Origin of the sequence: Enterococcus sp. AZ079 (assembly GCF_050547255.1) — a bacterium.
Taxonomy (GTDB): Bacteria; Bacillota; Bacilli; order Lactobacillales; family Enterococcaceae; genus Enterococcus_D; species Enterococcus_D casseliflavus.
On the sequence record NZ_CP172955.1, the window covers coordinates 182,501 to 297,843 of the forward strand.

Annotated in this window: 107 protein-coding genes, 1 other RNA gene, 1 pseudogene, 1 riboswitch and 1 other annotated feature (1 of these 111 cut by a window edge); of the genes and pseudogenes, 75 read left to right on the top strand and 34 right to left on the bottom strand. The window is 44.9% G+C overall.

Annotated elements, in window-relative coordinates:
* Window positions 1-67, top strand: a riboswitch (SMK box riboswitch) (it extends 15 nt beyond the left edge of the window).
* The 3 genes from metK to IGJ15_RS00975 all read left to right on the top strand — a co-directional run bounded on the left by metK (window position 65) and on the right by IGJ15_RS00975 (window position 3,575).
* Window positions 65-1,249, top strand: a complete 1,185-nt coding sequence (gene metK / locus IGJ15_RS00965) for a methionine adenosyltransferase (RefSeq protein WP_010749002.1) — start codon at window positions 65-67, stop codon at window positions 1,247-1,249. Its footprint overlaps the riboswitch before it by 3 nt.
* A gap of 66 nt (window positions 1,250-1,315) precedes the next feature.
* A complete protein-coding gene (locus IGJ15_RS00970; protein WP_010749003.1) occupies window positions 1,316-2,773 on the top strand; it encodes an MDR family MFS transporter in 1,458 nt (485 codons plus the stop codon).
* Window positions 2,774-2,795: 22 nt separating this feature from the next.
* Window positions 2,796-3,575 carry an alpha/beta hydrolase gene (locus IGJ15_RS00975; protein ID WP_010749004.1) on the top strand — a complete coding sequence of 260 codons (780 nt, stop codon included), beginning with the start codon at window positions 2,796-2,798 and terminating at the stop codon, window positions 3,573-3,575.
* 24 nt (window positions 3,576-3,599) lie between these two features.
* On the opposite strand, the gene IGJ15_RS00980 is transcribed toward IGJ15_RS00975, so the two are convergent.
* The 3 genes from IGJ15_RS00980 to IGJ15_RS00990 are packed head-to-tail and all read right to left on the bottom strand — an operon-like array spanning window position 3,600 to window position 5,801.
* Complete coding sequence (locus IGJ15_RS00980; RefSeq protein ID WP_010749005.1) at window positions 3,600-4,178, bottom strand: tRNA (mnm(5)s(2)U34)-methyltransferase; 579 nt, start codon at window positions 4,176-4,178, stop codon at window positions 3,600-3,602.
* Entirely contained in the window at window positions 4,153-5,136 is a 984-nt protein-coding gene (locus IGJ15_RS00985; protein WP_010749006.1) for a TIGR01212 family radical SAM protein, read from the bottom strand. Before IGJ15_RS00985 ends, IGJ15_RS00980 begins: the two co-directional genes overlap by 26 nt.
* A gap of 14 nt (window positions 5,137-5,150) precedes the next feature.
* Window positions 5,151-5,801, bottom strand: a complete 651-nt coding sequence (locus tag IGJ15_RS00990; protein ID WP_010749007.1) for a phosphatase PAP2 family protein — start codon at window positions 5,799-5,801, stop codon at window positions 5,151-5,153.
* A gap of 312 nt (window positions 5,802-6,113) precedes the next feature.
* On the opposite strand from IGJ15_RS00990, the gene IGJ15_RS00995 reads away from it, so the two are divergent.
* Window positions 6,114-7,811, top strand: coding sequence for a LysM peptidoglycan-binding domain-containing protein (locus IGJ15_RS00995; protein WP_010749008.1), 1,698 nt, complete (start codon window positions 6,114-6,116; stop codon window positions 7,809-7,811).
* Window positions 7,812-7,853: 42 nt separating this feature from the next.
* Window positions 7,854-8,073, top strand: a binding site (T-box leader).
* Window positions 8,074-8,160: 87 nt separating this feature from the next.
* On the top strand, window positions 8,161-10,575 hold the full coding sequence (gene leuS / locus IGJ15_RS01000; protein ID WP_010749009.1) for a leucine--tRNA ligase: 2,415 nt from the start codon (window positions 8,161-8,163) through the stop codon (window positions 10,573-10,575).
* A gap of 105 nt (window positions 10,576-10,680) precedes the next feature.
* Here the strand turns inward: leuS and IGJ15_RS01005 are convergent, their stop codons facing one another.
* Entirely contained in the window at window positions 10,681-10,911 is a 231-nt protein-coding gene (locus IGJ15_RS01005) for a hypothetical protein (protein ID WP_005227680.1), read from the bottom strand.
* A gap of 220 nt (window positions 10,912-11,131) precedes the next feature.
* Here IGJ15_RS01005 and IGJ15_RS01010 point away from each other — a divergent pair, with 220 nt between their 5' ends.
* Window positions 11,132-11,431, top strand: a complete 300-nt coding sequence (locus tag IGJ15_RS01010; protein ID WP_005227682.1) for a DUF5960 family protein — start codon at window positions 11,132-11,134, stop codon at window positions 11,429-11,431.
* A gap of 70 nt (window positions 11,432-11,501) precedes the next feature.
* On the opposite strand, the gene murE is transcribed toward IGJ15_RS01010, so the two are convergent.
* The gene (gene murE, locus IGJ15_RS01015) at window positions 11,502-13,022 is read right to left on the bottom strand and encodes a UDP-N-acetylmuramyl-tripeptide synthetase (protein ID WP_010749010.1); all 1,521 of its coding nucleotides are present in this window, start codon (window positions 13,020-13,022) and stop codon (window positions 11,502-11,504) included.
* Window positions 13,023-13,221: 199 nt separating this feature from the next.
* Between murE and IGJ15_RS01020 the strand changes: the two genes are divergently transcribed.
* The 3 genes from IGJ15_RS01020 to IGJ15_RS01030 all read left to right on the top strand — a co-directional run bounded on the left by IGJ15_RS01020 (window position 13,222) and on the right by IGJ15_RS01030 (window position 16,875).
* The gene (locus IGJ15_RS01020; protein ID WP_010749011.1) at window positions 13,222-14,868 is read left to right on the top strand and encodes a putative polysaccharide biosynthesis protein; all 1,647 of its coding nucleotides are present in this window, start codon (window positions 13,222-13,224) and stop codon (window positions 14,866-14,868) included.
* Between the two features lie 69 nt (window positions 14,869-14,937).
* Entirely contained in the window at window positions 14,938-15,657 is a 720-nt protein-coding gene (locus tag IGJ15_RS01025) for a pseudouridine synthase (protein WP_143112430.1), read from the top strand.
* 141 nt (window positions 15,658-15,798) lie between these two features.
* Entirely contained in the window at window positions 15,799-16,875 is a 1,077-nt protein-coding gene (locus IGJ15_RS01030) for a M23 family metallopeptidase (RefSeq protein ID WP_034696289.1), read from the top strand.
* Window positions 16,876-16,969: 94 nt separating this feature from the next.
* Here the strand turns inward: IGJ15_RS01030 and IGJ15_RS01035 are convergent, their stop codons facing one another.
* Window positions 16,970-17,824, bottom strand: a complete 855-nt coding sequence (locus IGJ15_RS01035; RefSeq protein WP_010749014.1) for an RluA family pseudouridine synthase — start codon at window positions 17,822-17,824, stop codon at window positions 16,970-16,972.
* Between the two features lie 191 nt (window positions 17,825-18,015).
* Here IGJ15_RS01035 and IGJ15_RS01040 point away from each other — a divergent pair, with 191 nt between their 5' ends.
* The 5 genes from IGJ15_RS01040 (at window position 18,016) to IGJ15_RS01060 (ending at window position 25,607) form a co-directional block, all read left to right on the top strand.
* Window positions 18,016-20,178, top strand: coding sequence for a PBP1A family penicillin-binding protein (locus tag IGJ15_RS01040; RefSeq protein ID WP_005227705.1), 2,163 nt, complete (start codon window positions 18,016-18,018; stop codon window positions 20,176-20,178).
* 70 nt (window positions 20,179-20,248) lie between these two features.
* Window positions 20,249-20,590, top strand: a complete 342-nt coding sequence (locus IGJ15_RS01045) for a YlbF family regulator (protein ID WP_005227708.1) — start codon at window positions 20,249-20,251, stop codon at window positions 20,588-20,590.
* A 193-nt stretch (window positions 20,591-20,783) separates the two neighbouring features.
* Complete coding sequence (locus IGJ15_RS01050; RefSeq protein ID WP_010749015.1) at window positions 20,784-21,974, top strand: metallophosphoesterase family protein; 1,191 nt, start codon at window positions 20,784-20,786, stop codon at window positions 21,972-21,974.
* Complete coding sequence (locus IGJ15_RS01055; RefSeq protein WP_010749016.1) at window positions 21,971-24,646, top strand: AAA family ATPase; 2,676 nt, start codon at window positions 21,971-21,973, stop codon at window positions 24,644-24,646. The genes IGJ15_RS01050 and IGJ15_RS01055 overlap by 4 nt, the downstream gene beginning before the upstream one ends.
* Window positions 24,647-24,662: 16 nt before the next feature.
* Window positions 24,663-25,607: a 3'-5' exoribonuclease YhaM family protein gene (locus tag IGJ15_RS01060; protein ID WP_026008117.1), complete on the top strand. Its 945-nt coding sequence runs from the start codon at window positions 24,663-24,665 to the stop codon at window positions 25,605-25,607.
* 170 nt (window positions 25,608-25,777) lie between these two features.
* Here the strand turns inward: IGJ15_RS01060 and IGJ15_RS01065 are convergent, their stop codons facing one another.
* The 3 genes from IGJ15_RS01065 to IGJ15_RS01075 form a co-directional block, all read right to left on the bottom strand.
* Complete coding sequence (locus IGJ15_RS01065; RefSeq protein WP_010749018.1) at window positions 25,778-26,812, bottom strand: peptidylprolyl isomerase; 1,035 nt, start codon at window positions 26,810-26,812, stop codon at window positions 25,778-25,780.
* 115 nt (window positions 26,813-26,927) lie between these two features.
* Window positions 26,928-27,302, bottom strand: a complete 375-nt coding sequence (locus IGJ15_RS01070) for a YtxH domain-containing protein (protein WP_005227717.1) — start codon at window positions 27,300-27,302, stop codon at window positions 26,928-26,930.
* Window positions 27,303-27,728 (bottom strand): HIT family protein, encoded by a 426-nt coding sequence (locus IGJ15_RS01075; RefSeq protein WP_005227719.1) that lies wholly within the window; start codon window positions 27,726-27,728, stop codon window positions 27,303-27,305.
* 212 nt (window positions 27,729-27,940) lie between these two features.
* Between IGJ15_RS01075 and IGJ15_RS01080 the strand changes: the two genes are divergently transcribed.
* From IGJ15_RS01080 to trmB, 5 genes are all read left to right on the top strand, one after another.
* Window positions 27,941-28,420: a hypothetical protein gene (locus tag IGJ15_RS01080; RefSeq protein WP_010749019.1), complete on the top strand. Its 480-nt coding sequence runs from the start codon at window positions 27,941-27,943 to the stop codon at window positions 28,418-28,420.
* 77 nt (window positions 28,421-28,497) lie between these two features.
* Window positions 28,498-29,232 (top strand): ABC transporter ATP-binding protein, encoded by a 735-nt coding sequence (locus IGJ15_RS01085; RefSeq protein WP_005227728.1) that lies wholly within the window; start codon window positions 28,498-28,500, stop codon window positions 29,230-29,232.
* On the top strand, window positions 29,229-30,440 hold the full coding sequence (locus tag IGJ15_RS01090; protein WP_010749020.1) for an ABC transporter permease: 1,212 nt from the start codon (window positions 29,229-29,231) through the stop codon (window positions 30,438-30,440). The genes IGJ15_RS01085 and IGJ15_RS01090 overlap by 4 nt, the downstream gene beginning before the upstream one ends.
* A gap of 104 nt (window positions 30,441-30,544) precedes the next feature.
* On the top strand, window positions 30,545-31,324 hold the full coding sequence (locus IGJ15_RS01095) for a phosphotransferase family protein (RefSeq protein ID WP_005227730.1): 780 nt from the start codon (window positions 30,545-30,547) through the stop codon (window positions 31,322-31,324).
* A 57-nt stretch (window positions 31,325-31,381) separates the two neighbouring features.
* Window positions 31,382-32,038 (top strand): tRNA (guanosine(46)-N7)-methyltransferase TrmB, encoded by a 657-nt coding sequence (gene trmB, locus IGJ15_RS01100; RefSeq protein ID WP_005227731.1) that lies wholly within the window; start codon window positions 31,382-31,384, stop codon window positions 32,036-32,038.
* A 124-nt stretch (window positions 32,039-32,162) separates the two neighbouring features.
* Here the strand turns inward: trmB and IGJ15_RS01105 are convergent.
* Window positions 32,163-33,457: pseudogene (locus IGJ15_RS01105) on the bottom strand (ISL3-like element ISEfa11 family transposase).
* A gap of 195 nt (window positions 33,458-33,652) precedes the next feature.
* Window positions 33,653-35,203 (bottom strand): IS1182 family transposase, encoded by a 1,551-nt coding sequence (locus tag IGJ15_RS01110; RefSeq protein WP_430599240.1) that lies wholly within the window; start codon window positions 35,201-35,203, stop codon window positions 33,653-33,655.
* A gap of 210 nt (window positions 35,204-35,413) precedes the next feature.
* Between IGJ15_RS01110 and comGA the strand changes: the two genes are divergently transcribed.
* The 10 genes from comGA to IGJ15_RS01160 all read left to right on the top strand — a co-directional run bounded on the left by comGA (window position 35,414) and on the right by IGJ15_RS01160 (window position 43,342).
* The gene (gene comGA / locus IGJ15_RS01115) at window positions 35,414-36,376 is read left to right on the top strand and encodes a competence type IV pilus ATPase ComGA (protein WP_010749022.1); all 963 of its coding nucleotides are present in this window, start codon (window positions 35,414-35,416) and stop codon (window positions 36,374-36,376) included.
* Entirely contained in the window at window positions 36,330-37,358 is a 1,029-nt protein-coding gene (comGB, locus tag IGJ15_RS01120; protein WP_010749023.1) for a competence type IV pilus assembly protein ComGB, read from the top strand. Before comGA ends, comGB begins: the two co-directional genes overlap by 47 nt.
* The gene (comGC, locus tag IGJ15_RS01125) at window positions 37,355-37,660 is read left to right on the top strand and encodes a competence type IV pilus major pilin ComGC (RefSeq protein ID WP_010749024.1); all 306 of its coding nucleotides are present in this window, start codon (window positions 37,355-37,357) and stop codon (window positions 37,658-37,660) included. Before comGB ends, comGC begins: the two co-directional genes overlap by 4 nt.
* Window positions 37,635-38,108, top strand: a complete 474-nt coding sequence (gene comGD / locus IGJ15_RS01130) for a competence type IV pilus minor pilin ComGD (protein WP_010749025.1) — start codon at window positions 37,635-37,637, stop codon at window positions 38,106-38,108. Before comGC ends, comGD begins: the two co-directional genes overlap by 26 nt.
* On the top strand, window positions 38,089-38,403 hold the full coding sequence (locus IGJ15_RS01135) for a hypothetical protein (protein ID WP_010749026.1): 315 nt from the start codon (window positions 38,089-38,091) through the stop codon (window positions 38,401-38,403). The genes comGD and IGJ15_RS01135 overlap by 20 nt, the downstream gene beginning before the upstream one ends.
* A complete protein-coding gene (gene comGF, locus IGJ15_RS01140; protein WP_010749027.1) occupies window positions 38,393-38,818 on the top strand; it encodes a competence type IV pilus minor pilin ComGF in 426 nt (141 codons plus the stop codon). The genes IGJ15_RS01135 and comGF overlap by 11 nt, the downstream gene beginning before the upstream one ends.
* Window positions 38,781-39,152, top strand: coding sequence for a competence type IV pilus minor pilin ComGG (gene comGG, locus IGJ15_RS01145; RefSeq protein WP_010749028.1), 372 nt, complete (start codon window positions 38,781-38,783; stop codon window positions 39,150-39,152). The genes comGF and comGG overlap by 38 nt, the downstream gene beginning before the upstream one ends.
* A 167-nt stretch (window positions 39,153-39,319) precedes the next feature.
* Window positions 39,320-40,324 carry a class I SAM-dependent methyltransferase gene (locus tag IGJ15_RS01150; protein ID WP_008382040.1) on the top strand — a complete coding sequence of 335 codons (1,005 nt, stop codon included), beginning with the start codon at window positions 39,320-39,322 and terminating at the stop codon, window positions 40,322-40,324.
* Window positions 40,325-40,348: 24 nt separating this feature from the next.
* Window positions 40,349-41,533 (top strand): acetate/propionate family kinase, encoded by a 1,185-nt coding sequence (locus tag IGJ15_RS01155; RefSeq protein WP_005233419.1) that lies wholly within the window; start codon window positions 40,349-40,351, stop codon window positions 41,531-41,533.
* Between the two features lie 348 nt (window positions 41,534-41,881).
* Window positions 41,882-43,342, top strand: coding sequence for a peptide MFS transporter (locus tag IGJ15_RS01160; RefSeq protein WP_010749029.1), 1,461 nt, complete (start codon window positions 41,882-41,884; stop codon window positions 43,340-43,342).
* Window positions 43,343-43,437: 95 nt separating this feature from the next.
* Here IGJ15_RS01160 and abc-f read toward each other — a convergent pair whose 3' ends face one another.
* The 3 genes from abc-f to IGJ15_RS01175 form a co-directional block, all read right to left on the bottom strand.
* Complete coding sequence (gene abc-f / locus IGJ15_RS01165; RefSeq protein WP_010749030.1) at window positions 43,438-45,021, bottom strand: ribosomal protection-like ABC-F family protein; 1,584 nt, start codon at window positions 45,019-45,021, stop codon at window positions 43,438-43,440.
* Between the two features lie 104 nt (window positions 45,022-45,125).
* Complete coding sequence (locus IGJ15_RS01170; protein WP_010749031.1) at window positions 45,126-45,254, bottom strand: hypothetical protein; 129 nt, start codon at window positions 45,252-45,254, stop codon at window positions 45,126-45,128.
* 80 nt (window positions 45,255-45,334) lie between these two features.
* Window positions 45,335-47,335, bottom strand: coding sequence for a KUP/HAK/KT family potassium transporter (locus IGJ15_RS01175; RefSeq protein WP_005227748.1), 2,001 nt, complete (start codon window positions 47,333-47,335; stop codon window positions 45,335-45,337).
* 270 nt (window positions 47,336-47,605) lie between these two features.
* Between IGJ15_RS01175 and IGJ15_RS01180 the strand changes: the two genes are divergently transcribed.
* Window positions 47,606-48,361: an ABC transporter ATP-binding protein gene (locus tag IGJ15_RS01180; protein ID WP_005227750.1), complete on the top strand. Its 756-nt coding sequence runs from the start codon at window positions 47,606-47,608 to the stop codon at window positions 48,359-48,361.
* Window positions 48,362-49,942 (top strand): ABC transporter, encoded by a 1,581-nt coding sequence (locus tag IGJ15_RS01185; RefSeq protein WP_430599241.1) that lies wholly within the window; start codon window positions 48,362-48,364, stop codon window positions 49,940-49,942.
* A 284-nt stretch (window positions 49,943-50,226) separates the two neighbouring features.
* On the opposite strand, the gene IGJ15_RS01190 is transcribed toward IGJ15_RS01185, so the two are convergent.
* From IGJ15_RS01190 to IGJ15_RS01205, 4 genes are all read right to left on the bottom strand, one after another.
* Entirely contained in the window at window positions 50,227-50,706 is a 480-nt protein-coding gene (locus tag IGJ15_RS01190; RefSeq protein WP_010749033.1) for a universal stress protein, read from the bottom strand.
* 64 nt (window positions 50,707-50,770) lie between these two features.
* On the bottom strand, window positions 50,771-51,061 hold the full coding sequence (locus tag IGJ15_RS01195) for a hypothetical protein (RefSeq protein ID WP_010749034.1): 291 nt from the start codon (window positions 51,059-51,061) through the stop codon (window positions 50,771-50,773).
* A gap of 167 nt (window positions 51,062-51,228) precedes the next feature.
* Window positions 51,229-51,423: non-coding RNA, 6S RNA (gene ssrS, locus IGJ15_RS01200), on the bottom strand.
* Between the two features lie 68 nt (window positions 51,424-51,491).
* Window positions 51,492-52,769, bottom strand: a complete 1,278-nt coding sequence (locus IGJ15_RS01205; RefSeq protein ID WP_010749035.1) for a replication-associated recombination protein A — start codon at window positions 52,767-52,769, stop codon at window positions 51,492-51,494.
* 216 nt (window positions 52,770-52,985) lie between these two features.
* On the opposite strand from IGJ15_RS01205, the gene IGJ15_RS01210 reads away from it, so the two are divergent.
* The 25 genes from IGJ15_RS01210 (at window position 52,986) to IGJ15_RS01330 (ending at window position 80,023) form a co-directional block, all read left to right on the top strand.
* The gene (locus IGJ15_RS01210) at window positions 52,986-53,606 is read left to right on the top strand and encodes a DNA-3-methyladenine glycosylase (protein ID WP_010749036.1); all 621 of its coding nucleotides are present in this window, start codon (window positions 52,986-52,988) and stop codon (window positions 53,604-53,606) included.
* 16 nt (window positions 53,607-53,622) lie between these two features.
* Window positions 53,623-54,111: a DUF3013 family protein gene (locus tag IGJ15_RS01215; RefSeq protein ID WP_430599242.1), complete on the top strand. Its 489-nt coding sequence runs from the start codon at window positions 53,623-53,625 to the stop codon at window positions 54,109-54,111.
* A gap of 11 nt (window positions 54,112-54,122) precedes the next feature.
* Window positions 54,123-55,070, top strand: a complete 948-nt coding sequence (gene prmA, locus IGJ15_RS01220) for a 50S ribosomal protein L11 methyltransferase (protein ID WP_010749037.1) — start codon at window positions 54,123-54,125, stop codon at window positions 55,068-55,070.
* 1 nt (window position 55,071) lies between these two features.
* Entirely contained in the window at window positions 55,072-55,827 is a 756-nt protein-coding gene (locus IGJ15_RS01225) for a 16S rRNA (uracil(1498)-N(3))-methyltransferase (protein WP_005227767.1), read from the top strand.
* 4 nt (window positions 55,828-55,831) lie between these two features.
* Complete coding sequence (locus IGJ15_RS01230) at window positions 55,832-56,497, top strand: hypothetical protein (RefSeq protein ID WP_005227769.1); 666 nt, start codon at window positions 55,832-55,834, stop codon at window positions 56,495-56,497.
* Window positions 56,498-56,684: 187 nt separating this feature from the next.
* Window positions 56,685-58,895, top strand: a complete 2,211-nt coding sequence (locus tag IGJ15_RS01235) for a RelA/SpoT family protein (RefSeq protein ID WP_010749038.1) — start codon at window positions 56,685-56,687, stop codon at window positions 58,893-58,895.
* A 6-nt stretch (window positions 58,896-58,901) separates the two neighbouring features.
* Window positions 58,902-59,348, top strand: coding sequence for a D-aminoacyl-tRNA deacylase (gene dtd, locus IGJ15_RS01240; protein WP_010749039.1), 447 nt, complete (start codon window positions 58,902-58,904; stop codon window positions 59,346-59,348).
* 312 nt (window positions 59,349-59,660) lie between these two features.
* Window positions 59,661-61,211, top strand: coding sequence for an FtsX-like permease family protein (locus IGJ15_RS01245; protein ID WP_142962449.1), 1,551 nt, complete (start codon window positions 59,661-59,663; stop codon window positions 61,209-61,211).
* Window positions 61,212-61,223: 12 nt separating this feature from the next.
* Window positions 61,224-61,898 (top strand): ABC transporter ATP-binding protein, encoded by a 675-nt coding sequence (locus IGJ15_RS01250; RefSeq protein ID WP_010749041.1) that lies wholly within the window; start codon window positions 61,224-61,226, stop codon window positions 61,896-61,898.
* A complete protein-coding gene (locus tag IGJ15_RS01255) occupies window positions 61,891-63,441 on the top strand; it encodes a PASTA domain-containing protein (RefSeq protein ID WP_005227778.1) in 1,551 nt (516 codons plus the stop codon). The genes IGJ15_RS01250 and IGJ15_RS01255 overlap by 8 nt, the downstream gene beginning before the upstream one ends.
* 189 nt (window positions 63,442-63,630) lie before the next feature.
* On the top strand, window positions 63,631-65,370 hold the full coding sequence (locus IGJ15_RS01260; RefSeq protein WP_010749042.1) for an ABC transporter ATP-binding protein: 1,740 nt from the start codon (window positions 63,631-63,633) through the stop codon (window positions 65,368-65,370).
* Entirely contained in the window at window positions 65,309-67,231 is a 1,923-nt protein-coding gene (locus IGJ15_RS01265; protein WP_228074061.1) for an ABC transporter ATP-binding protein, read from the top strand. Before IGJ15_RS01260 ends, IGJ15_RS01265 begins: the two co-directional genes overlap by 62 nt.
* Before the next feature lie 202 nt (window positions 67,232-67,433).
* Window positions 67,434-67,928: a methylated-DNA--[protein]-cysteine S-methyltransferase gene (locus IGJ15_RS01270; protein WP_010749044.1), complete on the top strand. Its 495-nt coding sequence runs from the start codon at window positions 67,434-67,436 to the stop codon at window positions 67,926-67,928.
* Between the two features lie 103 nt (window positions 67,929-68,031).
* Entirely contained in the window at window positions 68,032-69,537 is a 1,506-nt protein-coding gene (locus IGJ15_RS01275; protein WP_010749045.1) for a phosphoglucomutase/phosphomannomutase, read from the top strand.
* A 19-nt stretch (window positions 69,538-69,556) separates the two neighbouring features.
* On the top strand, window positions 69,557-69,760 hold the full coding sequence (locus IGJ15_RS01280; protein ID WP_005227790.1) for a hypothetical protein: 204 nt from the start codon (window positions 69,557-69,559) through the stop codon (window positions 69,758-69,760).
* A gap of 158 nt (window positions 69,761-69,918) precedes the next feature.
* Window positions 69,919-70,593, top strand: coding sequence for a two-component system response regulator SapR (gene sapR, locus IGJ15_RS01285; protein ID WP_034696295.1), 675 nt, complete (start codon window positions 69,919-69,921; stop codon window positions 70,591-70,593).
* Window positions 70,590-71,627: a two-component system sensor histidine kinase SapS gene (gene sapS, locus IGJ15_RS01290; protein ID WP_010749047.1), complete on the top strand. Its 1,038-nt coding sequence runs from the start codon at window positions 70,590-70,592 to the stop codon at window positions 71,625-71,627. Before sapR ends, sapS begins: the two co-directional genes overlap by 4 nt.
* A 115-nt stretch (window positions 71,628-71,742) precedes the next feature.
* Complete coding sequence (locus IGJ15_RS01295) at window positions 71,743-72,609, top strand: GRP family sugar transporter (protein WP_010749048.1); 867 nt, start codon at window positions 71,743-71,745, stop codon at window positions 72,607-72,609.
* A 23-nt stretch (window positions 72,610-72,632) separates the two neighbouring features.
* Window positions 72,633-74,018, top strand: a complete 1,386-nt coding sequence (locus tag IGJ15_RS01300; protein ID WP_010749049.1) for an APC family permease — start codon at window positions 72,633-72,635, stop codon at window positions 74,016-74,018.
* Window positions 74,019-74,291: 273 nt separating this feature from the next.
* Window positions 74,292-75,743, top strand: a complete 1,452-nt coding sequence (locus tag IGJ15_RS01305; protein WP_034696316.1) for an ABC transporter permease — start codon at window positions 74,292-74,294, stop codon at window positions 75,741-75,743.
* Between the two features lie 12 nt (window positions 75,744-75,755).
* Window positions 75,756-76,430: an ABC transporter ATP-binding protein gene (locus IGJ15_RS01310; RefSeq protein WP_010749051.1), complete on the top strand. Its 675-nt coding sequence runs from the start codon at window positions 75,756-75,758 to the stop codon at window positions 76,428-76,430.
* Window positions 76,423-77,736, top strand: coding sequence for a PASTA domain-containing protein (locus IGJ15_RS01315; RefSeq protein ID WP_010749052.1), 1,314 nt, complete (start codon window positions 76,423-76,425; stop codon window positions 77,734-77,736). Before IGJ15_RS01310 ends, IGJ15_RS01315 begins: the two co-directional genes overlap by 8 nt.
* Before the next feature lie 41 nt (window positions 77,737-77,777).
* Window positions 77,778-77,936: a hypothetical protein gene (locus IGJ15_RS01320; RefSeq protein WP_005233508.1), complete on the top strand. Its 159-nt coding sequence runs from the start codon at window positions 77,778-77,780 to the stop codon at window positions 77,934-77,936.
* Between the two features lie 75 nt (window positions 77,937-78,011).
* Window positions 78,012-78,698 (top strand): response regulator transcription factor, encoded by a 687-nt coding sequence (locus tag IGJ15_RS01325; RefSeq protein WP_010749053.1) that lies wholly within the window; start codon window positions 78,012-78,014, stop codon window positions 78,696-78,698.
* Window positions 78,692-80,023, top strand: a complete 1,332-nt coding sequence (locus tag IGJ15_RS01330) for a sensor histidine kinase (protein WP_010749054.1) — start codon at window positions 78,692-78,694, stop codon at window positions 80,021-80,023. Before IGJ15_RS01325 ends, IGJ15_RS01330 begins: the two co-directional genes overlap by 7 nt.
* 84 nt (window positions 80,024-80,107) lie before the next feature.
* Here IGJ15_RS01330 and IGJ15_RS01335 read toward each other — a convergent pair whose 3' ends face one another.
* Together IGJ15_RS01335 and IGJ15_RS01340 are read right to left on the bottom strand one after the other, a co-directional pair.
* A complete protein-coding gene (locus IGJ15_RS01335; RefSeq protein WP_005227814.1) occupies window positions 80,108-81,301 on the bottom strand; it encodes a toxic anion resistance protein in 1,194 nt (397 codons plus the stop codon).
* Between the two features lie 97 nt (window positions 81,302-81,398).
* Window positions 81,399-82,040 carry a 5-bromo-4-chloroindolyl phosphate hydrolysis family protein gene (locus IGJ15_RS01340; RefSeq protein WP_010749055.1) on the bottom strand — a complete coding sequence of 214 codons (642 nt, stop codon included), beginning with the start codon at window positions 82,038-82,040 and terminating at the stop codon, window positions 81,399-81,401.
* 218 nt (window positions 82,041-82,258) lie between these two features.
* Here IGJ15_RS01340 and IGJ15_RS01345 point away from each other — a divergent pair, with 218 nt between their 5' ends.
* Window positions 82,259-82,837, top strand: coding sequence for an NUDIX hydrolase (locus IGJ15_RS01345; RefSeq protein WP_005227818.1), 579 nt, complete (start codon window positions 82,259-82,261; stop codon window positions 82,835-82,837).
* A complete protein-coding gene (gene macP, locus IGJ15_RS01350; protein ID WP_005227820.1) occupies window positions 82,830-83,126 on the top strand; it encodes a cell wall synthase accessory phosphoprotein MacP in 297 nt (98 codons plus the stop codon). The genes IGJ15_RS01345 and macP overlap by 8 nt, the downstream gene beginning before the upstream one ends.
* Window positions 83,127-83,184: 58 nt before the next feature.
* Here the strand turns inward: macP and IGJ15_RS01355 are convergent, their stop codons facing one another.
* Window positions 83,185-83,787, bottom strand: coding sequence for a class I SAM-dependent methyltransferase (locus IGJ15_RS01355; RefSeq protein ID WP_010749056.1), 603 nt, complete (start codon window positions 83,785-83,787; stop codon window positions 83,185-83,187).
* A gap of 151 nt (window positions 83,788-83,938) precedes the next feature.
* On the opposite strand from IGJ15_RS01355, the gene IGJ15_RS01360 reads away from it, so the two are divergent.
* The 3 genes from IGJ15_RS01360 to IGJ15_RS01370 are packed head-to-tail and all read left to right on the top strand — an operon-like array spanning window position 83,939 to window position 85,541.
* Complete coding sequence (locus IGJ15_RS01360; RefSeq protein WP_010749057.1) at window positions 83,939-84,634, top strand: 5'-methylthioadenosine/adenosylhomocysteine nucleosidase; 696 nt, start codon at window positions 83,939-83,941, stop codon at window positions 84,632-84,634.
* Window positions 84,635-84,677: 43 nt separating this feature from the next.
* Window positions 84,678-85,241, top strand: a complete 564-nt coding sequence (locus IGJ15_RS01365) for a cysteine hydrolase family protein (RefSeq protein ID WP_010749058.1) — start codon at window positions 84,678-84,680, stop codon at window positions 85,239-85,241.
* Window positions 85,242-85,541, top strand: a complete 300-nt coding sequence (locus IGJ15_RS01370; protein ID WP_005227832.1) for a hypothetical protein — start codon at window positions 85,242-85,244, stop codon at window positions 85,539-85,541.
* A gap of 50 nt (window positions 85,542-85,591) precedes the next feature.
* On the opposite strand, the gene IGJ15_RS01375 is transcribed toward IGJ15_RS01370, so the two are convergent.
* Window positions 85,592-87,484, bottom strand: a complete 1,893-nt coding sequence (locus tag IGJ15_RS01375) for a M13 family metallopeptidase (RefSeq protein WP_010749059.1) — start codon at window positions 87,482-87,484, stop codon at window positions 85,592-85,594.
* A gap of 140 nt (window positions 87,485-87,624) precedes the next feature.
* On the opposite strand from IGJ15_RS01375, the gene IGJ15_RS01380 reads away from it, so the two are divergent.
* Both IGJ15_RS01380 and IGJ15_RS01385 read left to right on the top strand, forming a co-directional pair.
* Window positions 87,625-88,164, top strand: coding sequence for a C39 family peptidase (locus tag IGJ15_RS01380; RefSeq protein ID WP_005233534.1), 540 nt, complete (start codon window positions 87,625-87,627; stop codon window positions 88,162-88,164).
* A 71-nt stretch (window positions 88,165-88,235) separates the two neighbouring features.
* Window positions 88,236-89,201 (top strand): ribose-phosphate diphosphokinase, encoded by a 966-nt coding sequence (locus IGJ15_RS01385; RefSeq protein WP_010749060.1) that lies wholly within the window; start codon window positions 88,236-88,238, stop codon window positions 89,199-89,201.
* Window positions 89,202-89,279: 78 nt separating this feature from the next.
* Here the strand turns inward: IGJ15_RS01385 and IGJ15_RS01390 are convergent, their stop codons facing one another.
* Entirely contained in the window at window positions 89,280-90,299 is a 1,020-nt protein-coding gene (locus IGJ15_RS01390) for a LacI family DNA-binding transcriptional regulator (protein ID WP_005227844.1), read from the bottom strand.
* A 107-nt stretch (window positions 90,300-90,406) separates the two neighbouring features.
* Window positions 90,407-92,671 carry a glycoside hydrolase family 65 protein gene (locus IGJ15_RS01395; RefSeq protein ID WP_142962452.1) on the bottom strand — a complete coding sequence of 755 codons (2,265 nt, stop codon included), beginning with the start codon at window positions 92,669-92,671 and terminating at the stop codon, window positions 90,407-90,409.
* 250 nt (window positions 92,672-92,921) lie between these two features.
* Here IGJ15_RS01395 and IGJ15_RS01400 point away from each other — a divergent pair, with 250 nt between their 5' ends.
* Both IGJ15_RS01400 and IGJ15_RS01405 read left to right on the top strand, forming a co-directional pair.
* Window positions 92,922-95,096 (top strand): PTS transporter subunit IIBC, encoded by a 2,175-nt coding sequence (locus IGJ15_RS01400; RefSeq protein ID WP_010749062.1) that lies wholly within the window; start codon window positions 92,922-92,924, stop codon window positions 95,094-95,096.
* 93 nt (window positions 95,097-95,189) lie between these two features.
* A complete protein-coding gene (locus tag IGJ15_RS01405; protein ID WP_010749063.1) occupies window positions 95,190-96,020 on the top strand; it encodes an endonuclease/exonuclease/phosphatase family protein in 831 nt (276 codons plus the stop codon).
* Between the two features lie 56 nt (window positions 96,021-96,076).
* Here IGJ15_RS01405 and IGJ15_RS01410 read toward each other — a convergent pair whose 3' ends face one another.
* The 7 genes from IGJ15_RS01410 to IGJ15_RS01440 form a co-directional block, all read right to left on the bottom strand.
* Window positions 96,077-96,517 carry a hypothetical protein gene (locus IGJ15_RS01410; protein ID WP_005233546.1) on the bottom strand — a complete coding sequence of 147 codons (441 nt, stop codon included), beginning with the start codon at window positions 96,515-96,517 and terminating at the stop codon, window positions 96,077-96,079.
* Complete coding sequence (locus IGJ15_RS01415; RefSeq protein ID WP_010749064.1) at window positions 96,510-97,283, bottom strand: MurR/RpiR family transcriptional regulator; 774 nt, start codon at window positions 97,281-97,283, stop codon at window positions 96,510-96,512. The genes IGJ15_RS01410 and IGJ15_RS01415 overlap by 8 nt, the downstream gene beginning before the upstream one ends.
* A gap of 63 nt (window positions 97,284-97,346) precedes the next feature.
* A complete protein-coding gene (locus IGJ15_RS01420) occupies window positions 97,347-98,678 on the bottom strand; it encodes a 6-phospho-alpha-glucosidase (protein ID WP_010749065.1) in 1,332 nt (443 codons plus the stop codon).
* A 13-nt stretch (window positions 98,679-98,691) separates the two neighbouring features.
* Window positions 98,692-100,284, bottom strand: a complete 1,593-nt coding sequence (locus tag IGJ15_RS01425; RefSeq protein ID WP_010749066.1) for an alpha-glucoside-specific PTS transporter subunit IIBC — start codon at window positions 100,282-100,284, stop codon at window positions 98,692-98,694.
* A 187-nt stretch (window positions 100,285-100,471) separates the two neighbouring features.
* Window positions 100,472-101,143, bottom strand: a complete 672-nt coding sequence (locus IGJ15_RS01430) for a type 1 glutamine amidotransferase (protein ID WP_005233555.1) — start codon at window positions 101,141-101,143, stop codon at window positions 100,472-100,474.
* Window positions 101,136-102,485 carry a MurT ligase domain-containing protein gene (locus tag IGJ15_RS01435; RefSeq protein ID WP_430599243.1) on the bottom strand — a complete coding sequence of 450 codons (1,350 nt, stop codon included), beginning with the start codon at window positions 102,483-102,485 and terminating at the stop codon, window positions 101,136-101,138. The genes IGJ15_RS01430 and IGJ15_RS01435 overlap by 8 nt, the downstream gene beginning before the upstream one ends.
* 198 nt (window positions 102,486-102,683) lie before the next feature.
* On the bottom strand, window positions 102,684-104,141 hold the full coding sequence (locus tag IGJ15_RS01440; protein WP_228074059.1) for a TrkH family potassium uptake protein: 1,458 nt from the start codon (window positions 104,139-104,141) through the stop codon (window positions 102,684-102,686).
* 312 nt (window positions 104,142-104,453) lie between these two features.
* Here IGJ15_RS01440 and IGJ15_RS01445 point away from each other — a divergent pair, with 312 nt between their 5' ends.
* Window positions 104,454-105,248, top strand: coding sequence for an HAD family hydrolase (locus IGJ15_RS01445; RefSeq protein ID WP_325167323.1), 795 nt, complete (start codon window positions 104,454-104,456; stop codon window positions 105,246-105,248).
* Between the two features lie 148 nt (window positions 105,249-105,396).
* Here IGJ15_RS01445 and IGJ15_RS01450 read toward each other — a convergent pair whose 3' ends face one another.
* Both IGJ15_RS01450 and msrA read right to left on the bottom strand, forming a co-directional pair.
* Window positions 105,397-106,461 (bottom strand): iron-containing alcohol dehydrogenase family protein, encoded by a 1,065-nt coding sequence (locus IGJ15_RS01450; RefSeq protein ID WP_142962454.1) that lies wholly within the window; start codon window positions 106,459-106,461, stop codon window positions 105,397-105,399.
* A gap of 162 nt (window positions 106,462-106,623) precedes the next feature.
* The gene (msrA, locus tag IGJ15_RS01455) at window positions 106,624-107,142 is read right to left on the bottom strand and encodes a peptide-methionine (S)-S-oxide reductase MsrA (protein WP_010749071.1); all 519 of its coding nucleotides are present in this window, start codon (window positions 107,140-107,142) and stop codon (window positions 106,624-106,626) included.
* A 92-nt stretch (window positions 107,143-107,234) separates the two neighbouring features.
* Here msrA and IGJ15_RS01460 point away from each other — a divergent pair, with 92 nt between their 5' ends.
* From IGJ15_RS01460 to upp, 9 genes are all read left to right on the top strand, one after another.
* The gene (locus tag IGJ15_RS01460; RefSeq protein ID WP_010749072.1) at window positions 107,235-107,756 is read left to right on the top strand and encodes an AAA family ATPase; all 522 of its coding nucleotides are present in this window, start codon (window positions 107,235-107,237) and stop codon (window positions 107,754-107,756) included.
* A gap of 2 nt (window positions 107,757-107,758) precedes the next feature.
* Window positions 107,759-108,184 (top strand): GNAT family N-acetyltransferase, encoded by a 426-nt coding sequence (locus IGJ15_RS01465; RefSeq protein ID WP_010749073.1) that lies wholly within the window; start codon window positions 107,759-107,761, stop codon window positions 108,182-108,184.
* A 65-nt stretch (window positions 108,185-108,249) separates the two neighbouring features.
* Window positions 108,250-108,831: a GNAT family N-acetyltransferase gene (locus IGJ15_RS01470; RefSeq protein WP_010749074.1), complete on the top strand. Its 582-nt coding sequence runs from the start codon at window positions 108,250-108,252 to the stop codon at window positions 108,829-108,831.
* A gap of 136 nt (window positions 108,832-108,967) precedes the next feature.
* Window positions 108,968-109,552, top strand: a complete 585-nt coding sequence (locus IGJ15_RS01475; protein ID WP_005227882.1) for a thymidine kinase — start codon at window positions 108,968-108,970, stop codon at window positions 109,550-109,552.
* A gap of 3 nt (window positions 109,553-109,555) precedes the next feature.
* Complete coding sequence (gene prfA / locus IGJ15_RS01480) at window positions 109,556-110,629, top strand: peptide chain release factor 1 (RefSeq protein WP_005227884.1); 1,074 nt, start codon at window positions 109,556-109,558, stop codon at window positions 110,627-110,629.
* Window positions 110,622-111,479 (top strand): peptide chain release factor N(5)-glutamine methyltransferase, encoded by an 858-nt coding sequence (gene prmC, locus IGJ15_RS01485; protein WP_010749075.1) that lies wholly within the window; start codon window positions 110,622-110,624, stop codon window positions 111,477-111,479. Before prfA ends, prmC begins: the two co-directional genes overlap by 8 nt.
* A 176-nt stretch (window positions 111,480-111,655) precedes the next feature.
* On the top strand, window positions 111,656-112,684 hold the full coding sequence (locus IGJ15_RS01490; protein WP_010749076.1) for an L-threonylcarbamoyladenylate synthase: 1,029 nt from the start codon (window positions 111,656-111,658) through the stop codon (window positions 112,682-112,684).
* Window positions 112,685-112,765: 81 nt separating this feature from the next.
* The gene (glyA, locus tag IGJ15_RS01495) at window positions 112,766-114,010 is read left to right on the top strand and encodes a serine hydroxymethyltransferase (protein ID WP_010749077.1); all 1,245 of its coding nucleotides are present in this window, start codon (window positions 112,766-112,768) and stop codon (window positions 114,008-114,010) included.
* Between the two features lie 248 nt (window positions 114,011-114,258).
* On the top strand, window positions 114,259-114,888 hold the full coding sequence (gene upp / locus IGJ15_RS01500) for a uracil phosphoribosyltransferase (protein WP_005227894.1): 630 nt from the start codon (window positions 114,259-114,261) through the stop codon (window positions 114,886-114,888).
* Window positions 114,889-115,062: 174 nt separating this feature from the next.
* Here upp and IGJ15_RS01505 read toward each other — a convergent pair whose 3' ends face one another.
* A complete protein-coding gene (locus IGJ15_RS01505) occupies window positions 115,063-115,299 on the bottom strand; it encodes a hypothetical protein (RefSeq protein ID WP_005227896.1) in 237 nt (78 codons plus the stop codon).
* Window positions 115,300-115,343: the final 44 nt, after the last annotated feature.

A 115,343-nucleotide genomic window follows, 5' to 3' on the forward strand; every position in this document is an offset into this window, starting at 1 on the left:
CCGAAAGGATTCGCAGCTGCGAAGATGCCTTGTAACCGAAACATATATTAGGGGGAATACAAAAATGACAGAGAAACACTTATTTACATCAGAGTCCGTTTCAGAAGGACACCCAGACAAAGTAGCCGACCAAATCAGTGATGCCATCTTAGATGCGTTGCTTGCCGAAGATCCAATGGCACGGGTCGCTTGCGAAACGTCAGTTACTACCGGATTGGTTTTAGTCTTTGGAGAAATTTCTACTTCTGCTTATGTAGATATTCAAAAAGTCGTCCGAGAAACCATCAAAGAAATCGGCTATACACGAGCAAAATTCGGCTTTGACGGCGATACGGTTGCTGTTTTGGTAGCGATCGATGAGCAATCACCAGATATCGCTCAAGGCGTTGACGATGCTTTAGAAAGTCGTGGAGAAACGGATAAAGAAGATATCGGTGCCGGCGACCAAGGCTTGATGTTTGGTTTTGCTGTTGATGAAACACCTGAATTGATGCCTTTACCGATCGCGTTGAGCCATCGGCTGGTACGTCGCTTAGCAGAGTTGCGGAAAAACAACGAACTAAGCTACTTGCGTCCAGATGCAAAATCACAAGTAACCGTTGAATATGATGATAACGATCAACCACAAAGAGTGGACACCGTCGTTATTAGTACCCAGCATGATGATGCGGCTGATAATGAAACGATCCACCGTGATGTCATCGAAAAAGTGATCAAAGAAGTGATCCCTGCCGATCTTTTAGACGAGCAGACAAAATATTATATCAATCCTACTGGTCGTTTTGTGATCGGCGGTCCTCAAGGGGATGCCGGTTTGACTGGCAGAAAAATCATCGTTGATACTTATGGCGGCTATGCACGTCATGGCGGCGGTGCGTTTTCTGGAAAAGACGCAACCAAAGTTGACCGTTCAGCCAGCTATGCGGCTCGCTACATTGCCAAAAACATCGTAGCAGCAAAGCTAGCCAAAAAAGTGGAAGTACAATTAGCCTATGCGATCGGTGTGGCACAGCCCGTTTCGATCAGCATCAACACTTTTGGTACCGGAACCGTCAGCAACGAGCGCTTGATCCAAGCGATACGGGAAAACTTTGATTTGCGACCAGCAGGAATTATTGAAATGTTAGATTTGCGCCGTCCGATTTATCGTCAGACTGCCGCTTACGGACATTTCGGTCGTACAGATATCGATTTGCCATGGGAACGCACCGACAAGGTGGCGGCACTTTTGGCAAGTGTGAAGGATTAAAAGAGGCGACCTCTATTGATGACTATCAATAGAGGTTCTTTTTTTTGGAGTAAAAGGAGGAGTTATATGCGAACCAATGTAAAATTAGTCACCATTGCGGTCTTTGTCGCAACGTTTATGACCGCAATCGAAGGAACGATCATTACGACAGCGATGCCTACCATCGTTAGTTCATTGAAAGGGATCGAGATCATGAACTGGGTCTTCTCGATCTATCTTTTGACCAGTGCGATGTTGACCCCGATCTACGGCAAGTTTGCCGATAATATCGGCCGCAAACCAGTCTTTTTATTTGGGACGTTGCTGTTTATTATCGGGTCGGCGTTTTGTGGGATGGCCAACACGATGTTGACGTTGATCATTGCCAGAGCGTTGCAAGGATTAGGCGCAGGGGCCATGATGCCCGTTGCCCTAACGATCATTGCGGACCTGTATCCCGTTGAAAAGCGGGCGAAAGTCTTAGGGCTCAATAGTACGGCTTGGGGGATCGCCAGTGTCGTTGGTCCCTTAGCCGGTGGCTTGATCGTAGATACGATCGGGTGGCATTGGATCTTTTTTATCAACGTACCCATTGGATTAGGGCTGATTGCCTTGATTTGGTTTTATTTTCATGAAGAAAAGAAGGCCTTTGCTGCAGTCAACATTGATTATGCAGGCAGTCTCTTGTTGATGTTGACGCTAGTAGGCCTCTTGCTAGGCTTCCAGTTGCTGGGAGATTATGGTGTGAGTCTGCCTGTCATCGGGCTATTCGTTTTTTCTGTCCTTACGTTCATCGGCTTCGTTCAGGTGGAGAAAAAAGCAGCAGATCCGATTATTGATCTGAAGCTGTTTCATTCAAAATTATTTGTGGTGGTCAATATCGTAGCAGCTTTGGCTAGCGGCTTCTTGATGGGGATCGATGTTTATATCCCAATGTGGATGCAAGGGGTCTTAGGCATGAGTGCGGGGATTGGCGGGCTTGTGTTGGCACCGTTGTCGATTTTATGGATGATTGGTTCCTTCATAGCCAGCCGTTGGTTGACACAGCACAGTGTCAGCTGGGTCTTGACGGTTAGCTTGTTGATCACGGCTACCGGTGCTTTGTGGCTGTTTTTGACACCGGCACAGACCTCATTCTGGTTATTCTTGGTCATTTCTTCTATTACTGGCGTCGGGTTAGGGGCAACGATGGTGGTTTGTACGGTTACTGCCCAAACCAGCGTTGGCCCCACACAAGTCGGCGTGGCGACTTCTTTCAATACCCTGTTGCGAACGATCGGGCAAACCATCATGGTAGCGGTCTTCGGTATCGTTTTAAACACCAGTAATAGCGTAGGCTTAGCACAGGCACAAGTCAATGATAGCAGTGTCATGAATCAGCTAGTAGATCCAGCCGCTGCGCGCCAGCTGCCAACCGCATTATTAGGGCAATTACGGGAGATTCTTTATAGCGGTCTACACTGGGTTTTTGGGATCGGTGTTTTACTTATTGTGCTAGCGATTGGTTTGACCCGCACGATTTCGCGAGAATCTGGTACAATATAAAAAAAGGATCGCAGGTGATTGTATGGCTTTTTTACAAGCAAATATCTATTCAAATGTTCTTGAAATGGAGGTAATGATCGATGTGATCTTGCCTCAAAGTACCAAGAAAAAAATCGGCACGCAAAGCCAATCAACGGGCACAGATCTCCCGGTGCTTTATTTGTTGCATGGGATGAACGGAAATCATAGTGTCTGGCAGCGACGGACGTCGATCGAGCGGTATGCCGCAGAGTATCAACTAGCGGTCATCATGCCGTCTACTGATCTGGGTTGGTATACCGATACGATCTATGAGATGAAGTATTGGACTTTTATCGCCGAAGAATTACCACAGATTTGCCATGAGCTGTTTCCTCAGCTGACGCAAAAACGAGAAAAAACTTTTGCGGCTGGGCTTTCGATGGGGGGCTATGGGGCAGTAAAACTCGGGCTGAGAAAGCCTGACCAGTTTGCGGCGGTAGCGTCTTTGTCTGGGGCATTAGCGCTGGCTGAAAGCATGGATTCCTTGCTGCAGCTGCGAAGCCAAGCTTATTGGGAAGGAATTTTTGGACCATTAGAGCAATTCAAAGGGTCAGAAAATGATTTGATCCATCTGATTGAGACCATCGATCCAAGCACAGCGCCGCGCTTTTTTATTAGCTGCGGAACCGAGGATCAGCTGTATCCGGCAAGTGAATATGCGGTGGATAAGCTGCAAAAACGCAAACTAGCCGTAACGTTTGAATCGGGAACTGGGGATCATGATTGGAATTTCTGGGATCAATGGATCCAACGAGTCCTGCAATGGCTTTTTAGTGAATAAAAAAACCATCAGTCGATCGACACCTTAACGTGCCGAGGACTGATGGTTTTTTCGTTCGATACAAAATAAGATCGGCGGTTGGTTGCGCTGATTGATAAATTGATAGGAAAGGACATTGAATGCCTCTTGCGGCAGCTGCTGACAAAAGGAGTGTACTTCTTTCAGCTCTGCTTCGCCGCCAGTGTGTCCATAATAGCAGACGAGGATGATTCTACCTTTCGGGGCTAAACGTGTCAGTAAAGCTTCTAAAGCCGTTTTCGTTGTATCAGGCAGCGTGATGATCGCTTTGTCCCCTTTCGGCAAGTAGCCTAAATTGAAAATGGCGGCATGAACCGGACCACTCACAACATCTGCCAGCGTCTCATGGCCTTGATGGATCAGCTGGACTTGCGCCAACAGCTCTTTTTCAGCCAACCGCTTTTTGGTAGCTTGCAGGGCTTGTTCTTGAATATCAAAAGCAAACACCTGACCAGTTGGGCCAACTAAGGAAGCCAGTAATTCCGTGTCGAAGCCGTTGCCCATCGTGGCATCAACGGCGGTTTGTCCCGGCTGCAGAACTTCTTTTAAAAGGGTGTGGCTATAGCGCATGGCGGTCGGCAGCATTGACAGGCTCCTTTCGCACATTGAATTTCCCTTGATAGGAGTTGCGGCGCAGCATTTCTTGATCGATCTCATTCAAGACTTCCCATTTTTTCAAACTCCACATTGGACCTACCAGAGAATCCCATGGTGCATCGCCTGTCAAGCGATGAATGATGATCTCTGGGGGGATCATTTCTAACTGATCGCAGATCAATGACACATAGGTATCGCGCCGCATCAATTGCAAACGTCCTTCATGATAATCCCGCAGCATCCGAGTATTGCGCATCAAATGTAGCAGGTGCAGTTTGATGCCTTGGATATCAGAATCTTGAATGGTGCGGCGGACGTTTTCTTGCATCATCTCGATCGTCTCGCCTGGCAGGCCATTGATCAAATGGGTACAGACACGAATATTGTGTTTGCGCAGGCTGGCGACGCCGTCTAAGTAAGTTTGATAATCATGGGCGCGGTTGATGGCATTGCTCGTGGTTTCAAAAGTCGTTTGCAGTCCTAATTCGACCCATAAATAAAAGCGTTGATTGAGCTCTGCTAGATAGTCAACGACATCTTCTGGTAAGCAGTCTGGTCGGGTCCCAATGGAGATCCCGACAACACCAGGTAGTGTCAGCACTTGCTCGAAGCGCTCGCGGATCACTGCCACCGGTGCGTGGGTATTCGTAAAATTTTGAAAATAGACAATGTATTTGTCCACTTGCGGCCACTTTTTGTGCATCATGGCGATCTCTTTTTCAAACTGCTCTGGCAGTGGGGCTTCAGGAGCTACGATCATATCGCCAGAACCGGACACACTGCAAAATGTACAGCCGCCTTTGGCAACGGTGCCGTCACGATTGGGGCAGTCGAAGCCCGCATCGATGGGGACTTTAAAGATTTTTTCGCCAAATTCTTGCCGCAAAGCAAAGTTCCACGAATGGTATCGTTTGTTTTTATCTTCTGCATAAGGAAATGGATTCATTTTTTTACCTTCTTTTATAATTGTTTACGCGTGAAGCGCCAGACAAAGCGTTTTTGCAAGTAGTACGGATAGGTCAACAGCAGCCAAGACAGGCCAACACAAAAACCGCCTAATACATCACTGGGAAAATGCACACCAACATAAATTCGGCTGATGCCGATGCAGCCAATCAAAAGGCCCAGCAAAAGGCGGATGCCCCATTGCCAAAGAGGCTGCTTGAAGAAAACTGGGATCAAGAAGAGCAAGGTGCCATAAAAAATCATACTGCCCGTCGAGTGTCCACTGGGGAAACTGAAACTTGATTCCGTGACTAAGTGTTCAAGAGTTGGGCGCTCCCGTAAAAAGACCAGTTTGATCAATGGATTAAAGAGCCCAACAATCCCGATGGTACCAATACTAAGCCATAGGGCTTCAGCATAATACTTGTTGATCACTAAGACAGCTAAAACAGCGAGAAAAAGCAAGATGATCGTGGTAGGATTCGCAAATTTTGTGACCCATAGAAAAAACGGTGTCCAAAACGGGTAGCCGCTGCGGATGATGCGAGTCAAGGTTTCGTCAAATGAGACCAACCAAGTAGGGTAAAATTTCACGACATAGCCGAGAAAAACGAACAGCAGTAAAAAGCAACTGCCCGCAAATTGAAAATAAAGTTTTTTATGCATGGATAAGCCTCGTTTCTAGAGAATTTCTGTTAATTATTGTCATTAAGTCAAAGACACATCTAGAAGGTATTATAGCATTTATCACAAGTCGGAAAAAGCAGGGAACGAGCAGGGGGTTACTCGTCTGAGCAAGCGATACGTTTATCGGGAGCAGGCCAATTGCTTCATTGCAATATTCATTGCAATAAATGTTCGTTTGATTACAAAGAGTTTACAGTTTCTGAAATCGGCTCAAATACCTTTTATAAATTCTTAAGAAATTGTATACTAAACCTACGTTCACTATAAGGAAAAAACGGAGGAATAACGGACATGAACACGAGTCAATCAAGAAAAGTACATCGTCAAGCAGACCAATCGGGCGATAAGTATCGAGTGATCAAAAAAAGTGCAGTTGTTTTAGGAACAACACTGACTGCTTGCTCTGTTGTAGCTCCATTGGTGTCATCGGTTCAAGCAGAAGCCGTAGAGACCTCGATCGCCCAAGTTTCTACTAGCAATTTTGCCGCGCCGAATACTTCCGCGTTTATTGCTGAAATCGCTACGTACGCCCAACCTGTGGCAAACGCCAACGATCTATATGCTTCTGTGATGATCGCGCAAGCCATTTTAGAAAGTGGTTGGGGCCGAAGCAGCTTGTCAAAAGCACCGAATTACAATCTTTTCGGAATCAAAGGCAGCTATAACGGTCAAACCGTTTATATGAGTACCTTAGAATATTTGAACAACCAATGGTTGACTATGAATGAACCCTTTAAGCGTTACCCATCTTACACGCAATCATTTGAAGATAACGCACGTACTTTACGCTCAACTTCTTTACAAAGCGGTGTCGCGTATTATTCTGGCGCTTGGAAAAGCAATACGACTTCATATCTTGATGCAACCGCATGGCTAGCAGGCCGTTATGCGACTGCACCAAACTATGCTTCTTCCCTGAATGCCGTGATCCAACAATTTGGTTTGACGCAATATGACACACCAGCTTCTGGCAATGCCGGTGGTGGCGCCACAGCCAGTGCTTCAACGAGTACGACGACCACGACATCAGCTGTTAGCACGAGCGGCAGTCAAACCTATACAGTCGCTTCGGGCGACTCGGTCTGGTCGATCGCCAACAAACATGGCATCTCCATGGATCAGCTGCGCAGTTTGAACAATATCAAAAACGATTTTGTTTATCCAGGACAAACCTTGAAAGTCAACGGCAGCGCCCAAAGTACTTCGGCAACTTCAACGGTATCGATCGTCAATCGCAATGCTTCAGCAACTACATCAGGCAATACCTACACCGTAGTTTCTGGCGATTCCGTTTGGTCGATCGCCAATAAGCATGGCATTTCGATGGATCAATTTCGCAGTTTGAACAACATCAAAAATGATTTTGTCTATCCAGGGCAAAAAGTTGTCGTTAGCGGTGGTTCGTCTACGAATACCAGCAGTACTACGACTGTCAGCACGGCATCAACGGCTAGCCAAAGCAGTGGCGGCACCTACACGGTAGCAGCTGGCGATTCAGTCTGGTCGATCGCTAACAAGCATGGCATCTCGATGGATCAGTTCCGCAGCTTGAACAATATTAAAAACGACTATGTTTATCCAGGTCAAAAGGTGGTTGTCAGCGGTAGTTCTACCCGTACAAGTACAACGACGAGCACGACCGTCAGCAGCCAAACCAGCAGCAGTGCTGCAGGCAACACCTATACGGTGGCTTCTGGTGATTCAGTCTGGTCAGTTGCCAATAAACACGGGATTTCGATGGACCAATTCCGCAGCTGGAACAACATCAAAAATGATTTTATCTATCCAGGTCAAAAGGTGGTCGTCAAGCAAGGCGGCACGGCAGCTACTACCAGCACTTCAGCGACAAATGGTACGTACAAGGTCGCATCGGGGGATTCTGTTTGGGGGATCGCAGATAAGTTCGGCATCACGACGGATCAATTTATCCAATGGAACAATATTCAAAATAACTTTATTTACCCAGGACAAACAGTTAGGGTAAAATAGATTGCTATTCCTAATGATTTTTGTTAGGATAAGTGCAAAGAAACTTTCACGTTTGAGAAGGAATAGTAGAAGTACGGTGGGACTTTTAGAGAGTGCATGGTTGGTGGAAATGCACAGCACACCTTTCGAACTCGTCTTCGAGTGATATCTGACTGAACCTGATTTGGCTAGGCAGATACGGCGATGGCCGTTAAAACATCGAGGTCTGCTTTTTTGAGGAGCAGATAAACTTAGGTGGTACCACGTTGATAACGTCCTATAAAAATCATAGCGATTTTTATAGGACTTTTTTTAAGTTTTGCTGGTTGATTTGACGAGCAAAACACCAATTTTTTAGGAGGAGTCCATCGTGAATTACAATCACAAAGAAATCGAAAAAAAATGGCAAAAATATTGGGCAAAGAAAAATGAATTCAACACCCATGATGAGCCGGACAAACCAAAATTTTATGCGCTAGATATGTTCCCATATCCATCTGGACAAGGATTACATGTCGGACATCCAGAAGGCTATACAGCTACGGATATCTTGAGCCGCTTCAAACGCAGCCAAGGGTACAATGTACTGCACCCAATGGGCTGGGATGCCTTTGGTCTGCCTGCCGAACAATATGCACTAGACACTGGAAATGATCCAGCGGAATTCACGAAGAAAAATATTGAGACCTTCCGCCGTCAAATCAATGCGCTAGGATTCAGCTATGACTGGAATCGTGAAATCAATACGACAGATCCCGAGTACTACAAGTGGACGCAATGGATCTTTACCAAGCTTTATGAAAAAGGGTTAGCTTATGAAGCCGAAGTTCCAGTAAACTGGGTACCAGAGCTTGGGACCGTGATCGCCAATGAAGAAGTCATTGACGGCAAAAGCGAACGGGGTGGCTACGATGTGATCCGCAAACCGATGCGCCAATGGATGCTGAAAATCACAGCGTATGCTGATCGTTTGTTGGACGATTTAGAAGAAGTTGATTGGCCAGAAAGCATCAAAGAAATGCAGCGCAATTGGATCGGACGTTCGGTCGGAGCCAACGTTACGTTTAAAGTGGCAGGGATGGAAAAAGACTTTACCGTCTTTACGACTCGCCCAGATACCTTGTTTGGTGCGACCTACGCCGTATTGGCGCCAGAACATGAGCTAGTGGCCCAAATCACTACACCAGAACAAAAAGCAGCCATTGATGCCTATGTAGAAGAAGCGTCGAAAAAATCTGATTTGAACCGAACAGATTTGGCCAAAGAAAAAACTGGTGTCTTCACAGGTGCCTATGCCATCAATCCCGTGAATGGCAAAGAGATCCCGATTTGGATCGCCGATTATGTTTTGGCTTCTTATGGAACAGGTGCGATCATGGCGGTTCCTGCCCATGACGAACGTGACCACGAATTTGCCAAAACATTTGGCTTAGAGATCATTCCTGTATTGGCAGGGGGCAACGTGGAAGAATCTGCCTATACCGAAGATGGACTGCATATCAATTCAGACTTTTTGGATGGGCTAGACAAAGAGACAGCCATCGAAAAAATGGTCGCATGGTTGGAAGAAAACCACGTTGGGAAAAAAGAAGTCAGCTATCGTCTTCGCGATTGGTTGTTCTCTCGCCAACGGTATTGGGGAGAGCCAATCCCAATCATCCATTGGGAAGATGGGACGACTACGACGCTTCCTGAAGATCAGCTGCCGTTGCGTTTGCCAAAAACCGACAATATCAAACCAAGCGGTACTGGTGAATCGCCATTAGCCAATGTCACAGATTGGGTCAATGTCACCGACCCTGAAACTGGGAAAAAAGGACGTCGTGAAACCAATACGATGCCGCAATGGGCTGGAAGCTCATGGTATTTCTTGCGCTTTATCGATCCTCATAATAAGTCTGTTTTGGCAGACTACGACAAATTGAAACGCTGGATGCCAGTCGATATTTATATCGGTGGCGCAGAGCACGCTGTCTTGCACTTGCTTTATGCTCGCTTCTGGCATAAATTCTTGTATGATATCGGTGTCGTGCCAACGAAAGAACCATTTGAAAAATTGTTCAACCAAGGGATGATCCTTGGGGAAAACAATGAAAAAATGTCAAAATCCCGCGGCAACGTCGTCAATCCAGATGATGTCATCAATCAATACGGTGCGGATACTTTGCGTCTATATGAAATGTTTATGGGACCATTGGATGCATCGATCGCTTGGAATGAGAATGGCCTTGAAGGCAGTCGTAAATTCTTGGATCGTGTGTGGCGCTTGATCGTCGATGAAAATGGCAAAATGCGTGACCGCATCACGACATTCAACGATGGTAAATTGTCGAAAGTTTACCATCAAACAGTTAAGAAAGTGACGGAAGATTTTGAGCAGCTGCACTTCAATACGGCGATTTCCCAATTGATGGTCTTTGTCAATGAAGCGTACAAAGCCGATGCCTTGCCTTACGAATATGTCGAAGGATTTGTGCAGCTATTGGCGCCGATCGCACCGCATATCGGAGAAGAGCTCTGGTCGATCCTCGGAAATGACCATGGGATCTCTTATGTGCCATGGCCAACCTATGACGAAAGTGCCCTAGTGGAAGACGAGATCGAAGTCGTCTTTCAAGTCAACGGCAAAGTTCGCGCCAAAGCAATGGTGCCAGCGGATGCCGAAAAAGCAGTGCTTGAACAATTGGCGCAAGAAAACGAACTTGTCCAAGAACAGCTCCAAGGAAAAACGATCCGTAAAGTGATCGTCGTACCGAACAAATTGGTCAATATCGTTGCAAACTAAACGCTAAAAAATAGCTGCCTAGCAGATCGAGGGTCTGTTAGGCAGCTTTTTGGTGACGACAAAGAAAAAAAGTGTTACTGAGTGGTTCTCAGCAACACTTTTTTGTTATTTTTTGCGAATGATCCCATAGAACAAAGCGGCTGTTGCGACCAATGGAATCAAGATCACTAGTAGAAAGCCGTTTGGATACGTAGCGCGAGTGAAAATTTCTGATGAAGCATCACTTCCGCCAAATAGATGATTGGAAATCATGAACTGAGCCATCATAGCAACGATTGCGACAAAACCAATTGCAGCACCAGTACCGACGAAAATTTTTTTCTTTGCGTTGTTCATTACATTTGCCCCTTTTATAGTCTCTATGTATCATTATACAAAATTTGGATGCGTGTTCAATCTGATTTTGTCAAATAATTGATTCGTAATACACTTGAAATGTTTCTGACATATTTAAGCACCAGAAAAGTAAAAATTCCCCTGAAGACCGATCATATTATTCGCTGATCCTCACGGACTCTCGTATAATAAAGTAAGAGAAAAGAAAGAGGGGACTTACATGGAGTATCAATCATTTGAAGGCCAGTCGGCTTTTTTTGAAGATTATGCACGGATTGCCAAACCTGGCTATGAGGAAGAGGCAGTCACTGCCGATGTCTTGGAACAGTTGAATCAACAATTAACAGAAGAAGAGCTGTTTTACCGTTTAGCAGCCGAAGATGCCAAAGAAGGGCAAGTCTTTTTGTTTCCTTTCAGCAAACGAATGTTTACCGAAGACCTTGACGCCGCCATTTCAACAGAATTCCGGTATGATGGCGCACCCTATGTCTATGAGACTTACGAAGACGAACAACCATAATCACGCAGAAAAAAGCTTTCAGATGATCTGTTAAATCATCTGAAAGTTTTTTTGTTGAGGCAACTTGTTGCTATTGGTGTTTGGCTTGCTGCTGCGCTAAGGTCAAGTCACCGATGTAAGGGACTTTTTTTCCAGCGACTTTCATGTATTGTTCGGCGCCTTTGCCCGCAATAATCACGATATCCTTACTGTCTGCTTCAGCAATCGCCGATTTGACGGCTTGAGCCCGATCCATCTCATGAATGATGGCAATTTCAGGATTGGTGATCGCAGCTGCGATTTCTTTTGCGATCGCAGCTGCTTCTTCAAAATCAGGATCATCGCTGGTCAGGTAGACTTTGTCCGCATATTCTCCTAGCGCTCGTCCCATATCTGCTCGGCGAGATTGGGCTTTGCCGCCAGCACTACCAGTGACAAAAAGCAGGCGGCCATCTGGGCGCAATTGGCGGGCAAGTTCACTTAATGATTGGAAGCTAAGGTAATTGTGGGCATAGTCAACGATCATGACTGCGCCATTTTCTTTTTCTAAAACGATCATTCGTCCAGGGATGATCACTGTCGGCAGGACTTTCTGAGCGTCCTCACGAGAGGCACCCGCTAAGCAGGCAGCTAAAATCGCCGCTGCAGCATTCTCATGGTTGAAAGAACCTAAGATCCCCAGTTGATATTCCCCAGAGACCTGCAAGACATCAGAAGCAGCTGACAGCGCAAAGCTTTTTAGATCCGTCCCTTCTTGGACGACATAATCGGCGTCTGAACGTCCGTAGGTGATATAAGGAACTTGATGGACTTCACAAGTTTCTCGCAGCAAGTGGTAGTGATCACTTTGGCGATTCAAAATCATCTGTTTGCTGTTGCGGATCAGTTCCCGTTTGCAGTAAAGGTAATCGTCATAAGTTGGATGTTCCACTGGTCCAATGTGATCAGGCGAAATATTCAAGAACGCGCCAATATCAAAGGTAATACCGGCGACCCGTTTGGTTTTATAGGCTTGGGAAGAAACCTCCATCACAAGATGGGTCATGCCGTTTGCGACAGCCTCGGCCATCATCTTATAAAGATCCAGTGTTTCGGGGGTCGTCAACACTGCTTCATTAAAGGTTTTTCCGTCGACTGAGTTTTCCTCAGATGAAAAGAATGCTACTTTTTGACCCGTCGATTCTGCTAAAATCGCCCGAGCAAAATAGGCGCAGCTGGTTTTGCCTTTTGTTCCCGTGATGCCGATGGTCACCAGCTGTTCTTGAGGATGGCCATAAAACGCTTGAGCGATAACTGCCATCGTTTCTCGAATGTCGGTGACGATGATTCCATAAGTTGCAAAGTTGTCATAGGGCGTTTCTGAAATGTAGCACTGAATCCCTTGGTCAATGGCGGCAGCCAGGTAGCTTTCTTTAAAAGAAGCCCCTTTACAGAAAAAAAGCGTCGCCGCATCGGCTGTTCGCGAGTCGTAGCTTAATGAGGTAAAGGCAAGATCAGTCATTTCTTGCGGCACGGTATAAACCCAATCAGTGGGGGTGATGATTTCTTTCAATAGGTTTTCCTGCAATAAGAGCTTGCGGATCTGTGGCACGGTAATGAGTTCCTTTTGCATCGTTGTTCTCCTTCATTCCTCTAAAGATTTCTCTTATTATAGCATAACTCCTAAAAACCGCCGTTTGGGAGGGAAAAGTTTTCTTTTTTTTCTCCTTATTTTGAAGAAACTTTAAGATGTTGCAAAAATAGATTGCGACCAACCCTTTTTCGAATTAAAATGGAAGGGATATGTTTGTAGAAAGTTGGAGATAATGGCGATGGATAAACACATGCGTTCAGTGTCAAAAGAATTAACTACACAAGAAAAAATGGCTCAAGGATCTGCTTGGATGACGATGGGAAATATCGGCTCACGTTTGCTTGGCGCCATTTACATTTTACCCTGGTATTATTGGATGGGCGCAAATGCGGATAAAGCAAATGCGTTGTTTGGAATGGGCTATAATGTTTACGCCTTATTTTTAATGATCTCCACTGCGGGGATCCCTTCAGCAATTGCCAAACAGATTTCTTTTTACAATTCTCGCCAAGAATACCGCACGAGTCAGAAGCTCTTTTTAAGAGCGTTTCAATTGATGGCAGGCTTTGGCGTGGTGACCGCTGGAATCATGTATTTGGCAGCCCCATGGTTGGCAACGGCTTCAGGTGGCGGGGAAGAATTGATTCCTGCAATGCGCTCATTGAGTATTGCTTTATTGGTTTTTCCTTGTATGAGTGTCATGCGAGGGTATTTCCAAGGGAATCAAGACATGAAACCTTTTGCGATCTCGCAAGTCGTTGAACAAATCGCTCGTGTCTGTTATATGCTTTTAGCGACCTTCATCATTATGCGGGTCATCGAAGGCGAATACACGGCAGCCGTGACGCAATCGACCTTTGCCGCCTTTATCGGTGTCTTAGCCAGCATTTTGGTATTAGGCTATTACTTCCAAAAGCAGCGGGTGCGGATGGATGTTTTAGTGGATATGAGCAAAGAAGAAACGGTGCTGCAAACCAAAGAGTTGGTTTTAGCGACCATCAAAGAAGCGATCCCTTTTATTATCGTAGGCTCAGGGATCACGATTTTAAAATTGGTGGATCAGTACACCTTTGTTCGAATGATGAGCAGTTTTACCGAATTTTCAAATGATCAGCTCTTAGAACTAATGGCGATTTTCGGCAGCAACCCTGATAAGCTGACGATGGTGGTTATCGGATTAGCTACTTCCATGGCTTCAACGGGACTGCCTTTGATCAGTGAAGCAGTCGCCAAAAAAGACAAAAAGAACTTAGCCAAATTGATCAGCAACAACTTGCAATTGTATTCCTTTGTAATGTTTCCAGCGACTTTTGGGATGATCGTACTGTCTTATCCTCTATACACCTTGTTTTATCGTCCAGATGCGTTAGGGGCGAGCGTCTTAGTCGCTGCCTGTCTGTCTGGTCTGGTCTTGGGCTTGTTTATGCTTAGTTCGAGTATGCTGCAAGGGATGTACCACAACAAAGAAGCGGTTGTTTTCTTCTTTGTAGGGTTACTGGTGAAAGTGATCTTGCAGTATCCAGCGATTCGTTTGTTCCAAGTCTATGGACCATTGGTTTCTACCACGATTGCCTTAGGGATCGTCTGCTGGTTAAATATTCGCAAAATGATTCGCAAAGGCCATTTCAATGTAAACTTAACGTTGCGACGGACATTATTGATTGGCGCGATGACGATCATTATGGTGATCGCAGCGTTGATCGCTCGCCAACTCTTTGGGCTTGTCTTGAGCTCTGAAAGAAAAGTCCAAGCCTTTATCTTGAGCTTGCTAGTAGCAGGAGTCGGCGGCAGTGTATACATCTACATTGCGCTGAAATTGCGTTTAGCTGAAAAACTACTCGGCTCATCAATGGTACGTTTACGCCAGAAATTACACATCAAATAAAACCAGAAGCAGCCGCTGAGCCTCCTTTGTGAGACCTTGGCGGCTGTTTTATATGAAAGGAAGAAACCGATGCGTTTAGACAAGTTTTTAGCGGATATGGGCTATGGCTCCCGCAAAGAAGTGAAACAGTTGATCAAAAAAGGGCTCGTGACCGTCAATGGACAAGTCATCAAAAGTGACAAAGCACAAGTACAAGAAACACAAGATACCGTTTGTTTTGAGGGGGAACCCATCGCCTATCAAAGCCAGTTTTATTATTTGCTGAATAAACCCGCCGGCGTGATTTCGGCAACCGTCGATTCCTATGAAGAGACGGTCTTAGATTTGTTTTCTGAAGAAGCGTTTCGCGAAGATTTGTTTCCAGTAGGACGGTTGGATAAAGACACCGAAGGCTTTTTGCTGATTACGAACGATGGCGGATTGGCGCATCAATTATTGTCGCCTAAGAAGCATGTGGAAAAAGAATATTATGCCCAAGTCGAGGGAATCATGACAGCGGAGGATCAAAAAATCTTTGCCAAAGGCATCAAATTAGACGGCGAGTGGACCTTGCCGGCTGAGCTGCAGATCCTCAACGTCGATGAAAATGAATCGCGCAGCGAGATCAAACTGATCCTCCATGAAGGCAAGTTCCATCAAGTCAAACGGATGGTCCAGGCAGTAGGAAAAGAAGTCGTTTATTTGAAACGGATTCGCATGGGAGGCCTGTCCTTGCCTGATGATTTGGCATTAGGCGAGTATCGGGAATTAACGTCTGAAGAATTGGCGAAGCTGCAAGAGCGAGGATAAGACGATTGGCGAGCTAAAGAAATTCTTATAAAAGTTGTTATTCGGCTGCAATATTTGTAAAAAAAGCCCGTTTTATAGGTGATTTACATGAAAATTTGCAACAATAGACTTTAAACTGTTGGAAAAACCCTCTTTTTTTTCATGAATAAGCATGTTAAAGTAGCCAAGCTACTAAAAAAAGAAGGAGTTACCTCATTGAAGAAAAAGATTTTTTTATTGCTCGCCCTTACGTTGCCGCTTTTCCAGCCAGCTGTCAGTTATGCTGCTGAAACGAAGAGCACCGAGGAACTGCCGGTTTTGACTGCAGAACTTGCCACGTATGAAGAGGAAGTCACCACTAGCCAACAGAAAGTCACAGCGCTGGAAAGTCAATTAGCGGATTATCAGGAAGAATTAACCCAATTAGCACAAGAAAGCCAGGAAGTTCAAACGCAGATCGCTGCTCTGAATGACCAAAAAGCCCAGCATCAAGAAAGCCAAGCGCCAAGCAGCCTGGTAGTCGACGGACCACAAGCCACGATCCAACAACTACGCAAGTTTAGTGAACAACAAGCGGCTTTACGGGAAGTGAACCAACAGTTGGCGGAAAAAGAAGCCCAACAGCAACGAATCACTTCGTACCAAACCTTGACGCAAGCCCAATTAGTACATAGTAAAGAGCAACTAGCAACAGCAAAAGAAGAATTGCAGAGCCAACAAGAGCAGCTGCAGCAAACGCAAGCGCAAGTACAAGACTTGCAAGAAAAAGTGGACAAAGAAGCAAAAGCCGCTGAAGAAGCAAAACAAAAAGCCAAAGAAGCAGCAGAGAAAGCAGCAGCCAGTGAATTTTCACTGCCAATCACGGGCGCCGTGTCGATCTCCAGCGGGTTTGGTACTCGAGCTGACCCAACTGGTTTTTCTGGGACGCAGCATGACGGGATCGACTTTACAGGTCAAGCGGGGGAGAAGATCGTCGCCGCTCGTGATGGTCAGGTAGAAGATGCTGGCTATGGTCCAAGCACGGGGAATTACGTGATTTTGGCTCATGATAACGGCTTTTACTCGTATTATTTTCACTTAACAGCTGTCAGTGTCTCGAAGGGGGCAACCGTTGCAGTTGGCGAGCAAGTCGGTACGATGGGGACGACTGGAAACTCGACTGGCGTCCATTTGCACTTTGGATTGAGTAAGACGTTGTGGTCAGATTTCGTTGATCCAGCAGCTTACTTACCGCTATAAGCCGAAGCACCGAGTAGAAACATTGAAAAAAACATCTGAAACCAAAAAGCATGACTGACAAGAGGGGTTCCTCAAGTCGTCATGCTTTTTTTGTTTACCACAAGCCCGGTTGAGCGATGATCACTAACTGTTCTTTGGTAAAGGGATGCTCCAGATGCAATTCATAGCCATGTAGCAGCAAACGCGGCGCTGGTTTGTTTTGGTAAAGCGGGTCACCGACGACTGGATGACCGATACTGGCAAGGTGGACGCGAATTTGGTGGGTCCTCCCCGTGTCTAACACACAATACACATCGGTCGTCTTTTGTTGGGTGTGGGCGATGGTTACATGGGTGACGGCTGACTGACCGTTGCGGGGGTCAATGATCCGCTTGCGACGATCGTGACGGTCACGACCGATTTTTTTGGCGATCGTTTGATCTTGCGTAAGTTTGCCCCAAACTGTGGCTTGATAGCGGCGGAAAATCTGTTTGTTTTCCAACATTCGACCCAAGATCGGCAACACCAAAGGATTTTTTGCGAATAAAACGACACCGCTGGTTTCTTTGTCTAGACGATGGACCACATAAGGCTGCTGCTGTTTCGGCGCAAGGTAAGCAGCTGCATCATTTAATAGGGTATCTGCTTCTAATGGCTGATTGGGGTGCGTCTTGACCCCCGCAGGCTTGTTCAGCACCAATAAGTGCTCATCTTCAAAAAGTACGTCGACTTTGTTTGCTTGGCCTAACTGGATCGGCTGATAGCTGTAATCACTGTCTTCAATGATCAAAGTGATTTGATCGCCGCCACGAACTTCTTGATGAAACATCGCGGGCTGCTGATTGACGGTAACATTTTTCCGTGTGCGCAGAAAATGGCGCACTTTTCGTGGGACGAGCCACTCCCGTTCCAACAAATCGCGAAGCGGCATGGGCGGGTGATTTTCGGGTAAAGTCATGGTGTATTCCATAAAAACGTCCTTTCTTTGCTGTTCGCTATCGACTATTATAGCATCTTTAAGCTTTTCTTATAAAAAAAACAATAAAAAACAGAGCATTCAATGCTAGAATAATAAAGCATTCTTTTCGAATGAAATTACGTCTAGAGCCGTATAACAAAGAAAGTCATTTATGCTACACTTAACCAAAGGAGCGTGAAGTAATGGATTGGAAACACATCCTTCACAAAATAAAGACCGGTTGGCTGACCTTTTGGCGCTGGTTAAAACCGTATTTGCAGCAATTTCATCAATGGCGCAAGCGGGTTTGGAAAAAATACCACGTAAATAAAATTTTTATTTTACTTAGTTTAGTTGCTATCTTAATCATGAGCGGGTATTTGTTTTATATCGCCAAAAATACGAAAGTCAGTGAATTAGAGTCAGGTCTGAAAGAATCGACGGTGATTTTTGATGCCAATGGTGATGAAGCAGGGCAGTTGTACTCGCAAAAAGGCACGTACGTTTCTCTTGATGCCATCTCCAGTGATGTGGTCAACGCCTTGATCTCAACCGAAGACCGCAACTTCTATAATCACCACGGGTTTGATATTAAAGGGATCGCTCGGGCAGCACTGCGCATGCTGGTCAACCGCAGTGCCGAAGGCGGTGGGGGAAGTACCATCACCCAGCAGCTTGCCAAAAATGCCTATCTGTCCTTGGATCAAACCTTTAGTCGAAAAGCCAAGGAGCTTTTCTTAGCGATCGAGATCGAGAAGAAATATTCCAAAGATGAGATTTTGGAAATGTATTTGAACAGTTCCTATTTTGGTAACGGGGTTTGGGGCATTCAAGATGCCTCGCTAAAATATTTCGGTGTCAATGCTTCTGAACTAAGCGTGGGAGAAGCTGCGACGTTGGTGGGGATGCTCAAAGGTCCTTCGATCTATAACCCGATCGACAATCTGGAAAACGCCACGAACCGTCGCGATACCGTCTTGAGTTTGATGGTGGATAACGGCAAGTTGGACCAGTCCGTTGCTGACCAAGAATCGCAAGTTGCCTTAGCCAATTTACTGTATGATGGATTTGGCAATTCAGAATCTGGCTATAAGTATCCTTATTATTTCGATGCGGTCATCGATGAAGCCGAATCCTATGGGTTGGACGCCGATGATGTCATGAATCGCGGCTACAAGATCTATACAGCACTGGATCAAAACTACCAAGCGCAAATGGAAGCTGCCTATAAAAACGATGCCTTGTTCCCTGAAAATGCCGCTGATGGCACGATGGTGCAATCTGGCTCTGTCGCACTTGATCCGAATACCGGTGGGGTGCAAGCGGTGGTGGGTCGTCGTGGCGAGCACGTCTTTAGAGGCTTTAATTTTGCCACGCAAATGAAACGTTCACCAGGCTCCACGATCAAACCGATCAGCGTCTTCGCCCCTGCCCTAGAAGCTGGGTTTGAACCCGACAGTATCCTGAAAGACGAGCCCCTCGATTTTTATGATGCTCAAAACTTTGATGGGACCTATGCTGGCGAAGCAGTCATGTATCAAGCCCTCGCCCAAAGCTTGAATCTGCCAGCAGTTTGGCTGTTGCATGAGATCGGCTTAGATCGTGGGTACAGCAAAGCACAAGAGTTTGGACTTTCCTTGACCGAATCCGACAAATATTATGGCTTAGCCTTAGGTGGTTTGGAAAAAGGGGAATCTCCAATGACGATGGCAGCAGCGTATGGGGTCTTCGCAAATGGCGGGTATTACTACAAACCGCATTTGATCACCAAAATCGTTGATTCAACTGGTGCCGTGATCGTTGACAATACGTCTGTGCAAGGCAAACGGGTGATTTCTAAAGAGACCGCTGATAAAATGACGAGCATGATGCTGGGCACCTTCTCTAACGGGACGGGTGTTAGTGCAAGTCCGTACGGCTTTACGATCGCCGGTAAGACGGGTACGACAGAGACCAACTTTGATGCTTCTAAGGTCAATGACCAATGGATCGTCGGCTATACTCCTGATATGGTTCTTTCAACTTGGTTAGGATTTGAGCATGTGAGTGAAGATCATTACTTAACGGGAACCAGTGGGCAAGTCGTTGGGAAAATATTCAAAGCAGAGGCCGAAAGCTTACTGCCTTATAGTCAAGGCACCCAATTTCAAGTTGCAGACGCTTATTGGACAGGCGGAAAACTGATGGCGGCCGATGAAGTACCAGATCCTGAGAGCAGTACGTCACAAAATGGCAATGATTGGCAGAAAACCATCGATGACTTTGCCGAAAGCGCCAAAGAAGGCATGAAGGAATTCGGCAGCAAGATCAAAGAAGGAACGAAAGAACTGTTTGGCGGCTTATGGAATTCCATAAGCGGAAATTAAAGGAATTAGGCAACTGCTAGTCTAGAACCTGAGAAGAATGGTATACTAGAAAAAAAGAGGAGGCGTCAAAATGGCAAATATTTATGATACAGCAAACCAATTAGAACGTGAATTACGCGAGTCAGAACAGTTTCAAGATTTGAAAGGTTCTTTCGACCGCTTGAAAGCAAATGAAGAAGCGTATGCGTTATTCAAAGAGTTTCAAGAGTTGCAACAAAGCCTGCAACAAAAAATGATGGCTGGCGAAGAAATGACAGAAGAAGAAGCGCAAAAAGCCCAAGAATTATCGCAAAAAATTCAACAAGACGGCATTGTTTCTGACTTGATGCAAAAAGAGCAAGCCTTCAGCTTAGTAGCTAATGACTTGAACCGCATCATCATGGGTCCTGTAAGAGATCTATACGAAGCGTAATCGCCAACCAACAAAGACCAAAGAAGCAAGTGAATCTTCAGAGCAATCGGCTGCAACTGCAAGAGCCTTTTCCAAAGAAGTTTCAAAATCGCTTCTTTGGTTTTTTTTATGAAAAAGGCGAACAAATTTTCGTATTTTGCTGACGAAATGCCTGAGAAATGTTATGATAGAAGCATTAAGGAGGGAGAAAGAAATGCGATTTTTACATAGTGCAGACCTGCATATCGACCGGTCATTTGAAGGGGTTCATTTGTTATCTGAAAAAGTGAAGACCCAACTCCCTGCCATCAATCAAAAAATCATCCGTAATTTGGTGGATGTTGCCTTAGAAAAAGCGGTCGATTTTGTTTTGCTGGCTGGGGATACATTCCATCAAGCACGGCCGAGTCTAAAAGTGCAGCATGACTTTTTTGCCCAACTGCAACGACTAGGGGAAGCACAGATCCCTGTCTATATGATTTTCGGCAACCATGATTATTATGATCCGCAACGGTATTGGTTTGCTTTTCCAGAAAATGTCATTCTCTTTTCATCAGAAGAAGTTCAAACGGTTCAAGGAACAACGAAAAACGGTGAAACCTATGCAATCAGTGGATTTAGCTACCAACATCCTTGGATTACTGAAAATAAAGTAACAGAATTTCCTGCAAGAGCAGCGGTGGATTACCATATCGGGCTTTACCACGGGGACCAAGCTGGTGAACGGTATGCCCCCTTTTCAATCAGTGAAATGAAGCAAAAAGGCTATGATTATTGGGGCTTGGGGCACATCCATGTACCTAAGACGCTCTCAGAGCAGCCACCGATTCTCTATCCAGGTACACCTCAAGGAAAGACCAAGAAAGAACAGGCGACTGGGGTGATTTTGGCAGACTTAACGCCGCAGGGACCAACGATCGAGCGCTTGGAGATCGCAGAGATCGCTTGGCAAAAGCAAGTGGTCTCCTTAGCGGATGTGACTGCCTCGAATGCCGTATTGCCAGCGATCATCGAGCGCTTAAAAAGTCCTCGTTCGCGCTTGCTGCATCTGGTGTTGACCGATGTGCAGCAGCTGCCGCCAGATTGGTTTCCAGCTGCGGAAAAAAATGAATGGCTGACCTACCTCAATGAACGGTTGGCACAAACAGAGCCGCTGCAAGTGATCTATGCCCTTGAAGTCGAGCAAGCCAATGAAGACAAGATCGCATTGGCGGTATCAGAAGATTATATGCTGCAGTTTTTAGCGATGTATGAGTCGCCAGAGATGTTTGCGGATCGATTGTCGGATCTATTGCAGCATCCACTGATCCAGCGGGGGATCACCCATGAATCATTTCAAGAAGAAGTCTTGCAGCAAGCCAAGCAATTGTTGAAAGACGACTTTCAATGGGAGGAGCAGTCATGAAAATTTTAAAAGCAGAAATTACCGGTTTTGGGAAATACCATGAACAAAGCTTTGCCTTTCATCCGCAAAATCAGCTGCTCTTTGGGCACAACGAGATCGGAAAATCGACGTTGTATCAATTTATTGCCGCCATCTTGTTTGGCTTTCCGAAAAAGACAGCCAAGAAAAAAGACTATACCCCCAAAAACGGTGCTGCTTACGGTGGCAAGTTATGGTTGGCGCTGGAACCCTTCGGCGAAGTGATCGTGGAACGCTATCGGCAAGTGGACCGTGGTCGTGCCAAAGTCCATGTCGCTGGCCAGACGGTCGATGAGCAATGGCTGGCACAACACCTGCAGCCCCTCAATCGAGCATTGTTCTTCGATGTCTTTACTTTTCAGCAAGAGCAATTGACCCAGATCGATAAGCTAGAAGAAAATGAGCTGCACCAAGCGTTGATTTCTCTAGGGATCAGCGGCAGTCAAAAAATGCTGCAGCAAGTGGCGCAATATGAAACCATCAATCAGCAGCAATACAAGCCACGAGGGCAAAAGCTGCCTTTGAATCAAGCGTTAAAACAATTAGAAAAACTGCAAAAAACGATTGCGGAAAAAGAAAGCGAAGAAAGCCGCATCCAACAGCAGTATCAGCAGATCGCCCAGCTGCAAGAACAGATCCAAGACTTGCGGCACCAGTATCAAGCATTGAATGACGCTTATCAGGAAAATCAGCAACAGCTGAGTCACTGGGGCCTTTATGAAGAGTGGCAGCAAATGGCACCAGCAGATACGCTAGCCGATCCTCAGCAAGTCCAAGCCATCAAACAGTTTTATCAGCAGTATCAGCAGCTGACGGAAGAAATTCGCAAAAAAGAAGCCGAATTAGATCAGTTGGAGCAAGGAAAAGAATCAGACAAGTATTTCTTTTACCTTGATCACGAGCATCAGATCAATCACTTGCTGCAGCAGCAAGTGACGATGGCGCGTTTGGCAGATCGTGAAGCAGCAGCCAATCAACAAGAAACTGTCGCCATCACAGAGTTGAATCGCTTGATTGAAAAGCGCCAGTGGAGCAGAGAATCGCCGCCGCTAGTAACGGCTTCGATCCATGAACAAATCACACGTTTACTGCAAGAACGTGTGCAGTTAGAAGAGCTCGAAAAGCGCATGAGGCATTTAGAAGAAAAAGCGCAACCTTTGCAAGCCACCGCGGCCCGCTTAGAACAGCAGCATCCTCAATTAATTGGCCGCAAGCCCGTTTCTCGCCCACTATGGCCGCTAGGGATCGTCGGTGGGCTAGTCGCAGTGATCGGTATCTTTTTGCCGAGTCCCTGGCGCTGGCTTGCATTAGGTGCGGGGATCGCAGCGATCATCGGCAGTATTTTGCCGCTGATGAAAGCAGCACCAAACAAGCAGCAAGGCATCAAGCAAGAATGGCAGACGGTCCTCATGCAGTTGGATCTACTGGGCGAAGAGTTGGCACAGCTGGAAAATGAACAGCAGCAAAAGCAACAGCAGATCAGCCGTGCCCACCAAGCGTTGACACCCTTTTTTGCTGATTTGCCGGTGGACAACTGGCAGTCGTATCTATTCGCCTATGATGAAGATGTTGCTAGCTATCAAGCCTACTCGCAGCAGCGCAAGCAAGCCTATCAAGAACGGCAAGCTGTCACGGAAGAATTGGCCCCCTTTGAGGAGCAATTCCGCCCGTATGCGGAGTGGCTGCCGCTGCAAAACAAAACCTTGTTAGAAAAAGCGGCGATGTTGCAGAAGTTTCATGAAGAGATGCAAACGATCAAGCTTTCGCGGTTGCAACAACCTAGCACGTTACTGGCCCAACAATTGACCCGTACCCGCAACGAACGCGACCAGCTGTTTGCCCAAGCCAGTGCGCTCTTGCAGCAGCAAGGGTTAGATCACCCTGCAGAAATCAGCCTCTGGTTGAAGCAATGGGAAGCAGCGCAGCGCACGCAGCAGCGAGCAGAAGAATTGGCGGGGATGTTAACACCGATCTATCCCAAACCAGTCACACAAGCAGAATTGCTGCAGCAAAAAGACCAGATCAAGCAGCAGCAAACACAGCTTCAGGCACAAATGCAGCAGTTGACGGAGCACAAACAACGCTTGGAATTAGAAGCAGCAGCCAGTCAAAAAAACGGCACCTTGAATCAGCTTTATCAAGAAGAAAGTGAGCTGAAGGCGGTTATTGAAGAACTCGCTGTGGCATGGGGCAGTCGTCAGTTGGCGGCTTCGATTTTAACGGATGTCACGACCGAGTTGTCAGAACAGCAATTGCCGCAGCTATTGTCAGCCGCTTCGACTTATTTTGAACAGCTTTCAAACGGACGTTATCAAAAGATTCTTCTGGAAAATGGCTTGTTGATAGCGGCAAATGCCAGCGAGACCTTTTCGATCATCGACTTGTCCACAGGCACGAAGGATCAGTTGATCATGGCGTTACGCTTCGGTTATCTAGCGCTGCAAAAAAATCACCCATTGTGTCCAATCATTATTGATGATGGTTGGCTGCATTATGACAGTGTTCGTAAGGAACGCTTTGCCGCGCTGTTAAAAGAGTTTGGACAAAGTTATCAAGTAATTTGTTTGTCTTCTGACCAAGAAATGGTAAGCTATTATCAGAAGTACCAGCAGCCTATCCAGGATCTGAGTAAAGGAAGTGAAAGATTTGGCTGATCGGCCAAATAAGCCCATGAAAAAAATTCGTGAATTAACTGTTGATGAAACGTTTCAACTTTTCTTGCTGATCAAGAATGCCGATGTGCGGATTGCGAAAAACGGCAAAAAATTTATTGCCTTCACCTTTCAGGATACATCTGGCACGATAGATGGAAAGTTTTGGGATGCATCAGATGAAGAAATCGCCCGTTTTGAACCCGGGAAAGTGGTACTACTAGATGGGAAACGAGAAGTTTACCAAGGCAATCCGCAAGTCAAAATCATGCATTTGCGTTTAGCGAAGCCGGAAGAACCCCACGAACCAAGCCAATACATGGAAAAAGCGCCCTTGCGAAAAGAAGAGATGGAAGAAGAAATCAGTCAAACCTTGTTTGAGATCACAAATCCTCACTGGAATCGCATCGTCCGTTTCTTGTTGAACAAGTATAAAAAGGAATTCTTTGATTTTCCAGCTGCGAAGCGCAATCACCATGCCTTCGCCAGTGGATTGGCGTATCATACGACAACTATGCTGCGCTTAGGAAAAGCGATCGTCAAAGAATACCCTGAATTAAATGCGTCACTGCTGTATGCGGGCATTATTTTACATGATTTAGGAAAAGTGATCGAGTTGACAGGTCCCATGACGACAGAATATACCTTAGCGGGGAATCTAGTAGGGCATTTGGTCTTAGTGGATGAAGAAATCACGCAAGCCTGTATTGCTTTGAAATTTGATGACAAACAAGAAGACATCGTTGTTTTGCGGCATATGGTCTTAGCCCACCATGGCTTGTTAGAATATGGGTCACCTGTTCGGCCCCGCATAATGGAAGCGGAGATCCTCCATCAGATCGATAATTTGGATGCTTCCATGCAAATGATGCTGACCTCGATCCGCCTGACAGAACCTGGTCAATACACAGACCGAATTTTTGGGATGGACAATCGGAGTTTTTATGTACCGAAAGAAGTGTAGCAGTGATGTTGCAGCTTGATCGATCAAAGTGAATGATATAAAGAACAAAAACCACGCTAGGCTTGCTTAGCGTGGTTTTTTTAGCTGCTGGAAAAAGCAGTTGAATCGTAGATAGAAATCTAATCGGCACAAAAAAAGAAGCACCGCTATGACGGCACTTCTTTTTTCGTTTATTCAGCAGAAGAATCTGTAGCACTTTCACTTGTTGCAGTAGAATCATCGGTTGCCTCAGTAGCAGAAGAATCTGCTGCAGAGCTGTCTGTTGCATCCGTTGCAGAAGAGTCAGCAGTTGAATCTTCTGTTTCAGCAGCTGTGATGTAATCAGAAAGCAAGTCTGCTAAGTCAGAGTCTTTCATTTTCACGTTGGCTGCTTGCAATTCTTGACCGATCGTTGCTGCCATAAAGGTTGAATCATTCAACAACGTGTTTTGAGCAATTTCAGTCAGTTCATCTTTGTATTTATCCATATCGTTGCCTTTGTCTTGGTTTTTCACCATTTTCACGATATAGTATTCCGTCGTATAAGTCGACGTGTTGGTTGCAGAGATCACTTCAGAGATTTCACCATCTTTTAAATCAAAAGCGGCTGTTTTCACTTCGTTTGGCACAGCAGTTGACGTAGAATCAAATTTGATCGTTCCGCCATCTTCTTTTGTTGCTGCATCCGTTGATTTTTCTTTAGCGATTTCGCCAAAGTCAGCATCATCTTTTTTCGCTTCTTCTAAGACATCTTTGGCATCATCTTCACTTGCTACTTTGATGATTTGTGCTTCTACTTCTGGGTGGAAAGAATCCCAAGCAGTTTTCATTTCTTCATCAGTAATATCCATGTTGGCTTTTAAGCCTTCACGTAACGCAAGCTGTTCTTTCAATTCTGCACGGTAAGATTTCACCGTATAACCAGAAGCAGTCAAGGTTGATTCAAAGGAATCACTACCGCCGTATTGTTCAGCCACGTTGTTGAATTGTTCGTCGATCATTTCTTCAGTCACGTCATCGCCGTATTTTTCATTAAAGACTTTTAAGACGATCATTTGACGCAACGCATTTTGGTTTTCTGAACTTGTTTTTGCTTTGTCATAAAAATCTTGAACAGTGATTTTACCGCCCTTCATTGTTGCGATTTCCTCACTTGAGTTTCCACAAGCCGCTAATGCAAAAAGACTCATTGCACTGACTGCTACTAAAAGTAATTTTTTCTTCATTCGTTTAAGCACTCCTAATTCTAAAAAGATTCATAATAATCACTGCACCTACTATACCACTTCTAGAAATGGTTGGGAAGAAAACAGTGGATGTTTCAAACAAAATTCATAAAAACTACAAATTTTCGATTTGTTTGTCATCCTCGGCGCTTTGGGCTTGAATCGTCGTAATGTGTTGATTCAATTGCTCCATTTGAGTCTTGATCCGAGCAAGGCGCGGTTGTGCTTGGAATTTGAAGGCTTCCAAATCTTTCGTGAAAGACTCCGTAACAACAGGGATCGTTTCGTCGATCGTTTTGCGGGTTACCATTACGGCATCTTTTAGCTGTTTGACGCTGTCATTGAATTCTAAGGTCGCTTCTGTCGTGTCATCTAAATAGCGAATCAATTCTTCACGGGTTTCATTGCCGCTTTTCGGTGCAAAAAGCAAACCGCCTAAGCCGCCGGCGATGGACCCGAATAATAGTCCTTTAAGAAAATTGCCGATCATTTAGTCCACCTGCTTTCCAATTTTTTCGGCGATTGCCGCTAGTTCTTCCCCCGTGTAATTGTCTGCGTGATTGCCAAAATGGATCTTGAAATCATCGTCTTTGCTGTAACGAGGAATCAAATGGACATGGGAATGGAAGACCGATTGGTACGCCAATTCTTTATTGTTGTTGATGATATTTAAGCCTTCGATCTCAGGGAATGCTTTTTCGATCGCCCGAGCAATCTTAGGGATACGGGCAAAAACCGCTGCTGCCAACGTTTCATCGTACTCAAAAATATCCGTCACATGGGTTTTGGGAATCACCAATGTATGACCAGGGGTGACTTGGGAAATATCTAAAAAGGCATAAACTTGCTCATCCTCGTAGACTTTGTAGCTAGGGATCTCACGATTGTTGATTTTACAAAAAATACAATTTTCCATTGTAAAAAAACCTCCTTGATCTATTACCTCTACTTTACCATATTTTGCTTTTTTTCGTCTGGTTTCCTCTTTGAAAAAGTCGGAACAAGGCAACTGTTCCTTCAACAAAGGCGCTTTTTTAAAGAAATGCGAAAAGCGAGCGAGAAACGCTTGCATTTAGATTCCAACAACCCTAGACTTAATATCAGAAATCAATTGGAAAGAAGGAACCTATGAAACCGATCATCAAAGAAACCTTACAGAAAAAAACAACGACTTCAGCGAAGCTCCGCTACTTGGCTTATGCCTATAAAGAATGGTTGATTGCGATCACGCTTTTTGTGGTGTTCGCAGGTTCGATCACCTATTCGCTAACGCGTCCAAAAGAAGAAGTAGTCAATGCCGCCATCGTCACTGAAACAGCGATGGACCCTACGGTGCAGAGTGAATTGGAGACAGCCATTGAGACCTGGGCGATCGACCAAGGGTATCAAAAAGAAGAGTTGAGGATCAGTCTGGTTTCCTATGCTGAACCTGCTGCTGTTCAAGCCTTTACCACCCGTCTTGCCGCCGGTGCGATCCAAATGGTCATTTTTCCAGCGAGTGATGCACAACTGTGGCAAGAACGCTTTGGCAGCCAAGAATTGCCGCAAGAAACCATTACAGTGGGAGAAAACGAATTTATCTTACAAGTCACGAATAAAGAAAAATAAGCAACGGTTTTGCTAGCGGATTGAAAAAAGAGCCTACGTTGACAGAAAGCCGTAATTAGGCGAATCGGAGGAAAAGAATGACTTTACAAGTAGCGAATGTGACAGGCGGTTATAACCAGCTGCCAGTCTTAAAAAATATTGATTTTACGATCGGCGATGGTGAGCTCGTTGGTCTGATTGGCTTGAATGGGGCAGGGAAGAGCACGACGATCAAAGAAATCATCGGGTTACTGCAACCTCACAGCGGGACGATCACGATCGATGGCTTGACCTTGAAGGAAAACCCAGAGCAATACCGCAAACAAATCGGGTATATTCCCGAAACCCCATCTTTATATGAAGAATTGACCTTAAGAGAGCACATTGAAGTGACAGCGATGGCCTATGATCTTCCGCAAGAAGAAGCCATGAAGCGAGCGGAGCGTTTATTAAAAACCTTTCGCTTAGAAAACAAACTCGATTGGTTCCCAGCAAACTTCTCAAAAGGGATGAAACAAAAAGTCATGGTGCTGTGTGCCTTTTTGATTGAGCCAAGCGTCTACATCATTGATGAACCTTTTCTAGGATTAGATCCTTTAGCGATCAATGCGTTATTGGAACTGATGAATGAGATGAAACAAACCGGGGCATCAATTTTGATGTCCACCCATATTTTAGCAACCGCAGAGAAGTATTGTGACAAATTCATCCTACTGCATAACGGTGAGATCCGCGCACAAGGGACATTGGCGCAGCTAAGAAGCCAATTTCAAGCACCAGAAGCCTCCCTTGATGATCTGTACCTCGCACTGACAAAGGAGAGTCAAGCATGAAGCAGTTTTTCTCGCAACGCTTACAGCGGCATCAAAAACAGATGACACGCTATTTGCGCTATGTCTTCAATGATCATTTTGCTTTGATCAGCACCTTCTTAGTGGGAGGTCTGGGGCTGTATTATTCAGAATTGCTAAAAACATTGCCTCGGCCGTTTCCATTAGGCGGCATCATCGTGGTCGCTGTTTGGCTCTTCGTTTTACCGCTGGGACGCTTAGCGACACTGACGAAACCGGCAGATTTGATTTTTCTGTTAGCCAAAGAAGGGCAAATGAGAAGTTACCTCAGTCAAGCCCTGCGTTATTCCCTCTGGCTGCCCTTTGGGGTCTTATTTTTAGCCGTAGGAGCAACGATGCCTTTAGTCGTGGTCACAGCAAACAGTACATTTGCTTCCTTTCCCTTCTTTTTAGGAATGATGTGGCTGTTAAAACTGGGGGATTTTTCACTGCAGCGGATTCGGTTGTATCAAGAAACACAGCAGCAAGTCAAACAGCAGCGAGGAATCTGGTTCGCCAGTGCGTTAGCTGCCACACTTGCCAGTATTTATGTAGCACCTTGGCTAGGGTTGGTGATCAGCATCCTCCAAGCAATCTGGTTCCTCTTTGGTGTGAAATCTAATCGTCAGCTCTTGGATTGGGACTATATGATCCAAGCCGAGCAATCGCGCTTATTACGGATCTATCGATTTATCAACTTGTTTACAGATGTTCCCCAAATCACGACGGAAGCCAAACGACGCAAATACCTCGACTGGTTGCTGGCAAAGATCAAACCAGCCCAAAGCAATACGTATCTTTATCTTTACTTGCGCCGAGTGATTCGTGGTGGGCAATACGGCGGTCTTTATGTCCGGTTATCCTTGATTGGTGGCTTCGTCTTATTCTTTGTCGATGAGCTTTGGATCAGTCTGCTGATCGGCTGCTTGTTTCTTTATCTGATCGGTTTCCAACTGATCCCTTTGATCAATGAATTTCAATACATGGTTTTGACCCATTTGTATCCCGTGCCAGAAAAACAAAAAGCCGCAGCAATCAAAAATATTATCGGGTCACTTTTGCTTGTGACGACTGTTTTTTTCGGCGTGATCTGTTGCTTGCGCTTGCCCGTTGTTTGGCAAGGGGGCATCGCTTTTGTGGGCTTCTTCCTCTTTGCGGGTCTTTTTTTAGGCATCTACTTGCCAGGGCGATTAAAGAAAATGCACGCCTGATCCTCAGGAAACCTCTCTTACAAAAAGCGAACGCATATGCGCTTGACGGCGACCCTTTAGGAAGCTAGAATAAGAGGTACTGCGAAATAAGGAGAGAAGCTAGGATGGATATTCGCTTGGATCAAGATTGGCGTATGCGGCCGATCAAAGGCGACACCGGGAAAGCCTATATCGGGCTCAAGGACAACGACAAAGTCTTTATCAAACGAAATACGACCCCGATGCTTGCGGCACTCTCTAAAGAGGGCATTGCACCCAAACTCGTCTGGACGAAACGGACGGGAAATGGGGATACGCTCTCCGCACAAGAATGGCTGGATGGACGGGTCTTAGATCCCGATGAGATCGGCCAAAGAAATGACGTCATTGATGTGTTGTATCACTTGCATCATTCAAAAACGCTGGCACAGATGCTAAGCAAAATCGGCGGACAAGTCAGATCGCCTGAACAAATGCTGATGGATTATCAAGATCAGCTGCCTTCTGCGGTGGCTCAAAACCGTTTTATTCATTTGGTCACCGAGTATTTAAAAGCCAATATTCCAGCTTTTGACGAGCAAAAAGCCGCGGTCGTCCATGGCGATGTCAATTATCGAAATTGGCTGGTTTGTCAAAACTATTTGTATTTAGTCGATTGGGATTCCGTGATGTTTGCAGATCCAGCAATCGATATCGGGACTATTTTAGGTCACTATGTGCCGCTATCCAGCTGGTCCCATTGGCTGGTGCGCTACGGTATCCATAGCAGCAGCGAAGTGATCGAAAAGATTTATTGGTATGCATTGTTGAGTATGCTGCAAGAGGTCAAAAAATATTATCTGCGGGGCGATTACAAAGCCATGAATGCAGAGATTTTACAATTAAAACGAATTTATAGTGAATGAAGAGAAGATGGAGCGAGGCAATTTGGTTCCATCTTGTTTTTTCGGAAAGGAAGAAACATGAGAGTAAGAAAACGTGCAGGTGCAAAAGAGCTGATTGAAGCTCATCCACAATACGTCGTTGCAGAGCCTACCGAATGGAAAGGGCGTTGGCATGAACGCTTTGGCAATGATCATCCGCTACACATCGAGATCGGCATGGGAAAAGGTCAATTTATTACGGAAATGGCGAAAGCTCATCCCGAAATCAATTATATTGGGGTAGAGATGCAGATCAGTGTCGTTTCGATCGCATTGGATAAAATGATCGAGCAGGAGATCCCAAACTTGCAGCTGCTGCATGTGGATGGTTCGGCTTTGACCAACTATTTTGCGGACAATGAAGTAGACCAGATCTACTTGAATTTTTCTGATCCATGGCCTAAGAAGAAGCATGAGAAGCGCCGTTTGACTTCTAAAGCCTTTTTAGCGGTGGACGAGCAAATTTTACGACCTAATGGCGAGATCCATTTCAAAACGGACAACCAAGGATTGTTTGAGTATTCCTTAGCGAGCTTTTCTCAATATGGCATGATCATCAAACAAGTTTGGTTGGACCTGCATAACAGTACCTTTGAGAACAATATCATGACGGAATATGAAGAAAAATTCTCAAGCCGCGGGCAGCGAATCTATCGGGTGGAAGCCCAATTTGTGGCAAAAGACCCGCAGGAATAAAGAAGTGATGAAAGATGAAGCAAATTTGCTTCATCTTTTTTTGGCTCTTTGTCAATAAGGACTGATGAGTTGTGCAAAATCAAATCTGGGTCAGAATGAACCACATTCTGGCTCAGATTTTTTGTTATCTTACTTTGATTAATTGATTGATCAAAAAGATTCTAATTCTCATGTTCTCGAATGATTTAAATCCGTAGGATACTCGTTTCATTGTCTTTATGTGGTATTCTTCGCTTCTATTTTTCCATTGGAATAAGGTTAGATCATTGCGTTGGTGATGCCTTCTTCATAGGTCAGAAGGTTTTGAAGCTTCTCCCGAAAGCTGTCATCTAACGTTTCGGGAAGTTCTGTCAATAAGGAGAAAAACAAGTCAGGGTCTTTGTCTCGAAAGGCTTCAACTAATTCATGAAAAAAGGGATACGCCTCCTTCAGGGGCGTAGAAAACTCAAGCAATCGATCAATCATCATTGCTTCAGTAAGAAATGGGTATTTTGGTGCTCGGAAACTTTTCCATGTTTTGTATTCATAATGGTTGATGTTTGCACGATTTTTTAGCAAAAAGCGCCAGTTCTTTTTCAGTTTTTCTGCCTGGCTTTTCTGTCCGGCTTTACGAAGTTCATTCATTTCACGGATACGCAACTCATTGAACGCTTGATTCATGTGTTTGACAATATGAAACCGATCAATCACTACTTTCGCATTTGGCAGAACACGTTTGGTGAGCTGGAAGTAGGCGGCGTTCATGTCTGTCACCAAGAATTCTACTTCTTCTGGATTGGTACAACCTAAGAAATAGCTTGTTAATCGAGGTAATTTACGCGTAGGCAAAACATCTATTAATTTTCCTGTTTCGCCATCTGCGCAAATAAAGCTCATTTTATCTTCTATGGAAGCGTGCGAACGAAATTCATCAACCATCAATACTCTGGGGAGAATCTTCTTAGATTGCTTTGGTAAATAGCTTTTAAACTCTTTCAATGTACGAATAACGGTGGTCAAAGATACCTGACAGCTTTTCGCAATAAAAGATAAAGATACTTTTTCAGTCAGTAAAGAAGCAATTTTATATCTAACATGATTTGCGATTGAATGTCTGGGTTGGACAAAATAACTTTGAGTAGTCCAATGGGTTCGGCAGTTTTTACAGGTATAGCGCTGTTTTTTTAGGCGCATAACCAAAGGCATATGATTGTATTGTTCAAAACGGACAATCGTTTCCTTCTTCCCATTTTTCACTATAATTGCTTTCCCGTTTCCATCTACCACAGTAGAACCACAACTTCTACAAGCACGAGGAGTAGGCGAGAGAACAGCATCGACGACCAACGTCTTTTTCTTCTGAAGGGTCTCGTAAGAGACCTCTGTAATCATCAAATCTTTCTCTATTATTCTCAGCATTTTTTTGATAGAATCATTCATATAGCATATCGTCCTCTCAGTTGTTTATTTTGTGGTGATTTAATCATACTAGAGAACGATATGTTTTTTAATACCTAAAATGAAAATGGGGGCGTGACATAAGTTAACTAGTTACGCTCTCCAAAATATAAGGAGCACTCGAAAATCATGTGATTTTTCGAGTGCTCCTTGTTTTTTTTATTCATTTTGGGTAGTTCAAGTACCTATTTTTGTCAGTTTCATCATATTGATTGCCGTAATGAGTAAACCCGTCTGTTTTCTGACTTTTTCTAAGTCCCGAACCGTGTATCGAGTGAAACCCAAACAAGCCTTCATAAATCCGAAGACTGTTTCCACGTCGATCTTTCTCCGACCATATATTTTTTGAATTTCAGGCGTTGATAAGCGCTCTTTTTGTTTTTCTTTATGGTATTCCCAAGACGGATTTACAGTGATCTTTCTGCGATTCCCCTTTGGGGTTAAGGCTTCAGGAATGAGCGCTTGGTTCGCATCCGTTTTTTCTGCTTGGTATTCTTTAAAATCTCGGACAAATCCATCCGCATCTGTTCGTTGACGGTAAGCATGAAAATTGAATCGTACCCCTTTGGGGTCGATGTAAAAGTCCTCCTTAGGCTCATAATCCCAATTCATTACTTTCCGATCATCTGTCTGCCATTTCTTGCTTTGTTCTTTAAACATCGTTCCATAAGGAATCAGTGCAGTATGCTGGGGAAGTTCATCTTCTATATAGCGGTAATTGCTTTCTGAACCATAGCCTGCATCGGCGACCAAATAATGAGGGGACTTTTGTGCAATCTTCATCTTTTCCAGTAATGGCTTCAGTGTCTTAGTGTCTGTTGGGTTTTGAAAGACATCGTAGCCGAGTACAAATTGATTACAAGTAGCGATTTGCAGGTTATACGCAGGCTTAAGTTGGCCATTTTTCATAGGGTCTTCTTTTAGGCGCATGAATGTCGCATCATGATCAGTTTTTGAATAACTGTTTCTTGTCCCATAAGTAGAAAACTGCGTTTGATGTTCCAGAACTTTTTCTCGTTTTGTATTTAATTTGCGTACTTGGCTTTTCAACGTTCGCCGTTGTTGTTTCGCTGGATTTGGCGAAAGACGTTTCGTTGCCTCAACTTCTTTTTCTAGTTCTTCCAGACGTAGTTCCATCCGTGTTAACAGTTCATCTATCATGTCTACTGTCAAGGTCGTCCCTTCGGGAATCTGTTTCAGGGCATACGCTTCTCTTAGTTCCGTCATCATAGTAAGCAGTTTTTCGCGATTCATTTGATCGAATCGGATCGTGTTTTTCTTCCAGACAAAGCTGTACTTATTCGCATCTGCCAAGATTTTTGTACCGTCAATAAACAACGCATCATCAATCAGATTCCGTGCACGCAGATACTCTGTCAACTGATCTAAGCCTTTATTGGTCAACTCCTGCACATCGTTAGATACACAAAAACGGGCGATCGTTCGATAAGTCGGAACCCGTTCTTGCGTCAACCAGCGAGCATATAGGTTTTCTTCAGCTAAGCGTTCAATCTTGCGACTTGTAAAGGTTTCTCGCGTATACGCAAAAAGAACCAACTTCATCATGGCACCTAAATCATATTCTCTTGGTCGACCAAAAAGATAGGGGTCATTAATCTGAAGCGCTTCGACCAGTTCATGGATAAAAACGGCGACATGATTTTCTTTTGGAGAAAATGAAGTAGATAGATCCAAAGTGAGTTGATTCATGTTATAATTAGTATACATTTTGTTTAGTCCTTTCAGGATTAAATGATGGGGCATTGGCGGCAACCGGTGCTCCTTTTTATTTTACCCAAAAAACCGCAAGAAATGAACGATTTCTCGTCATTTCTTGCGGTTTTCTTCTATGGACTTATGTCACAGCCCCATAAATTATAGAGCCCTTTTTTTCTATTCTCAAAGCGTTTGCGTATTTCTTTTTAGGAGGGATAAGTCGTGGATATTCAAGCATTCTCAGATGAGTTGATTCATTATGGCAGACAAGAACGCATGCAGGATCTGGCCATTTTGCCGAGCGGTACACAGATGGAGGTGATTTTCAGTAAAAGCTATCTCAGAAAGACCTATCAAGTACTGACCAACGAAGAAGCCCAGCAGCTGATCACTCGCTTCAAATTTTTAGGAGGAATGGAGGTGGGAGAACGACGCAAAGCTCAGTTAGGAGCAGTCAGTTATCCGTTAGGCGATCAGCTGCAGCGGCTGCGCATCTCCACAGTCGGTGATTACCAAGGGCGTGAAAGTCTCGTGATGCGGTTTCTTTATCCTTTGACTCAGGAGCACCTGCGCTATTTTTTTGCAGAAGACGTCCAGCAGATCCAACAGGCAACCAAACAAAGAGGGCTGTATTTGTTTTCTGGCCCCACTGGCTCAGGGAAATCGACCCTCATGTATCAATTAGCTCGGGCAACCAAGTGGCAAATCATTACCATCGAAGATCCTGTGGAGATCGAGGAGCCGCGCTTTTTACAGCTGCAAACCAATTTGAAGATCGAACAAGACTATGATGAATTGATTCGCTTGTCCTTGCGGCATCGTCCAGACCTGCTTTTGATCGGCGAGATTCGTAACAAAGAAACGGCGCAAGCCGCTGTACGAGCCGCTCTGACAGGTCACCGAGTATTTGCCACGATCCATGCCCGAGGTGTAGCAGAAACCAAGACGCGGCTGCTGGAATTGCTCGGGACAGACGATCGTCTGGCACATGCGCTGCAAGGGATCATTTATCAGCGATTGTTGCCAAATGAAGCGAATGAACCTCATGGATTGCTGGCATATCACTTTTATGAGGGGCAAGTGGAAAAACAGTGGCAGCAGGTATTAAAACAAGTGAAAGAAAGTGGGTGGATCAGCGATGAAGTTTATGAAAAAGAAGCCCCAGCTACCACGCCGTGCAACTGAAGCCCTCTTAGTCACCTTCACGGTGTTATTGGAGAGTGGCTTTTCCCTACAAGAAAGCCTCCAAGTGCTGCTGCGCAGCCGCCAGTTTTCTGAACCTGTGATCGAACAGCTAATTGTCCATCTCGCCCAAGGGCAAAGCTTTGCAGCAGCGGTAGCGCCGTTGTCGTTATCGGCTACTGAAAAAAGTCAGCTTCATTTAGCAGAAAATCATGGGGATCTCACGGCGACCTTGCGGCGGATGGTCGACTACCATAAATTGGTCAACAAGCAAAAACAGCTGCTGTACAAAGTAGCTGCCTATCCGCTTTTGTTACTGGTCTTTTTAATAGCTGCGCTTTTTGGGATGCACCGCTTTTTATTGCCCCAATTGCTAGCCTCTGGCATGATCGACGAAGGTCATTGGGGCATTCGCGCCATCACTTGGGCACCAGCAGTACTTATCCTCTTCTTGTTGTTAAGTGTGCTGCTTTTTGTGATCAGCCGCTGGATGTTTGCCCGCCGCACTGCCTTGCAAAAAGCTGTGTTTTTCAGCCACCTGCCATTGTTCGGAGCATTGTACACGAGTTATCACACGAGTTTTTTCGCATTGGAATGGGGCAAGTTGTTTCAGCAAGGGTTAGATATTCAACAGATCATTGAGTGTATGGAGCACACCAATAAAGCTACCTTGATCCAAGAATTAGCACGAGAACTGCGAGTGACCTTGACACTTGGGGGCGAACTCCCAGAAAAACTTCGTCATTTCTCGTTTCTCACACCCGAATTTTCTTTGATCGTCTTTCAAGGAGAAGTACGAGGAAAGTTAGGAGAAGAGCTTTTTTTATACAGTCAATTATTGATGGAACGCTTGTTTCAACGAATCGAAAAAGCCATTCACTGGGTTCAGCCTCTGATTTTTTTGTTGGTTGCTTTAATGATCGTTGGGATCTATGCCGCTATGTTTTTACCAATCTATGGAAATATCCAAGGAGTGATCGAATGATAGAAAAGAAAGTAGCATCTCCTCGCAAGCAGGGGATTTGGCGTGTCAAAAAAGGCTTTACATTGGTTGAAATGCTAGTCGTTTTATTAGTGATCAGTATTTTGGTTTTGTTGTTTGTCCCAAATCTTGCCAATCAAAGAGGAATCATTGATGAGAAAGGAAATGCGGCGATCGTGAAAGTAGTGGAAACCCAGATCGAACTCTTTCGTCTAAATGAAGATCGGGTGCCTTCGAAAGAAGAATTGATTGCAGAAGGGTATGTATCTGAGGAACAATATGCGATTTATGAGCAGGGAAAGTGAGAACAATGGCACTAGGGGATTTTCTGGGTTTACCTTGATGGAAAGTCTCTTGGTACTCTTGGTCAGTAGTCTCTTTCTCTTTTTCCCCGTCGTGGCTATCGAGTACTATCAACGATCGGCGGAAGTTTTCGGCTTTTGTGCTCGCTTAGAAAAAGGACTCTATACCTTGCAGCAATCGGCCATCATCGATAACACACAAACCCGAGCAATCTATCAAGCAGAGCCAACACCAACTGTTTCATTTTACGGCGCTGCAACTGAGCCAGTCACCAAGATCGACGTTCCTCCTCAACTAGCGATGCAGGCGTTTCCCGATATTCTTTTTAGTAGTCAATCCGGCAATAACAGCAGTCTGCGAAGGATCATTTTCTATTGGCATGAGAAAAAGCAAACCATCAGCTATAAGTTTTTATTTGGGAGTGGCCGTTATGAAAAAATCGTTGAATAGTGGGTTCATCTTAGCAGAAAACCTGATTGGCTTTGGGGTCTTGGCAACTTGTGTGTTACTGTTTTTAGCAATGCAGACCGCTTCACTGACGCAAAGTGCGGCATTGCAAGAAAAAGCCCAAATGCTGCGGGTGCTGTATGAAGAAGTCCAGAACCACTCCTTTGATGCGTCAACCATTACCTACACGACGCAGCGTCAGGCAGTCTATCAAGTTCACTTTTGGCAAGCAGCGCAGCATCAACAAGCACGCATCCAAAGCTGCGAGCAGCTCTGGGAGATCGTGTATGAAGAGTAAAGGCTTTACTTTGTTGGAGTGTCTGTTGTCTTTATGGGTATTGGCGATCTGCTTATTGCTGATCAGCGGGATCGTCAAGCACCTCGCACCCGTCAATCAGCAGATCATGGCTCGCAAAGATCAAGAATGGCATGTGTTTTTGTTTCAGCTGGAACGGGAATTAAGTACCTGTACCTATCTATCGGTCAGTGAGACCACACTGTATTTGCGAAGCAGTCAAAACAATTCGGTCACCATCGATCGCATCAATCGCGTGCTGCGAAAGCGGGACAACAATGGGTATCAACCACTATTGACAGAAGTAACGGATGTGTCTTTTGAGAAAATTGGCGCAGCGATCCGCTTTACCGTTTCCTTTGAGAATGGAGAGCAGAAAATTGGACAATGGAAAATTCATACACAAGAGGTGGCATAAAGGCGGTATTTTACTCACAGCATTGTTGTTTGTGCAGCTGTTGAGCTTGATGTTATTGCTAGTGTTAGAAAACAGCCGCACAACAGCCCTTTTTTATACAAAAACCATTGAAACCTATGAAGCCCGCATCATGAGCGAACTGTTTCATGCGGAATTCTTGCAAAACGAATTGGCAGATCAAGGGTCACGACTTTATAATGTAGGAAAGTTGACCTATGAACGGCAAGGACAACTCTTACAGATCGAGTGCCACGTCAAAAGCCGCCGCTTTACATTTACCTTTTTGTTACCCGAAGAAGAGCCTGAAATAGACACAGATGACCAAGAAGAATAGTACAGGAAAAGGATGGTTGTTTCGACCATCCTTTTTCATACAGAAATAGAAAAAGAATGTTTACAGCTTCACAAATTATTCTAAACGAAAGCGATTGATTATTTTGGATGAATCGGCTAAAATTAAACAGGTATATATGTTGTTATAGTTTTGAAAAGAGGTGCAAGATGTCCGCAGAAAAAATGGAAACGTCTTTTCATTTGACCGTTGAAGCGATCCAACTGCTTCAAAACGCATTGGAAACGTCTTTTTTTGATGCTTACGTAGAGACGATTGAAAATTTTGTTGATCAATACCAAGTTCGCGTGATCGATGGGGTACCAGATGAAGCAACTGCTGCTCGTTTAGAAACCATCTATCAAGAAATTCGAGCAATGGAACTATCGGCAGAAGAAAAACGCAAGCTTGCGCAGTTGGTTTTGTTGAAAGGCAGCCAAACGGAGCGCCTGCAGGCCAATCACCAACTGACACCAGATAGTCTTGGGTTTTTATTCGTCTATTTGATCGAGCAGTTGAGTAGTGCCGACCAACCAGTGAAACTTCTTGATTTATCGGTAGGCATGGGGAATCTCTTATTGACAGTCTTGCTGAATCTGCAATTAGCGAAGCGTCCAGTAGAAGGAACCGGTGTGGATATTGACGAAACCTTGTTGGCGATCGCAGCTGCGACTGGCGAATGGACCAAAGCGCCCTTGCATTTGTTCCATCAAGATGGCTTGCAAGAGCTTTTGATCGAACCGATGGATCTGGCGATCAGCGATCTACCGGTGGGCTATTACCCACAAGATGACAAAGCCCGCAGCTTCATTACGGCGGCTCCAGAAGGGCACAGTTACGCCCATCATTTGTTGATGGAACAAGCGATGAACTATGTCAAAGCTGGCGGTTACGGTTTGTTCTTAGTACCAAGCAACTTCTTGGAAACGGAACAGAGTGAATTTTTGAAAAAATGGCTGAAAGAAAAGGTTTATTTGCAAGGAATGATTCAGCTTCCTGAAGAACTCTTTAAAAATGAACATTCACGTAAAAGTATTTTGCTTTTACAAAACCATGGAGGGACAAGCAAACAAGCAGACGAAGTCTTGCTGGTCAAGCTCGCCTCACTGAAAGAACCAAAGAACATCACAAAACTTTTTGAACAATTTGCGGCTTGGAAAGCAGCAAATCTGTAATATAATTCGGATAAGGAGATCATCATGTCAAAAACAATCGCAATCAATGCTGGAAGTTCAAGTTTAAAATGGCAATTATATCAAATGCCAGAGGAAACAGTTGTCGCTAAAGGAATCGTTGAACGAATCGGTTTGAAAGATTCTATCTTTACCATCAAATATGGGGAAGATCAAAAATTCGAACAAATCATCGACATCAACGATCACGAAGTAGCTGTAAAAATGTTATTGGATCAACTGATCGAATTAAACATTTTAGGTGCCTATGATGAAATCACTGGCGTCGGTCACCGCGTCGTTCACGGCGGAGAAGATTTCCCTGATTCAGTTGTGATCACAGACGAAGTGATGGAACGCATCCAAGCATTGGCTGAATTTGCGCCATTACACAACCCAGCAAACTTGATGGGGATCACTGCTTTCAAAAAAATCTTGCCAGAAATCATCAGTGTCGCTGTTTTTGATACTTCTTTCCATGCAACGATGCCAAAACACAATTACCTATACAGCTTGCCATTAGAGTACTATAACGAGTTTAAAGTACGTAAATATGGCTTCCACGGTACAAGCCACCGTTATGTTTCTGAGCGTGCGGCAGAAATGTTAGGCAAACCAATCGAAGAACTAAAAATCATCACTTGCCATCTAGGAAACGGTGCGTCGATCACGGCGGTTGACGGCGGAAAATCAGTAGATACATCAATGGGCTTCACGCCATTAGCTGGTGTAACGATGGGCACACGTTCAGGTGACATCGATCCTGCTGTTTTGCCTTACTTAATGGAAAAATTAGATTTGAACATCGATGAAATGGTGGATGTTTTAAACAAAAAATCTGGTTTATTAGGCTTAACTGGTATTTCCAGCGACATGCGCGATCTAGAAGCAAACTACGACAAAGAAGAAGTCAAAGTTGCTTATGACGTCTTTACTGACCGCATCCGTAAATACATCGGTGGCTATGTCACAACCATGAACGGTGTCGATGCAATCGTCTTTACTGCTGGTATCGGTGAAAATGATGCCCACGTCCGCAGCGAAGTTATCAAAGGCATGACTTGGTTTGGTTGCGAATTAGATGCCGATCAAAATGCAAAACGCGGCGAAGAATTAGTGATCTCAACTGAAGAGTCAAAAGTCAAAGTACTTTTGATCCCAACAGATGAAGAATTAATGATCGCTCGTGATGTGGAACGTTTACGCGGCTAATTCTTAGAATAGAAGAGGAAGCACATGCAAGAGAAATGCTTGCATGTGCTTTTTTTGTAGGAAAGTCCGCAAAATGGGGTTAGAGAGAAAAATTGGTGAAGACCATTTTCTAATTTTTTAAACAGAAAATTTAATAATTATACATATGAAAATTGGCTCATACTGCACCTAGGTGGAGGGCTTCTCATTTTGCTTTCATTTGAATTTAAATTTCCCTCCTTTTTTACAAGATGTTCTCAGGGAAATACCCTTGTAAAAGTTGCCAAATGGGAATAAACTGGCATTTGTGAATTTTCAGAAAAATTCCGCTATTTTATTTTCATTAATTTTTATAAGGGGCCATTACATATGGAAAAAGAAAAAACATTCTTAGGTCAGCCGCGAGGGCTGTCGACTTTATTCTTCACGGAAATGTGGGAACGATTCAGTTATTATGGTATGCGGGCGATTTTGGTGTACTTCATGTACGATGCAGTTGCCAACGGCGGCTTAGGGTTGCCAAAAGGAACGGCTGTAGCGATCATGTCGATTTACGGTTCCTTAGTGTATATGTCAAGTATTGTTGGCGGCTGGATCTCGGACCGTCTTTTAGGATCAAATAAATCCGTCTTTTATGGTGGGATCTTGATCATGTTAGGACACATCGTCTTGGCAACACCTTTAGGGATTCCAGCGTTGTTTGTGTCCATGATGCTGATCGTCATTGGAACCGGACTCTTGAAATCCAACGTGTCGGGTATGGTGGGGCATTTATACAGCAAAGACGATATCCGTCGGGATGCTGGTTTCTCGATTTTCTATATGGGGATCAATATCGGCGGCTTGTTAGCACCGATCATCGTCGGTATCTTAGGCCAAGAGGTCAACTACCACTTAGGTTTTTCGATTGCTGCCATCGGGATGTTCATCGGTTTGGTGCAGTACTATGTGCAAGGAAAAACAACGTTGAAAAGTGTAGCGATCGCGCCAACGAATCCCTTATCGGCAGCCGAAAAGAAAACCTTCTTCCGAGCAGTCGTTCTAGTTCTTCTCGCATTGGCAGTGTTGTTTGGCGCAGCAGCTGCAACTGGCCATCTGACGGTTGATTTCTTCATCAACTTTATCAGTGTTCTAGGTATTTTCTTACCGATCTACTACTTTACCAAAATGCTGCGTTCGAAAGATGTCACGCCAGATGAAAAGAAAAAAGTGTTGGCCTACATTCCGCTGTTTTTGTCAGCGATCGTCTTTTGGTCATTAGAAGAACAAGGCTCATCGATCTTGGCATTGTTTGCCGCTGACCGTACGCAATCGACGTTATTCGGCATCAATATTCCAGCAAGTTTGTATCAAACCTTAAATCCACTTTTTGTCGTCTTACTGACACCTGTTTTTGTCTGGTTGTGGACCAAACTAGGCTCTCGTCAGCCACGGACAGAAGTGAAGTTTGCCATCGGTTTAGTCTTAGCCGGTATGTCCTTTCTATTGCTAATGCTGCCAAGCCTTTTGTTTGGAGTAGAAGAACGGGTCAGCCCATTATGGTTGGTATTGAGCTTCTTCATTATGATTGCAGGGGAAATGTGTCTTTCACCAGTGGGCTTATCGGTGACGACTAAACTAGCGCCGAAAGCCTTCGAAGCACAAACTTTGGCGATTTGGTTGTTAGCAGACGCTTCTTCACAAGCCATCAATGCGCAAATCGCTCGGTTCTACACACCGCAAACAGAAGGGATGTACTATGGCATCGTCGGCGGAGTAGCCGTTGTTGTCGGCATCATCTTGTATTTAGCTAGAAAACCGATCCGCAACTTGATCGGCAACATTCATTGATCAAAAAATAAAAACTTGATTTTCCGCCTACACATGGATTGAACAACCCATGCATACGATAGGAAAATCAAGTTTTTTTGTTGCGAATCAATGTCTTAGTCAATCAAGGGGCTCAGGGACTGGCGCGTGATTTGCTGCTGTGCAATGACCAGGGCCTCTTGGAAGTGCTGCTGTAAAAAGTAGCGGTCATGGCTGACTGCCAGCAGGGTCCCTTGATAATCTTGCAGCATTTCTTCAATTTCTTCTCGGGCATAGCTGTCGAGGTGATTGGTTGGTTCATCCAAAATCAGGACGTTGATTTTTTCTAAAAAGAGTTTCAGTAACGCCAAACGGATTTTTTCACCACCAGATAAATCTTTGATTCGTTTGGCCACATCACTTTGATAAAACCCGCTTTTGGCCAATTGCCGACGAGCAGCCTCTTCGTTTCCTGTCAACGTCTGTACGTAGGCCAACAAGCGGCTCTCAGGATCGGCAAACTGCAGCTGTTGGGGCAAATAGCCGATTTGTAAGCTGCTGCCGCGCTTGATGGTGCCGCCGCTAGGAAGCTCCTCACCGAGAAGTAATTTGAGTAAGGTTGATTTTCCTGTACCATTGTCGCCGATGATGGCTAGATGCTCCCCACGGTAGATTGCAAAAGTGCTGTCTTTGAATAGGAGCTGATCGGCGTATTGCTGGTGCAAATCGTGAACCATGAACACCTCTTTGCCTGATTTTCCGCCATTTGCCAAGCCATGCAGCCGATTTTTCGGGGGCGCTGGCGGTTTGACCAGCGTTAGTTTCGCTAGGCGGCGTTCCAATTCTTTGGCTTTTTTGAAGAAGGATTCATTGTCTCCTTCATGGGCCCACTGACGAAACCGACGAATCATGACTTTCAGCCGCTGGACTTCTTTTTGCTGCAGTTCGTAATTTTTGGTCAGCTCCGCCAAGCGAGCTTCTTTCAAGACACGAAATCGGCTGTAATTTCCAGGATACTCAACCAAGGCGCCTTCTTCCAGTTCCCAGGTCTTGGTGGTGACTTGATCGAGAAAGTGCCGATCGTGAGAAACGACTAGAACCGCTTTTTTCGTATTCTGTAAATAATTTTCCAACCAGCGGATACTGGAAAGATCCAAGTGATTGGTTGGTTCATCCAGTAACAGCAAGTCAGCATCGGCAACTAGCACTTTGGCTAAAGCGACTTTGACCCGTTCACCGCCGCTAAGCTCTGTTAAGCGTGCGTCCTGCCGATGGGGAATTCCTAAGCCTTGTAAGATCGCGGAAATACGGTCTTCCAATCCATAGCCGCCCAGCTCTTCAAAGCGCTGCTGCAGTTCGCCATAACGGATCAGACACTTCTCTAAATCAGTATCGGGTTCTGCCATCAAGGCTTCGTAATGGCTCATTTGCTGCTTGAGTTCTTGAATGGTAGCAGCAGAATGGAGCAGGTAGTGGGTAACGGTTGCTTCAGAAACTGTCAGCTCTTGCTCGACCGTCCCGATCCTCAAGCCTTTTTGGCGGCTGATAACGCCGCTATCGACGCCTTCACTGCCAGTCAAGATTTGTAAAAAGGTTGATTTGCCCGTTCCGTTGATGCCGACTAGGGCAATTTTTTCCCCAGCTTCGATTTGGCAGGCTAACTCCTCAAATAACGGATTCCCGCCGATGGTTTTTTTAATAGCAATTGCTTGTATAATCATGATCTCTCTCCTTGAGACCACTCAAAAAGGCCATGGATATCCATGGCCAGTGTTATTTAAACTCAGATTTTCTTGAGAAAAATACCTTGAGATGGCCATTGATTTTACGTAAATGTAACTGTTTTGGACAGACTCGTCCCGTCAACAGCAACTGTAAAACCAATTGCATGGCTAAATGCGATATGGTATCGTTGGTAATTTTCATTACTTGTTATTTTAGTCATGCGCATCATGGTAGTTTTCCCTCCTTTGTGTCTTTGTCTTTTCAGTGTACCTGAAAGTATCAGAAAGTTCAACCAGTACTGGCGGTTTCTTAGCGTTCCTCGATGCGTAATTCTGTCAGAGAGCTTTCTTTCATCTGACCGATGACTAATGGAACGGTCTCATGAACCACATCACTGTATTCTAAGCCGAACCAGCGTTCAGGTGAAATGGTATGGCGTTTGATAAAAAGCTTCGTCTGCATGACTTGCTTCTGCCATTTGCTTAATGCAGTTGCATTCGACAGCTCTTCTTCGATCATCACGAATTGGAAATCGCCCACATTGCGTCCAGGCGTTAAGGAGTAGCGTTGCGGCTGCAGCGGCAAGCGACCATCTTTCATCAATTCTTGAATGATTTGGCGAATGTAGAGATTGACTTCTTGCGGCACCCGAAAGCCGAGATAAAGCTTTAGTTTAACGATAAAATCGGTATCTGCCATCGAAACTTCATATTTTTTCGTATAGGGTTCGTCGGTGACTTCCACATTGACGAACCAATACACTTTGGCACGTTTTGGCCGTTTGTCTAAAATGGAATAGATGAACTGCTGACCGATCTGATCGTCTTGCAGTTTAGGAACCATGAAGACGACGTTCGTCTGAGATAACGGCAAAGAATCATCTTCCCGCAACTGTTTCAATTGAGGGATGTAGGTAGAAAGCGCAACTTCTTCGGCAGCATTTTCTTGAATACGATTGCCCCATTCCCAAATCAGCATCACGCCGATGATCACGCTGGCTAATAAGATGGCAACGTAACCGCCATGGAAAAATTTGGTCGCACTGGAGATAAAGAAAATCCCCTCGATCGCTGCAAAAAAGAGCGTGATGAACGGTGCCAAGAAACGGGTCTTCTTGTTTTGGTGCAAGTAGAAATACAGCAAAATAGTGGTCATCAACATCGTTACCGTAATGGCCAATCCATAAGCAGCTTCCATCCGAGTAGAGGTCTGGAAGAACAAGACCACGCCAGAACAGGCGATCCACAGCAAGGTGTTTAAGGCAGGAATATACATTTGCCCGATAGACGCCCCCGGATAGATGATTTGCATCCGCGGCAATAGTTTCAACTTGATGGCTTCAGAAACCAGGGTAAAGGAGCCAGACAGCAGGGCTTGCGAAGCTATGATGGCAGCGAGGGTGGCAAAGCTGACACCAAAGACTGTCCACCCTTGCGGCAACGCTTGGAAGAATGGATTCAAGTTTTCGATTTCTTGATAAGTCGGGTTTTGATAGACTTGCAGCAACCACGCCGCTTGACCAAAGTAATTTAGCATCAAGCAGATTTTGATATAGGGCCAGCTGGCATAAATGTTTTTCTTGCCCACGTGACCTAAGTCTGAGTAGAGGGCTTCCGCACCAGTCGTTGCCAAAAAGATATTGCCGAGAATAAAGAGACCGGCACTGTTATCGGGACTAAAGAGCAAATTGATCGCATAACGGGGATCAAGGGCGCGAATCACCGAAAGGTCACCAGCAAAGTTCATCACCCCGACGATCCCTAAGAAAGTGAACCAGCCTAGCATGATCGGTCCGAAGGCTTTGCCGACAAACTCAGTCCCAAAGCGCTGCAGGGCAAAGAGGACCAATAAGATTGCTAAGGTGATGCCGACGATGATCGATTGGTCATTGCCGAAGCGATCAAAAAAGACTGGAATCCCCCGTAATCCTTCGATGGCAGTGGTCACCGTCACGGCTGGCGTCAACACGCCATCTGCTAGCAGGGCTGCGCCCCCGATGATTGCTGGAATAATCAAATAGCGGCTGTTTTTACGAACTAGAGTATAAAGGGAGAAAATCCCGCCTTCTCCATGATTATCCGCGTTTAATGCGATCAAGACGTACTTGATCGTCGTTAACAGCGTTAGCGTCCAAAAGACGAGCGAGACGCTGCCTAAGATAAAATCGGGTGTTAAGGTGCGTAGTCCGCCATTGTCCTCCACCAGGGCTTTCATTACGTAAAGCGGGCTCGTACCGATATCACCGTAGACCACCCCCATGGCGACTAAAAGTCCGCCGGCAGTCACTTTTTTCATTTTACTTGAACTCATTGACTGTTTTCCCTCCATTTTAAACTGCAAAAAGACCTAAGCGGCCCCTTGCCACTTAGGTCTTGCAAGAAACATCTTAAACCAGCGGATTCCCGCTTGCTGTTGATCTAAGATCATGGAACGATCCATGTGCTACTCCCCTAAAGTGCTCTTATTATCTTTGTTTTTGCAGCTCCTGTCAATTGATTTGTTAAAAATGGCAATAAACATTTTTCATTTCCTGCTTTTCAGCGTAAGATAACAATAGGTATGGAATAAGGAGGCAGGAAAATGATTGAGATCAAGAATCTGACGAAACAGTATGGACCAAAAAAAGCGTTGTCTGATCTTTCCCTGACGATCCGTCAAGGGGAGATCTTTGGCTTTCTGGGACACAACGGAGCAGGGAAGTCGACCACGATCAAAAGCTTAGTGAGTATTTTGCAACCGACGAGTGGGGAAATCTATTTTGATGGCCAATCCCTCGTGGAACATCGCGAAGCGATAAAAAAACAAATTGCTTATGTGCCAGACACGCCAGATTTGTTTTTACAGCTAACGGCAGGGGAGTATTGGGACTTGATTGCCGCAGCGTATGAGGTGCCAGCAGCGGAAAAGGCCGAGCGTTTGCAAAAATTAGGGCGCTTGTTTGATATGCTGTCTCATGAAGAAGAGACCATCGCCAGCTTTTCCCATGGAATGCGGCAAAAAACGCTGCTGATTGGGGCATTGATCCCCGATCCAGACATTTGGATCTTGGATGAACCATTACAAGGCTTAGATCCCCAAGCGGCGTATGATTTAAAAGAAATGATGAAACAGCACGCTGCCAAGGGCAAGACCGTGATTTTTTCCACCCACGTCTTGGACACCGCCCAGCAGTTGTGCGATCAATTGGCGATTTTGAAAAAAGGTGAGCTGCTGTACAATGGCTCAGTGGCAGATTTGCTGGCACAGCATCCGTCGCTTTCTTTGGAAACGATCTATCTGCAAATGACTGGGAGAAGTCAAGAAGAAGCGATTCTTGCAGAAGCGGAGGAAGCGTAGATGCGAAAACAACAATTTCTGACTCTGACCTCCGTTAATTTGCGGTATGCCAATCCCCAACTGACAGATAAAGCCCGCAAAAAAGGCAAGGCTGGTTCGACTTTGACCAGTTATTTGTTGTTTCAATATGCGTTTTCTGGGGTAGTATTTCTGCTAGTCTATGGGTTGACGATGATTACATTGGATTTTAGTCAGATGCCAGGCTTTTTTACCTATTATGTCGCTTTGTTCGGGATCTTAGGCTTTTCCCAAGGGATTTCGTCCATTTACAATGTCTTTTTCGAGAGTCAAGATCTGCCAGCGTATTTGCCGCTGCCTTTTCGACAGAGTGAAATTTTTCTGGCAAAGATCGTGGTGGTGTTTCTCACCGTTGCGCCGTTTATTTTTCCTCTGTTGGTCTTATTTCTCCTGACAGGGATTCGGGCAAACGTCTTTTTCTTGTTGACGATCTTATGGGCGTTCTTGCTGTTCGGCTTGTTTTTAGTCTTGATCTTCAGCATTTGCAGCTTGATCGTCTTCAGCCTGACCCGCACCAAGTTTTTCTTGAAGCATAAAAAATTGGTCACTAGTTTATTGCTAGGCGTGACGATGCTGGTTGTTGTGATCGGGGTCTTAATGATGAATCAGGTGAATACTTATGAGACAGACGTGGTAGATCGGGGAGCGATCAGCTTTTTATTGCCCTTTTATTATGTGATGGTGGCACCGTTTCAAACGACTGGTTTGCTTAGCTTGCTAGGGATCATCGTCACAGCAGGCGTGTTGCTTTTTGCCCTCTATCGATTGATCTTGCCGAAGTTTTATGAGCAAGTGGCAGCCGCGGCGCCCAACCAAGGGAGTGTTCGTCGGAAGCATAAACCCAACCAAGGATTGGGCCAGCTGTTGTTTAATTACAATTCGCAGTTGATCCGAGATCCGAATTTGATCATGCAAGTCTTTTCTTCTTCATTGCTGATGCCCATCATTTTCTTAGTGTCCTTTGTGTTTACAGGAGCGATTCAGTTAAGTGAATTGGATGAGCGGTTTATCGGTGTCGTTTTTGTGGCGGGGATCGCCTTGGCAGCATTGATGGTCAACCCGACTTCTTTTATCAGTAATTTGATCTCACTGGATCAGGAGAATTTCTTGTTTGTCCGCTCCTTGCCGCTATCGATGAAGAGCTACTTGCGGGAAAAATTCCGCTTTGGCGTCGTATTGCAGCTGAGCTTAACGGCAGTCATCGTGCTGGCAGCAGTCCTTCTCTTCAAAATGCCACTGATTTTGGCTGTCTCTTTTCTAGTAGGGGCACTTTGGAGCAGTTTTCTTTTGTGCTTGAAATATTTTGCTCGTGATTATCGGCTGCTGCTTTTGGACTGGACCAACATCAGTCAATTGTTTACGAGAGGGGCGGGGAGTCTTGGGCTAGCCATTGGAACGATCGCAACGCTGTTTCTTTCCATCATTGTTATCATCCTTTACGGCTTTGCTGTGACTTCGCTTGATTTTTGGTTATTGAATGGTCCGGTTTTCTTTGTGATTCTCTTGACCAGCGGCCTCTGGATAGCCCATTATCACCATAGATTTTGGCGTCGTTTTTCCTAAGGGAAGCGACGCTTTGCTTTTTTTATTTAAGGATGGGTAAATTAACTATTTATTCAGAAAATTCAGAAAAACTCTTTACAATCAAGCGGAAACATGGTTAGATAGGAGTACCTATTACTTTGCTTTCATTTTTTGCTGTACAAGTTTGGATAACCGACTTGTCAAAGAGCTGTGACCAAAGTCAAAAAGACCAATGAGACCTGAGCGCTCGTTGCATCTTTTGCTTTTGTCGCGGCTTTTTTTGTACAAAAAAACCTGCCAAGCAGCGGCAGGTCGTCTCACTATTAAGCTTTCGTGTGGTCTTTTGCTGGGACTTTGTTTTCTAGGTCTGTCCGTACAACTAACACATCACAGCCGGCATGGCGAATGACATATTCAGAAACGGAACCGATAAAGATTCGTTCCACGGCATTTAAACCAGTGGCACCGATCATAATCAAATCGATGTCGTGATCTTCGGGCAATTGTTTGGCAATGATCGGTTTTGGCGAGCCGTATTCGATCACAGTTTTGACCGCAGTTACTTGATGCTTGCGGGCATAATCCTCATAGTCTTTCAAGGTTTGTTTGGCCATTTCGGTTGCTTGTTCAGCAAGCATGCCGTCAAAAGAAGAAACGGTTTGAAAGGCACGAGTGTCGATCACATGTGCTAAAACCAATTCAGAATCATTCCGCTGTGCCACGTTCACGGCTTTTTTGAAGGCTAATTCTGACTCGCTAGACCCATCGACGGCTACCATGATTCGTTGATATTGTTGTAACATAAGAAACACTCCCATCTGTTATCTTCTACTTTTATTGTAATGCTTTTTTCTGGAAAAAGAAAACCTAATCTTTCTTTTTTTTCATTTTTTGTGCCAGCAAGATGCTGAAAGATGCGGAAGAGAGCAGCAATAAAGCCAAATAAAACAAGGCAATCAGCTCCTTATCGACAAAGCCCACAACCAATGCCACCACGCCTAAAAGGAAATGAATGAGACTATAGGTTTTTAAGAAGACCTTATTCGCCTCGGTGGTAGGGATCAAAGTGAAAAAAATCGCTTGTTTGGCATAAAGCAAATAACTGGTGCCGAATAATACGAGTGCCACGATCGTAAATAATAGAAGAATCATAAACATACGCCATCCTGTCCTAAGTTGATAAGTTTAGTATAGCGAACCCTAGAAAGAATAGCAAAAGCCACCCTTACTCTGATGTCAGGCAAGGACGTTTCACTGTTGCTAGCGGTTAGAAAACGCAAAAAAGCCATCTGTTAAAAACAGATGGCACATTCTAAAAAGAATGGGTAATATCCGTTGATGCCGTTCTTTTTCCCATAGTATTGATCCCGCAAATTCTAGCAGGTGGGTTCCACGGTCTAAGCTTCGAACTACCAAAGGAAAAGGCATGTTACCAGCATTGACACAAGACGGATCCCAAGATATCAATAAAAATGTTCGGTCAACACACAAAAGGGACAACTCGTACATCACAGAATTCCCACCCTTATAGTAGCATAGGAATGACGAAGGTGCAATAAAGTTGTTTGAAAACGATACCAAAAAGTCACTATTTTTTCTTCTTTCGCTGCTGCAATTGTTGGTACCGTTGACCTAAGGCTTGCTCATATTTACCAGTGGCTTTTGGTTGGTAATAATGAGTATTTTTCAGCTTATCAGGTAAGTATTGCTGATCGACCCAGGCATCATCAAAATTATGCGGGTATTGATAGCCGACACCCCGATTCAAGCTTTCTGCACCCTTGTAATGACTGTCTCGTAAATGATCCGGGACATCGCCAGCTTTACCGCTGCGAATATCTGCGATCGCTGCATCCAATGCCATGTAGGCAGAGTTGGATTTTGGTGACAGACATAGATCGACCACTGTATCGGCTAACGGAATCCGAGCTTCTGGCAAGCCCAAACGTTCAGCGGCTAACACAGCATTGACGGTTCGAGCAGCGGCTGCTGGGTTAGCTAAACCAATGTCTTCATAGCCGATGACCATTAAGCGCCGACAAATGATCGCCAGATCGCCTGCCTCTACTAAACGACCTAAGTAATGCAGCGCACCATCCACATCGCTGCCGCGAATCGATTTTTGAAAAGCAGAGATCACATCATAGTGCGCATCCCCATCTTTATCGTGGGTCAATGCTTTACGCTGGACGCACTCTTCGATGATCGCTAAGGTCAAATGAATAATGCCGTCTGGTCCTTTTGGGGTGGAACGAGCAGCGAGCTCTAAGCCGTTTAGCGCACTTCGTAAATCACCGTTGGTCGCTCGCGAGAGATGCAAGCGGGCATCATCGGTCAATACGATGGTTTCTGATCCAAGTCCGCGAGTTTCATCTGCTAAGGCTTGATCAATGGCGGTCAAAATGTCTTCTTCTTGGAGCGGTTTGACTTCAAAAATCTGTGTCCGACTGCGAATCGCTGGATTGATCGTAATGTAGGGATTTTCCGTCGTGGCACCGATCATAATGATCTTTCCGCTTTCTAAATGGGACAGTAAAAAGTCTTGTTTTGTCTTGTCTAGTCGATGGACTTCATCAAGCAATAAAATGACAGTACCGCTCATTTTGGCTTCCTCTGCCACGATCTGCAGGTCTTTTTTTGTATCCGTGGCGGCGTTCAGCATGCGAAACGCATAGCGTGTCGAGCCGGCGATCGCACTGGCAATGCTGGTTTTTCCGGTTCCCGGCGGTCCGTATAGGATCATCGAAGAAAGCATTTTGGCTTCGACCATTCGGCGAATGATTTTCCCCGGGCCAACCAAATGCTGCTGTCCGACGACTTCATCTAAGTTCCGTGGCCGCATTCGATAAGCAAGTGGCTGCTGCATAAAACGATCCTCTCCTTTTCCTGTAAGTATAACATAAGAACGTATATTCTCATAAACAAGCTGATTTGCGTCTTTACAGAAACAAAAGGGCGCTTATTTTCCACTCAGTCAGCAAAAATCAGGTTCGTTGAAAAGAAATCGTTGAGATCGTCGTAACTCTGTAGTCAAAGATAGTAAGTTCGCCGAGAATTGTGTAGAATAAAGAGGGTGATGAGAATGGATGAATTAATGGCACTTTTTGCGACACAGCCGACAACGACCATCGCACGTGCCTTATTAGGAATGTATTTGGAACATGAGACCCCAGAAGGAACAGTAGGTGGGTATATCGTGGATTGTGAAGCGTATCTAGGTCCCGATGATCTGGCGGCTCATAGTGTGGGCATGCGAAACACACCAAGGGTTCGGGCGATGTATCAGGAACCAGGTACGATTTATTTATATACGATGCATACGCATCGAATCGTCAACTTTATTACGCAGCCAAAAGGCATCCCGCAAGGAATCATGATTCGCGGGCTAGAACCGGTGGATGGGATCGCCTTGATGGAACAACAACGACAAAAAACAGGACCGGATGTAGCCAACGGCCCCGGGAAACTGGTACAGGCACTGCAGATCCCCGCTGAGCTTTATGGCGAATCGATTTTTACAAGCCCACTGCATTTGGTTCCTGAGCGCCGACGTACCCCAAAAGAAATTTTGGCATTGCCTCGGATCGGTATCCCAAATAAAGGGGAATGGACCCAGATGCCGCTTCGTTTTGCGGTGGCTGGCAATCCGTATTTGACAAATATACGAAAAACCGCTGTTCAGCAAGACCATGGATGGTGTTAAGAAAGAAGGAATAGTGATGGCGAAAGAAACGATATTGACTTACTTAGATCAGCGATTAACGAAAAAAATCACCGACTATGATGTGGCGATCGATTGGGATGCCAAAAATCATACGATCGAATTGGTGCTGCGCTTGTTTGCTGAAAATCCTCACCACGTGCAGATCGACGATGCACAAGGTGTGGCATCAGAAGAATCGATCATTGAATTTGAAGATGGGATTTTGCTGTATGATCCACAAAAATCAACGTTTGATGAAGAAGATTATTTAGCGACGATCCCTTATGCAGGGAAAAAAGGGATCCAAAAAGCCTTGTTAGACGGATTGGTTGATTACATTCAAGAAATTTTAGAAGAAGGCCAAAGCGATCTGCTTGATTTCTTGAACGATGACAGTGAAGAAGCGATCTTTGAATTGCGATTCAACGAAGAAGAATTTGTGGAGAAAATGACGAACTATCAAGCGGGAGCTGGGGAAACCATGATCCCGTACCCTAGTTACTAAGGAGAACGAACATGAAATGGAATGAAGTAACCGTAGCGACAGCTAGCGAAGCAGTGGAAGCAGTCGCCAATATTTTAATGGAACACGGAGCAAGTGGGGTAGCGATCGAGGACGTTTTAGATATCGAAAATTTTAAAAGCGATGCGTATGGCGAAATTTTGGATAAAGAAACCTATACGACCTTAGAAGAAGGCGCCCAAGTCAGTGCCTATTTCCCAGAGACGATCTTTTTACCAGAAGTGCTGCCGACGATCAAAGCAGCCATCGACCGTCTGCCAGAATATGGTTTGGCGATCGGCAAAAACACCATCACAACGAGCGAGGTCGTGGAAGAAGCATGGGCGACGGCCTGGAAAAAATATTACCATCCAGTCCGTATCTCCCGCTATCTGACGATCGTGCCGAGCTGGGAAAACTATCAACCGCTGCAAGAAGATGAAAAGATCATCACCCTTGATCCGGGGATGGCTTTTGGAACCGGCACGCATCCTACGACACGCTTGACATTACAAGCCCTAGAAGTCTACTTGCGAGGCGGTGAAACCGTCTTAGATGTCGGGACGGGCTCAGGCGTGTTGAGTATCGCCAGTAAATATTTAGGTGCCAAAGACGTGTTCGCTTATGATCTAGATGAAGTCGCTGTGAGGTCCGCCCAAGAAAATATGGCGATGAACCCTATTGCTCACGATGTGACCGTGCAGGCCAATGATCTCTTGCAAGGAGTGACGGTCCCTGCTGATCTTATCGTTGCCAATATTTTAGCGGACATCATTCTATTGATGATCCCTGATGCGTGGCGTCTATTGAAGCAAGAAGGGACCTTGATCGTTTCTGGGATCATTGAGACGAAAAAACAATTAGTGATCGATGCCATGATCGCACAAGGCTTTGAGATCGATCAATTGTTCAATCAAAAAGACTGGTATGCGATCGCCTTTAAAAAACCAGAGGTAGAGTAAGATGCAGCGATATTTTTTACAGGAGCCTTATGAAGCAAAAGCGGTGTTTGCCGTTTCGGGAGAACCCTTCCACCATATGATCCGAGTGATGCGCATGACTCCCGGGGCAAAAGTCGGTTTAGTGTTTGAGGATCATTTGGCGATCATTGCCAAGATCAAAGAAGCCGATGAAGAAACGGTGTACTTAGAGGAAGTCGAAAAAGAACAGCAGGACAAGGAATTGCCGCTGCAGGTCACGATCGCTAGCGGCTACCCGAAAGGCGACAAGCTGGAATTGATCGTTCAAAAAGGAACGGAGCTGGGGGCGGCAGCCTTTATCGGTTTTCCTGCACAAACTTCGGTCGTGAAATGGGATCAAAAGAAATTACAGAAAAAGCAGCAACGGCTGCAAAAAATCGCCCAAGAAGCGGCGGAGCAGTCCCAACGGCAGATCGTACCAGCCATCACGCTGCTGGATAACGCCAAAGCATTTTGGCAAAGCCTCAGTCAGTATGATGCGGTCCTAGTGGCTTATGAAGAATCAGCCAAGCAAGGAGAAGCGGCGATGCTGCTGCAAGTGATCACCGCATTGCCTGTTGGCAGCAAAGTTTTAGCGATCTTTGGTCCAGAAGGCGGTCTGACCCCCTCCGAAATCGAAGAAGCCCAGCAAAACAATGCCAAATTATGCGGGTTAGGCCCTCGAATTTTACGAACAGAAACAGCCCCGTTTTATTTTTTAAGTGCTGTCAGTGTGCTAACGGAATTAAAGAGGATGTGAGTTGATGAATAAGAACCAAGAAGCAATCAGTGTCCGTTTGTTGACGGCCGATCTGACCGACTGGGTCTTGAAGGATTTTATCAATCAATATAAGACGACCTTAAAGGAAGTCGTCGTTTTGCCTAGTGCCATTCGGCGAGCGAAAATCTTGGCACAAGGCTCTTCCCTACAAATCGGCGCAGTGATCGATTACCCCCTTGCCCAAGGAACACTGGCAAAGGTGGCGTTTGAAATTGGTCGGGCGTTTATGGAAGGCGCCGATTTTTTGGAAGTCTGGCTGCCAGCTTCTTCCTTCATGGAAAATGATCGTGGCTTTGCGGAGCTGACTGAAACGATCCGCTCCTTGACCTTGACAGGAGGAGAGATCCGCTTAGCTGTGCAAACCGAGATCATGAATGAATTGACGAAGATCCAAGTAGCACAACGCTTGAAAGAAGAAGCTTGGCCAAAGATTGTGTTAGGGCAAAAACAACCACTAGCAGAAGCATTGCATGACGTGAGCTTGTTTTCCTTAGATGGCGGCAGTCAACTGTCGATCCAGATCAATCCTGACACAGTCGATGAACAAGCGCTGCAATCACTACAGGCTGCTGGCGCTGAGAAAATCGGGCTCTCGTATCATGTTTTTGAAGAATTGCTTAAGGACCAGCCGTCGCCCGATGTGCTTTGAACAACAGCGATTGAAAAATAGCTGAAAAATTTGTATAATAATACTACTAAATAAGAACTGCAGGTTAGACAGGAGTCCCATGCTTAGAACGTTTGTCCGCAAGGCTTTGGGTGCGTGACGAAACGTTAACAGCGACTTCTGTCTGCCTTTTTGATAGCACAAAAAAGAAAAGCAGGAGGCGGAATGAATGGCAAAAGAAGTTATATTGACCGGGCCCAATGTCATCAAATTGGTCGCTCATTATATGAGTGAAGAACATGTTGCCTTTGTCCAAAAAGCATTAGATTACGCGACAGAAGCCCATAAAGAACAATTCCGTAAATCCGGCGAGCCTTACATTATTCATCCAATCCAAGTTGCGGGGATCTTGGCAGAATTGCAGATGGACCCTCATACCGTTGCAACTGGTTTTTTGCATGATGTCGTCGAAGATACCGATGTGACGTTAGCCGATCTGAAAGAAGAATTCGGTGCCGATGTAGCGATGCTAGTGGATGGCGTGACCAAGCTGGGTAAGATCAAGTACAAATCTCATGAAGAACAATTAGCAGAAAATCATCGGAAAATGTTGATCGCCATGGCGCAAGATTTACGGGTCATCATGGTCAAACTGGCTGACCGTTTACATAATATGCGTACGTTGAAACATCTGCGGGAAGACAAACAACGCCGCATCGCCCAAGAAACGATGGAAATCTATGCCCCATTGGCTCATCGTTTAGGGATCAGCCGCATCAAATGGGAATTAGAAGATATTTCTTTGCGTTATTTGAATCCACAGCAATATTACCGAATCGTGCATTTGATGCAGACAAAGCGAGAAGAACGGGAATCCTACGTTTCTGAAACCGTAGAAGAGATTCGAATCGCCACCGAGGAACTAGATATCTATGCTGAGATCTATGGCCGACCAAAGCATATTTACTCAATCTATCGCAAGATGAAAGACCAAAAGAAACAGTTCAATGAAATCTATGATTTGTTGGCGATCCGAGTGATCGTTGACTCCATCAAAGATTGTTATGCGGTTTTGGGAACGATCCATACAAAATGGAAACCAATGCCTGGGCGGTTCAAGGATTATATCGCGATGCCAAAAGCCAACATGTACCAATCGCTGCATACGACGGTCATTGGTCCCAAAGGCAATCCTGTCGAGATCCAAATTCGGACCCATGAAATGCATGAGATCGCTGAATTTGGGGTTGCTGCGCACTGGGCCTATAAAGAAGGCAAGACCGAAAAAGTCAGAGCCGACAAGATGACCCAACAAGTTGGCTGGTTCCGCGAAATCTTGGAACTACAAGATGAAAGCTATGATGCTTCTGAATTTATGGAAGGTGTCAAAGGCGATATTTTCAGCGACAAAGTCTATGTATTTACGCCAAAAGGTGATGTGACGGAGTTGCCTCAAGGCTCCAGTCCCCTGGATTTTGCCTATAGCATCCATACCGACATCGGTAACAAAACCACCGGCGCCAAGGTCAACGGCAAGATGGTCCAATTGGACTACAAGCTAAAAAATGGGGACATTATCGAGATCTTGACCTCACCAAATTCCTTTGGCCCAAGCCGCGACTGGGTCAAACTAGTGGCTACCAGCAAAGCGAAGAACAAAATCAAACGATTTTTTAAAGCCCAAGATCGTGATGAAAACATCATCAAAGGGCATGAGGCAGTGGTTCGTACCTTACAAGATATGGGCTTTGTGCCGAAAGAATTTTTGACGAAAAGCAAAATGGCGGAAGCTTGCGAACGGTTCAACTACCAAACAGAAGATGATCTATTTGCCTCTGTCGGCTATGGGGAAGTTAGTCCCACGACTTTAGCCAACCGTTTGACCGAAGAAGAACGGCGCGAGAAACAAATCGAGAAGCAAAAGCAGCAAGTCCAAGAGATGATCAATCAACCAGCGAAAAAAGAACCAGAAAAAATGAAGGTTCGTCACGAAGGCGGCATTGTCATTGAAGGGGTCGATAACTTGTTGATCCGCATCTCCCGCTGCTGCAATCCGGTCCCTGGGGATTCGATCGTCGGCTACATTACCAAAGGCCGAGGAATCTCGATCCACCGCAGCGATTGTCCCAATGTTCAAAACAAAGACGCCGCGAACCGTTTGATCGATGTTGAGTGGGAAGATGCCACCGACATCAACAAAGAATACGATGCCGATCTTGAGATCTACGGCTATGATCGTTCTGGGTTGCTCAATGATGTCTTACAGACAGTCAACACTGTCACGAAGCGCTTAGTGAGTGTCGAAGCCAAAACCAACAAAGACAAAATGGCAACGATCCGCATCACGGTGGCGATTCAGAATTTGACTCATTTGAAATCGATCGTTGATAAAATCAAGCAGATTCCAGATGTTTACAGCGTCAGACGTACGAAGGGATGAGAAAGAATGCGGGCAGTGATCCAGCGAGTCAGTCAAGCAAGTGTGTCGATTGAGGAGAATATCGTCGGTGCGATCCAACAAGGGTTTATGGTTTTATTGGGGATCACCCATGAGGATACAGGCGACGATGTGGCTTATCTCGTAAGAAAAATCAAAAATCTGCGGGTTTTTGAAGACGAAGAAGGTAAAATGAATCGGTCACTGGAAAGTATAAATGGCGCCGTCTTGAGTATTTCACAGTTCACCCTCTATGGGGAGACCAAGAAAGGCAATCGCCCTAGCTTCATTCAAGCGGCACCGCCAAGTATTGCGATCCCGCTTTACGAAGCCTTTAATGAAGGTTTACAAGCCGAAGGCATCACTGTTGCTACTGGAAAATTTGGTGCAGATATGCAAGTCGCCTTGGTCAATGATGGCCCGGTGACGATCGTGATCGATACGAAAGAAAAATAAGTGATACAAAACGAAGGATTTTCTCGCTGGGAAAGAGTGAGAGAATTCCTTCGTTTTTTTATACTCTCGAAAGCGCCAAGCATTTTTGATGGAATTCAAGTAAAATTTAAGTTGAAATCGGGAAATCTTACAAAACTGTTAGCAAAAATACCATTCTTTTATTTGTTATTTAACATCTTTTTCTTGTTCTTTTATAAGGGTTTTTAAATGGAAATATCGTTTGTACTCGTTTTTTAATATTTAAAATTCGAAAAACGATCCTTTATTGCGATTGTTCTTGAGGGAGAAGTATGGAATAATTGTTAAAAAATAATGTCACTGGAGGAAAAAACAATGAACTTTTGGCAGCGTGCATTAAAAAGTATCACCAGAAGAAAAGGGAAATCATTTATTTTATTTTTAGTTCTATTTATTCTAGGCAATGTGATCGCTGGTGCTGTAGCAATTCAACAATCCACTGCCAACGTGGAGCGAGAGACGAAACGCAAAATGGGGAACGTAGCTACGGTGGAAATGGATTGGGAAGGTTTTGAAAAAGAGCATGCAGATGCTTCGGACGAAGAGCGGTCTCAAGAAGATTTTTATCCGAAACCACCAGCGCTGGATGTTTATGAGCAAATCGGTCAGTTAAGCTATGTGAAATATTTTGATTACCAAAATCAAGCTTGGTTAGAAACAACAAAATTGAAAGCCTATACGCCGGAGGATGGCTCGGTTGGCATGGGTGGCAACTATTTCTCTTTGAAGGGCGGAAATTTGGTTGAGCCATTAGACATGCAAGAAGGCTTGATTCGCTTGGAGGAAGGCGAGGGATTAACAGAAAAAGATGTCAGTGAGTTGACGAATGCGGTATTGATCAGTAAAGAGATCGCAGAATTGAACAACCTGAGTGTCGGTGATCAATTGGTATGGGATACACGGGCAGAAGTCATGATGGAAGGTGGTTCAAGCGAGGGAGTGAGTGACGATAGTGAGGATGCGACGGACGAAACGGCTGAAAGTGGCAATCGTGTCGCAACCTTTGATTATCCTGTGACCATTGCAGGGATCTTTTCTGTCGTTAAAAAGGATCAAAGCAATCAAGGCAGTTCATCAGATCAAAGCAATTCTCAAAATAGTGATCAGATATGGCAAGTGATGGATCAAATCAACACCTTTTATGCTAGCAATAATTTAGTGCAAGATTTTAACAAATTGCAGTCTGAAAAGCTTTGGGGTCAAGAAGTGATCGAAGAAGAGTCAGACGCCTATTATCAACCGATCTTTGTCCTAAATTCAACGGATGACGTCGAAGCCTTTAAACAAGAAGCCGGTGCGTTATTGCCGCAATACTACCGCGTCATTGCCAATACGGATCAATACGAGCAGATCGCCGGTGGTTTTACTCGTTTAGGGGTGATCGCAAATTACATCGTAATCATTGCATCGATCGCAACCATCTTTATCATTTCCTTAGTGGTCCTACTTTTCTTACGAGATCGGAAACAAGAATTAGGCATCTATCTCTCCTTGGGGGAAAGCCGTGGGAAAGTCATTGGTCAGATCGTGATTGAAGTCTTGCTGGTTAGTTTAGCCGCACTGCTATTGTCCTTAGTGACCGGGAACTTATTAGGTGGGGCCGTTTCAAATACTTTGATGCAAAACGATTGGATGAGCAATCAAAATGAGATGGGCGGTGTTTATTCTGGCGGTTTGATGGCAGCTAATATTGATTACATGGATATCAAGAATGCTTATCAAGTGTCCTTCTCAGCCGGCTACATCATCACGTATCTGCTGTTAGGTTTAGGAACTGTCTTACTCTCAGCGATTTTACCGCTATTGTATATTTTACGCTTGAATCCAAAGAAAATCATGATGTAGGAGGAACCACCGATGACTTTATTAGAAACCAAAGCAGTCGATTACTATTACCAAGACGGCGATCAGCGTCGCTATATACTGAAAGAGACTTCTGTTTCTTTTGAAAAAGGCCGATTTTATGCCATCTTAGGTCAATCTGGTTCGGGAAAAACGACGTTTTTGTCCTTGATCAGTGCACTGGATAGTCCGAAAAGTGGGCAAGTATTATATGAAGGCACCGATATCGAAAAAATTGGGCATGAGAATTACCGCCGCGACGACATCAGTATCATTTTCCAAAGCTATAATCTGATTCCCTATTTGAGTGCAGTCGAAAATGTCTTAGTGCCGATGGCGATTACGAAAAATCAGCTGCCAGACAATCAACGAGAAGTGGCGTACAATTTGCTGGATTATATAGGCATCACTAAAGAAAAAGCCGATCGTCTCGTCAATCAATTATCTGGTGGGGAACAACAACGGGTAGCGATCGCCCGGGCGTTAGCCACCAATGTCGATATCATTTTAGCGGACGAACCAACCGGGAATTTGGATGAAGAAATGGAACAAGAAATCATCGATATCTTTAAAGAGCTGGCACACGTCCACAACAAATGTGTGATCGTCGTGACCCACGCCAACGAGATCGCTCAACAAGCGGATGAAGTCTTGTATTTACGTAAAGGTGTGTTGAGCAAACATGAGTGATTTTTTATCAAATTTTAGCCCGGACAACTATGATGGCAAAAAGAAACCCACGCCCGATCGCGAGAAAAAAACCAGCGAACCTGTCGGAGATCAAAACGCAAGTGGCGCGGAGCAAGCGGGCAAACCAGCAGAGCCGACGACGGTTCACCAATCAGAAGAGTCGACCGCTAGTGAGCCACTGAGTCGTTCGGCAGCCCGTCAACAAACACAGACGACTGAAGCAAAAGCGGCGAGTTCTTCGACGGAGAAGGTAGCATCAAAGGAACCAGTCAGCCGGTTTGGGAAAGAAGAAACGGAATTTGATCCGACCTACAAAAAGCGTAAGCAGAAAAAAATCTTGCTGATTGCCCTACTGACCGCCTTGGCGGTTGCCGTGATTGGGATCGTCTACTATCAAATGACCCATGTGAAGGTGCCAGATTTCACTGCCCAAGATCTGTCAGAAGCGCGGACGTGGGGCATGGAAGAAGGCGTCGCTATCAAAGTAGAGCAAGAATATGATTTTGACAAAGACGTCAACCAAGTGATTGACCAAAGTGTTGACCCTGACAAAAAGATCAAGAAGGGTGCCACATTGACACTGACGGCGAGTCTCGGGCCTGATCCTGAAGAACGCTTAGAGCTGCCAGATTTTTCAGCGATGCAAGTGACCGAAGCAAAAGAATGGATCGCCAGCAATAAAGCCGAGAACCTCTCTTTGATCGAACAATTTGACGACAATGTAGCAGCAGAAGCCTTTATTAAACAAGAGGCGGCCAACAAAGAGCTTGATTTGGCGGAATACAAACGCAAAGACCGTTTGAGTGTCTATTATTCAAAAGGGAAAGAAGTCTTTGAAAAAAATATTGAAGTACCTGATTTTACGGGCAAAGCCAAGAGTGAAGCTTCTGAATGGGCGAAAAAGAATGACTTGAAATACAAAGAAGAAACCGTCTTTTCTGACAGTGTCGCCCTGGATCTGGTGGTTTCACAAGAACCAGTCAAAGGCAGCAAACTCGCGAAAAAAGATGAATTTGTGGTGAAGGTCTCAAAAGGCCAAGCATTGACCGTTCCAGATTTTTCACAATACACGATCGAAGAAGCCCAAGGACTAGAATCGAAAATCCCGCTGCAAGTCAGCACAGTCTATTCCGATCAAGTGGCGTATGGTAGTTTCTTGAGCCAGTCGGAAGAAGCAGGCAAAGAATACAGCGAAAGCGATACTTTGCCAACCGTCAAAGTCGTCTACTCATTAGGCCGACCATATTTAAAAGACATCCGTTTTCAAGCAACGGAAGGCGACTTGCCAAAACTATTCTTTGATGAATACAAATCAAAAGGCGCCAACGTCTATTATGAAATCTACTATATCGATTCGGCGGAACCAAAAGGAACCGTTGTTGAAATGAGCCGCTACGGCGAGTTTATTCCCCTAGAAACGTGGATCACCATCGGGATCAGCCGCGGCAATCTGCAAGGCAGTACCCAAACACCGCCGGCAGATGATGGCGGTGACGATGTCGATGAACCGATCAGTACCGCTGGTTCAAACGCTACCGAATAATCCTTACTAAGTGCTTTTTCAAACCGCATCAAAAAAGCAAGCACCCTTCTTTTTGGAAGGGTGCTTTTTACTTACTAATTGTAAAAAAAACACAAGCGAGCCGCTTGAAATCGCTGGGTCGATAAAGTAAACTTGATGGTAACGATAAAAAATGGCTCCGCAGTGCCATCTATAGAAGGGACGAAACAAATGATAAAAAAATTACTCGCGAATGTTGGCAGCTATAAGAAGGACAGCTTGCTGACCCCTGTGTATGTAGCAGGAGAGGTTGCCTTAGATGTCATTATGCCCCTGATCATGGCCATGATGATCGACCAAGGGATCGAAAAAGGAGACGCCGGTGTGATTCTAAGAGATGGCGGCTTGCTTTTTTTATGTTCCTTGATCGCATTACTTTTAGGAACGCTTGGCGGACGAACGGCAGCGATCGCTTCGGCTGGTTTTGCCCGCAACCTGCGGCACAATCTGTTTCGCCGAATCCAAGATTTTTCCTTTTCAAACATTGACCGCTTTTCTTCCTCCAGTTTGATCACCCGCTTGACCACTGACGTGACCAACGTCCAAAATGCTTACCAAATGATTATTCGTATTCTGGTCCGTAGTCCGTTAGTTCTGATTTTTTCACTTGCAATGGTTAGCACCATCAGTCCAGAACTTATGACGATCTATCTGGTTGTTTTACCGATCTTAGCGATTGGTCTGGCTTTAGTTATACGTTTTGCCCACCCGCTGTTTCTAAAAGTATTCCGCATTTATGACCGCCTGAATAATGTGGTGCAAGAAAATTTACAAGGGGTTCGCGTCGTGAAATCGTATGTTCGGGAAGAACAGCAAGAAGAACTGTTTGGCGAAGTGTCCACCGATGTTTATCGGAATTTCACGCTTGCGCAACGAATCGTCTCTTTCAACATGCCATTGATGCAATTTTCTGTCTATACGTGTATGCTGCTCCTGTCATGGTTTGGTGCTCAGCTGATCGTGGAACAAAGCAGCCTGACCACTGGGGAGTTAGTCAGCATGTTCAACTACACGATGCAGATTTTGATGAGCTTGATGATGATGTCGATGGCTTTCGTGCAGATTTTGATCGCACGAACGTCGGCAGAACGGGTCGTAGAAGTATTAGATGAAGAAAGTGACTTGAAAAATCCCGCCGATCCAGTCAAAGAGATCAAAGACGGCTCCATCGTTTTTGAGAATGTCGGCTTTAGTTACGCCAATGACAAAAACAAGCTGGCGCTGACGGATGCAAATCTGCGTATCGAATCCGGGGAAGTCATTGGAGTCATTGGCGGGACCGGGAGCGGGAAATCCACCCTCGTCCAGCTGATCCCCCGCTTATATGATGTGATCGAAGGGCGTGTCATCGTCGGCGGTCATGATGTTCGCGACTATGATTTAGAAGCATTGCGGGACCAAGTAAGTATGGTCTTGCAAAACAATGTACTCTTTAGCGGCACTATCAACGACAATTTGCGTTGGGGCAATGAAGAGGCATCGGATGAAGAGATCCAGCGCGTGGCAACGATCGCACAAGCCGATCCTTTTATTCAAGAGTTTCCTGACAAGTATGAAACACAGATTTCGCAAGGAGGAAACAATGTTTCCGGTGGGCAAAAACAACGGTTGACGATTGCTCGCGCCTTGCTGAAGAAACCGAAAATCTTGATTCTCGATGATTCTACTAGTGCCGTCGACACCAAAACCGATCGCAGTATCCGCGAAGGCTTGAAACGAGAAATTCCGGGAACGACGACGATCATTATTTCTCAACGGATCAACTCGATCGAAGACGCCGACCGGATCATCGTAATGGATGATGGCAAAATCAATGGCATCGGTACCCACGAAGAATTGTTGGCAAACAATGCCATCTATCAAGAAGTGTACCATTCGCAGCAGAAAGGATTTGGTGAAGGTGAAGAATAGACAAGCAGCAAATCCCAAGCGCACATTGAAACGTTTATTGCGAACGATGTTTGGCGACTACAAAGGACAACTCCTGTTCGTCGTGGTCATGATCTTGTTAAGTGCCTTTGCCAACGTACGCGGTTCGTTGTTTTTACAAGTCGTGATCGACGATCATATCACACCCCTCTTAGGGCAAGCCAATCCTGATTTTGGCGGCTTGTTTCGGGCGATCGTTCAAATGGCGATCATCTACCTGATTGGAATCTTGGCCGCACTGACCTATAACTTTATGATGGTCAAAATCAGTGAAGGGACACAGAAAAAAATCCGTGACCAAATGTTTACGCATATGCAGTCTCTACCCGTCGGTTACTTTGATGCCCGCTCAGATGGCGACATCATGAGTCACTTTACCAACGATACGGATACGTTGCGCCAAATGATCTCCCAAAGTATTCCAAACTTGATGATGGCGGCGGTAACCTTTTGTTCTGTCTTTATCGCCATGTTCTCCATCAGTGTCCCATTGACTTTGTTCGTGATGCTGTCGATTATTTTGATGCTGAATGTGATCCGCATCATTTCTCGCCGCAGCGGCCGCTTCTTTGGCGCACAGCAACGAGATTTAGGCGCTGTCAACGGGTATATCGAAGAAATGATGCACGGGCAAAAAGTCGTCAAGATCTTCAATCATGAAAAAATCGTCATGGAAGAATTTGATGCCTTAAATGACCAACTACAAGAAAGTGCCACTAAAGCCAATGTCAATGCCAATACCTTGATGCCGATCATGATGAACTTACTGAATGTCCAATATGTCTTGATCGCCATCATTGGGGGCTTGTTTGCCATCAATGGTGTTTCTGGCCTAACGGTCGGGATGATCGCTTCTTTCTTGCAGCTGAGCCGTTCATTAAATGGTCCTATCAGCCAGGTGTCACAACAAATCAACTTTGTGATCATGGCGTTAGCTGGTGCCGAGCGGATCTTCCATCTATTAGATGAAACGCCAGAAATCGATCATGGCTACGTCACACTGGTCAATGCCAAATGGTCGCAAGGTCAGCTAGTTGAAACCAAAGAACGAACAGGCACGTGGGCGTGGAAACATCCCCACGAGGATGGAACCATTACCTATACGGAAGTGACGGGAGACGTGCGATTTGAAGATGTTGATTTCGGCTATGTCGACAATCAACTGGTCTTACATGATATCAATCTGTATGCAGAGCCTGGGCAAAAAGTTGCTTTTGTCGGTGCCACAGGTGCTGGTAAGACAACGATCACCAATTTGATCAATCGGTTCTACAACATCCAAGACGGGAAGATTCGTTATGATGGCATCAATATTGAAAAAATCCATCTTGAATCCCTGCGCCGCTCCTTAGGGATCGTGTTGCAAGACACCCATTTGTTTACTGGAACGATTCGCGAGAATATTCGCTTCGGAAAACTGGATGCTAGTGATGAAGAAGTGCTGGCAGCTGCGAAATTAGCCAATGCCGACATGTTTATCAACCACTTGCCAGAAAAATACGACACCGTGATCACGGGCGATGGCGAAGGGCTTTCCCAAGGGCAACGTCAGCTGTTGGCAATTGCGCGGGCAGCGATCGCTGATCCGCCAGTGATGATCTTAGACGAAGCCACCTCAAGCATCGATACCCGTACAGAGCGGATCGTCCAATCAGGGATGGACCGTTTGATGTCTGGACGGACCGTGTTTGTGATCGCCCATCGATTATCTACGATCCAAAACTCCGATGCCATCATGGTGATGGATCATGGCCGTATCATTGAGCGGGGAACCCATGAAACGCTATTGGCGGAAAAAGGTACTTATTATCAGCTCTATACTGGAAAAATCGAATTGGATTGATCCTGCCATAGCTACGGCTTGAAGCTGCAGCGACTGGCGATCTGCCTATTTTTTCCCTTGTTTGCAACGACCGATTGGCAGTAAGCCAGTCGGTTTTTTTGCACAGCTCGAAAAAATGGTATACTGTCACTGAGACAGCCGCACAACGGCGGCAGCACATAAGCAGTTGTGCTGCGAAAAATGGATTCCATGAGGTGAAAACATGAAACTAGCATTGGCAAAGATCGTTTTAGATGATGAGTGGTATGAAGTGGTCCAATCGGAAAAAGGGCTAGTTTATTTTGGTCGGCAACAGGATCATCATGAATTACTCAAGTTCTTTCCATTGGCTGAAATCAGTAGTACAGCTGACCTTGATCCAGTAATTGAAGCGCAGCTGCAAGCTTATTTTGCAGGGGAACCAGTGACATTTACTTTTGCGTTTGATTTTGTCGGGACACCATTTCAACAAAACGTTTGGCAAGCACTGACCCAAATTCCTTATGGGCAAACCACTACGTATAGTGACTTGGCGCTGCGCATTCAACGACCGACTGCTGTCCGCGCTGTCGCAAATGCAGTGGGGCGTAACCCGATGATGATCGTGGTTCCTTGTCATCGGGTGTTAGGAAAAAACGGCCGCTTGACGGGGTACCGGGGCGGGTTAGCAACCAAACGCCGACTACTGCAACTGGAAGGGATTCCGTTTAAAGAGTAAGGGAAGCAAACTATTTATAGTAAAAAATACTAAAAAGCAATTTCATTTCCTTTTTTCTCTGGTATAATAAAATTGATTCCGGTTACAAGAAGGGGTGGAGGAAATGAACATCGTTGATTTGCAAAATGGTTCTGATATTCGAGGAATTGCGATCGCAACAGAAAAAGAGCAGGTGACACTGACAGAGCAAGCGGTTCGGCAAGTTGCTTCGGGCTTGCGCAACTGGTTGGCAACAAAGGGCAGCGGTCCTTTTCGCGTGGCAGTCGGTCGTGACAGTCGCTTGAGTGGCGAAGCACTGCAAGAAGTGTTGATGGCACAGCTGCAGCAAGAAGGTGTGGCAGTGATCGATTGCGGCTTGGCAACGACACCTGCCATGTTTATGAGTACACAGTTTGCGGATTTCGACTGTGATGCTGGTGTGATGCTGACAGCGAGTCATTTGCCTTATTACTTTAATGGAATAAAAATTTTCAGCCGCCAAGGCGGTGCCGAAAAAACGGATATCCACTATATTTTGTCCCACACTACCGTTCATGAGGCAGCGGAAAAAGGAAGCTATCAGCAAAAAGACTTGCTGACGCCTTATGCCCAAGATCTACTGCAAAAAATTCGCCAAGGGATGGGAACCAATGAGGAAAAACCTTTGGCTGGATTAAAGATCATTGTTGATGCAGGCAATGGTGCCGGCGGCTTTTTTGCTGAAAAAGTGTTGCTGCCGCTGGGAGCAGATACGAATGGCTCGCAATTTTTAGAACCGGATGGGCATTTTCCCAATCATATCCCGAATCCAGACAATAAAGAGGCAATGGCAAGTATTCGCGAAGCCGTCTTGCGGGAACAAACTGATTTAGGCATTATTTTCGATACCGATGTCGACCGCTCGGCGGTCGTGACCAAAAGCGGTGAGCCCTTGAACCGCAACAATATGATCGCTGTATTAAGCAAGATCATCTTAGCGGAACACCCTGGCACGCGTATCGTCACCAATTCGCCAACCTCTAATCATTTAAAAACCTTTATCGAAGCACTGGGAGGGCAGCAAGTACGCTATATTTCTGGCTACCGCAATGTGATCAACAAAGCGATCGAATTGAATGAAGCAGGACTGGACACACAGTTAGCCATCGAAACCAGCGGGCATGCCGCGTTTAAAGAAAATTTCTTTTTGGATGACGGGGCGTACGTGATCGCCAAGCTCTTGATGATGCTGCCTCAATTGCAACAGCAAGGCACGACACTGGATGAGCTGATCGCGGCGTTGCAACAACCCGCCGAGACCCAAGAATTGCGCTTTGCGATCCAAAAAGACGACTATCAAGACTATGGTCGCCAAGTGATCAAGGCGCTAGCCAATCATTTGCTGCCAGGATGGCAGATCGATCCAGAAAATGAGGAAGGCATTCGCATCAACTTGACAGCGCCTTATGGCCAAGGCTGGTTCTTGCTGCGAATGAGCCTGCACGAACCACTGCTGGTGCTGCAGATCGAAAATGATGAAGCGGGTCATCTACCGGCAGTCGTTCAAGCGATCGGTCGCTTTCTATCGCAGTATGAAGCCATCGATCAAAGCAAACTGACACAGTTTTTAGCACAGCAACCAAAAATTTGAAGAAAAGCAGGGAACTAAAATGGTGATCTTGATGCTGCTGATCATGGCAGTGACGTATGGTGTGAATTTTTTCTTGTTTCGTTACTTGAATAAACGACCAAAAATCGATGTCGTTGAACGGTTATCGATGTTATTAGGTGTCAACATGAGTGTGCTTTTTTTCGATGGGATCTTATTGTTTATCGGTAAATTACTGATCGAGACGGTAGAGATCATCGAATAACCCAATAGACATTTTTGCTTTGCCTCGCCACTGGCTTCTACCGTCAGTGGCGAGGTTTTTTAGGGTTTGCTAAAAACGGCGATTAATATTCGCATTCGTTTTTGATATTTGATAAAGTAAAGAGGAGAAAATTACACAAAGTGAGGGAATTCACGGATATGGCAAAAATAATGGTAGTAGAAGATGAAGCGGTGATTCGCCAACTGATTATCGAAGAACTAGAAAAATGGCAGTTTGAGACCTTTGGCACGACGGATTTCCATCATGTGTTGACTGACTTTGAAGAACAAGAGCCCCAACTGATTTTACTGGATATTAATTTGCCGGTTTTTGATGGCTACTATTGGTGTCAAAAAATCCGCGAAGCTTCCAAAGTACCAATCATTTTTATTTCTAGCCGCAACACCAATATGGATATGATCATGGCCATGAATATGGGAGCGGACGATTTTGTGACAAAACCTTTTGAGATCGACGTTCTGATTGCAAAAATCAATGCGCTGCTGCGCCGTTCCTACAACTATGTAGAAAGCAGCAGTGAAACGTTAGTGCATAACGGTTTGACCCTCAATATCGACAACAGCAGCATGTATATCAATGGCGAAAGCATCGATCTTAGCAAAAACGAATACCGCCTGCTGTATATTTTGATGAAAAATCACGGCAAGATTTTAAGTCGGGAAAAACTCTTGCGAGCCTTATGGGATGACGAGCGATTTGTAGACGACAATACCTTGACGGTCAATATCAATCGTTTGCGACGAAAAATCGAACAAGCGGGGATGAACGGCTACATTGAGACCAAGGTTGGTCAAGGGTATATCGTACCATGACAAAGTGGCGAGTTTTGCGCAGTTTTTTGAAAGATCGTTGGCTGCTGTTTATCGGTTGGCTAGTCTTTTTCGTGTTGACGGTCTTAGTTTTTTGGCTGACTCCTCATTCCCCGATGGATTGGGGCACAGTCGGCTATCTCTTTTTAATGCAAAGTGTCTTGATGGTATTCTTTTTAGCAGTCAGCTACTTATCTAAGCGGCGTTTTTGGCAAAAAATCACCCCCAAGCCTGGAGACAGCTTGCTGCAAAACTACTTGCAAGGAGCACGCTCGGCGGAAGAAGAACGGATCGAATCCTACATCAATCAGTTGATCCGAGAGCACCAAGAATTGATGCAGCAAGTCGTCAGCAATCAAGAAGAACAAAAGGAATACATCGATTCGTGGGTCCATGAGATCAAAGTCCCTTTAGCTGCATCACGATTGCTTTTGCATTCGATCGAATTTGATATTCCCGATGAAAAATTCATCTTACTAGAAAATGAATTGAACCGCATGAACGAATACGTCGAGCAAGTCTTATACGTCGCCCGCTTGGACAGCTTTTCAAAAGATTATCTGGTCCAAGAAATTTCATTGAAAGCCGTCATCCAGCCAGTTTTACGCAGTCAGGCCAATTATTTTATCCAAAAGAACCTGCACTATGCCGTTGAAGGCGAGGATCAGCAAGTGTTGACCGATGAAAAATGGCTCGGCTTTATCTTTCGACAGCTGGTCAGCAATGCCGTGAAGTACACACCACAAAATGGGCAGCTGACGATTCGGATCGAAAAAGATGCCCAAGGGACCTATCTCCACTTGCAAGATAGTGGGATCGGCATTCCTAAAGAAGACATGCGGCGCATTTTTGATAAAGGCTTTACGGGCGAAAATGGGCGCCAAACGGACACCCACTCGACGGGATTGGGGCTCTTTTTAGCGAAAAGTTTAGCGAAGGAATTAGGCATCGAGCTAACGGCTTCGTCGACAGTTGGAAAAGGAACCACCATGACGCTGTTCTTTCCGTTGTTGAGTTATTATGAGGAAAAACGCTAATCTGCTTTTTTTCGAGTATCTTTTTGTGTTTTTTGACAAAAATCACTTGTCCCTAGAACGTTTTCACTGATACACTAAAGCCTGTGTTTAAAATTGAATGGTAAGGATGAATGAAATGGAGATACTCGTTGCATTAGTACCAATGTTTGCGTGGGGCAGCATTGGTTTAGTAAGTGCCAAACTTGGCGGGGATGCGAACCAGCAAACGCTAGGAATGACGATTGGTGCCTTTTTCTTTTCTCTGGTCGTATTTTTTGTGACGATGCCAGTGATTGATGGAAAGGTGATTTTGATCGGTCTTTTGTCTGGTCTTTTTTGGTCCATCGGTCAAAACGGTCAATTCCATGGCATGAAATATTTAGGTGTGTCTGTTGGACTGCCGCTTTCAACCGGCATGCAGCTGATTTTAAATACAATCGCAGGTGCATTGTTTTTTGCAGAATGGACACAGACCCGCGATTATGCACTAGGTGTTAGCGCATTGATCTTGTTGGTGATCGGGGCGTATCTGACCGCTCGTCAAGATGGCGAAAGTCCGGTAGAAGCTGGCAGCAAGATGCTTGATTTTCCTAAAGGATTTCGGGCATTGATCTCATCAACGATCGGTTACGGTGCCTATACGATTTTGATTACTTGGGCAGGATTGGACCCCTTGGCGATCATTTTGCCACAAAGTGTCGGGATGCTGATCGGTGCCAGCCTATTTGCTTTAAGGAAGACGAAGGTCGACCGTTTTGTAGGGAAAAATACCTTGTCAGGATTGTTATGGGGCATCGGCAATGTCTGCATGCTGATCACGGTTCAGCAAGTCGGACTAGCGGTGGGCTTCTCATTGTCGCAGATGGGAATCATCATTTCAACGCTAGGCGGGATTTTTATTCTCGGCGAAAAGAAAACCAAAAAAGAACTGCGGTATGTGGTGATTGGTTGTCTGCTGGTGATTATCGGCGGTGTTTTGCTGGGGTATATGAAAGCAACATAAACTTATATTTTTGAGGAGGAGTTATGGATTTATTTCGAAAAAAAGTCATACAACGGGAAAGTGTGACGAATTTAAAAAAAGAGTTGAAGTTAAAAGATTTGATTATGTTGGGGATCGGCGCCATTATCGGCACAGGTATCTTTGTTGTTACAGGGACTGCTTCTGCTGAGTATGCCGGACCGGCATTGATTCTTTCCTTTGTTGTAGCTGGTATCGTTGTTGTGTTATCAGGGCTTTCTTTTGCGGAATTTGCTTCTCGGATCCCCGTTTTAGGGGGCGCCTATTCGTATCTGTATGTCGTTTTTGGTGAATTTACCGCGTGGCTGGCAGGCTGGTTTTTGATTTGCGAGTTCTTATTGGCCGTTTCTTCGGTGGCATCTGGCTGGTCAGGCTATGTGCAAGGCTTTTTGGCCAGTGCGGATATCCATTTACCAACCGCTTTGACGGGCGGTTATGACCCAAGCAAGGGGACCTACATTGATTTGATTGCTGGTTTAGTCATTATTTTTGTAACCTTGTGGGTCAGCCAAGAAGCGAAAAAAGCGTTACGTTTGAACAATGCTATGGTATGGGTCAAATTCGGCGTGATCCTCTTGTTTATCGTCTTTGGTGCCTTTTTCGTGGAACCAGACAACTGGCAGCCCTTTATGCCCTTTGGTTTTTCAGGCGTCTTTAATGGTGCAGCGTTAGTCTTCTTTGCTTTTCTTGGCTTTGATGCCGTCGCAATGGCGGCGGAAGAAGTTGAAGATGCAAAGAAAAATGTCCCTCGGGGGATCATTGGTTCCATTGCGATCGCAACAGTCCTTTATATCATTGTCACACTGATCATGACGGGAATCGTGCCGTTTACTGAATTAGGAGTCAATGATCCGGTGGCTTTTGCGATGCGTTATGTCGGTCATGGAGTGGTCGGATCAATCATTTCCGTAGGGGCGATCTTGACCTTATTAACAGTGACGATCGCTATGATGTACTCTTTGGCGCGTCTGTTATATGCCATCAGTAAAGATGGGTTATTGCCAAAAGCCATGCAAGCCATCGATCCTAAGCATAAAACACCAAAGAAAGCGACCTACATCGCTGGTGTTTTTGCCTTCTTTTTTGCGGCAGCTTTCCCGTTGAATATCTTGGCAGAATTGACCAACATTGCGGCATTGTCGTATATGATCTTAATGTCCTTAGGGATCATCAAGCTGCGGAAGATGATGGGGCCACCTGCTAAAGGTGAATTTAAAGTACCCCTGGTACCGTTATTGCCTTTGTTGTCCGTTGCCAGCTGTCTCTTCTTGATGACCCGTCTACAAACGGCGACCTGGATCGTTTTTGGGATCTCCTTAGTGATCGGAATCGCGATCTATTTTGTATATGGCTATCGTAACAGCGAATTAAATGAGAAAATTGACGAATAGGATTGTGAAAAGGCAAAGACCCAGATGTGGTCTTTGTCTTTTTTTGTTAACTATAGCAAAGCCTCCCAAAGAAATCTTTTGGGAGGTATGTTCTTTTGTCATTCACATTCTGATGATTGCTGGAGTCGATCATTGAAACAACAGTCTTTTTTATCAAACGTTCCCTAGGATTCTGCTTTTTTTGAAAAAATTTGCAAATGACAGATTCACTAAAGGTTCATCCAGTATGCTTTTGTTAGAGAAAAAAAGAGAGGATGTTGGCAAGTGAATTATATGAAACGAGCATGGCTGAGTGTGACGAGAAAGCGAGGGAAATCTGCGATATTGTTTGCTGTTATTCTGATATTAGGAAATGTGATCGCTGGCGCAATTGCGGTCAATCAATCGACTCAAAATGTCGAAAAGCAGATCAAAAATCAATTAGGCTCACTGGCCACGATTGAGATCGATTATGAAAAGTTGGCAAATAGTGATGGTGGTGCGAGTATGGAGGAGATTCAGCCGCTGTCAGAGGACCTAATCAAGCAGATCGGTGAACGGTCCGAAGTCAAACAGTATGACTATTTACGAGAAACAGCGATTGCTGTTGAAAACTTCAAACCTTATCGTTTCAGTCCTGAAGAGGACGACGACAATGTCATGATTGTCGGAGGAATATCTCCTTGGGTTTATTTAACAGGAACCAATCTCTTAAAGCCGTTGGATTTTGAAGAAGATACGGTGGATTTAACACAGGGACGCTTTTTTACTGAAGAGGAACAGCGTACCGGAAAACGTGTGGGCTTGATATCGGAAGAGATGGCTCAGGAAAACGGCTTGACCGTGGGAGACACTATGGTCTTAGATGGTCAGTTTGTCGATTATTCGTCAGGGATGGACCCTGAAAAGCAAAAAGGCAATGATTACTCCATCGAAATCGTCGGGATATTTAAAAATACCAGCTTAGAAAAAGCAAATAATCAAGGACAAGATGGCATGGCCAGCTCGTTTGCATTTGATGATCGGCCCTTCAATCGTATCTATATGCCGAATGATGCCGTGAAAACGATTGTTGAAGAGGAACGTGCGGGACAGCAAGCGGCGTTTCCAGCGACAGATTTCGGTTCTGATGAGGAGTTCTTCACTCCACAATTCATTTTGAACCAACCAGAAGATGCAGAGCAATTCAAACAAGAGGTGACACCGCTCTTGCCAAATGGCTATAAGGTCAATGCCTCTACGGATGAGTATGACCGTGTGGGGACCAGCATGAATCGCTTATCACAGATTTCCTCATATGTCGTAGTGATTGCGGTGATTGCTTCCTTGATTATTATCTCCTTGATCATTGTGCTGTTTACCCGAGATCGTAAATATGAGTTAGGTATCTACCTTTCGTTAGGAGAACGACGGAAATACGTGTTTGCACAGATCGTGCTCGAACTCCTGTTGATTGGTGTCAGTGCAATGTTGATCTCCTTGGTCACAGGGAATATGCTGGGCAAGATGGTTTCTGAATCTTTGTTATCCAGTAGTATGCTAGAGGCAAATCAAGCAGGGGTGGAGCAATTCTTTGTGGGTGTACCGAAAATCGATCAAGCAACGATCAACGAAGCGTTTCGCGTTCAATACACCCTGTCTTATATCATTGCCTTTTTAGCGACCGGGATCGTGACGATCTTGCTTTCGGCAGTGGTGCCGCTGTTATATATTTTACGTTTGAATCCGAAAAAAATCATGCTGTAAGGAGCGAAGAACATGGCAATTTTAGAAACCAAAGATATGACGTATTACTACCAAGATGGTGAGAATCGTCGGAAGATTTTAGATAAAACCAATATCTCCTTTGAAAAAGGTAAATTTTACACGATTTTAGGGAAATCAGGCTCAGGAAAGACCACCTTTCTTTCCTTGATCAGCGCATTGGATCAACCAACCGATGGGGAAGTATTTTTTGAAGGAAAAAATATCAAAACGATCGGCTATGAAGAGTATCGCCGCAACAAGATCAGTTTGATTTTTCAAAGTTACAACTTGATTCCTTATTTGACGGCATTAGAAAATGTCCTTGTTTCGATGGCGATCTCAGACAACAAGCTCCCCGATCAACATGATCAAATTGCGTATCGCTTGCTGGATTATATCGGAATCACCTCCACGAAAGCCGATCGTTTCGTCAATCAGCTCTCCGGCGGGGAACAACAGCGGGTCGCCATCGCTCGCGCCTTAGCGACCAATGTTGATATCATTTTAGCCGATGAGCCGACGGGAAATTTAGATGAAGGCATGGAGCAAGAAATCGTGGATATTTTTAAAGATTTAGCTACTTTACACAACAAGTGCATCATCGTAGTGACGCATTCGACTGAAATTGCCAAGCAGTCGGATCAGACCTTTTATTTGAAAAACGGCGAGTTGACGGCCTATGAGTGATTTTTTATCGAAGTTTGAAGAAGAACCGAAAGAGCCAGACAAGGAATCAGCTACAGCTAAAGCACCTTCTTCCCGTGTTTCCCGCAAAGAAAAAGGTTCAGCTTCTTTAGAAGAGGGGATCGAACACGATCCCTCCTTTAAAAAGAAACGGCGGAAAAAACGACTGCTAGGGCTTGGTGCGTTACTCGGACTACTTCTACTCAGCGGCTTTTTATTTTTCCAATTGGCGTACGTCCGACTGGATAACTTTGTGGACAAAGAGATCTCTGAAGTCAGGGAATGGGCGGCGGAACATGATCTTGCGATCGATGTGACGCCTGCCTATGATGAAGCCCCAGCCAATCAAGTGATCGCCCAAGAAGAAGCCGCCAGAAGTCGAGTCAGAAAAAGAAGCACCCTGCATCTAACGGTGAGCCAAGGCCCAGATCCAGAAGAGAAATTGGCATTGCCAGACTTTATGGAAATGACGAGGGACGAGGCAGCAGAGTGGATCGAAAAAAATCAAGCCAGCAATTTGACGATCGTCGATGAATACCACGATGAGATCGAGGAAAAAGCACCGATTCGAGTAGAATTTACCAATAAAGAAGTCTCGCAAGAAAACTATCATCGTCGAGATGTCGGACGAGTCTTTTATTCCAAAGGCGAAGAAACCTTTGAAAAAGATATTGAAGTACCAGACTTTCGTGATAAAACCCGTGCAGAGGTAGAAACATGGGGGAAAGCCCATGAGCTGGAGCTTGAAATCAAAGAACAGGCTTCGGATACTGTGGAAGAAGGCAAAGTCATTGAACAAAGCGTGGCACCAAAAGAAAAAATCGCGAAACGGGATGCGTTTCAAGTAACGATTTCTCTAGGGAAAGGGGTCACCGTACCAGACTTTTCAACGATTTTACCAGATGATGCCCAGGCCGCTGTTGAGGGTGTCACTGTGCGGATGCGGATGCAGTTTACTCAGAGTCTGCCTTACGGACAATTGATCTCGCAAAGTGAGACCGCCGGGACCGTTTTAACCAGCAAAGATGACCAAGGCATTGAAGTCGTCTATTCGGCAGGTCAACCGTATATCAAAGATTACCGTCGAAGCGAGCTCCTTGAAGGGGATCTGCAAAAACTCTTCTTTGATGAATTCCGTTCAAAAGGGGCGAACATCAGCTATCAAGTCCGTTATGTCAATTCAGCAGAACCCTACGGGACAATCGTGGGGATGAGCAAGTTCAATCAGTTTTTACCGTTAGAAGATACGATCACCTTCGATATCAGCTTAGGCAATCAGACAGCCCCAGCGGCTACTGATCCAGAATAACCGAGCGGATTTATCGATGACCTGCAAAAAGGAGGAAACCCATGCGTCATCAAGAGAATTTTCAAGACCTTAGGAAAAAGCTGTTTGTCTTTTTGTTAAGCGGTATGGTAGCATTGTTGCTACACATGTGGATTCATCAATCCAGCGAACACGTGCGGATCGTTTCAACAGAACGGTTTATTGGAGAACAATTGGAATGATCCTACAGGAATGATTGTGCTGACCGAAAAGTGATTGAAAAAAAGAAATGATGAGTGTAAAAGGGGGACTGACCGATGCGGATCTTATTTGTAGAAGATGAGCCATCGATCGCAGAAGCGATTGCCAGCTTATTGAAAAAACAGCATTATTCCGTTGATTTGGCGTATGATGGCGAGACTGGGTTGGACTACGCAGCAAGTGGGGTGTATGACCTTCTCGTTTTGGATATCATGCTGCCAAAAATCGATGGGATCACATTACTAAAGACGTTACGCAAGCAAAATATTCGCACGCCGATTATTATGTTGACGGCCAAAAGCGAAGTCGATGACAAAGTACTCGGCTTAGATGCAGGGGCAGATGATTATTTGACGAAACCCTTTCAAATGAAAGAGCTGCTGGCACGGATTCGTTCATTAAGTAGAAGAAAAGACTTGGATTATCAAGAAGACCAGTTAGCCTTTGGCAACGTGGTCTTGGCGCGTAATGAGCTGCAGTTGACTACAACGACCAATCAAGTGGTGCTGTCACCAAAAGAAATGAAACTGATGGAGCTATTTTTAGCCAGACCTAAAGTGATTTTATCAAAAGAAACTATCATCAATAAGATTTGGGGCTTTGATCCCGATGTGGAAGAAAACCGTGTTGAGATCTATGTATCTTTGCTGCGAAAAAAACTGACGCTGCTAGAAGCGGATATCGGCATTCGTACGATCCGCAATGCGGGGTATATTTTGCAGAGCAAGGAGCCGCCATGTTAAAAAAATTACGGAATAAAATGCTGTGGTTCAATATGGTGTTGATCTCAATCATTGTCTTAGGTGCTTTTACCTTTATCTATATTTTGAATGCCACCCAAATTGAAAACGAGATCCAATCATTGATCTCGCAAGAAGCCAACACCTTAGCTGCGGTACCGTTGGATGAGGAGGAGGCCCGACAGTCACTGACAGACCCAGAGTATCCAATGATATTGACCATCACGAATAGTACCAGTGAGTTCAGAGAGATCGCTCTAGTCGACGTGGATCAAATGGATGTCGTGATCCAAAGTATTGATGAGGGTGTCGATGAGAGTGATCTTTATGAAGCCTTGGTCGATGCCGCAACGAAACAAGAGGAGATTCCCAATGAAGTGAAGGTAAATGACCGAGACTGGCGGTATGCGCTCTTTTTGGTGACTTCCATTAGTCATTATTCGATCAATCATGATTCGACGGGGGAATATTCCACCAGTATCAATAATTACGAGCCATTTTATCAAGTGCTGTTCTTTGATGTCACCGACTATAAAACTAGTCTAAGCAACTTAAGAACCACGCTTTTGCTCATCGGGGTCTTAGCCTTAGTCAGTATTTATATCGCTAGCTTTTATGTCGCCAATCGGGCATTGCGACCAGTTGAGCTGGCTTGGCGCAAACAAAAAGAGTTTGTCTCTAACGCTTCCCATGAGTTGAAAACACCACTGGCGATCATTCAAGTCAATGCTGAGGTATTAGCTGGCAGTCCAGAAGAAACCTTGGAAAGCCAAATGAAATGGCTGGAAAACATCCAGTTAGGTTCCGAACGGATGGATGAGCTAGTAAATAGCTTATTGATGCTGACCAAATTCGAAAGTGCCGAGCAAGAAGTCGTGCGTTCGGTGATCGATGCCAGCCAAGTCGTGCAAAGTGTTTATCAAAGCATGGAGGCCATTGCGCTGGAAAAAGGGATCCACTATCAGGAACAGATCGCTAAACAGGTGAGTCTTGAAAGCAATGAGCAAGCCTTACGGCAATTGACCATGATTTTGGTAGACAATGCCTTGAAATATACACCTACTGGAGAAATCGTCACAGTGGCTCTCGTGGAACGCCAACGAAAAACGGTGCTGCAAGTGTCCAACAGTGGTTGCCCGATCCCTGAAGAAAAAATTCCCTATGTCTTTGATCGCTTCTACCGCGGGGATCCTTCTCGCAACCATCAAGACGGTGGCTATGGGTTAGGTTTAGCCATCGCCAAAGCCATCACAGAAATGCTGCAGGCGCAAATCAGTTTGACGGTGGATCAAGACGGCGTCAATCACTTTGAAGTTTCATTTCATTGAGATTTGATCGCTGCTTTCACTTAAATAAAATTTTTCAAAAAAAGAGGACTCCGTGAATGGAAGTCCTCTTTTGATAGGTGAAATTTACTTGTTGCTGGTTAAATCCAATAAGCGGTCTTTCAAGTCTTCTTCTAGATGACCCAATTCCACTTCGGCAGCACGACGTTTTTCTTTTCCTTCTTTTTGGATCCGTAATGTTTCTTGGATCGTTTCCACAAGGTCGTTTTGTGTTTTTTGTAATGTTTCGATATCGACGATGCCGCGCTCGTTTTCTTTCGCTGTTTCAATAGCAGAAACTTTCAACATTTCTGAGTTTTTCTTCAATAGATCATTGGTGGTCTCAGAAACTTGGCGTTGTGCCGTAACTGCATCTTTTTGACGCAATAAAGTCAAGGCAATGACCACTTGGTTTTTCCATAGTGGGATCGCTGTATTGACAGAAGCTTGGATTTTTTCTGCTAACGCTTGGTTCGTGTTTTGGATCAGGCGAATTTGCGGTGCCTGTTGGATCGTGATTTGACGTGCCAAGCGCAAGTCATGAGTCCGTTTGTCTAAACGATCAAGAAATTGCGTGTAATCGTTGGCGATCTGTACGTCCATTTGATCATTCGTTTCTTCTGCTTTTTTCATGGCTTCAGGAATGATTTTGGTTTGCAATTCTTGCATCTTCAACTCGCCAGCGGCAATGTAGATGTTCAATGCATCAAAGTAATCTTTGTTCTTTTGATACAACTGTTCCAACATCATGTTGTCTTTTAGTAAACCGTCTTTTTCTTTATCCAATTTGACGGCGATCTTGTCGATTTGGGCACCGATTTTTTGGTATTTAGCGGTGATTTCAAAAATGGATTGTTTTACTTTACCAAACATCCGCTTGAATAAGTTGCCTTCCCCTGCACGCAGTTCGTCTGGATTGGCTTCTTGCAAGCGATACATCAACTCCGTCAATGAGTCGCCCACAGGGCCGATATCAGCTGCTTGGACATGGTTCAACATGGATTGGGAAAACTCTCCAAGTTTGGTTTGGGCAGCTGCACCATAGGTGATGACCGCTTGCTGGTCGGTCGCATCGATCTTGCTGGCTAATTCTTGGGCCTGTGCTTGACGCTCTGGCGGTAATTTATCAATCAAACGCGGTGCCGTTTGCTGTTCTTTCAGCTGACTGATTTCCGCTTGTTGAGTGGTGGTCAAAGTGTCGACAGGGGTTGAAAATGGGTTGTTCAATAAATCGTCAAGCGTATCCGTTACGGGTTTTACTTGATTTGGTGTTTCACTCATAATAACTCCTCCTAATAATTGTCTGCTTTCGAAAAAAATCTAGCCTGGGCTAGATTTTTTTTTAGATTCTTTTCTTGTTGCCAATCAGAATCTATCCCTATTCATTATCTCGTTTTATGCTTTGTTTGGCAATGGATAACTCAACATCCATGTCATCAAGATCGTCTGCTACAAATTGGGAGTAGTCTTTGGCGATCAAGGAAGCCATTTGCTCGATGATTTGGGTGCTTTCCTCGATTTTATCATAGGTCTCACGACTTTTGATCTCATGGCTATTGATTTCAATGAACTTATCGGTCAAATCGACCATGTTGGGCAAGTGGGTATAAAGGAAATGACTTGCCAAAGGCAGTTTGGTCGGTTCTTTCACGAGTTCTTTGAAAAGAGCTTTTGAGGCACGCAAGGCATCGTGACGCAAGTCAATGGCTTTTAACTTGTTATTGCTAGTGATATTTTTTTGGTATTTATCGATTTGGTGTTTCGTCTGATTCATCGTTTCACGGAACAATTCGATCTCACGAGCAGTCATTCCGCTTTTCAAGTAATGGGCTTCTCGTTCTCTAGTTAAAGAAGGCAAAACTTGTGGATCGGCTGCTGGAACTTTACGCCCTCTAATACCGACGTAGACTAAAATTGCACCGACGATTAATAATAGGCTCGCAAATGAATCGCCTACTACGTTAAAAATAATACTGATGAGGACGATCGCACCAACGATCAGCCAGATGTTTTTTTTCATTTTTCCTCCTCCTAAAAATCTCTTGGACAAGTAGATTGGGTTATTCGACATCTTTATTTTAGCATGTTCACTAAAAGAAAAATATCAGACTTGGGGTGGATTTTCCGATTTTTAGTAAATTCATAAGCTTTCTTGCTATTTCTTAAGAAGATATTTTTTCTAAATTATGCTAAAGTGTTTGATAGATAAGACGTATGAGGAAAGTTAGGTGTCGATAGATGTTAGAATTTAAAGATTTTGAAGAAAAAACGATCCAACGGAATGAAATTTTCCATGGCAAGATCATTGATGTGGTCGTTGATGATGTCTCCTTGCCAAATGGCGGGACCAGTAAACGCGAACTAGTCTTTCACCCTGGTGGTGTTGCCGTGATCGCCTTGACAAGTGAGAACAAAATGCTGTTCGTTCGCCAATTCAGAAAACCGTTAGAGCGAGTGATTTTAGAGATACCAGCAGGAAAAATCGATCCAGGAGAAGGCGCTCGTCCAGATTTGACTGGCGCCCGGGAATTAGAAGAAGAGACCGGCTATCGTGCAAAAACGCTGGAGCACGTTTCTTCTATGTACCTTTCACCAGGCTTTGCTAATGAGCTCTTGCACGTCTATTATGCCAAAGAGCTGGAAAAAGTGACAAATCCCTTACCGCAAGACGAAGATGAAGTGCTGGAAGTCTATGAATTGACCTTAGAGCAAGCACAAGCCGCTATCGCTGATGGAACGATCTGTGATGCGAAGACCGTGTTTGCGATCCAATTTTGGGAGTTGCTGGAATTGAAACGGAGGAACGGACTTGCCTAAAGAACCATTGATCACCCGCAGTGAGCTTCGACGCAGACGCGAAGAAGAACAAGCGGCAGCTGAACGCAATCAGCAAATCGTAGAAAAGCAAAGCAAGAAAGAATGGAAACAAAAAGAAAAACAAATTGATAACCACTACCGAAAAGTGCGCAAGAAAAACAAAGAAATCACGAAGACCCGTGCCGGTGAGAACCAAAAATCTCGGGATCTGAACCGTTTTTTAATGAAAGCCATTGTGATCGTCACTTTATTGTTAGTCGTCGTCGGTTTGGCGATCTTTTTGTTGTGATTCTTCTAGTACTAAGAAAAAGCCGCCCCTGCATCTTCTGCAAGTGCGGCTTTTTTTGTTATTCGGTCGGCTTTTTCAAAATAGCTAAAAACATGGCCGCTGGCTGATTCATGAACAAATGATCCGCTTCATGAAAAACGGTAAAGGAAGTGGCAGTAAACCCAGTCGTCTCTGCCAGTTGAGTCAATGCGGCAGGATCGAACCCATTATGAACCAGCGGGTGAGACACGGCGGGATTTTTGAGGAAATCCACTAGATAAAGGGTTCCTCCTGGCTGTAGCAAGGCGTATAGTTTTTCCATCATAGCGGCTGTGTCAGGAATATGCAGCAAGACGAGAGATAGCAGCACCGCGTCTGCTTTTGCTTGTAAGGATTCTTGCAGCAGATCGTGGACAGTTGCAGAAGCATTGGCCAGCTGCAGTTGGTTGATTTTTTTTTCAGAAACCTCGATCATGTTAGGGGCAGTATCCCAGATGGCTAAGTGCTGGATATAAGCTGCTAAGGGCAGACTTACTAGGCCGGTACCGCCGCCGATATCGATCAGAGTTTGATGCTGGTTGTCTTTAAAATAAGGTTCAAGGGTTTGGGTGACTAATTGTGCTAACGCGATCCGTTCAGGGGTATCGTATTTTGCTGCCATGGCGTTGAAAATTTCAGACATAAGTGCCTCCTTTTATAATGACAAAAAACTGTTCGTTTCGTCAAAACTAGTTTATCATGAAAGGAGAAAAACACGTCAGTAGATACGTGGGAATTTCTGTTGTTTTTCATTTTAAAGGATGAAAAATAAACGAGAAGTAGGAGGCAAACACATGAAAATTGGTATTATTGGTGCAATGGAGGAAGAAATCAAGGCGTTGCGGGAACAGTTGATTTCACCGCTTTCTTGGGAACGCGGCGGCGCACTATTTATTTCAGGAAGTATCGGCAATCATGAAGTGATCGTCGTTCGTTCAGGTATCGGCAAAGTTCTGGCATCGATCACCACTAGTCTATTGATCCAACAATACGGGGTCAATATGGTGATCAATACTGGATCAGCTGGTGGGATCGGTGCCGGCTTACAAGTAGGGGATTTAGTGATTTCAGATAAAGTGGCCTATTTTGATGTCGATGTGACGGGCTTTGGATATGATTATGGCCAGCTGCCTGGCGGGATGCCTTTGTATTATGAAGCCAGCCGCTATTTGATCAGTGAGATGACGAAAGCCGCAGAAGCGACTCATCATACCGTGAAAAAGGGACTGATCGTTACCGGTGACAGCTTCATTCATGACCCGCAAAAAGTACAAGAGATTTTAGGACATTTTCCAGATGCCTTGGCTTGTGAGATGGAAGGCGCCGCGATCGCACAGACCGCGCAGCAATTCAATATTCCTTTCTTGATCGTGCGCGCGATCAGCGACACCGCCGACCACGCAGCAACCGTCTCTTTTGATGAGTTTATCTTAGAAGCTGGCAAGCGTTCCGCTGAAATGGTCTTGGCATTCGTTGAAACATTAAAGTAACTTAAAAAACAGGAGAGCCGATCCGTAAGAGGAGGAAGGAAGCATGAGAGCATTACTATCCATTGATTATACGTTTGATTTTGTTGCAGATGAGGGACGATTGACCACGGGTGCTGCTGGGCAAGCGATTGAAGCTGCCTTAGTGGCTCGGACGCAAGCCTTTATCGAAGCTGGTGAATTTGTCGTTTTTGCCATCGATCGTCATGAGGAAACAGACAACTATCATCCTGAAAACCGCTTGTTCCCACCCCACAATCTTGCGGGCAGTGCGGGGCGACATCTTTATGGTCGTTTAGCCCCGCTATATGAAAACTATCAGGAAGCGCCAAATGTCTATTGGATCGACAAGCGCCATTACTCAGCCTTTAGCGGTACCGACTTGGACATCCGACTGCGGGAAAGAGGGATCACGGAATTGTACCTGACCGGCGTTTGTACCGACATCTGTGTCTTGCATACAGCAGTGGATGCCTATAATTTAGGCTACCAACTGGTGATCGATGCAGATACCGTTGCCAGCTTTGACGCGGTCGGACATGAATGGGCACTACGCCATTTTGAAAATACCCTGGGCGCGAAAATCATTTCTGCGAAGGAGGAAGCATAAATGGGATGGATGGATCAATTAAAAGCAAATTTCAGTTTCAGTGAACTGACTAGCCTTTATCAAGCGTATCAAAAAGGGGATCTTGATGTAAAGGCGTTGTTGAACAATGACTTCTTACAAAAGTATACGGATTTTCAGAACTTGGATGAGTTTATGGCTAAATTAGGCATCCAGAATGAAAACCAAATCTTTGACTTTCTAAAAGACCGCCCCAATCGACAAAAAGCCGATCAAGTCGTCAATGAGCATTCCCAATTCGACTCTGTGATCAGTATGATGAAAAAAGCTTTGCAGAAATAAACAATTGGCTAAGAAAAAGCGCAAGCAGAAAAATCTGCTTGCGCTTTTGTTTACCAGATCTGCACACGATCTTCTGGTGCACGATACATAGGGTCACCAGGTTTGATATCAAAGGTTGTATAGAATTCATCGATGTTTTGGACTTGGATATTGGCACGTAGTTTCGCTGGTCCGTGGACATCGATCGACAGTAAGAGCTGTTGGTATTGTTCTTTGGCTTTTGTACGCCAGATCTTTGCCCAATTGGTGAAGAAGTCTGCTAAAGAAACGTCGCTTTCTTTTTGCGCTGCTTCTAGCGCACAGCTTAGTCCGCCTGCATCGGCGATGTTTTCAGAAACAGTCAACGTTCCATTTACGGTACCGCCGGCAAAGGGCAGGCCATCAAACTCGTCGATCATCGCTTGAGCTAAGCGTTCAAAGTGGGCCAAATCTTCTTCTGTCCACCAATTGTTTAAATTACCATATTCATCAAATTTTGCCCCGTTGTTGTCAAAGGCGTGGGAGATCTCATGAGCAATGACCGCGCCGATCCCCCCATAATTTGCGCTGGTGGATTGCTCCAAACTATAAAAGGGCGCTTGTAAGATTGCCGCTGGGAAAACGATCACGTTTTTAAATGGGTGATAGTAGGCATTCACGGTAGCGGCGGACATTTCCCATTCCTCGCGATCCACGGGCTGCTGCCATTTTTTGAAGGCATCTTCTCGGAACAAACGATTGAAATGCAGGGCATTTGCCAGCAGACTTTTCTCTTCATCGGTATGCAATTGGTCATAAATGGCAGGAACTTGATCAGGGTACCCGATATGGATGCCTAAACGATTCAATTTGATGATCGCTTTTTGGCGGGTTTCTTCACTTAACCACGTGTTGTTGCGCAAACGATCTTGGTAGACAGCAATCATTGTTTCCACCATGTGTTTGACGTCTTTTTTCGCCGTTTCCCCAAAGTACTTGCGTCCATAATAATCACCGATCACTTGACTAAAATGACCCATCGTTAAGTAATAAGCCGCTTTTTGTTGGGGAGCCGCTTCATCGATCCCTGATAAGTAGCGGCTGTAGGTTCCGCCTAACTGACGCAATTCTTCACTCAGATAGCTAGTATAGCGCAAGCTTTGGTTGACGATCATCCAGCCTTTCAAGAGTTCAAAATGGCTATCAGAAACAATAATGTCAAAGGCTTCAAAGTAAGCGGGTTCCGTTACGATCAGCTCTTCTGGTGTCCCTGGTAAAAGGGCCGTCAAGAGTTGTGTAAAATCGATCTTGCTGGCTTGCTTTGCAAATTCTTCCAAGGAGCGAGGATTGTAATTTTTGCTATAATCCGCACTTTCTTCCGCACTGCGGACGTGAGGGGCGATCAATTTATCAAAAGCGATCGCTTGCTCTACCAGCGATTCCGCTTCTGCTTGGTCTTTTCCATAAGCAACTAAAACGTTGACGGCCATCTCAAAGTAGACTTGCAGCATTTCGCTTGCTTGGGGATTTTCTGTGTAATAAGTTTTATCCGGTAAAATAGTAGCAGGCGGATAGACCGACAAAGTATTCATTTGCGCATTTTTCATGTCTGCATCGACATCTAGTTGGAAAGGCAAGGCAATGCCATCTAAAACGAAACTTGCCAGTTGCTGATTCAATTCCTCATAAGAACGCAACGCTTCGATTTTTGCTAATAGTGCATTTGCTTCAGTAGCGCCAGCTGCCTCTCGTTGGGCAAAATCGCTGGCTAAGCGGTAAAAAGCCACAGCATCCCTCATGCGGCCTTTTGGCGTAGCATGGGGATCGTGTGCCATATTTTCAAATTCTGCGATCATTAAGGAATCGATTCCGTCAACGAGATCTTGGAATCCACCCGTAGCGGGTTTATCTGCTGGAATAACAGCGGTCTCCAGCCACTCGCCATTTACATAGTCATAAAAATCATCTTTTAACAAGGTTGTCATGTCTTTCGCTCCTCTCGCTTTCTACTATTATGAAACAAAATCTGTAAGGACGCAAAGAAAAGTTTTCTAGACGAAAAAGGGTTTTGATCCAAGTAGGAGGAGAATCTAAGGTATAATAAGAAAAAAGGCAGGTGAACGAGATGGAACAAGTAGAGTGGAAAGGGATCGCCGAAGAGCGGTTTCGTCCGTATAAGCAGTGGGTCACTCCTTCAGGGTATTTATGCGGCACCTATGCGGCAGCCGTCTTTTTGGCCTACTATCAAGATTATATCGATGAAACGATCATCCCGAAAGCGTTTCGCCGAAAAAAACAGCGGGATCTGACAGTAGTGACGGAAATGCTGCGGGTGCTGATTCAGCCTCATGGGTTGCCGACGATCGCTTGGCAAGTCAGTCATGGTTTGACTCGGTTTTTCGATCAATTCCAATTGCCTTACCGCGGACGTGCGACCGTTGTTGGCGGTTGGCATCGAGCGTGCAAACGAATCGACGAAGGCAAACCGGTTATCATCGGTATTTTGAAGCCTTTAGGTAGCACATATGGCAATCATTGGGTCGTGGCTTACGCCTACGCTGAAACCGCCAGCGGAGAACGTTATTTTAAAGTTCATGACAACTGGGGCAACTACAAAAAAGTGATTCCCGCCAGTTGGGTAAACGGTACCGTCACACTTCCTTGAACGAGACGGTTAAAAAAACAGTCACTTTGTGCTAGAATAGAAGAAAACAACCACATTCATTGGAGGCAATCATGGGCGAAAGTTATAAAGATAGTTCGTTGAAAATTTTTAGTTTAAATGGAAATTTACCATTAGCAGAAAACATTGCGAAAGTTTTCGGTACAGAACTAGGGAAGTCAAAAGTGACACAGTTTAGTGATGGAGAGATTGCCATCAATATCGAAGAAAGTGTGCGGGGCGACCATATTTATATCATTCAATCGACGAATGAACCCGTCAATGATCACTATTTAGAGCTATTGATCATGATCGATGCGATGAAACGGGCTAGTGCGAAGACCATCAATGTCGTTTTGCCTTATTATGCATATGCACGGCAAGACCGAACCGCCAACCCGCATGAGCCGATCACTGCAAAATTGATTGCCAATATGCTGGTGGAAGCAGGGGCTTCTCGAATCTTGACGCTTGATCTGCATGCCGTCCAAGTTCAAGGATTTTTCGACATCCCAGTGGATAATCTCTTTACGATCCCATTGTTTGCCCATTACTATCGCGAACAAAAAATGACGGGTGACGACTATGTCGTGGTTTCACCAAAAAACAGCGGTGTCCAACGGACCCGTAGTTTGGCAGAATATTTAGATACAGCGATCGCGATCGTCGATCAAGATGAAGCCGATGGCGGCTATGTGATCGGTGATGTCGTTGGGAAAAAATGTATTTTGGTTGATGACATTTTAAATACCGGCCATACATTGGCAAAAGCGGCAGACTTGTTGAAGGAAGCTGGTGCCAGTGAAGTGTATGCATGTGTCTCTCACGCCTTGCTTTCGCCGCCTGCTAAAGAAATTTTGGATCAATCAGCGATTGAAAGTATTTGTGTCACCGATTCTTGTTGGACCAGCGAAGAACGCCATCCAGAAAAACTGCACTACATTTCTTGTGCCGAATTGATGGGGGAAGCCGTTCGCCGTATCCACGAAAATACACCAATGAGTCCATTGTTCCGCCTGGAAAGCAAAGAGTATAAATAAAAATATGAAAAGCACCCGCTATCCTTAGGGACAGCGGGTGCTTTTGCATGTAAGGGGAAGTGGATCAGACCCAGCGGATCAGTTCAACTGGTTTCGGTTTAAGACCGTTTCTCGTTTGATCAGCTTATGTGGTACGACCAGCTGTACGCCGTTTGAATCTTCATGATTCAATTGCGCCATCAGCCGTTCGGTAGCGATTTTTCCTAAGGACAACACGTTGATATCGATACTAGTCAAATACGGATGGGTCAAAGTAGCAAAGATCGAATTGTTGAAACTGATGATGGATAAGTCGTCGGGGACTTTGTAGCCATACATCGTCGCTAATTGAATGATCCGCACAGCGAACAGATCATCGATCACGACGATGGCCGTTGCTTGGGATTCTTTGATCGTTTCTTCAAACGTGACGTAATCTTCCGCTTTTTCAAAGGTCAATGCTGGATAAAAGGGGAGATTTGCCAGCATCATGGCTTTTTGGTAGCCGAAGAAACGCTCGAAATACAGGTTTTCATGGGTCGTATTGGTAGCAAATAATATCTTCGTATGCCCTTGGGCGATCAGATGCTCGGTTGCTTGCTTGCCTAACAACTGGTTGTCATTATCGACAAAAACGATTTTGTCTTCATTGCTGTATGGTTGACCAATCAAAGTAAAAGGGACTTCTTTTTCGACCAGATAGTCGATGATGGGGTCTTTTTCATCGGAATAGACCAAGATAAAGCCATCTACTTGTTTTTGCAGGTGCATCCGTTCCACGTTTTTTAGTAATGTAGCAAAGTCACGGGCGGAGGCAACGGCAACCGTCATTTGATGATGGCGGGCCTCTTCATTGATGGCTTCGATCGTTTCTAAATAAAAGGGGTTTCCTAGTCGTTCTTTCGAATCAAGAGGCGGCAAGATCACGCCGATGGCACTGGATATCTGTTTGCCGAGATTTCGAGCCGCAAGATTGGGGACATAGCCCATTTCTGCCATTACTTTGCGCACTTTCTTCTTGGTATCTTCAGAAATGCTGGGATGATCGTTTACGACACGAGAAACCGTGGATGTAGCGACGCCAGCCTTTTTGGCGACATCTTTGACCGTAATGCTCACTGATTTCCCTCCTTTTTTAGCTTATAGTATCACAAAGTGTCGGCACAAGGGTAGAGCCAATCAAAAGAAAGAAGAAATGCAGACATTTCTTCTTTCAGAAGGCTTGTTTAGTTGATCGCTGCACTGATTTCGTCTTCTAAAACATAGTCTTTGCCATACAACTTGATTGGCAATGCCTCACCGCTGATTTTCTTCAATGTCACCGTCGAGTCATTGACGGAAACAAAGAGCAGACGTCCACGATAGTTGATGTGGAAGGCATAGCGGCTCCAAGTTTTAGGTAAGAATGGCGCAAACCCTAAGTGGTCGTGATCGGTTTTCATTTGAGCAAAACCTTGAACGATCGCTAACCAGCTGCCGGTCATAGAAGTGATGTGCAAGCCATCATCGGTATCATTGTTGTAATTGTCCAAATCAAGACGAGCAGTCCGCTCATACATTTCCAACGCTTTTTCTTCCATGCCTAATTCCGCTGCTAAAATCGCATGGATACTTGGAGAAAGGGAAGATTCATGCACTGTCATCGGCTCATAGAAATCAAAGTTCCGTTGTTTTTCTTCTTTGCTGAATTGATCGCCGAAGAAGTAGATACCTTGCAAAACATCGGCTTGCTTGATAAAGCAAGAGCGCAAGATATGATCCCACGACCAATTTTGGTTCAACGGCAAATGTTTTGGATCAAGATCGGAAACGGGCATCAAGTCTTTGTCTAAGAAGGTATCATGCTGGACGAAGACTCCAAGCTCTTGGTCTTCTGGGAAGTACATATTGTCGATGATGTCTTGCCATTTGGCTTGTTCTTCGTCAGAGATCGTGACAGTCGCTTCGTCTTTGAAGGCTTCATAGCTGGCTAAGGTATAAGCTAAGACCCAAGTAGCCATTTTATTGGTGTACCAGTTGTTATTGATATTGTTTTCGTATTCGTTTGGTCCTGTAACGCCATGGATCATGTATTTTTGCTGGCGTTTCGAATAGTGGACACGATCTGCCCAGAAACGTGAGATCGCACTTAACACTTCTAATCCTTCTTTTTTCAGGTAACTTGTATCGCCAGTATAATTCGTATAGTTGTAGATGGCATAAGCGATGGCACCATTTCGGTGGATTTCTTCGAAAGTGATCTCCCACTCATTGTGGCATTCGATCCCAGTGAAGGTCACCATTGGGTAAAGGGCACCTGCTAAGCCTTGTTTTTGCGCATTGATATGGGCCTGCGGCAATTGGTTGTGACGGTATTTCAACAAGTTACGGGTCACTTCTGGTTTTGCTAATGCCAAATATAATGGAACTGCATAGGCTTCGGTATCCCAGTAAGTCGCACCGCCATATTTTTCGCCAGTAAAGCCTTTCGGTCCAATGTTCAAGCGCTCGTCTTCGCCATAATAGGTTGAAAACAATTGGAACAGGTTGAAACGAATCCCTTGTTGCGCCGCAGCATCGCCTTCAATGATCACATCAGCTAAATCCCAGCGGGCTTTCCAAGCAGCAACTTGTTCTGCACGCAACGCATCATAATCTGCTTTGTATAAAGTGCCTAATTCGGTGACTTTTGCTGGATGATCATGAGCGGGAACATCACGACTCGTAACGATCAAGACTTCTTTGATCAATGAGAAGGTGTCACCGGCTGTTCCAGAAAAGGCAAAGGTATCAGCAACGCAAAGCTCGCTTTTCACGGAATCGATCGGTGTTTGGCTATGACGCATAGCAGAAGTGACAGTAAAGCGTTCAATGTCAAAATTATTTTCTACAGTCCGAGTGGTCAAGTAATGGAAGGTTTCGGTTTGGCCATGAGCCAATTCTTCCCAGAAACGTTCGTCGTAGTTGCTGTCTTCGTTATGGACATTGTTATCTAGTTTAGAAACGACTTTGATCTCAGCGTCGCCTTCAATGATCTCAGCGTCCATCTTAATGAGGGCAAGTTCACGTTTTACGATGCTCAAGAAGCGTTCAAAAGAGAATTTTACGGTGGCGCCTGCCAAAGTGACAGTAAAGTTGCGGCGTAAAATCCCGGTTTCCATGTCTAGTTCTAAACGGAAGTCACTTGGGCTGATTTTTGCTAAGTCGACTAATTGGTCATTGACAAATAGGTCCATTGCAATAAAGTTGACCGCGTTGATCACTTTGCCAAAATAGTCAGGGTAGCCGTTTTTCCACCAGCCGACACGGGTTTTGTCTGGGTACCAGACACCAGCGATATAAGTACCTAAGTGATGATCGCCGCTGTATTGTTCTTCAAAGTTGCCGCGCATTCCCATGTAGCCATTCCCGATACTTGTTAGCGACTCTTGCAGTCGACGATTTTCTTTATCTAAGGTAGATGTCGCGATTTTCCATGGATCGATCTCGAACAATCGTTGGATTTTTTTCATGAAAGTCCCTCCAGAATCTTTTTGATATCTCTATCATAAGCGCAAACGATTGCATCGTCAAGTGAAAGTTGTTGCGTTTAAAGAATTTCCTATTAGGAAACATCGAGAAAGAGAGATTCAGTTATATAAAGGTGAAAAGCGAATAGAATCCCTTTTGATATTTCTGGGTTTACAAAATCTTTTTTCTCCGTTAGAATGAAATCATTAAGAAACCGATTGCGTAAATCGATTCAGGGAAGGAAGAAGGAAGATGAAAAAATTATTGAGCTTCGAATTTTGGCAAAAATTCGGAAAAGCGCTAATGGTGGTTGTCGCTGTTATGCCAGCTGCTGGTTTGATGATCAGTATTGGGAAAACGATCCCAATGATCAATGCCGACTGGGCATTTTTGATCACTACAGGAGGCGTCATTGAAAACATTGGTTGGGCAATTATTGGTAACTTGCATTTATTATTTGCATTAGCTATTGGTGGTAGTTGGGCAAAAGAGCGAGCTGGTGGGGCATTTGCTGCTGGGATCGCCTTTATTTTGATCAACCGAATCACTGGTTCGATCTTTGGCGTGACGAGCGCGATGTTAACCGAAGAAGGTGCCTTTACCCATACGTTATTTGGGACGAAGATCATGATCGACGGCTTCTTTACTAGTGTATTAGAAGCACCTGCTTTGAACATGGGTGTCTTTGTTGGGATCATCGCCGGTTTTGTGGGAGCAACAGCTTACAACAAATACTATAATTTCCGCAAATTACCGGATGCGCTTTCCTTCTTTAACGGCAAACGCTTCGTACCTTTCGTAGTGATCGCCCGTTCAGTAGTCGTCGCATTAGTGTTATCGATCGTTTGGCCCTACATTCAGGCAGGCATCAACAACTTCGGTTTATGGATCGCGCAATCACAAGAAAGTGCGCCCGTTTTAGCACCGTTCTTGTTTGGAACCTTGGAGCGGCTGCTCTTACCATTCGGGCTGCATCACATGTTGACGATCCCGATCAATTACACCGAATTAGGTGGAACTTACACGATTCTTTCTGGCGCACAAGCCGGCACCCAAGTCTTTGGACAAGACCCATTATGGCTTGCTTGGGCAACGGATCTAGTGAACATGCGCAATGCTGGCGATACGTCACAATATCAATTTTTATTGGAAAACTTTGTTCCTGCCCGCTTTAAAGTTGGACAAATGATTGGTTCATCTGGGATCTTGATGGGCTTGTCTTATGCCATGTATCGCAATGTCGATGCGGACAAACGGCACAAATATACCTCTATGTATTTATCAGCTGCTATCGCTGTCTTCTTGACAGGGGTAACGGAACCGTTGGAGTTCATGTTTATGTTTGCTGCCGTACCGCTTTACATCGTTTATGCAGTCGTACAAGGGGCGGCGTTTGCGATGGCGGATATCGTCAACTTACGGGTCCACTCTTTTGGGAATATCGAGTTGTTGACCCGTACCCCAATGGCGATCAATGCCGGCTTAGGACAAGATTTGATCAACTTTGTGTTAGTGACCATCGTCTTTGGTGTTGGGATGTATTTCTTGGCCAACTTCTTGATCAAAAAATTCAACTTTGCAACACCAGGTAGAAACGGCAACTACGAAACAGAAGGAGCCAGCGATGCGCCAGCAACAGCTTCGGCGGACGGAAATTTGAACCCAGATTCGCAAGTCGTGAAAATCATTCATTTATTAGGCGGACGTGAAAATATCGCCGACGTTGATGCATGTATGACCCGTTTACGGGTCTCTGTGAAAAATCGAGAAGCGGTCGGCGATGAAAAAGCATGGAAAGCCGCAGGGGCTTTAGGCTTGATCGTAAAAGACAACGGTGTGCAAGCAGTGTATGGACCGAAAGCAGATGTCTTAAAATCAGACATTCAAGATATCTTAGATTCTGGTGTCACGATTCCCGAACCGACGGCTAGTCAAGCACCAGTAGAAACCACTACCCACCAAAGCCAAGGCGTGACAGCTGAACTAGCTGCCGTTGCCACTGGAGAAGTGATGCCGATCACCTCTGTCAAAGACCAAGTGTTTGCTGAAAAAATGATGGGTGACGGTTATGGCGTGCGTCCAGAGCAGACGACAGTTGTCGCACCAATCAGCGGGAAAGTCACCAACATCTTCCCAACGAAACATGCTATTGGCTTGCTTTCTGATGAAGGCATCGAAGTATTGGTTCACATGGGCTTAGATACCGTTGACTTAAACGGTGCCCCCTTTACGGTAGCTGTCACTGAAGGACAACAAGTGGCGGCGGGTGACAAGTTAGCGGAGATGGATCTCGCTGCAGTAAGTGCTGCTGGCAAAGACACCACCATCGTTGTAGTGTTGACCAACAGCAATCAAATCGATTCCTTTGAATTGACCCAAATCGGCAAGCAACAAGCAGCCGCAGTTGTTGGAATCGTAAAACTATAATAAAATGACAAGCGGGTCGACTCTTTTGTTGACCCGCTCTCTTTTATTTTTAAAAGGAATCGTACAAGCAAACCGAGAGAAGGAGCCTTATTCATGAAGGTATTAACATTGAACACCCATAGCTGGTTAGAAGAAAATCAGCTAGAAAAATGCAAAATGATCGCACAAGAGATTGCAACAGGCGACTATGACATCATCGCCTTGCAAGAAGTCAACCAAACGATCGCTGCTCAAGCCATCGTTCCTGATGGGCTATATTGCCCCACAGATACGCTGGTGGAAATCAAGGAGGACAATTTTGCTTTACGCCTAGTGGAAGAACTGCAACTGTTAGACTGTGATTACTACTGGTCATGGACCTACAGTCACGTAGGCTATGACATTTACCACGAAGGCAATGCCTTATTGTCCAAACAGCCCATCATTGCCAAAGAATATCTTGCTTCACAAGCCACGGATGTCTGGGATCATACCACGCGCAAAAACCTGAGCGGCGTGACTGAAGCCGATGGACAGATCGTACAAGTCGTTAGCTGTCACTTTTCTTGGTGGCAAGACGGTAAATTTGCCTACGAGTGGCAACAGACAGAAGCATTTTTAGCAGAACGGTCAGATACCTTATTGATTCTAGGAGATTTCAACAACGATGCGGCCAGTTCTGGTCATCAACTCGTCCTTGACAGCTCCTTACAGCTGCAAGACAGCTTTTTAACGGCTGCCGAAACGATCGGTGAAGCCTCTGTCGTTAAAGCCATTGATGGTTGGCAAGACAATCGAGAAGCATTGCGGATCGATTATGTTTTTGCATCCAATGACCTGCAAGCAACGGAATATGAAGTGGTTTTTGACGGAACGCGTACTCCGATCGTCAGCGATCACTTTGGAATCAAAGTAGTTTTTGCTTCAAAAACAGAGCCAAACTAGCAGAAGCGACAGCAAAAAAGCAGTGCCAATCGGCACTGCTTTTCTTTTTGGGGAAGTTAAATCGCTGATCGAACAAGGAGGAAAAAGAATAAACTCAATAAAAGAATGAATGCTAATGCCCCATAGGTAAAACTCTTTTCGCCCCAAGTTGCGTTTTCCTCCTGACTTGAAAGACTTCTTCTTGTAAAAAAGACGAGTCCTGCGCCGATGACATTCGCTGTCAGCAACTGCTGGAAGAAGATCAGGAATAAATACTGACCCAAAAGGCCCTTTTTACTCATGGAAAACCGTTGAATAAAGTACAGGCAAGCCCCTTGCAGCAAAAGGAGACTACTTAACAAGACCCCTAAAGCGGCTAACGGTTGCGAGTTGAGGTACTGGGCAAAGGTCATCCCATGGTTGAAGGCAGTCAAGGAAAGATAAAGATAGTAAGCACCGGCGATCAAAAGCCAATAACTCAGTAAAATCAATGGAAACGCCCATTTTCGTTTAGTCATGGTTGCCCTCCTGTAAAGTGAATAGTCCGTAGGAACGGATCAAATAATCAATCAAGCAGCTTAGTCCAATCAAAGACTGGCTAGGGATTTTCTTGCGACCGATTTGAAAAAAATCGCAATAATAGGTCAGGTGAAACGTTGAATGGCGAGCAAAATAATTATCTCCTGGCGCACTCAATGTCAAAACGGGAATCTGACGAATCGCAAAAGTCGTCAGATTCTCTTTGACGTTTTCTGTTTCGCCGCTCAGTGAGGCGATGATCACACAATCTTCGGCAGTGATCATCGGCATGACCATATCAAATTCCGTTTTGTTCGGCAATACGATCACTCGTTTTTCCATAGAAAGCATCATTTTGGAAAACTCCTCCAGTGCTTTCTTTTGGGAAAACCCAGTTGGGTAGCAGTAGATGGTTTTGCTGCGGTCAAACAAGCGGTTGAGGGCAGCTAAGTCTACCGTTTTTACATAGTTGAGGGTGGCGAAAATATCCTCTTGTTGCTTTTCAAAAATCGTTTTTTGTTGCGAAATCGTTGTTGCCTGTTCTTGCTGATGCCGTAGAAAATATTTGAACTCGGAATAGCCAGAAAAACCAAGTTTTTTCGTCAACCGTAAAATAGAAGACTTGGAGACGTGAACCTGCTCGGATAGCTCGACGATCCCCATAGATAGAACGGTGTCGCCGTTGGAAAGAATGTAGTTTAGAATGCCACGATCAAGTTCACTTAACTCTGATTGGTGCTGTTGAATCAAATACTGTAATTTCACAAAAACCCCTCCTTATTGATTAAGTATAGCTGAAAAGCCAGGAGGGGAGGCGAAGAACGCTGGCTAGTGTAATTCTGGCCAAAAGGCTTGATTTGCTTCAATCAATTCATCGAGTAATTCTTTGGCTACACGGGCATTTGGAACCACTTTTGAAAGAATCAGTGCTTGCCATAATTTCTGGTAAGAACCCTCTGCCCAAGCTTCCACGACTAATTTTTCTACGGCGACTTGTTGTTCCATCAATCCTTTTTGGAAGCGAGGGATCTTGCCTTGTGTGATTGGTTCTGCCCCGTTACTGCCGACGATACAAGGCACTTCCACCATTGCCTGTTCATCAAAGTTGACGATCGCTCCTTCGTTAGGCACGATCAACAGCATCCGTTCTTGCGTGTTATAAGCAATCGCTCGTGCAAGGTCCACGATGTAGCTGGCGTGTTCATCCACTTCAAGCGTGGTGTCAGTCGCTGTCTGGTTTTCTACGATGCGTTGGCATTCACCAAAGACGTGTTTTTCGCGGCCAGCCATGACTTCATTTGCCCGTGTAAAAGATGGGTTGGTGTGCGCCACTTCATCTTGAGGGAAAAAGTAATATTTCAAGTAGGTATTTGGCAAAGTGGATGGATCAACTTCGTACACTTCTTTTGCTTTGGCAAAGGTGTGCATCCAGCTGGCATCAGCATGTTGGCTCGCTTCGATTTCTTCTGGCAATGAATAGCCGTATTTTGCCACATGCGCCTGGATCTGCGGCAGCAAATCATTGCCAGCTTTGTCTCGTATATCTGTCCACCAGCCAAAGTGATTCAAGCCATAATAGCGAACGACCAATTCTTTGCGAGAAGCTAAACCGATCGCTTGCGCCATCCGTTCTTCGATTCCCACTGGCATATCACAAATATTAATGATCTTAGCATCAGGGCGCAATTTACGAGTCGCTTCTGCGACGATCGCTGCAGGATTGGAATAATTCAACATCCATGCATCAGGGGAATATTTTTCCATGTAATCGACTAACTCCAATACACCGCCGATAGAACGCATCCCATAAGCGATCCCGCCAGGACCACAAGTTTCTTGGCCGACCACACCATATTTCAAAGGGATTTTTTCATCCTTTTCGCGCATCGCATACAAGCCAACTCGGATATGCGCCATCACAAAATCGACATCCTGAAATGCGGTTTCGGGATCAGTGGTTGCTAAAAAGCTGATTTCTGGTGCGCGTTCTTTCAATAAAATATCGCAAGCTTGTGCCACTTTTTCTTGTCGTTCTTCCAAATTGTCGTAAAACTTGATTTGGCGAATCGGGAAACGATCCAAGTGTTCCAAAAGCATCAAGACGATTCCTGGGGTAAAGGTACTGCCGCCTCCGGCGATCACGATTGAAAATTTTTTCATTTTTGTTTCCTCCTTAGTCTGATACAGCTAATAATTTTTCGAATTGTTCTCTCACTTGTGGCACATCCAGACCAACGATCACTTGGAAGGCGTTGCCGTTGCGAACAACACCATGGGCACCAGCGCCTTTAAAGATGTCATCTGGCAGCACTTGGTCTTGATCTTTGACGGTGATTCTTAGGCGAGTGGCACAATTAGTGACTTTATCGATATTATCGCGTCCGCCAAACCCTTCTAAGTAGACTGCGGCTTGTTCGGTGTAGCGATTGGCACCAGCCATCACTGGCGTTCCAGTGTTGGCTTGTTTTTCTTTGTAATCTTTTTTGGTGTACAGTTTGACTTCGCTATTGTTTTCTTCCCGTCCTGGTGTGGCTAACTTAAATTTGAGGATCAAGAAGCGGAAAACAAGGAAATAAAGGGCAGTAAAGGCTAACCCGATCACCAGCTGCGTGAAGATCATACTGCGATGATTTTGAAATAGCGGAATCCAGACCTTCGCCAACAGATCGATCAAGCCGCCCCCCATATCTCCAACAACCCCGAAGGCAAACATCGTTGCCGCCATGGTCGCTGCTAAAACAGCGTGCACCGCAAAGAGGGGTGGTGAGATAAAGAGGAAGGTGAATTCCAATGGCTCAGTGATACCAGCTAAAACGGCAGTTAAAGTGGCAGGGATCAAAATCGCTAAGACCTTCTTTTTGTTCTCAGGCTTGGCTGTGAAATAAAAAGCAGCAGCGATCCCTGGTGCAGCAAAGATCTTAGAATTGCCATGTAAAGCAAAGCCCCCTTCAGGGAAAAGCTCTTTCAATGGTCTGGTGGATTGGGCAAATTCTTGTAAATGTGCCATCCAGTATTTGGAGATTCCTTCTTCGACGACAGCGGGACCAAAAACAAAGGGGGTATACACGAAATGATGGAGACCTGTGGGAATCAATATTCGCTCTAAGAAAGTATAGAGCCAGACCCCAAAGACCCCAGCACTTGCTAAAAACCCTTGCATGGACCCAATGCCAGCTTGGACTTTCGGCCAAATCAATGCGATCAAGAAAGCAACTGGTAGCATTAAAAAGAAACCGAGGATCACGACAAAGGAAGAGCCTTGGAAAATTCCGAGAAAATCAGGCAGCTTCGTATCGAAAAACTTGTTGTGAAGATAGACGACGATCGCCGAAATAAAAATTGCTCCGATAATACCAGTATCTAATGTTTTAATGCCAGCGATCATTTTCAAGCCACTCTCACCGCCGGGATCAGCTGCAAAGTTGACACCGAAGAAGCGACCAAAGTACTCGATCATGCCAGAAATAAAATAATTACAAGTAATATAGACGACAAAGGCTTCCATTGCCGCTCGCGCATTGGCTTTTTTTGCGAGACCGATCGGTAATCCAATGACAAATAATAATTCCATTTGGTTGAAGACCGTCCACGCACCGTTTTCAATGATCGTCCAAATGTTGTACCACGTAGAGCCTTCAGTGGCGATGCTCCCCACAAGCATCGGATTTTTAAAGATAATACACAGCGCGACCATGATCCCTGAAAAGGAAAACAAGAGGACCGGGGTAAACATCGCACCGCCAAACCGCTGAACTTTTTCCATCATAATTTCTTAACATCTCCTTTCAATTTTTACTACAACCCCAGTATAGAAAAGAAAGATAGCGGTTACAATAAAGCGAGGCAGCATAGGAACGTAGAAGCAAACAAAGAGAAAAAGTGGCAACTGCGGGGAAATTTCCCATAAAAAAACAAACCTGTGAAACACAGGTTTGTTTGCTACGTACGTGTATTTAAATTTCGACGTTGCCATAACGATTGGCAAGGGCGGTGCGGATCAAGCGCTCTGCCAAATGCTCATTTCTTGCAAGGAGCGGTCCGTGGAAGTAAGAGCCGAACACATTGCGGTAAACCACGCCTTCGGTTTGGTCTTCGCCATTGTTTCCTTGTCCTTGGATGACTTTCCCCAATGGTTTTTCCCCTTTACCTAAGAAAGTACGGCCATTATGGTTTTCAAAGCCATAATAGGTCTCATCGAATTCTTCATTGTGGATCACGATGTCACCGATGAACCGGTTGTTTTCTTGGCTCAAGGTGTAATGATCCAAGGCGCCGATCCCCTTGATTTTCTCGCCGTTGGCACCGATGTAGTAATGACCCAGCAATTGATAGCCGCCGCAAATTGCCAGCATCACGCCATCATTTTCGATATAGCTTGTCAAGGCTTCTTTTTTTGATTGGATATCTTGTGAAACGATCACTTGTTCAAAATCTTGTCCGCCACCGAAGAAGACGAGATCATATTTTTCAGGATCGAAGGGCTCGTGAATGCTGACGACTTCTGCGTTGAAGGTCACGCCTAGTTTTTCGGCCACGTAGCGCAGCATCAGGAGATTGCCGTTGTCGCCATAAGTATTCAAAAGATTTCCATACAAGTGGGCAACATTCAGTTGATACTTAGTCACGACTCATTCCTCCTTTGATATAGCCTTTTTCCGCAAGCTTTTTGCGTAGCTGCAAGACTGCAGTGTAAGTCGCTAAAATATAGACTTTTTCTGTTGGTAAGTCTGCGATTTGCTTGATGACGTCATCAAGTTCAGGGGTTTCAATGATTTTTTTTTCAGGGATTCCCGCAACTTTTAGCCGCAACGCCATATCTTTGTGACGATCACCACCAGCGATCACTTGAGGAATTCCCATATCGGCAAACGCTTCATGGTCGCCATCCCAAATCCAGCTGACGTCGATCCCATCTGCGTAGTTGGCATTCAACAAGCTGACTAGCGAGAAAGGATAGGGCGACAGGCCGATCATATCGATGACTTGGTTCAAACCAACAGGGTTTTTAACTAAGACTAACGTACATTCTTTGTCCCCGATGCGGATCACTTCTTGGCGACCAAAGACTTTTTCGTCATAGGCCAAACCAGATTTGATTTTTGCAGGTGCTACGCCATAATATTCCGCAATCGCAGTTGCCGCCAGCGCATTGTAGACATTGTACATCCCACCAACTTCGATGCGATAGTCATTGCCATCGATCACAAAATCAGCAGAGGTGTTGTCCATTGCGGTCATTTTCGTCAGTTTATAATCCAATTCTGGACGATGGAAGCCACAATTTGGGCAGTAGTATTTTCCAAGGTTGGCATAGGTGATCATTTTGTAGTGCAAAATGTGATGACACTCAGGACACAACACGCCATCCGTATTGTAATGGGCCATCTGCTCTTCATCTGGCAAATGATCAAATCCATAGTATTTCCGCGGATTGACAGTTGCTACCGAATTGAACAGTGGCGAATCCCCATTGCAGAGGATCGTAGCTTCTGGTGAGTTTGCGGCACCTTCAACGATCATTTTATAGGTCGTATAGATCTCGCCATAACGGTCCATTTGATCGCGGAAAATATTAGTGAAAACGAACAATTCCGGTTTGATGTACTTCGTTACTTTGCTGAGACTGGCTTCATCGATTTCTAAAACCGCGAATTTTTTGCCTTTTTTAGGGCGTGCCGATAGAAAGGTTGAAACGATCCCTTGGACCATATTGGCGCCGGTGGGGTTCGTCAATACTTCATCAAATTCTTGGCGCAAAATATTGACAGTCAAGGCAGTCGTCAATGTTTTGCCGTTGGTGCCTGTGATCACGACGACTTGGTAATCTTTCGCCAAATGATCTAATATATGTGGATCAACTTTTAATGCTAATTTACCAGGCAGGCTTGAGCCGCCTTTGAAAAAGTTCTTTAATACCCATTGAGAGGTCTTACCGACTGAAACAGCCAGATGACTTCGTATTCCCATAATGTAACCCTCCATTAGAGCGAATGCTTTCATTGTGCAAATTCAATTTATCATACCATATACCAAGAAAAAGGTTAAATTGCTTTTGCGATTCTTTAAATTTCTGCAAAGACCATTCTGATAAATGGCTCTTTTACTTGCGATGATCAAAGGCTTGAAAAGCAAAACAGCAAACCTTCTGCCAGGTTTGCTGCTGCTTTAACCGATAATGATTTTTTCCGTTGGGTACTCGTAACCTAAGTCACGTGTTTCTTTTGGTACGAATAACATCAAAGTGTACAGCATACCGACACGGCCAATAAACATCAAAAGAGCAATCACGAGTTTGCCAATAGTTGATAAATCGCCCGTGATTCCTAAAGAAAGTCCTGTGGTTCCAAAGGCCGAGGAAACTTCAACAATGATGGCAATCAAAGGGATATCCTCGATGGCGGTCAAGAATAAGACACAAAAGAAGCACATGCCCATCGAAAGCATGAAGACTACCACCGATTTGCGGACGTCATCTTGATCGATGCGGCGACCAAAGATATTGATATTATCCTCACTTTTTAAGAAGGCATAGAGGTACAGCCCAATGATGGCAATGGTCGTCGTCCGAATCCCCCCACCAACAGAGCTGGGACTACAACCAATAAACATCAGCAAGGAGAAAACGATCAACGTCGTGGTTTGAAAGTTGCCTAAGTCATGGATCTGCAGGCCAGCATTCCGCGTTGTCATGGAATAAAACATGCTGTTCATCCACATACCGCTAAAGCTGTAATCTTTGAACAAATAATCTTTCTCAAGGAAAAAGATCGCTAATGTACCGCCGACAAAGAGGATCACGAAAGCCAAAACAGCAATTTTTGTGAATAATGAAAAGCGAAACGGCAAGCGGCGGCGTTGTTTTTTCATTTTAAAAAGAACCCATTCTCGAAAGTCCATGATCACTGGAAATCCGATCCCCCCGATAAAAATCAAAATCATGATACACGTCAGGAAGAAATAATCATGGGAAAACGGCAAGATGGAATTGCCCGTCACATCAAACCCTGAGTTGGTCACAGCAGAGATCGCTTGATAAAACCCATAAAAGATCGCATCTCGCCAATTGTCATAATAGCCGTAAAGATGAAAATAAACAGCGAAGATCGTACCTGCTACCAACTGACAAACTAAAATGATTGTAAACGTCGTTCGAATCATCCGAACGATCCCACTAAGCTTTGGCTGATTCATATCCGTCATGATCAACTGGCGCTGCTTTAAACTGATTTTGCGCCGTGAGACGATCGCAAAAAAGGTCGAGATCATCATGATCCCTAAACCGCCGACTTGAAAGAGGACTTCCAATAAGATGACCCCGTGGTCGTTAAACACGTCATTGATCGGGAAGGTAGTCAGCCCAGTGACACTGACCGTGCTGACCGCCATAAAGAACAGATCGATAAACGCGACATGAGAGCCGGGTTCTCGAAAGAAGGGGAGTGAAAAAAGCCCCAAAGAGACCACCGTCATCACGATATAATAAAAAACAATCACTTGGATTGAAGACACGTTCTGGGAAATAAACGTCTTGCTCCTGCGCTGCGTCAAGCGGGCAAAGCGGGTAAAGTTCATTACAAAAAACCCCTCACTAAATAAACTATCCCCAGTATACCAAAGAACCAAGTAGATTTGAAAGAAAGCAGGATAGAATTCATGGGAACAGAAATTGTGTAAGGAAAAGCTTTTGGAAAGGGCCGTTGGGTTAGAGGAAACGATCAGGCTGTGGTTCTTGCGGCAGCTTGATTGCTTAAGAAACTTAAAACTCGAAGCAAATCAGTAAGGATTTCGCGATTTCAGAAGAAAACGCTGGCAATTTATGAGAAGATAAAAGAAGAAAAAGATAGCAGCGACGATCCGCACGGAACAATAGCGAGAAAGCGAACAAAAAAAAGCGCATCAAATTTTTTGAAAATCGAGACGGAAATGGGGAGTATCATGAAGAACGTGAAAATTATTTTTTTCGATGTTGATGGCACACTGATCGATATGAGCAAAAAGCAAATCTCTGAAAGAATGTTAGCCACATTAAAAGCCTTGAAGAAGCAAGGGATCCTGTTGTGCATTGCGACTGGCAGAAGTCCCATCGCGTTGCCGCAATTTGAAGGCGTGACCTTCGATGCGTTTTTGACCTTTAACGGATCGTATTGTTTTAATCAAGCCGAGGGGATCTACCAAAACCCCATTCCTAAAAAAGATATTCAGCAAATCATTGAAAATGCCACGGCACTCAAGCGTCCAGTAGCGATCGCTACGAAGGACCGAACGGTTGCCAATGGCAAAGATGCTGATTTAGGTGAGTATTTTTCCTTTGCCCACCAAGAAGTGATCGTGGCAGAAGATTTTGATGAGGTGATCCAACAGCAAGACATTTTTCAAGTGATGCTAGGCTCAGGGAAAGAAGACTACGCCAAAGTGATGGCAAATACCACGGAGGCGAAAATCACCGCCTGGTGGGATCGCGCAGTCGATATTATTCCAGCCAGCAGTGGGAAAGGAAGCGGCATTGCCAAAATGCTGGCTTACTATGGCTTGGATAAATCTGAAGCCATTGCCTTTGGCGATGGCAACAATGACATTGAGATGCTGGAGGCAGTCGGCTGGGGTCTCGCAATGGCCAATGCTTCGGATGAGTTAAAAGCAATCGCCGATGAAGTGATCGGTCACGTAGCCGAGGAAGGCATTTATCATTACTGCTTAGAAAACGGGCTGCTGGGTGAAGTCGTGCAGTGATAGGCAATGCTTCAGTTGCTGTTGCCCGTTAAGAACATGCGCAGCCAGGATCGCTACTGCGTGTCTGTTTGATCAAATAAAAAAACTGTTTCCGAAGTGCATTAGAGAAACAGTTTTTTTTATATAGTTGTTTAGCAATGTGTAAGGTTTACAGCGCCTCCACTGCTTCGATCGCCTGATAGACTTTTTCGGGTGTGATCGCAGGATCGATCAAAATAAAGGTTTCTTCTTCTTTGACAGCATAGGTCAGAACCGAGGCGAAGTAATCCCGATCAAGGCGTGTCACGTGGAGATCCTTCAGCTTCATTGGCAAGTGCAAAGCTTCGTAAAATGGCCGTAATTCTTCAATCACATCAAAATTATTGGTATAGGCAAGCTGGACCCAAATGCAGTAGGCGACTTTATTGCCGTGCAAGACACTATGAGTCTCACTCAAATAAGACAAGCCGTCATGCAACGCATGCGCACCAGACGTGCGGCCAAATTCGACTGCAAAACCACCAACTTCGCCTGCCAAAGCAATGATCGCATCGGTGATGCGGGCAAAGGCGGGGGTCAGCTGCCCGACTTCTAGGTCTTTGACAGCTTGGATCGCATCGGCAATCAACAAGTCTTTGATCAAAAGAGCGCTTTGGAAACCTAGCCGTACTAAGGCAGTCTTGTCGTCTTCTGCCATGTTGCGGACGATGGCTTCCATTTCATAATATTTGGCTAACGTATCAGCGATCCCAGCGATAAAGTAATCAACGGGTGTGGCTAGTAAAAAACGGGTGTCGACGATCGTCATGTAGGCACCTTTTTTGGCATAGTCGATTTTACAAATCGTATGATCAGGGTAATAGGCGACGATCACCGGGGTGAAGGGTGCACAGTTGGAAACCAATGTAGGGATCACGATCAATTCTGCGCCAAGGGTTTGGGCGGTGATTTTTGCTGTATCAGCGACCTTGCCGCCGCCGATTGCCACCACGGCATCCGCTTGCTGGATCGCTTCAGCTAAGGCTTGCGCATTTTCATAACTCGATGATCCATCGTAGCGGTAGATCGGGTAGTCAAATGAATGGGGGTAATAGGCTGAAAACACATCGAATGACTGCTCCCCAGTGATCACAGCAACTTCTTGGAACTCACTTAAATACTCTGGCAAATCAGCTAAGACCCCATCGCCAGTAATATATCGATTAGGACCTGGACGGACTTCATTGGCTAACATCAAACAAACACTCCTTTATAATCGTCAGAATTTTCTAATCAGTGTATCGCGAAAATGCCCTGATTGTCAATTTCCTTTTGGCAAAAGAAACAGAAAACAGCCGATCTGCCTTGGGAGCAAATCGGCTGTTAATGATAAATCGGGAGGCATGCTCCAAAAATGTTAGGCCCAGTTTTGGCGAATAAAGCCAGCTCGACCGGAGCCTTCGCTATAAGCATTGTAATGGGCTGCATTTTTCTTGTAAAAATCTTGATGGTAGTCTTCTGCAGGATAAAAAGGTTCTGCTGGTTCGATCTTCGTTACGATCGGACGGTCAAAGCGGCCGCTAGCTTGCAACTGCGCCTTTGAATTTTCCGCAACCGCTTTTTGTTCTTCACTATTGTAAAAAATCACTGGACGATAGGAATCACCACGGTCGGCAAACTGACCAAACGCATCCGTGGGGTCTGTCTGCTGCCAATAGATGGCAACCAATTCTTCATAAGAGATGACCTCAGGATCAAAGGTGATCTCAACTGCTTCGGTGTGACCGGTGGTTCCTGTCGTTACTTGTTGGTAGGTTGGGTTAGGCACATGGCCGCCAGTAAAGCCAGAAACCACTTTGAGGATGCCTGGCTGCGAGTCAAAAGGTTTCACCATGCACCAAAAACAACCGCCAGCAAAAATTGCCGTATCTTTCATAGGTATTCCTCCTTTGCTTCTATGGTATGCTTCTAGTAGAGAAAAACAAGAGATATGCTTAGAAAACAGGGCAATGAAGAAAGGAAGTTTGCATGGAAAGTATTTTGATTTTACTTCGAGGTAATTCTGGCAGCGGCAAAACCACTATTGCCAGAGCTGTTCAACACATTTTCGGTGAGAAAGCAGTGTTGATTTCACAAGATGTTTTTCGCAGAGAAATTTTTTGTGTCAAAGATAGCCCCAATAATTTAGCAATCGGTTTGATGAAAGAAGCCGTCTTGTATGCGAAGGGGAAAGTGCCATTGGTACTTGTTAAAGGAATTTATTCTCGTGAAAAATACCAAGACTTTCTCGACTTTCTGATTCAACTCTTTCCCGAAAGTAATCTCGTTTATTATTTTGATCTTTCTTTTGAGGAAACGGTCAAAAGACATCAGACCCGAATGCAGCGAGACCATTTTTCCGAGGAGAACATGCGTGAATGGTGGCTTGAGCGTGACTTGCTTTTCCCGCAGGAGTCTTTAAAGGAAAGGCTGATTAAAGAAGGGCAAACGATAGCAGAAACGGTCAATCATATCATGGCTGACTATGAAGAAATAAGAAGGCGGGATTGACTGTGGCGCTAATCATTGAACAAGGAAACGAGCAAGAATTGGCTGCTTTAGAATCAGCGTTAACAGCGTATACAAAGCACCAAAAACCATTTACGCAAACAGAAACCTATCAGAGCTTCAGTTGTGTAATCAAAAAAGAGGGGATGGTGATTGCTGGTGGCATTGCCTATGCCTCGATGTATCACATCGGTTATCTTGACACCCTGTGGGTCAAAGCATCCGAGCGGGGGAAAGGGTATGGTAAGCAGATTCTTACTGCTCTTGAACAGCAGCTGAAAGCATTTGGCTGTGAAAATTGTCAGACGGCGACCTTTGATTTTCAAGCGCCTGATTTTTATCAGCGATTGGGCTATGATGAAATTGGGAGAATCGCCCATACGCAAAATCAGCTAACAGAAATTTTTCTAGTAAAGAAATTACATGATTGATTCCAAATTAATTCTCAAATAAACCTTTGAACAAGGAAAAAACCAATGAAAGAGAGGCACAACCAATGTTAGATAAATCAATTCCATATGCAGAAATCTGGATGAAGCGAGCGCACAAAAGCACACCGATCCAGCCTGTTCAATCCGATAACTATTCATTACGCAGCTACCAAGCAGGAGACGAAAGGCACTGGGCACGGATTGAAACATCCGTCGGAGAGTTTGACAATGAGGCCGAGGCATTGGCGTATTTTGAAAAAGAATTTATGCCTGAGCAAGCACAGCTAGGACAGCGAATGTTTTTTGCCCTTGATCAATCAGGTACACCGGTCGGTACGGCTACCGCTTGGAAAAAAGCCAAGCAAGATGGCACACCGGTTCCACTAGTCCATTGGGTAGCAGTAATGCCGCAAGCTCAACGTCAAGGGATCGCTCGCGGCTTGGTCACGCAAGTCGTTTCTGTCTTGGAGGCAGCCAACGAACCGATGTATCTTCATACGCAAACCTGGAGCCACGCAGCAATCACGCTGTATCAGCAGCTTGGTTTTGTGATCATTGCAACGGATATCAATGGGAATGAAAATCCAGAATATTCGCTGGCTTGTCAAGTATTGGCAAAAGTTGCTCAAAAAGCCAGAAACGAGTAAGAGATGGCGGCGGCAAAAAATCCGTTAATTTTTCGTAAAACTCTTGCGTAAAAGGCGGCAGGTGTCGAATTTAAGTCTGTAAAAATTCTCCTTTTTCAAGTATAATACCAAAGGAGTATGAGGAAGGATGGGCGAGATGGCACAGCTTTTTTTTAAATATGGCGCAATGAATAGTGGGAAAACGATCGAGATATTGAAAGTTGCTCACAACTATGAAGAACAAGACAAACCAGTCGTGATCATGACAAGTGGATTGGACACCAGAAGCGGTGTGGGAAATGTTTCGAGCCGCATCGGCTTAGAACGAGACGCGATCCCGATTTTTGATGAAACGGATCTGTTCCATTTGATCAAAGACCTCGGTTACAAACCTTATTGTATTTTGATCGACGAAGCACAGTTCCTAAAGAAGCATCACGTGCTGGCTTTCACCAAAATCGTGGACGAGTTAGGTATCCCTGTGATGGCCTTTGGTTTGAAAAATGATTTCCGCAATGAATTATTTGAAGGCTCAAAATACTTGTTGCTTTACGCAGATAAAATCGAAGAGATGAAAACCATCTGCTGGTTCTGTCATAAAAAAGCAACCATGAACTTGCACTATATCGACGGAAAACCCGTTTACGAGGGCGACCAAGTACAAATCGGCGGTAACGAAGCGTATTATCCTGTTTGCCGCAAACATTACTTTCACCCGGGAATGAAAAAAGAAGGAGAATAATCAATGTACGATCAGTTACAAGCAATCGAAGACCGTTACGAAGAATTAGGCGAATTACTAAGTGATCCAGCCGTGATCTCTGACACCAAACGCTTCATGCAGCTTTCAAAAGAAGAAGCCAATACACGGGAAACGGTGGAAGTCTACCGTCGTTACAAAGAAGTTGTTGAGGGAATCAAGGATACCGAAGAAATGCTTGGGGAAAACCTTGATGCGGAAATGGCAGAGATGGCCAAAGAAGAACTCTCTGACTTGAAAAAAGAAAAAGATGTTTTAGAAGAACGCATCAAAATCTTGTTATTGCCAAAAGATCCGAATGATGACAAAAACATCATCATGGAGATCCGTGGTGCAGCAGGCGGCGATGAAGCAGCCTTATTTGCTGGCGATCTTTTCAATATGTATCAAAAATATGCGGAAAACCAAGGCTGGAAAGTCGAAGTCATGGATGCCAACGTCACTGGGATCGGTGGGTACAAAGAAGTCATCATGATGATCACTGGCGACAACGTCTTTTCAAAATTGAAATATGAGAGCGGCGCCCACCGAGTGCAGCGGGTACCGTCTACCGAATCACAAGGCCGAATCCATACGTCTACGGCAACGGTCGTGGTTATGCCCGAAGCTGAAGAAGTCGAAATCGATATCGCAGACAAAGATATTCGGACCGATATTTACCATGCCTCTGGTGCTGGTGGTCAGCACGTCAACAAAACAGCTTCTGCTGTTCGTCTGACGCACTTGCCAACAGGGATCGCTGTTGCGATGCAAGATGAGCGTTCACAGCTGAAAAACCGTGAGAAAGCGATGAAAGTCTTGCGGGCACGGGTCTATGACCAAATGCAGCAAGAAGCACAAAGTGAATACGATGCAAACCGTAAATCAGCAGTGGGTACCGGCGATCGTTCTGAACGGATTCGCACCTATAACTTCCCGCAAAACCGCGTAACAGATCACCGTATCGGGTTGACTATTCAAAAATTGGATCAAATTTTAGCTGGAAAACTCGATGAAATTGTTGATGCACTGATCGTTTACGATCAAACATCAAAATTAGATGAGATGCAAAATGGCTAAAACCTATCGAGAAGTCCTTTCACGGGCTTCTTCTTTTTTAGAAACGAAAGGGCTGGACGGGTATGCGATCCAATACCTGTTTTTACAGCGAAAAAACTGGCAGCAACTCGATTGGCTGCTGCAGATGGACCAACCCATCTTAAGGGAAGATGAGGCACAGATCGCAGCAGATCTTGAACAGCTGTTGCAGCATGAACCACCGCAATATTTATTAGGGTATGAAGAATTTTATGGGCATCGCTTAAAAGTGACCCCTGCAACCTTGATCCCGCGTCCAGAAACCGAAGAGCTGGTGGAAAAGTGTTTGGCAAAATTACCAGCAGATCAGCCGCTGCGAGTCGTAGACATCGGCACAGGTACTGGAGCGATCGCCATTGCCTTGAAATTAGCACGTCCCCAGTGGGCCGTGAGTGCCGTGGATCTTTCAGCAGAGGCATTAGCCGTTGCTAAAGAAAATGCGGCAGCCTTAGGCGCGGAGATTCGCTTTTTCCAAGGAGATACCTTAGAGCCCGTGGCAGATCAGCAATGGGATCTGATCGTTTCCAACCCACCGTATATCAGCGCTGAAGAGTGGCCGCTGATGGATATCAGCGTAAGAGAAAAAGAGCCTAAAATGGCGCTTTTTGCACAAGAACAAGGATTGGCGATCTATAAGCAATTGGCACAGCAAGCACCGAATTGTTTGGCGCCTAACGGGCAAATGGCGCTAGAAATCGGCTTTCAGCAAGGATTAGCTGTTCAACAGCTTTTTGCAGCCGCTTTTCCCAACAAAGAAGTCACTGTAGTAAAAGATCTTGCGGGTCAAGACCGGATGGTGTTCGTCAGTCATCCACAAGAAGTGGATAAATAAATTTTTTTTGCTACAGAAAAATTGCAAAAACCTTATGAAATGAACGACTTCTAAATAAACCGAGTTATAAACAGGGTTATCCACACTTGACAAACGACTTATCCACAAAATGTGGAAAAGAAACGAGAAAATGTTGATAAGTGTGGAAACTTCTCAAAAAAGGATGTGGATAAATTGTGGAAACAAAAATTTTTGATCAAACACAGTTGAACGAAGCAGCAGCTATTTTAGCTGAGGGGGGATTGGTGGCGTTCCCGACGGAAACCGTCTATGGACTAGGGGCTAGCGCGCTTTTGCCCACGGCTGTTGCGCAAGTATATCAAGTCAAAGGGCGACCTAGTGACAACCCTTTGATCGTTCATATTGCCGAGCCAGAGCAGTTGGAACCGTTTGTGGATAACAAGCATCCTTTTGCTGATAAATTGATGGAAACTTTCTGGCCTGGGCCCTTAACCTTGATCTTTTCGATCAAAAAAGACAGTTTACCTAGCATTGTTACTGGCGGCTTATCCACAGCGGCGTTTCGGATGCCAAACAACACCAAGACGTTAGCGTTGATCAAAAAAGCCCAACAGCCATTGGTTGGCCCTAGCGCGAATACTTCTGGTAAACCAAGCCCAACATCAGCTGCGCATGTTCAGCATGATCTGGCAGGCAAAATCGCTGGCATCTTGGATGATGGGGTGACGCAGATCGGTGTCGAATCAACGGTCTTAGATTTGAGTGACCCAACGGCGCCGCCGATCATCTTACGTCCTGGTGCGATCTCTAAAGAACAGCTTGAAGCAGTTTTACAAACAAAAGTCCTCGTCGATCAGCACTTAGTAACAGAAAGTGAAGCACCCAAAGCGCCGGGCATGAAATACAAGCACTATGCACCGAATACCAACGTCATGATGGTCAATGACCAAGATTGGCCGGCAGCCATGGCTTGGGCAAAAGAACAGCAGTTTAAGGTAGGGGTTTTAGCTGGACCAACGATCGCCGAGCAAGTCCGCTTTGAAGCTGCAGCCATCTATTTATTTTTTGATGACAGTGTGGAAGCCGCGACAAAAGGGCTGTTTGCTGGTTTACGGGCGTTAGATGAATCGATTGCTGAGTTAGATGTCTTATTTGCACCCACGTTTCCAGAAAGCGGCTTAGGGGCTGCTTATATGAATCGGTTGAAAAAAGCTGCAAATCAAAGTTTCTTTCAAGAAAATTAGCAAAAAACCAGAATTCATTATAGGTAGCTTATGAAGAAATGTGATACAATGCTACCATTAAGGTAAAGGGGTGTTGTAAGCATGGATTATCAAACGTTTGATCCCGAATTGTGGCAAGCGATCGAAAAAGAAACGAATCGTCAACAAAACAATTTGGAATTGATTGCGTCTGAAAATATCGTTTCAGAAGGTGTAATGGCTGCGCAAGGTAGTATTTTGACAAATAAATACGCTGAGGGTTATCCAGGTCGTCGTTACTATGGCGGTTGTGAATTTGTTGATGTGGTAGAAAACTTAGCAATTGAACGGGCGAAAAGTATTTTCGGTGCGGCATATGCCAATGTTCAACCGCATTCTGGTTCTCAAGCCAACACAGCAGCTTATTTAGCGTTGATCGAAACAGGCGATACAGTATTAGGGATGGATCTTTCCGCAGGCGGTCATTTGACTCATGGCTCACCAGTGAATTTCAGCGGCAAGACCTATAATTTTGTTAGTTATGGTGTTGATCCTGCAACAGAAGTCATAGACTACAATGTCGTTCGTATTTTGGCGCGTAAGCATCAACCGAAACTGATCGTTGCTGGTGCCAGTGCTTACTCACGTACGATCGATTTTGCGAAGTTCCGTGAAATCGCTGATGAAGTTGGCGCAAAATTGATGGTGGATATGGCGCATATCGCTGGTTTAGTAGCGGCTGGTCTTCATCCAAACCCAGTTCCTTATGCGGACATCACGACTTCTACGACCCATAAAACATTACGCGGCCCTCGAGGCGGCTTGATTTTAACAAATGATGAAGACTTAGCGAAAAAAATCAATAGTGCCGTTTTCCCTGGTATCCAAGGCGGCCCATTAGAGCACGTGATCGCAGCGAAAGCTGTTGCTTTTAAAGAAGCACAAGATGAGTCGTTCAAAGAGTACTCTGAGCAAGTCATCCGCAATGCACAAGCAATGGCGAAAGTCTTCAACCAAGCACCACAAGCCCGCTTGGTCTCTGGTGCAACAGACAATCACCTATTATTGATCGATGTGCGCGGCTTTGATTTGAACGGCAAAGAAGCAGAAGTTTTGCTGGATCAAGTCAATATCACCGTCAATAAAAACTCGATTCCTTTCGAATCATTAAGTCCTTTCAAAACGAGTGGAATTCGCGTGGGGACACCAGCGATCACTAGTCGCGGCTTTAAAGAAGAAGATTGTGTCGAAGTGGCGAAATTGATCGTCAAAGTTTTAGAAAAACCAAATGATGAAGCCGTTTTGGCAGAAGTAGCGGCGCAAGTCAAAGAATTGACGGACAACTATCCACTTTATAAAAATAAATAAAAGGGGACTGTGACAGAAGTTAAGGTCAGACAAGACGTCTCACGCTTTTTTCCTGCGCTACAGCTCTTTGATCACCGAAAGTGAAAAAGGGGCTAGAATGAACGCAGAGGCGTGTTTCATGCCGTCTTGTCTCCTTCCTTCTAACGCAATCCTTTTTTTGAGGAAAAGCAGTATTGCCTGTGGCAGATGGTTGTAACAAGAGCCGATTTGCTTTAAAATAAGAGAAAAACCAAAGGAGATTTTTTTAAATGGGTAAATTTCAAGTAATCGATCACCCGCTGATCCAACACAAATTAACAATGATCCGCGACAAGAACTGTGGAACAAAGGTTTTCCGTGAAGTTGTTAATGAAATCGCAATGTTGATGGCGTATGAAGTGTCTCGCGACATGCCGCTTGAAGATCTAGTGATTGAAACACCAATTGAAGAATCAACACAAAAAACACTATCTGGTAAAAAGGTAGCGATCATTCCGATCCTGCGTGCAGGTCTAGGCATGGTTGATGGTATCCTTGAATTGATCCCAGCCGCAAAAGTTGGCCATATCGGGATGTACCGTGATGAAGAAACGCTAGAACCACACGAATACTTCGTAAAATTACCTGAAGATATCGATGAACGTCAATTATTTATCGTTGACCCAATGTTAGCTACGGGCGGTTCAGCGATCATGGCGATCGACGCACTGAAAAAACGCGGCGCTTCAAACATGAAATTCGTCTGCTTAGTTGCAGCACCAGAAGGCGTGAAAGCATTGCAAGATGCCCATCCAGATGTTGACATCTATACTGCAAATCTTGATGAACGCCTAAATGAACACGGCTATATCGTTCCTGGTTTGGGCGATGCCGGTGACCGTCTATTCGGTACAAAATAAATCAATACAAATAAGACAAAGGCAACTGAAGTTTTGCCTCGTCAATGATGCCATGGAAGAAGATCGACAGCCAAAACGGTTCGATCTTCTTCCATGGCTTTTTTTGAGCTTTTCATAAAATCAGACAATGAAAAAAGGAGAAAATCAACTGATTTTCTCCTTGCATTAAACGGGTTATAGTTTGGTTAATTGTTTGTAATTGATGATCAATACACCATTACTTTGCGAAACTAATTTCTGGTTTTCTGGGGTTTCGTTCAGCTCGACCACCGCAGAGTTTTTCAACTGCTTTGTGATGGTACCAGTTTGTTTCTTCCCATGGAACGTGAACATGACAGGAGTAGCGACCTCAAACGTTGAACCTTCTTGTGACGGGACAATTGTTGTTTCGAATTTACCAAATGTTGCCATGTAAAAACCTCCTTGATACTTCTATTATATCACAATTTTCGGAA

Excerpts from the sequence above, each read along its gene's own strand:
- IGJ15_RS01225 (WP_005227767.1), top strand. The coding sequence starts at position 55,072 with ATGCAGCGATATTTTTTACAGGAGCCTTATGAAGCAAAAGCGGTGTTT.
- comGB (WP_010749023.1), top strand. The coding sequence starts at position 36,330 with ATGAAGTTTATGAAAAAGAAGCCCCAGCTACCACGCCGTGCAACTGAA.
- IGJ15_RS00995 (WP_010749008.1), top strand. The coding sequence starts at position 6,114 with ATGAACACGAGTCAATCAAGAAAAGTACATCGTCAAGCAGACCAATCG.
- IGJ15_RS01055 (WP_010749016.1), top strand. The coding sequence starts at position 21,971 with ATGAAAATTTTAAAAGCAGAAATTACCGGTTTTGGGAAATACCATGAA.
- trmB (WP_005227731.1), top strand. The coding sequence starts at position 31,382 with ATGAGAGTAAGAAAACGTGCAGGTGCAAAAGAGCTGATTGAAGCTCAT.
- IGJ15_RS01075 (WP_005227719.1), bottom strand. The coding sequence starts at position 27,728 with ATGGAAAATTGTATTTTTTGTAAAATCAACAATCGTGAGATCCCTAGC.
- IGJ15_RS01340 (WP_010749055.1), bottom strand. The coding sequence starts at position 82,040 with ATGAAAAAAAACATCTGGCTGATCGTTGGTGCGATCGTCCTCATCAGT.
- IGJ15_RS01210 (WP_010749036.1), top strand. The coding sequence starts at position 52,986 with ATGGATGAATTAATGGCACTTTTTGCGACACAGCCGACAACGACCATC.
- IGJ15_RS01360 (WP_010749057.1), top strand. The coding sequence starts at position 83,939 with ATGAAAATTGGTATTATTGGTGCAATGGAGGAAGAAATCAAGGCGTTG.
- IGJ15_RS01050 (WP_010749015.1), top strand. The coding sequence starts at position 20,784 with ATGCGATTTTTACATAGTGCAGACCTGCATATCGACCGGTCATTTGAA.
- IGJ15_RS01190 (WP_010749033.1), bottom strand. The coding sequence starts at position 50,706 with ATGTTACAACAATATCAACGAATCATGGTAGCCGTCGATGGGTCTAGC.
- IGJ15_RS00980 (WP_010749005.1), bottom strand. The coding sequence starts at position 4,178 with ATGCTGCCGACCGCCATGCGCTATAGCCACACCCTTTTAAAAGAAGTT.
- IGJ15_RS01380 (WP_005233534.1), top strand. The coding sequence starts at position 87,625 with ATGGAACAAGTAGAGTGGAAAGGGATCGCCGAAGAGCGGTTTCGTCCG.
- sapR (WP_034696295.1), top strand. The coding sequence starts at position 69,919 with ATGGCAAAAATAATGGTAGTAGAAGATGAAGCGGTGATTCGCCAACTG.
- IGJ15_RS01395 (WP_142962452.1), bottom strand. The coding sequence starts at position 92,671 with ATGAAAAAAATCCAACGATTGTTCGAGATCGATCCATGGAAAATCGCG.
- IGJ15_RS01425 (WP_010749066.1), bottom strand. The coding sequence starts at position 100,284 with ATGATGGAAAAAGTTCAGCGGTTTGGCGGTGCGATGTTTACCCCGGTC.
- IGJ15_RS00990 (WP_010749007.1), bottom strand. The coding sequence starts at position 5,801 with ATGCATAAAAAACTTTATTTTCAATTTGCGGGCAGTTGCTTTTTACTG.
- IGJ15_RS01275 (WP_010749045.1), top strand. The coding sequence starts at position 68,032 with ATGAACATCGTTGATTTGCAAAATGGTTCTGATATTCGAGGAATTGCG.
- IGJ15_RS01020 (WP_010749011.1), top strand. The coding sequence starts at position 13,222 with ATGGATAAACACATGCGTTCAGTGTCAAAAGAATTAACTACACAAGAA.
- IGJ15_RS01305 (WP_034696316.1), top strand. The coding sequence starts at position 74,292 with ATGAAACGAGCATGGCTGAGTGTGACGAGAAAGCGAGGGAAATCTGCG.
- dtd (WP_010749039.1), top strand. The coding sequence starts at position 58,902 with ATGCGGGCAGTGATCCAGCGAGTCAGTCAAGCAAGTGTGTCGATTGAG.
- IGJ15_RS01110 (WP_430599240.1), bottom strand. The coding sequence starts at position 35,203 with ATGTATACTAATTATAACATGAATCAACTCACTTTGGATCTATCTACT.
- comGF (WP_010749027.1), top strand. The coding sequence starts at position 38,393 with ATGAAGAGTAAAGGCTTTACTTTGTTGGAGTGTCTGTTGTCTTTATGG.
- IGJ15_RS01355 (WP_010749056.1), bottom strand. The coding sequence starts at position 83,787 with ATGTCTGAAATTTTCAACGCCATGGCAGCAAAATACGATACCCCTGAA.
- IGJ15_RS01280 (WP_005227790.1), top strand. The coding sequence starts at position 69,557 with ATGGTGATCTTGATGCTGCTGATCATGGCAGTGACGTATGGTGTGAAT.
- IGJ15_RS01155 (WP_005233419.1), top strand. The coding sequence starts at position 40,349 with ATGTCAAAAACAATCGCAATCAATGCTGGAAGTTCAAGTTTAAAATGG.
- msrA (WP_010749071.1), bottom strand. The coding sequence starts at position 107,142 with ATGAAAGATACGGCAATTTTTGCTGGCGGTTGTTTTTGGTGCATGGTG.
- IGJ15_RS01375 (WP_010749059.1), bottom strand. The coding sequence starts at position 87,484 with ATGACAACCTTGTTAAAAGATGATTTTTATGACTATGTAAATGGCGAG.
- IGJ15_RS01295 (WP_010749048.1), top strand. The coding sequence starts at position 71,743 with ATGGAGATACTCGTTGCATTAGTACCAATGTTTGCGTGGGGCAGCATT.
- IGJ15_RS01370 (WP_005227832.1), top strand. The coding sequence starts at position 85,242 with ATGGGATGGATGGATCAATTAAAAGCAAATTTCAGTTTCAGTGAACTG.
- IGJ15_RS01005 (WP_005227680.1), bottom strand. The coding sequence starts at position 10,911 with ATGAACAACGCAAAGAAAAAAATTTTCGTCGGTACTGGTGCTGCAATT.
- sapS (WP_010749047.1), top strand. The coding sequence starts at position 70,590 with ATGACAAAGTGGCGAGTTTTGCGCAGTTTTTTGAAAGATCGTTGGCTG.
- IGJ15_RS01065 (WP_010749018.1), bottom strand. The coding sequence starts at position 26,812 with ATGAAGAAAAAATTACTTTTAGTAGCAGTCAGTGCAATGAGTCTTTTT.
- IGJ15_RS01450 (WP_142962454.1), bottom strand. The coding sequence starts at position 106,461 with ATGTTAGCCAATGAAGTCCGTCCAGGTCCTAATCGATATATTACTGGC.
- glyA (WP_010749077.1), top strand. The coding sequence starts at position 112,766 with ATGGATTATCAAACGTTTGATCCCGAATTGTGGCAAGCGATCGAAAAA.
- murE (WP_010749010.1), bottom strand. The coding sequence starts at position 13,022 with ATGCAAAAGGAACTCATTACCGTGCCACAGATCCGCAAGCTCTTATTG.
- IGJ15_RS01460 (WP_010749072.1), top strand. The coding sequence starts at position 107,235 with ATGGAAAGTATTTTGATTTTACTTCGAGGTAATTCTGGCAGCGGCAAA.
- IGJ15_RS01070 (WP_005227717.1), bottom strand. The coding sequence starts at position 27,302 with ATGATCGGCAATTTTCTTAAAGGACTATTATTCGGGTCCATCGCCGGC.
- IGJ15_RS01090 (WP_010749020.1), top strand. The coding sequence starts at position 29,229 with ATGAAGCAGTTTTTCTCGCAACGCTTACAGCGGCATCAAAAACAGATG.
- metK (WP_010749002.1), top strand. The coding sequence starts at position 65 with ATGACAGAGAAACACTTATTTACATCAGAGTCCGTTTCAGAAGGACAC.
- IGJ15_RS01310 (WP_010749051.1), top strand. The coding sequence starts at position 75,756 with ATGGCAATTTTAGAAACCAAAGATATGACGTATTACTACCAAGATGGT.
- IGJ15_RS01180 (WP_005227750.1), top strand. The coding sequence starts at position 47,606 with ATGATTGAGATCAAGAATCTGACGAAACAGTATGGACCAAAAAAAGCG.
- IGJ15_RS01150 (WP_008382040.1), top strand. The coding sequence starts at position 39,320 with ATGTCCGCAGAAAAAATGGAAACGTCTTTTCATTTGACCGTTGAAGCG.
- prfA (WP_005227884.1), top strand. The coding sequence starts at position 109,556 with ATGTACGATCAGTTACAAGCAATCGAAGACCGTTACGAAGAATTAGGC.
- IGJ15_RS01085 (WP_005227728.1), top strand. The coding sequence starts at position 28,498 with ATGACTTTACAAGTAGCGAATGTGACAGGCGGTTATAACCAGCTGCCA.
- IGJ15_RS01080 (WP_010749019.1), top strand. The coding sequence starts at position 27,941 with ATGAAACCGATCATCAAAGAAACCTTACAGAAAAAAACAACGACTTCA.
- IGJ15_RS01260 (WP_010749042.1), top strand. The coding sequence starts at position 63,631 with ATGATAAAAAAATTACTCGCGAATGTTGGCAGCTATAAGAAGGACAGC.
- IGJ15_RS01320 (WP_005233508.1), top strand. The coding sequence starts at position 77,778 with ATGCGTCATCAAGAGAATTTTCAAGACCTTAGGAAAAAGCTGTTTGTC.
- IGJ15_RS01400 (WP_010749062.1), top strand. The coding sequence starts at position 92,922 with ATGAAAAAATTATTGAGCTTCGAATTTTGGCAAAAATTCGGAAAAGCG.
- upp (WP_005227894.1), top strand. The coding sequence starts at position 114,259 with ATGGGTAAATTTCAAGTAATCGATCACCCGCTGATCCAACACAAATTA.
- IGJ15_RS01250 (WP_010749041.1), top strand. The coding sequence starts at position 61,224 with ATGACTTTATTAGAAACCAAAGCAGTCGATTACTATTACCAAGACGGC.
- IGJ15_RS01475 (WP_005227882.1), top strand. The coding sequence starts at position 108,968 with ATGGCACAGCTTTTTTTTAAATATGGCGCAATGAATAGTGGGAAAACG.
- IGJ15_RS01365 (WP_010749058.1), top strand. The coding sequence starts at position 84,678 with ATGAGAGCATTACTATCCATTGATTATACGTTTGATTTTGTTGCAGAT.
- IGJ15_RS01235 (WP_010749038.1), top strand. The coding sequence starts at position 56,685 with ATGGCAAAAGAAGTTATATTGACCGGGCCCAATGTCATCAAATTGGTC.
- IGJ15_RS01195 (WP_010749034.1), bottom strand. The coding sequence starts at position 51,061 with ATGTTTATGATTCTTCTATTATTTACGATCGTGGCACTCGTATTATTC.
- IGJ15_RS01405 (WP_010749063.1), top strand. The coding sequence starts at position 95,190 with ATGAAGGTATTAACATTGAACACCCATAGCTGGTTAGAAGAAAATCAG.
- IGJ15_RS01435 (WP_430599243.1), bottom strand. The coding sequence starts at position 102,485 with ATGGGAATACGAAGTCATCTGGCTGTTTCAGTCGGTAAGACCTCTCAA.
- IGJ15_RS01215 (WP_430599242.1), top strand. The coding sequence starts at position 53,623 with ATGGCGAAAGAAACGATATTGACTTACTTAGATCAGCGATTAACGAAA.
- IGJ15_RS01270 (WP_010749044.1), top strand. The coding sequence starts at position 67,434 with ATGAAACTAGCATTGGCAAAGATCGTTTTAGATGATGAGTGGTATGAA.
- IGJ15_RS01185 (WP_430599241.1), top strand. The coding sequence starts at position 48,362 with ATGCGAAAACAACAATTTCTGACTCTGACCTCCGTTAATTTGCGGTAT.
- IGJ15_RS01505 (WP_005227896.1), bottom strand. The coding sequence starts at position 115,299 with ATGGCAACATTTGGTAAATTCGAAACAACAATTGTCCCGTCACAAGAA.
- IGJ15_RS01175 (WP_005227748.1), bottom strand. The coding sequence starts at position 47,335 with ATGAGTTCAAGTAAAATGAAAAAAGTGACTGCCGGCGGACTTTTAGTC.
- abc-f (WP_010749030.1), bottom strand. The coding sequence starts at position 45,021 with ATGATTATACAAGCAATTGCTATTAAAAAAACCATCGGCGGGAATCCG.
- IGJ15_RS01410 (WP_005233546.1), bottom strand. The coding sequence starts at position 96,517 with ATGACTAAACGAAAATGGGCGTTTCCATTGATTTTACTGAGTTATTGG.
- IGJ15_RS01315 (WP_010749052.1), top strand. The coding sequence starts at position 76,423 with ATGAGTGATTTTTTATCGAAGTTTGAAGAAGAACCGAAAGAGCCAGAC.
- IGJ15_RS01135 (WP_010749026.1), top strand. The coding sequence starts at position 38,089 with ATGAAAAAATCGTTGAATAGTGGGTTCATCTTAGCAGAAAACCTGATT.
- IGJ15_RS01030 (WP_034696289.1), top strand. The coding sequence starts at position 15,799 with ATGAATAAGCATGTTAAAGTAGCCAAGCTACTAAAAAAAGAAGGAGTT.
- IGJ15_RS01255 (WP_005227778.1), top strand. The coding sequence starts at position 61,891 with ATGAGTGATTTTTTATCAAATTTTAGCCCGGACAACTATGATGGCAAA.
- IGJ15_RS01325 (WP_010749053.1), top strand. The coding sequence starts at position 78,012 with ATGCGGATCTTATTTGTAGAAGATGAGCCATCGATCGCAGAAGCGATT.
- comGD (WP_010749025.1), top strand. The coding sequence starts at position 37,635 with ATGCGATTTATGAGCAGGGAAAGTGAGAACAATGGCACTAGGGGATTT.
- IGJ15_RS01040 (WP_005227705.1), top strand. The coding sequence starts at position 18,016 with ATGGATTGGAAACACATCCTTCACAAAATAAAGACCGGTTGGCTGACC.
- IGJ15_RS01420 (WP_010749065.1), bottom strand. The coding sequence starts at position 98,678 with ATGAAAAAATTTTCAATCGTGATCGCCGGAGGCGGCAGTACCTTTACC.
- IGJ15_RS01025 (WP_143112430.1), top strand. The coding sequence starts at position 14,938 with ATGCGTTTAGACAAGTTTTTAGCGGATATGGGCTATGGCTCCCGCAAA.
- IGJ15_RS00975 (WP_010749004.1), top strand. The coding sequence starts at position 2,796 with ATGGCTTTTTTACAAGCAAATATCTATTCAAATGTTCTTGAAATGGAG.
- IGJ15_RS01160 (WP_010749029.1), top strand. The coding sequence starts at position 41,882 with ATGGAAAAAGAAAAAACATTCTTAGGTCAGCCGCGAGGGCTGTCGACT.
- IGJ15_RS01045 (WP_005227708.1), top strand. The coding sequence starts at position 20,249 with ATGGCAAATATTTATGATACAGCAAACCAATTAGAACGTGAATTACGC.
- IGJ15_RS01170 (WP_010749031.1), bottom strand. The coding sequence starts at position 45,254 with ATGATGCGCATGACTAAAATAACAAGTAATGAAAATTACCAACGATAC.
- IGJ15_RS01265 (WP_228074061.1), top strand. The coding sequence starts at position 65,309 with ATGCCATCTATCAAGAAGTGTACCATTCGCAGCAGAAAGGATTTGGTG.
- IGJ15_RS01345 (WP_005227818.1), top strand. The coding sequence starts at position 82,259 with ATGTTAGAATTTAAAGATTTTGAAGAAAAAACGATCCAACGGAATGAA.
- IGJ15_RS01230 (WP_005227769.1), top strand. The coding sequence starts at position 55,832 with ATGAATAAGAACCAAGAAGCAATCAGTGTCCGTTTGTTGACGGCCGAT.
- IGJ15_RS01335 (WP_005227814.1), bottom strand. The coding sequence starts at position 81,301 with ATGAGTGAAACACCAAATCAAGTAAAACCCGTAACGGATACGCTTGAC.
- comGC (WP_010749024.1), top strand. The coding sequence starts at position 37,355 with ATGATAGAAAAGAAAGTAGCATCTCCTCGCAAGCAGGGGATTTGGCGT.
- IGJ15_RS00985 (WP_010749006.1), bottom strand. The coding sequence starts at position 5,136 with ATGAATCCATTTCCTTATGCAGAAGATAAAAACAAACGATACCATTCG.
- IGJ15_RS01385 (WP_010749060.1), top strand. The coding sequence starts at position 88,236 with ATGGGCGAAAGTTATAAAGATAGTTCGTTGAAAATTTTTAGTTTAAAT.
- IGJ15_RS01300 (WP_010749049.1), top strand. The coding sequence starts at position 72,633 with ATGGATTTATTTCGAAAAAAAGTCATACAACGGGAAAGTGTGACGAAT.
- IGJ15_RS01470 (WP_010749074.1), top strand. The coding sequence starts at position 108,250 with ATGTTAGATAAATCAATTCCATATGCAGAAATCTGGATGAAGCGAGCG.
- IGJ15_RS01035 (WP_010749014.1), bottom strand. The coding sequence starts at position 17,824 with ATGGAATACACCATGACTTTACCCGAAAATCACCCGCCCATGCCGCTT.
- IGJ15_RS01245 (WP_142962449.1), top strand. The coding sequence starts at position 59,661 with ATGTCACTGGAGGAAAAAACAATGAACTTTTGGCAGCGTGCATTAAAA.
- IGJ15_RS01330 (WP_010749054.1), top strand. The coding sequence starts at position 78,692 with ATGTTAAAAAAATTACGGAATAAAATGCTGTGGTTCAATATGGTGTTG.
- IGJ15_RS01010 (WP_005227682.1), top strand. The coding sequence starts at position 11,132 with ATGGAGTATCAATCATTTGAAGGCCAGTCGGCTTTTTTTGAAGATTAT.
- IGJ15_RS01445 (WP_325167323.1), top strand. The coding sequence starts at position 104,454 with ATGAAGAACGTGAAAATTATTTTTTTCGATGTTGATGGCACACTGATC.
- IGJ15_RS01205 (WP_010749035.1), bottom strand. The coding sequence starts at position 52,769 with ATGCAGCAGCCACTTGCTTATCGAATGCGGCCACGGAACTTAGATGAA.
- IGJ15_RS01060 (WP_026008117.1), top strand. The coding sequence starts at position 24,663 with ATGAAAAAAATTCGTGAATTAACTGTTGATGAAACGTTTCAACTTTTC.
- prmC (WP_010749075.1), top strand. The coding sequence starts at position 110,622 with ATGGCTAAAACCTATCGAGAAGTCCTTTCACGGGCTTCTTCTTTTTTA.
- IGJ15_RS00970 (WP_010749003.1), top strand. The coding sequence starts at position 1,316 with ATGCGAACCAATGTAAAATTAGTCACCATTGCGGTCTTTGTCGCAACG.
- prmA (WP_010749037.1), top strand. The coding sequence starts at position 54,123 with ATGAAATGGAATGAAGTAACCGTAGCGACAGCTAGCGAAGCAGTGGAA.
- IGJ15_RS01095 (WP_005227730.1), top strand. The coding sequence starts at position 30,545 with ATGGATATTCGCTTGGATCAAGATTGGCGTATGCGGCCGATCAAAGGC.